This window comes from Marinobacter sp. PE14 (assembly GCF_053566155.1).
In genome coordinates this window covers 281,914-394,211 of sequence record NZ_JBQXNY010000002.1, presented here as the reverse complement: position 1 = coordinate 394,211, position 112,298 = coordinate 281,914, and the positions used below count along the sequence as shown (strand labels likewise).

General features: G+C 58.7%; 104 protein-coding genes, 1 tRNA gene and 1 riboswitch (2 of these 106 only partly in view). Of the genes, 51 read left to right on the top strand and 54 right to left on the bottom strand.

Going from position 1 to position 112,298, the window contains the following annotated elements; translation table 11 throughout:
• The 5 genes from ACWJ62_RS07745 to ACWJ62_RS07725 form a co-directional block, all read left to right on the top strand.
• Positions 1 to 1,215, top strand: the 3' portion of a protein-coding gene (locus tag ACWJ62_RS07745; RefSeq protein WP_449285660.1) for a DHA2 family efflux MFS transporter permease subunit. It extends 177 nt beyond the left edge of the window; only the last 1,215 of its 1,392 coding nucleotides appear in the window; the start codon falls outside the window, past its left edge; the stop codon is at positions 1,213 to 1,215.
• 38 nt (positions 1,216 to 1,253) lie between these two features.
• A riboswitch (yybP-ykoY riboswitch) is annotated at positions 1,254 to 1,373 on the top strand.
• A gap of 80 nt (positions 1,374 to 1,453) precedes the next feature.
• On the top strand, positions 1,454 to 2,023 hold the full coding sequence (locus tag ACWJ62_RS07740) for a TMEM165/GDT1 family protein (RefSeq protein WP_449285659.1): 570 nt from the start codon (positions 1,454 to 1,456) through the stop codon (positions 2,021 to 2,023).
• Positions 2,024 to 2,075: 52 nt separating this feature from the next.
• Positions 2,076 to 3,122 (top strand): L,D-transpeptidase family protein, encoded by a 1,047-nt coding sequence (locus ACWJ62_RS07735; protein WP_449285658.1) that lies wholly within the window; start codon positions 2,076 to 2,078, stop codon positions 3,120 to 3,122.
• 105 nt (positions 3,123 to 3,227) lie between these two features.
• Entirely contained in the window at positions 3,228 to 4,715 is a 1,488-nt protein-coding gene (locus tag ACWJ62_RS07730) for an NfeD family protein (RefSeq protein ID WP_449285657.1), read from the top strand.
• A gap of 39 nt (positions 4,716 to 4,754) precedes the next feature.
• Positions 4,755 to 5,558, top strand: coding sequence for a slipin family protein (locus ACWJ62_RS07725; protein ID WP_449285656.1), 804 nt, complete (start codon positions 4,755 to 4,757; stop codon positions 5,556 to 5,558).
• 41 nt (positions 5,559 to 5,599) lie between these two features.
• Here ACWJ62_RS07725 and ACWJ62_RS07720 read toward each other — a convergent pair whose 3' ends face one another.
• The 3 genes from ACWJ62_RS07720 to ACWJ62_RS07710 form a co-directional block, all read right to left on the bottom strand.
• The gene (locus ACWJ62_RS07720; protein ID WP_449285655.1) at positions 5,600 to 5,881 is read right to left on the bottom strand and encodes an Lpp/OprI family alanine-zipper lipoprotein; all 282 of its coding nucleotides are present in this window, start codon (positions 5,879 to 5,881) and stop codon (positions 5,600 to 5,602) included.
• Between the two features lie 206 nt (positions 5,882 to 6,087).
• Positions 6,088 to 6,651: a L,D-transpeptidase family protein gene (locus ACWJ62_RS07715; RefSeq protein WP_449285654.1), complete on the bottom strand. Its 564-nt coding sequence runs from the start codon at positions 6,649 to 6,651 to the stop codon at positions 6,088 to 6,090.
• Positions 6,652 to 6,758: 107 nt separating this feature from the next.
• Positions 6,759 to 8,483 carry a potassium/proton antiporter gene (locus ACWJ62_RS07710; RefSeq protein WP_449285653.1) on the bottom strand — a complete coding sequence of 575 codons (1,725 nt, stop codon included), beginning with the start codon at positions 8,481 to 8,483 and terminating at the stop codon, positions 6,759 to 6,761.
• Positions 8,484 to 8,552: 69 nt separating this feature from the next.
• Here ACWJ62_RS07710 and ACWJ62_RS07705 point away from each other — a divergent pair.
• Positions 8,553 to 8,626 (top strand) — tRNA-Gly (locus ACWJ62_RS07705).
• A gap of 24 nt (positions 8,627 to 8,650) precedes the next feature.
• On the opposite strand, the gene ACWJ62_RS07700 is transcribed toward ACWJ62_RS07705, so the two are convergent.
• Positions 8,651 to 9,961: an NAD(P)/FAD-dependent oxidoreductase gene (locus tag ACWJ62_RS07700; RefSeq protein WP_449285652.1), complete on the bottom strand. Its 1,311-nt coding sequence runs from the start codon at positions 9,959 to 9,961 to the stop codon at positions 8,651 to 8,653.
• Between the two features lie 244 nt (positions 9,962 to 10,205).
• Positions 10,206 to 10,811: a TetR/AcrR family transcriptional regulator gene (locus tag ACWJ62_RS07695; RefSeq protein ID WP_449285651.1), complete on the bottom strand. Its 606-nt coding sequence runs from the start codon at positions 10,809 to 10,811 to the stop codon at positions 10,206 to 10,208.
• Positions 10,812 to 10,928: 117 nt separating this feature from the next.
• Here ACWJ62_RS07695 and ACWJ62_RS07690 point away from each other — a divergent pair, with 117 nt between their 5' ends.
• Entirely contained in the window at positions 10,929 to 11,483 is a 555-nt protein-coding gene (locus tag ACWJ62_RS07690; protein ID WP_449285650.1) for a carboxymuconolactone decarboxylase family protein, read from the top strand.
• A gap of 26 nt (positions 11,484 to 11,509) precedes the next feature.
• Here the strand turns inward: ACWJ62_RS07690 and ACWJ62_RS07685 are convergent, their stop codons facing one another.
• Positions 11,510 to 13,618 (bottom strand): 4Fe-4S binding protein, encoded by a 2,109-nt coding sequence (locus ACWJ62_RS07685; RefSeq protein WP_449285649.1) that lies wholly within the window; start codon positions 13,616 to 13,618, stop codon positions 11,510 to 11,512.
• Between the two features lie 109 nt (positions 13,619 to 13,727).
• Here ACWJ62_RS07685 and yghU point away from each other — a divergent pair, with 109 nt between their 5' ends.
• Together yghU and ACWJ62_RS07675 are read left to right on the top strand one after the other, a co-directional pair.
• A complete protein-coding gene (gene yghU / locus ACWJ62_RS07680) occupies positions 13,728 to 14,600 on the top strand; it encodes a glutathione-dependent disulfide-bond oxidoreductase (protein ID WP_449285648.1) in 873 nt (290 codons plus the stop codon).
• The gene (locus tag ACWJ62_RS07675) at positions 14,597 to 15,157 is read left to right on the top strand and encodes an LOG family protein (protein WP_449285647.1); all 561 of its coding nucleotides are present in this window, start codon (positions 14,597 to 14,599) and stop codon (positions 15,155 to 15,157) included. Before yghU ends, ACWJ62_RS07675 begins: the two co-directional genes overlap by 4 nt.
• A gap of 27 nt (positions 15,158 to 15,184) precedes the next feature.
• On the opposite strand, the gene ACWJ62_RS07670 is transcribed toward ACWJ62_RS07675, so the two are convergent.
• The 3 genes from ACWJ62_RS07670 to ACWJ62_RS07660 form a co-directional block, all read right to left on the bottom strand.
• Positions 15,185 to 15,361: a hypothetical protein gene (locus tag ACWJ62_RS07670; protein WP_162851864.1), complete on the bottom strand. Its 177-nt coding sequence runs from the start codon at positions 15,359 to 15,361 to the stop codon at positions 15,185 to 15,187.
• Positions 15,362 to 15,463: 102 nt separating this feature from the next.
• Positions 15,464 to 16,207, bottom strand: a complete 744-nt coding sequence (locus ACWJ62_RS07665) for a spermidine synthase (protein WP_449285646.1) — start codon at positions 16,205 to 16,207, stop codon at positions 15,464 to 15,466.
• 6 nt (positions 16,208 to 16,213) lie between these two features.
• Positions 16,214 to 16,546 carry an ankyrin repeat domain-containing protein gene (locus ACWJ62_RS07660; RefSeq protein ID WP_449285645.1) on the bottom strand — a complete coding sequence of 111 codons (333 nt, stop codon included), beginning with the start codon at positions 16,544 to 16,546 and terminating at the stop codon, positions 16,214 to 16,216.
• A gap of 106 nt (positions 16,547 to 16,652) precedes the next feature.
• Between ACWJ62_RS07660 and ACWJ62_RS07655 the strand changes: the two genes are divergently transcribed.
• From ACWJ62_RS07655 to ACWJ62_RS07645, 3 genes are all read left to right on the top strand, one after another.
• The gene (locus ACWJ62_RS07655; protein ID WP_449285644.1) at positions 16,653 to 17,276 is read left to right on the top strand and encodes a YbhB/YbcL family Raf kinase inhibitor-like protein; all 624 of its coding nucleotides are present in this window, start codon (positions 16,653 to 16,655) and stop codon (positions 17,274 to 17,276) included.
• Between the two features lie 172 nt (positions 17,277 to 17,448).
• The gene (locus ACWJ62_RS07650; protein WP_449285643.1) at positions 17,449 to 18,300 is read left to right on the top strand and encodes a UDP-2,3-diacylglucosamine diphosphatase; all 852 of its coding nucleotides are present in this window, start codon (positions 17,449 to 17,451) and stop codon (positions 18,298 to 18,300) included.
• Positions 18,301 to 18,376: 76 nt separating this feature from the next.
• Positions 18,377 to 19,069 (top strand): TVP38/TMEM64 family protein, encoded by a 693-nt coding sequence (locus ACWJ62_RS07645; protein WP_449285642.1) that lies wholly within the window; start codon positions 18,377 to 18,379, stop codon positions 19,067 to 19,069.
• Between the two features lie 16 nt (positions 19,070 to 19,085).
• On the opposite strand, the gene ACWJ62_RS07640 is transcribed toward ACWJ62_RS07645, so the two are convergent.
• The gene (locus ACWJ62_RS07640; RefSeq protein ID WP_449285641.1) at positions 19,086 to 20,258 is read right to left on the bottom strand and encodes an ADP-ribosylglycohydrolase family protein; all 1,173 of its coding nucleotides are present in this window, start codon (positions 20,256 to 20,258) and stop codon (positions 19,086 to 19,088) included.
• A gap of 377 nt (positions 20,259 to 20,635) precedes the next feature.
• On the opposite strand from ACWJ62_RS07640, the gene ACWJ62_RS07635 reads away from it, so the two are divergent.
• Positions 20,636 to 21,472: a cytochrome c peroxidase gene (locus tag ACWJ62_RS07635; protein ID WP_449285640.1), complete on the top strand. Its 837-nt coding sequence runs from the start codon at positions 20,636 to 20,638 to the stop codon at positions 21,470 to 21,472.
• Between the two features lie 68 nt (positions 21,473 to 21,540).
• Entirely contained in the window at positions 21,541 to 22,275 is a 735-nt protein-coding gene (locus tag ACWJ62_RS07630; RefSeq protein WP_449285639.1) for a DUF6969 family protein, read from the top strand.
• Between the two features lie 6 nt (positions 22,276 to 22,281).
• On the opposite strand, the gene ACWJ62_RS07625 is transcribed toward ACWJ62_RS07630, so the two are convergent.
• Both ACWJ62_RS07625 and ACWJ62_RS07620 read right to left on the bottom strand, forming a co-directional pair.
• Positions 22,282 to 22,548, bottom strand: a complete 267-nt coding sequence (locus tag ACWJ62_RS07625) for a zf-HC2 domain-containing protein (protein ID WP_449285638.1) — start codon at positions 22,546 to 22,548, stop codon at positions 22,282 to 22,284.
• Entirely contained in the window at positions 22,542 to 23,159 is a 618-nt protein-coding gene (locus tag ACWJ62_RS07620) for an RNA polymerase sigma factor (protein WP_449285637.1), read from the bottom strand. The genes ACWJ62_RS07625 and ACWJ62_RS07620 overlap by 7 nt, the downstream gene beginning before the upstream one ends.
• 254 nt (positions 23,160 to 23,413) lie before the next feature.
• On the opposite strand from ACWJ62_RS07620, the gene ACWJ62_RS07615 reads away from it, so the two are divergent.
• The 8 genes from ACWJ62_RS07615 to ACWJ62_RS07580 all read left to right on the top strand — a co-directional run bounded on the left by ACWJ62_RS07615 (position 23,414) and on the right by ACWJ62_RS07580 (position 34,127).
• On the top strand, positions 23,414 to 25,603 hold the full coding sequence (locus tag ACWJ62_RS07615) for an FAD-dependent oxidoreductase (RefSeq protein WP_449285636.1): 2,190 nt from the start codon (positions 23,414 to 23,416) through the stop codon (positions 25,601 to 25,603).
• Positions 25,590 to 26,561 carry a radical SAM protein gene (locus tag ACWJ62_RS07610; protein ID WP_449285635.1) on the top strand — a complete coding sequence of 324 codons (972 nt, stop codon included), beginning with the start codon at positions 25,590 to 25,592 and terminating at the stop codon, positions 26,559 to 26,561. The genes ACWJ62_RS07615 and ACWJ62_RS07610 overlap by 14 nt, the downstream gene beginning before the upstream one ends.
• A gap of 439 nt (positions 26,562 to 27,000) precedes the next feature.
• Positions 27,001 to 28,404 carry a sodium:solute symporter family transporter gene (locus tag ACWJ62_RS07605; protein ID WP_449285634.1) on the top strand — a complete coding sequence of 468 codons (1,404 nt, stop codon included), beginning with the start codon at positions 27,001 to 27,003 and terminating at the stop codon, positions 28,402 to 28,404.
• Positions 28,405 to 28,408: 4 nt separating this feature from the next.
• A complete protein-coding gene (locus tag ACWJ62_RS07600; protein WP_449285633.1) occupies positions 28,409 to 29,353 on the top strand; it encodes a hypothetical protein in 945 nt (314 codons plus the stop codon).
• 153 nt (positions 29,354 to 29,506) lie between these two features.
• Entirely contained in the window at positions 29,507 to 30,022 is a 516-nt protein-coding gene (gene ectA / locus ACWJ62_RS07595) for a diaminobutyrate acetyltransferase (RefSeq protein ID WP_449285632.1), read from the top strand.
• A 207-nt stretch (positions 30,023 to 30,229) separates the two neighbouring features.
• On the top strand, positions 30,230 to 31,498 hold the full coding sequence (gene ectB / locus ACWJ62_RS07590; RefSeq protein ID WP_449285631.1) for a diaminobutyrate--2-oxoglutarate transaminase: 1,269 nt from the start codon (positions 30,230 to 30,232) through the stop codon (positions 31,496 to 31,498).
• A gap of 50 nt (positions 31,499 to 31,548) precedes the next feature.
• The gene (locus ACWJ62_RS07585) at positions 31,549 to 32,991 is read left to right on the top strand and encodes an aspartate kinase (RefSeq protein ID WP_449285630.1); all 1,443 of its coding nucleotides are present in this window, start codon (positions 31,549 to 31,551) and stop codon (positions 32,989 to 32,991) included.
• A gap of 137 nt (positions 32,992 to 33,128) precedes the next feature.
• A complete protein-coding gene (locus tag ACWJ62_RS07580) occupies positions 33,129 to 34,127 on the top strand; it encodes a sigma-70 family RNA polymerase sigma factor (protein WP_449285629.1) in 999 nt (332 codons plus the stop codon).
• Positions 34,128 to 34,159: 32 nt separating this feature from the next.
• Here ACWJ62_RS07580 and ACWJ62_RS07575 read toward each other — a convergent pair whose 3' ends face one another.
• The 5 genes from ACWJ62_RS07575 to pdxH are packed head-to-tail and all read right to left on the bottom strand — an operon-like array spanning position 34,160 to position 36,955.
• Positions 34,160 to 34,618: a DUF3429 domain-containing protein gene (locus ACWJ62_RS07575; protein WP_449285628.1), complete on the bottom strand. Its 459-nt coding sequence runs from the start codon at positions 34,616 to 34,618 to the stop codon at positions 34,160 to 34,162.
• Positions 34,615 to 34,920: a DUF6482 family protein gene (locus ACWJ62_RS07570; protein ID WP_008176895.1), complete on the bottom strand. Its 306-nt coding sequence runs from the start codon at positions 34,918 to 34,920 to the stop codon at positions 34,615 to 34,617. Before ACWJ62_RS07570 ends, ACWJ62_RS07575 begins: the two co-directional genes overlap by 4 nt.
• 57 nt (positions 34,921 to 34,977) lie before the next feature.
• A complete protein-coding gene (locus ACWJ62_RS07565) occupies positions 34,978 to 35,559 on the bottom strand; it encodes a DNA-3-methyladenine glycosylase I (protein ID WP_449285627.1) in 582 nt (193 codons plus the stop codon).
• A gap of 33 nt (positions 35,560 to 35,592) precedes the next feature.
• Positions 35,593 to 36,351 (bottom strand): 4'-phosphopantetheinyl transferase family protein, encoded by a 759-nt coding sequence (locus ACWJ62_RS07560; protein WP_449285626.1) that lies wholly within the window; start codon positions 36,349 to 36,351, stop codon positions 35,593 to 35,595.
• Positions 36,320 to 36,955, bottom strand: coding sequence for a pyridoxamine 5'-phosphate oxidase (pdxH, locus tag ACWJ62_RS07555; protein WP_449285625.1), 636 nt, complete (start codon positions 36,953 to 36,955; stop codon positions 36,320 to 36,322). The genes ACWJ62_RS07560 and pdxH overlap by 32 nt, the downstream gene beginning before the upstream one ends.
• 234 nt (positions 36,956 to 37,189) lie before the next feature.
• Here pdxH and ACWJ62_RS07550 point away from each other — a divergent pair, with 234 nt between their 5' ends.
• The gene (locus tag ACWJ62_RS07550) at positions 37,190 to 38,476 is read left to right on the top strand and encodes an MHYT domain-containing protein (protein ID WP_449285624.1); all 1,287 of its coding nucleotides are present in this window, start codon (positions 37,190 to 37,192) and stop codon (positions 38,474 to 38,476) included.
• A 79-nt stretch (positions 38,477 to 38,555) separates the two neighbouring features.
• A complete protein-coding gene (locus ACWJ62_RS07545; protein WP_449286155.1) occupies positions 38,556 to 41,381 on the top strand; it encodes a DUF748 domain-containing protein in 2,826 nt (941 codons plus the stop codon).
• A gap of 2 nt (positions 41,382 to 41,383) precedes the next feature.
• Here ACWJ62_RS07545 and ACWJ62_RS07540 read toward each other — a convergent pair whose 3' ends face one another.
• Complete coding sequence (locus tag ACWJ62_RS07540) at positions 41,384 to 42,172, bottom strand: substrate-binding periplasmic protein (RefSeq protein ID WP_449285623.1); 789 nt, start codon at positions 42,170 to 42,172, stop codon at positions 41,384 to 41,386.
• A 143-nt stretch (positions 42,173 to 42,315) separates the two neighbouring features.
• On the opposite strand from ACWJ62_RS07540, the gene yfbR reads away from it, so the two are divergent.
• Positions 42,316 to 42,909: a 5'-deoxynucleotidase gene (yfbR, locus tag ACWJ62_RS07535; protein WP_449285622.1), complete on the top strand. Its 594-nt coding sequence runs from the start codon at positions 42,316 to 42,318 to the stop codon at positions 42,907 to 42,909.
• Positions 42,910 to 42,923: 14 nt separating this feature from the next.
• Here yfbR and ACWJ62_RS07530 read toward each other — a convergent pair whose 3' ends face one another.
• Both ACWJ62_RS07530 and ACWJ62_RS07525 read right to left on the bottom strand, forming a co-directional pair.
• On the bottom strand, positions 42,924 to 43,958 hold the full coding sequence (locus ACWJ62_RS07530; RefSeq protein WP_449285621.1) for an SPFH domain-containing protein: 1,035 nt from the start codon (positions 43,956 to 43,958) through the stop codon (positions 42,924 to 42,926).
• A gap of 2 nt (positions 43,959 to 43,960) precedes the next feature.
• The gene (locus tag ACWJ62_RS07525) at positions 43,961 to 44,419 is read right to left on the bottom strand and encodes an NfeD family protein (RefSeq protein ID WP_449285620.1); all 459 of its coding nucleotides are present in this window, start codon (positions 44,417 to 44,419) and stop codon (positions 43,961 to 43,963) included.
• Between the two features lie 204 nt (positions 44,420 to 44,623).
• Here ACWJ62_RS07525 and ACWJ62_RS07520 point away from each other — a divergent pair, with 204 nt between their 5' ends.
• The 3 genes from ACWJ62_RS07520 to ACWJ62_RS07510 all read left to right on the top strand — a co-directional run bounded on the left by ACWJ62_RS07520 (position 44,624) and on the right by ACWJ62_RS07510 (position 47,475).
• Positions 44,624 to 45,439: an SDR family NAD(P)-dependent oxidoreductase gene (locus ACWJ62_RS07520; RefSeq protein ID WP_449285619.1), complete on the top strand. Its 816-nt coding sequence runs from the start codon at positions 44,624 to 44,626 to the stop codon at positions 45,437 to 45,439.
• A 101-nt stretch (positions 45,440 to 45,540) separates the two neighbouring features.
• A complete protein-coding gene (locus ACWJ62_RS07515; RefSeq protein WP_449285618.1) occupies positions 45,541 to 46,641 on the top strand; it encodes a GGDEF domain-containing protein in 1,101 nt (366 codons plus the stop codon).
• Between the two features lie 48 nt (positions 46,642 to 46,689).
• Positions 46,690 to 47,475, top strand: coding sequence for a class II glutamine amidotransferase (locus tag ACWJ62_RS07510; RefSeq protein ID WP_449285617.1), 786 nt, complete (start codon positions 46,690 to 46,692; stop codon positions 47,473 to 47,475).
• 131 nt (positions 47,476 to 47,606) lie between these two features.
• On the opposite strand, the gene ACWJ62_RS07505 is transcribed toward ACWJ62_RS07510, so the two are convergent.
• Positions 47,607 to 48,512, bottom strand: coding sequence for a metal-dependent hydrolase (locus ACWJ62_RS07505; protein ID WP_449285616.1), 906 nt, complete (start codon positions 48,510 to 48,512; stop codon positions 47,607 to 47,609).
• A 223-nt stretch (positions 48,513 to 48,735) separates the two neighbouring features.
• On the opposite strand from ACWJ62_RS07505, the gene ACWJ62_RS07500 reads away from it, so the two are divergent.
• The gene (locus ACWJ62_RS07500; RefSeq protein ID WP_449285615.1) at positions 48,736 to 49,842 is read left to right on the top strand and encodes a helix-turn-helix domain-containing protein; all 1,107 of its coding nucleotides are present in this window, start codon (positions 48,736 to 48,738) and stop codon (positions 49,840 to 49,842) included.
• Positions 49,843 to 50,239: 397 nt separating this feature from the next.
• Positions 50,240 to 50,647 carry an NINE protein gene (locus ACWJ62_RS07495; RefSeq protein WP_449285614.1) on the top strand — a complete coding sequence of 136 codons (408 nt, stop codon included), beginning with the start codon at positions 50,240 to 50,242 and terminating at the stop codon, positions 50,645 to 50,647.
• Between the two features lie 10 nt (positions 50,648 to 50,657).
• Here ACWJ62_RS07495 and ACWJ62_RS07490 read toward each other — a convergent pair whose 3' ends face one another.
• A complete protein-coding gene (locus ACWJ62_RS07490) occupies positions 50,658 to 52,025 on the bottom strand; it encodes a WS/DGAT/MGAT family O-acyltransferase (protein WP_449285613.1) in 1,368 nt (455 codons plus the stop codon).
• A 188-nt stretch (positions 52,026 to 52,213) separates the two neighbouring features.
• On the opposite strand from ACWJ62_RS07490, the gene ACWJ62_RS07485 reads away from it, so the two are divergent.
• Positions 52,214 to 53,290 (top strand): efflux RND transporter periplasmic adaptor subunit, encoded by a 1,077-nt coding sequence (locus tag ACWJ62_RS07485; protein ID WP_449285612.1) that lies wholly within the window; start codon positions 52,214 to 52,216, stop codon positions 53,288 to 53,290.
• Positions 53,290 to 56,451, top strand: a complete 3,162-nt coding sequence (locus ACWJ62_RS07480) for an efflux RND transporter permease subunit (RefSeq protein ID WP_449285611.1) — start codon at positions 53,290 to 53,292, stop codon at positions 56,449 to 56,451. Before ACWJ62_RS07485 ends, ACWJ62_RS07480 begins: the two co-directional genes overlap by 1 nt.
• On the opposite strand, the gene nirD is transcribed toward ACWJ62_RS07480, so the two are convergent.
• The 3 genes from nirD to ACWJ62_RS07465 form a co-directional block, all read right to left on the bottom strand.
• On the bottom strand, positions 56,437 to 56,805 hold the full coding sequence (gene nirD / locus ACWJ62_RS07475) for a nitrite reductase small subunit NirD (RefSeq protein WP_449285610.1): 369 nt from the start codon (positions 56,803 to 56,805) through the stop codon (positions 56,437 to 56,439). The genes ACWJ62_RS07480 and nirD overlap by 15 nt on opposite strands.
• Positions 56,806 to 56,895: 90 nt before the next feature.
• Entirely contained in the window at positions 56,896 to 59,403 is a 2,508-nt protein-coding gene (nirB, locus tag ACWJ62_RS07470; protein WP_449285609.1) for a nitrite reductase large subunit NirB, read from the bottom strand.
• A gap of 25 nt (positions 59,404 to 59,428) precedes the next feature.
• Positions 59,429 to 60,661 carry an NAD(P)/FAD-dependent oxidoreductase gene (locus tag ACWJ62_RS07465; protein WP_449285608.1) on the bottom strand — a complete coding sequence of 411 codons (1,233 nt, stop codon included), beginning with the start codon at positions 60,659 to 60,661 and terminating at the stop codon, positions 59,429 to 59,431.
• A 384-nt stretch (positions 60,662 to 61,045) separates the two neighbouring features.
• Here ACWJ62_RS07465 and ACWJ62_RS07460 point away from each other — a divergent pair, with 384 nt between their 5' ends.
• Entirely contained in the window at positions 61,046 to 62,341 is a 1,296-nt protein-coding gene (locus tag ACWJ62_RS07460) for a nitrate- and nitrite sensing domain-containing protein (RefSeq protein ID WP_230706102.1), read from the top strand.
• Between the two features lie 10 nt (positions 62,342 to 62,351).
• Here the strand turns inward: ACWJ62_RS07460 and ACWJ62_RS07455 are convergent, their stop codons facing one another.
• The 3 genes from ACWJ62_RS07455 to ACWJ62_RS07445 form a co-directional block, all read right to left on the bottom strand.
• On the bottom strand, positions 62,352 to 63,218 hold the full coding sequence (locus tag ACWJ62_RS07455; RefSeq protein WP_449285607.1) for an ABC transporter ATP-binding protein: 867 nt from the start codon (positions 63,216 to 63,218) through the stop codon (positions 62,352 to 62,354).
• A 188-nt stretch (positions 63,219 to 63,406) separates the two neighbouring features.
• Positions 63,407 to 64,414: an ABC transporter permease gene (locus ACWJ62_RS07450; RefSeq protein WP_449285606.1), complete on the bottom strand. Its 1,008-nt coding sequence runs from the start codon at positions 64,412 to 64,414 to the stop codon at positions 63,407 to 63,409.
• 27 nt (positions 64,415 to 64,441) lie between these two features.
• Positions 64,442 to 65,824 carry a CmpA/NrtA family ABC transporter substrate-binding protein gene (locus ACWJ62_RS07445; RefSeq protein WP_449285605.1) on the bottom strand — a complete coding sequence of 461 codons (1,383 nt, stop codon included), beginning with the start codon at positions 65,822 to 65,824 and terminating at the stop codon, positions 64,442 to 64,444.
• Positions 65,825 to 66,325: 501 nt separating this feature from the next.
• On the opposite strand from ACWJ62_RS07445, the gene ACWJ62_RS07440 reads away from it, so the two are divergent.
• Positions 66,326 to 68,971, top strand: a complete 2,646-nt coding sequence (locus tag ACWJ62_RS07440) for a nitrate reductase (protein WP_449285604.1) — start codon at positions 66,326 to 66,328, stop codon at positions 68,969 to 68,971.
• Here ACWJ62_RS07440 and ACWJ62_RS07435 read toward each other — a convergent pair.
• The gene (locus ACWJ62_RS07435; protein WP_449286154.1) at positions 68,955 to 69,620 is read right to left on the bottom strand and encodes a hypothetical protein; all 666 of its coding nucleotides are present in this window, start codon (positions 69,618 to 69,620) and stop codon (positions 68,955 to 68,957) included. The two genes, ACWJ62_RS07440 and ACWJ62_RS07435, sit on opposite strands and share 17 nt — an antisense overlap.
• 299 nt (positions 69,621 to 69,919) lie before the next feature.
• On the opposite strand from ACWJ62_RS07435, the gene ACWJ62_RS07430 reads away from it, so the two are divergent.
• Positions 69,920 to 70,492: a type IV toxin-antitoxin system AbiEi family antitoxin domain-containing protein gene (locus ACWJ62_RS07430; protein ID WP_449285603.1), complete on the top strand. Its 573-nt coding sequence runs from the start codon at positions 69,920 to 69,922 to the stop codon at positions 70,490 to 70,492.
• Positions 70,493 to 70,539: 47 nt separating this feature from the next.
• Entirely contained in the window at positions 70,540 to 70,692 is a 153-nt protein-coding gene (locus ACWJ62_RS07425) for a hypothetical protein (protein WP_227512796.1), read from the top strand.
• Between the two features lie 31 nt (positions 70,693 to 70,723).
• On the opposite strand, the gene ACWJ62_RS07420 is transcribed toward ACWJ62_RS07425, so the two are convergent.
• The 9 genes from ACWJ62_RS07420 to ACWJ62_RS07380 form a co-directional block, all read right to left on the bottom strand.
• A complete protein-coding gene (locus ACWJ62_RS07420) occupies positions 70,724 to 71,173 on the bottom strand; it encodes a hypothetical protein (RefSeq protein WP_449285602.1) in 450 nt (149 codons plus the stop codon).
• A 10-nt stretch (positions 71,174 to 71,183) separates the two neighbouring features.
• A complete protein-coding gene (locus ACWJ62_RS07415; RefSeq protein WP_449285601.1) occupies positions 71,184 to 71,531 on the bottom strand; it encodes a hypothetical protein in 348 nt (115 codons plus the stop codon).
• 53 nt (positions 71,532 to 71,584) lie between these two features.
• The gene (locus ACWJ62_RS07410; RefSeq protein WP_148608292.1) at positions 71,585 to 72,103 is read right to left on the bottom strand and encodes an Hcp family type VI secretion system effector; all 519 of its coding nucleotides are present in this window, start codon (positions 72,101 to 72,103) and stop codon (positions 71,585 to 71,587) included.
• Between the two features lie 215 nt (positions 72,104 to 72,318).
• On the bottom strand, positions 72,319 to 74,043 hold the full coding sequence (locus tag ACWJ62_RS07405; protein ID WP_449285600.1) for a protein kinase domain-containing protein: 1,725 nt from the start codon (positions 74,041 to 74,043) through the stop codon (positions 72,319 to 72,321).
• 77 nt (positions 74,044 to 74,120) lie between these two features.
• Positions 74,121 to 74,969, bottom strand: coding sequence for a formate/nitrite transporter family protein (locus ACWJ62_RS07400; protein WP_449285599.1), 849 nt, complete (start codon positions 74,967 to 74,969; stop codon positions 74,121 to 74,123).
• Between the two features lie 337 nt (positions 74,970 to 75,306).
• On the bottom strand, positions 75,307 to 76,023 hold the full coding sequence (locus ACWJ62_RS07395) for an energy transducer TonB (protein ID WP_449285598.1): 717 nt from the start codon (positions 76,021 to 76,023) through the stop codon (positions 75,307 to 75,309).
• Positions 76,020 to 76,430, bottom strand: coding sequence for an ExbD/TolR family protein (locus ACWJ62_RS07390; RefSeq protein WP_449285597.1), 411 nt, complete (start codon positions 76,428 to 76,430; stop codon positions 76,020 to 76,022). The genes ACWJ62_RS07395 and ACWJ62_RS07390 overlap by 4 nt, the downstream gene beginning before the upstream one ends.
• Positions 76,427 to 76,822: an ExbD/TolR family protein gene (locus ACWJ62_RS07385; RefSeq protein WP_449285596.1), complete on the bottom strand. Its 396-nt coding sequence runs from the start codon at positions 76,820 to 76,822 to the stop codon at positions 76,427 to 76,429. Before ACWJ62_RS07385 ends, ACWJ62_RS07390 begins: the two co-directional genes overlap by 4 nt.
• On the bottom strand, positions 76,809 to 77,597 hold the full coding sequence (locus tag ACWJ62_RS07380; RefSeq protein WP_449285595.1) for a MotA/TolQ/ExbB proton channel family protein: 789 nt from the start codon (positions 77,595 to 77,597) through the stop codon (positions 76,809 to 76,811). Before ACWJ62_RS07380 ends, ACWJ62_RS07385 begins: the two co-directional genes overlap by 14 nt.
• A gap of 186 nt (positions 77,598 to 77,783) precedes the next feature.
• Between ACWJ62_RS07380 and ACWJ62_RS07375 the strand changes: the two genes are divergently transcribed.
• The gene (locus ACWJ62_RS07375) at positions 77,784 to 80,132 is read left to right on the top strand and encodes a sensor domain-containing diguanylate cyclase (protein ID WP_449285594.1); all 2,349 of its coding nucleotides are present in this window, start codon (positions 77,784 to 77,786) and stop codon (positions 80,130 to 80,132) included.
• On the opposite strand, the gene ACWJ62_RS07370 is transcribed toward ACWJ62_RS07375, so the two are convergent.
• Together ACWJ62_RS07370 and ACWJ62_RS07365 are read right to left on the bottom strand one after the other, a co-directional pair.
• Positions 80,115 to 80,885, bottom strand: coding sequence for a sulfite exporter TauE/SafE family protein (locus tag ACWJ62_RS07370; RefSeq protein WP_449285593.1), 771 nt, complete (start codon positions 80,883 to 80,885; stop codon positions 80,115 to 80,117). The two genes, ACWJ62_RS07375 and ACWJ62_RS07370, sit on opposite strands and share 18 nt — an antisense overlap.
• Complete coding sequence (locus tag ACWJ62_RS07365; protein ID WP_449285592.1) at positions 80,864 to 82,003, bottom strand: hypothetical protein; 1,140 nt, start codon at positions 82,001 to 82,003, stop codon at positions 80,864 to 80,866. The genes ACWJ62_RS07370 and ACWJ62_RS07365 overlap by 22 nt, the downstream gene beginning before the upstream one ends.
• A gap of 52 nt (positions 82,004 to 82,055) precedes the next feature.
• On the opposite strand from ACWJ62_RS07365, the gene ACWJ62_RS07360 reads away from it, so the two are divergent.
• Together ACWJ62_RS07360 and ACWJ62_RS07355 are read left to right on the top strand one after the other, a co-directional pair.
• On the top strand, positions 82,056 to 83,543 hold the full coding sequence (locus ACWJ62_RS07360) for an amidase (protein WP_449285591.1): 1,488 nt from the start codon (positions 82,056 to 82,058) through the stop codon (positions 83,541 to 83,543).
• 131 nt (positions 83,544 to 83,674) lie between these two features.
• Positions 83,675 to 84,292 (top strand): hypothetical protein, encoded by a 618-nt coding sequence (locus ACWJ62_RS07355; RefSeq protein WP_449285590.1) that lies wholly within the window; start codon positions 83,675 to 83,677, stop codon positions 84,290 to 84,292.
• 17 nt (positions 84,293 to 84,309) lie between these two features.
• Here ACWJ62_RS07355 and ACWJ62_RS07350 read toward each other — a convergent pair whose 3' ends face one another.
• The 4 genes from ACWJ62_RS07350 to ACWJ62_RS07335 are packed head-to-tail and all read right to left on the bottom strand — an operon-like array spanning position 84,310 to position 88,366.
• Complete coding sequence (locus ACWJ62_RS07350) at positions 84,310 to 85,440, bottom strand: HupE/UreJ family protein (RefSeq protein ID WP_449285589.1); 1,131 nt, start codon at positions 85,438 to 85,440, stop codon at positions 84,310 to 84,312.
• Positions 85,437 to 86,675 carry a tetratricopeptide repeat protein gene (locus tag ACWJ62_RS07345; protein ID WP_449285588.1) on the bottom strand — a complete coding sequence of 413 codons (1,239 nt, stop codon included), beginning with the start codon at positions 86,673 to 86,675 and terminating at the stop codon, positions 85,437 to 85,439. Before ACWJ62_RS07345 ends, ACWJ62_RS07350 begins: the two co-directional genes overlap by 4 nt.
• Positions 86,632 to 86,868: a hypothetical protein gene (locus ACWJ62_RS07340; RefSeq protein WP_449285587.1), complete on the bottom strand. Its 237-nt coding sequence runs from the start codon at positions 86,866 to 86,868 to the stop codon at positions 86,632 to 86,634. Before ACWJ62_RS07340 ends, ACWJ62_RS07345 begins: the two co-directional genes overlap by 44 nt.
• A gap of 13 nt (positions 86,869 to 86,881) precedes the next feature.
• Positions 86,882 to 88,366: a DUF4331 domain-containing protein gene (locus ACWJ62_RS07335; protein WP_449285586.1), complete on the bottom strand. Its 1,485-nt coding sequence runs from the start codon at positions 88,364 to 88,366 to the stop codon at positions 86,882 to 86,884.
• A gap of 154 nt (positions 88,367 to 88,520) precedes the next feature.
• On the opposite strand from ACWJ62_RS07335, the gene ACWJ62_RS07330 reads away from it, so the two are divergent.
• Positions 88,521 to 89,078, top strand: a complete 558-nt coding sequence (locus tag ACWJ62_RS07330) for a sigma-70 family RNA polymerase sigma factor (protein ID WP_449285585.1) — start codon at positions 88,521 to 88,523, stop codon at positions 89,076 to 89,078.
• Positions 89,075 to 89,776, top strand: coding sequence for an anti-sigma factor (locus ACWJ62_RS07325; protein WP_449285584.1), 702 nt, complete (start codon positions 89,075 to 89,077; stop codon positions 89,774 to 89,776). The genes ACWJ62_RS07330 and ACWJ62_RS07325 overlap by 4 nt, the downstream gene beginning before the upstream one ends.
• 7 nt (positions 89,777 to 89,783) lie before the next feature.
• Here ACWJ62_RS07325 and ACWJ62_RS07320 read toward each other — a convergent pair whose 3' ends face one another.
• Positions 89,784 to 91,205, bottom strand: a complete 1,422-nt coding sequence (locus ACWJ62_RS07320; RefSeq protein WP_449285583.1) for an HDOD domain-containing protein — start codon at positions 91,203 to 91,205, stop codon at positions 89,784 to 89,786.
• Between the two features lie 210 nt (positions 91,206 to 91,415).
• Between ACWJ62_RS07320 and ACWJ62_RS07315 the strand changes: the two genes are divergently transcribed.
• The 3 genes from ACWJ62_RS07315 to ACWJ62_RS07305 all read left to right on the top strand — a co-directional run bounded on the left by ACWJ62_RS07315 (position 91,416) and on the right by ACWJ62_RS07305 (position 94,059).
• Positions 91,416 to 92,423, top strand: a complete 1,008-nt coding sequence (locus tag ACWJ62_RS07315; protein ID WP_449285582.1) for a methionine ABC transporter ATP-binding protein — start codon at positions 91,416 to 91,418, stop codon at positions 92,421 to 92,423.
• Positions 92,423 to 93,088 (top strand): methionine ABC transporter permease, encoded by a 666-nt coding sequence (locus ACWJ62_RS07310; protein WP_008176989.1) that lies wholly within the window; start codon positions 92,423 to 92,425, stop codon positions 93,086 to 93,088. The genes ACWJ62_RS07315 and ACWJ62_RS07310 overlap by 1 nt, the downstream gene beginning before the upstream one ends.
• 188 nt (positions 93,089 to 93,276) lie before the next feature.
• On the top strand, positions 93,277 to 94,059 hold the full coding sequence (locus ACWJ62_RS07305; RefSeq protein WP_449285581.1) for a MetQ/NlpA family ABC transporter substrate-binding protein: 783 nt from the start codon (positions 93,277 to 93,279) through the stop codon (positions 94,057 to 94,059).
• Between the two features lie 112 nt (positions 94,060 to 94,171).
• Here the strand turns inward: ACWJ62_RS07305 and ACWJ62_RS07300 are convergent, their stop codons facing one another.
• Positions 94,172 to 94,825, bottom strand: coding sequence for a peroxiredoxin (locus ACWJ62_RS07300; protein ID WP_449285580.1), 654 nt, complete (start codon positions 94,823 to 94,825; stop codon positions 94,172 to 94,174).
• Positions 94,826 to 94,947: 122 nt separating this feature from the next.
• Complete coding sequence (locus ACWJ62_RS07295) at positions 94,948 to 96,309, bottom strand: alanine/glycine:cation symporter family protein (RefSeq protein WP_449285579.1); 1,362 nt, start codon at positions 96,307 to 96,309, stop codon at positions 94,948 to 94,950.
• Between the two features lie 182 nt (positions 96,310 to 96,491).
• Between ACWJ62_RS07295 and ACWJ62_RS07290 the strand changes: the two genes are divergently transcribed.
• Positions 96,492 to 96,923, top strand: coding sequence for a CBS domain-containing protein (locus ACWJ62_RS07290; RefSeq protein ID WP_148609786.1), 432 nt, complete (start codon positions 96,492 to 96,494; stop codon positions 96,921 to 96,923).
• 29 nt (positions 96,924 to 96,952) lie between these two features.
• Complete coding sequence (gene fghA / locus ACWJ62_RS07285; protein WP_449285578.1) at positions 96,953 to 97,795, top strand: S-formylglutathione hydrolase; 843 nt, start codon at positions 96,953 to 96,955, stop codon at positions 97,793 to 97,795.
• Positions 97,796 to 97,809: 14 nt separating this feature from the next.
• Here fghA and ACWJ62_RS07280 read toward each other — a convergent pair whose 3' ends face one another.
• Complete coding sequence (locus ACWJ62_RS07280; protein ID WP_449285577.1) at positions 97,810 to 98,934, bottom strand: HD-GYP domain-containing protein; 1,125 nt, start codon at positions 98,932 to 98,934, stop codon at positions 97,810 to 97,812.
• 276 nt (positions 98,935 to 99,210) lie between these two features.
• Between ACWJ62_RS07280 and ACWJ62_RS07275 the strand changes: the two genes are divergently transcribed.
• Positions 99,211 to 100,221, top strand: a complete 1,011-nt coding sequence (locus tag ACWJ62_RS07275) for a GGDEF domain-containing protein (protein WP_449285576.1) — start codon at positions 99,211 to 99,213, stop codon at positions 100,219 to 100,221.
• Here ACWJ62_RS07275 and ACWJ62_RS07270 read toward each other — a convergent pair.
• Positions 100,185 to 101,606: an MATE family efflux transporter gene (locus tag ACWJ62_RS07270; protein WP_449285575.1), complete on the bottom strand. Its 1,422-nt coding sequence runs from the start codon at positions 101,604 to 101,606 to the stop codon at positions 100,185 to 100,187. The genes ACWJ62_RS07275 and ACWJ62_RS07270 overlap by 37 nt on opposite strands.
• Positions 101,607 to 101,691: 85 nt before the next feature.
• Between ACWJ62_RS07270 and ACWJ62_RS07265 the strand changes: the two genes are divergently transcribed.
• The 3 genes from ACWJ62_RS07265 (at position 101,692) to ACWJ62_RS07255 (ending at position 105,854) form a co-directional block, all read left to right on the top strand.
• A complete protein-coding gene (locus ACWJ62_RS07265) occupies positions 101,692 to 102,564 on the top strand; it encodes a carboxylate/amino acid/amine transporter (protein WP_449285574.1) in 873 nt (290 codons plus the stop codon).
• A gap of 152 nt (positions 102,565 to 102,716) precedes the next feature.
• On the top strand, positions 102,717 to 104,291 hold the full coding sequence (locus ACWJ62_RS07260; protein ID WP_449285573.1) for a methyl-accepting chemotaxis protein: 1,575 nt from the start codon (positions 102,717 to 102,719) through the stop codon (positions 104,289 to 104,291).
• A gap of 165 nt (positions 104,292 to 104,456) precedes the next feature.
• The gene (locus ACWJ62_RS07255) at positions 104,457 to 105,854 is read left to right on the top strand and encodes a sodium-dependent transporter (RefSeq protein ID WP_449285572.1); all 1,398 of its coding nucleotides are present in this window, start codon (positions 104,457 to 104,459) and stop codon (positions 105,852 to 105,854) included.
• A gap of 102 nt (positions 105,855 to 105,956) precedes the next feature.
• On the opposite strand, the gene ACWJ62_RS07250 is transcribed toward ACWJ62_RS07255, so the two are convergent.
• From ACWJ62_RS07250 to ACWJ62_RS07230, 5 genes are all read right to left on the bottom strand, one after another.
• Positions 105,957 to 106,541 (bottom strand): hypothetical protein, encoded by a 585-nt coding sequence (locus tag ACWJ62_RS07250; RefSeq protein ID WP_449285571.1) that lies wholly within the window; start codon positions 106,539 to 106,541, stop codon positions 105,957 to 105,959.
• Between the two features lie 101 nt (positions 106,542 to 106,642).
• Positions 106,643 to 107,953: a TRAP transporter large permease gene (locus ACWJ62_RS07245; protein WP_449285570.1), complete on the bottom strand. Its 1,311-nt coding sequence runs from the start codon at positions 107,951 to 107,953 to the stop codon at positions 106,643 to 106,645.
• Positions 107,950 to 108,489 carry a TRAP transporter small permease subunit gene (locus ACWJ62_RS07240; RefSeq protein WP_449286153.1) on the bottom strand — a complete coding sequence of 180 codons (540 nt, stop codon included), beginning with the start codon at positions 108,487 to 108,489 and terminating at the stop codon, positions 107,950 to 107,952. The genes ACWJ62_RS07245 and ACWJ62_RS07240 overlap by 4 nt, the downstream gene beginning before the upstream one ends.
• Before the next feature lie 94 nt (positions 108,490 to 108,583).
• Positions 108,584 to 109,630, bottom strand: a complete 1,047-nt coding sequence (gene dctP / locus ACWJ62_RS07235; RefSeq protein WP_449285569.1) for a TRAP transporter substrate-binding protein DctP — start codon at positions 109,628 to 109,630, stop codon at positions 108,584 to 108,586.
• Positions 109,631 to 109,872: 242 nt separating this feature from the next.
• Positions 109,873 to 111,468 carry a class I adenylate-forming enzyme family protein gene (locus tag ACWJ62_RS07230; RefSeq protein WP_449285568.1) on the bottom strand — a complete coding sequence of 532 codons (1,596 nt, stop codon included), beginning with the start codon at positions 111,466 to 111,468 and terminating at the stop codon, positions 109,873 to 109,875.
• Positions 111,469 to 111,616: 148 nt separating this feature from the next.
• Between ACWJ62_RS07230 and ACWJ62_RS07225 the strand changes: the two genes are divergently transcribed.
• Positions 111,617 to 112,298, top strand: the 5' portion of a protein-coding gene (locus tag ACWJ62_RS07225) for an SDR family NAD(P)-dependent oxidoreductase (RefSeq protein ID WP_449285567.1). 113 nt of this gene lie beyond the right edge of the window; only the first 682 of its 795 coding nucleotides appear in the window; its start codon is at positions 111,617 to 111,619; its stop codon lies beyond the right edge, outside the window.

Below are 112,298 nucleotides of genomic sequence, written 5' to 3'. Positions count from 1 at the left end.
CTGGCAACAGGCTTTATCGCCGCCATGACCACCACAATGCTGGCCTCCTCTTGGCTGCTGGATCACTTCGGGGTTCGCAAGACCCTTGCCGTAGCCATGCTTCTCTTTACCCTGATTTCCCTTGCCGGTGGCTTTGCCGAGACGCCGGGGCAGCTTATCGCTGCCCGGATAGGCCAGGGTGCCATGGCCGGCCTGATGCAGCCCATGGGCATGTATCTGGTATTCCGTATTTTCCCCCGAGATCGCCGCGGCCAGGCAATGGGTATCTACGGTATGGGGGTCATTCTGGCGCCGGCCCTGGGTCCGGTGCTGGGAGGCTTTCTGGTTGATCAGTTGGACTGGCGCTACGTGATGTTCGCACCGGCTCCCGTCACGCTGCTGGGTGTTTTCATGGCCTGGCGCTTCCTGCCCCTGCCGGTGTCCCGGCCAGCCCCCTATCGTTTTGATCTCCCCGGCCTTGTCTTACTCGGGTTTACCATTGCCCTGTCGCTCGACGCTTTGAACCGGCTGCAACAGGCGGCTGGCCAGAAGAGCTGGATTCTGGCCGAAGGACTGCTGGCCGTGGGCGGGCTGCTGCTCTTCGTACTGCGTGAGCGACGAACTGCACATCCGTTGGTAAACATTGCCCTCCTGCGCAAGCCGGTCTTTGTTTTCGCCTGCCTGGGTGCCATGGCACTGGGGCTGGCGCTGTTCGGATCCACCTACCTCATTCCGTTGTTCGTCCAGACAGCTCTGGGCTTCAGCGCGACGGAGGCAGGCTTGCTGATGCTGCCTGCAGGGATTGTCCTGGGTATGACGTTTCCGTTGGCGGGTCGTATGGCGGACAGGCACAGTGCCCGCGGTCTGGTGGTGTTCGGTATTGGTGCGTTTGCCCTTTCCGCCGTGCTGTTCGCGCTGTCCGATCTCGAGCTCGCCTTCGGCTGGTTGGTGCTCTGGACAGTGCTCGGCCGCATTGGTATCGGTTTCATGCTCCCGGCCCTCTCGACTGGCGCCCTGAATCCGCTGGAGCCACGGGAGCTGGGAGCCGGATCAAGCACGCTCAACTTCATGCGCCAGCTTGGCGGCGCCTTTGGCGTCAACCTGGTGGCACTGACGATTGAATTCGGTGAGCACACTTCCGGGATGCCCACGATCAACGCGTTCCACTCAGCCTGGTGGCTGGTGGCGGCATTCGTAGCGGTTGCAGCGATCCCGGTGTGGCGAATGCGGGTCTAGGAAGGCCTGTAGTTGCGGCCCCGCGCCGGATTCATTATTATGCCGTCATCTCTTCAGGGGAGTAGCCTCCGCACCGGAATTTCCGAGCGGATGATAGTCAACACACTTGGGGCCAAATCCCCATGGCTATCATGTATCACCGCAACACCGGTGATATTGGCAAGACCTGAGGCGGTTTCACCTCCATTGGGCGGAAGGTGGGCTGCCTCATGTCTGGTTATCCGCCCTGGAGTTTTTCATGGACGCTTTTCTCGCCTCAACGGTTGCTGTTGCCATAGCGGAAATTGGTGACAAGACCCAGTTGCTCTCGCTTTTCCTGGTTGCCCGATACGTCACCCGCCTACCCATTATTCTCGGCATTTTTGTCGCAACGGTTCTCAATCATGCCTTATCTGCCTGGCTCGGTGCCTGGGTCGCTTCCTTCATTCCGGAAGCGTGGTTGCCGTGGATTCTGGCCTTCAGTTTTGTTGCGATCGCGCTCTGGTTGCTGGTGCCGGACAAGGATGACAGCGACGATTCAAAGTTCCTGGGCATGGGGGCGTTCATGGCCACCACCATCATGTTCTTTCTGGCGGAGATCGGCGACAAGACGCAGGTTGCGACCGTCGTTCTCGCTGCCCGGTTTACCGAGACTTTCTGGGTTATTCTGGGCACCACGGTGGGTATGCTGCTGGCCAATATACCGGTTATCATGGCAGGACGCTGGCTGATGGAGAGGTTGCCCCTCGCCACAGCGCGGATTGGTGCAAGTGTGCTGTTTGTGGCGCTTGCCGTCGTAACAGTATGGGCGACCTATATGAACTCCTGAGGGTACTTGCTGTCACTGTACCCGGTTGCCTGATGCTTTCGGAACGTTTTCTATGTGGTTCAGATTTTTAGCGGTTTTTTCTCTGGCGCAGTTTCTGGTGTTCCCGACCGCCGTTTATGCGGAGGCTCCGGATGCTGCCAGCGATCCGGAATCCCCCGAGGAGCCGGACAGAAGCCCTCGTGTGCCCACGTTCCCGGTCCAGGGGGATCTGGCCGGAGAGCTCGGTGTTTTTGAAACCCGTTATGAGGACACCTTTGCCGGCATAGGTAACCGGCTGGCCATGGGATACCTGGAGCTGGTGAAGGCCAACCCTGGTGTGGACCCCTGGCTACCCGGCGACGGTACCACCATCACCCTGCCTCGCCAGTACGTGCTGCCGGACGCCCGGCGCGAAGGCATCGTTATCAATCTTGCCGAGTACCGCCTGTATTATTTCACCGATGAGGGTGTGCAGGTTTACCCCGTGGGCGTAGGCACGGCAGAGAATCCATCGCCGCTGACCAACGCTGAAGTCACCATGCCATTGGAGTCCCCGGCCTGGTACCCGCCTGCGAGCATTCGGGCAGAGTATGAGGCGTCCGGAGACTATCTGCCCAGGATGATTCCGCCCGGCCCCGGCAACCCGCTTGGCACCCACGCCCTGCTCCTGAGTGAAAAGGGCTATCTGATTCACGGTACCAACAAGAAATTTGGTGTGGGCATGCCCGTCAGTCACGGGTGTTTCCGGATGTATAACGAGGATATCTCCCGGTTCGTTTACCAGGTCGAGAAGGGCACGCCGGTTCAGGTTGTGCACGACGCCGTCAAGATCGGTTTTTCGGATGGGGAGGTCTGGTTGGAAGTCCATCGTCCCCATGAAGACTACCCCCGCGAAGATCGAGAGCGCCTGTGGGAGCAAGTGTTCGCTGAAGTTGAAGCTTTCCGAACCCGCCATCCGGATGTCGAGGTCAAACGCGGTGCCATCGAACTGGCCGTGGACCAGGCGGACGGCCTGCCGACCATGGTTGGTGAGCGGGTAACCCGGATGGCCGCAGACGAGACCGTGGAAGATAAGTCGCCTGAATCGGCCAAGGAGCCGGAGCAGCGGCTATACTTCTGATGCGGTGCGCTGAACACGGTTGTCGTCCTGTGTAGGACAGAACCGCGGCCCTGCTGCCATCGTATCTGTATCAAGTTGAATTTCTTCCGGATCCGGGGAGGCTTTATGCAGGCACACCGTCCCATGCGATCACAGAATCCCGCCCGCCTCCGGGCTTGGGCTCTGGTATTCCTGACAGGTGTGCTGCTCGCGCTGGCGTCCCTGGCCCATCAGGTTTTTGCCCAGCAGAAATCCTCCGATACTGCTCTGGTACTCACGGTTGAGGGGGCTATCGGCCCCGCGACCATGGACTACGTTACCCGGGGCATCCGCCGCGCGGAATCCGAGGGTGTTGGTCTGGTGATTATCGAAATGGATACGCCTGGCGGCCTGATGGATTCCATGCGGGATATCATCAAGGTGATTCTGGCCTCCGACGTTCCTGTCGCGACCTATGTTTCCCCGCAGGGCGCCCGGGCTGCCAGCGCAGGCACCTACATTCTCTATGGCAGTCACATTGCCGCCATGGCGCCTGCGACCAACCTTGGTTCGGCCACGCCGGTCCAGATGGGTGGGCTGCCGGGTAGCCCTGAACCGGAGAGCGATCCGGCCTCCGAAGCTCCGACATCCGAGGAAGGTTCGGATTCCGCCTCCGACTCGTCATCCGACAGTGACGGGCAAGCCAGCGACGACGAAGGCAAACGGCGCGGAGGCACCGCCATGGAGCGAAAGGTTCTGGAGGACGCGGTCAGTTACATCCGCGGCCTGGCCGAACGCCATGGCCGCAATGCCGACTGGGCTGAAGAGGCCGTCCGTGAGGCTGTAAACCTCGGTGCCGAAGAGGCACTGGAGAGGAACGTCATTGACGTGGTTTCCCCCAACCTCCGGGATCTGTTGCAGCAAGTGGATGGCCGCACTGTTCGCATGGCGTCAGGCGACAGGACCCTGAACACCGCCAATATGGAAATCGTCAGATCCCAGCCGGACTGGCGCACCAGCCTGTTGTCGGTGATTACCAATCCGAACGTGGCCTACTTTCTGATGATCATCGGGTTCTACGGCATCATCTTCGAGCTGGCCAACCCCGGAGCCGTCGTGCCCGGCGTGATTGGCGCGATTTCGCTGATCCTTGCCCTTTTCGCCTTCCAGGTTCTATCGGTGAACTATGCCGGTCTGGCCCTGATTCTGCTTGGGTTGGCGTTTATTGTAGGAGAGGCTTTTGTTCCCAGTTTCGGCATACTGGGGGTCGGCGGGATTGTCGCTTTCGTAACCGGTTCTATCATACTGATGGATGGCAGCCATCGACATATCTCACTTCCGACTATCGGCGGAACCGCCGTCGTGGCGGCCGGATTTATCTTGTGGACGGTGACCCGGTTTATAGGCCTGCGCCGGCGGCATCCTGTAAGTGGTGCCGAGCAGCTCACCCATGAAGAAGGCGTCGCACTGGATGATTTCTCGGGAGAGCATGGTCATTTCCGCGGCCATGTTCGACTTAGCGGTGAGCGTTGGAATGCCATCAGCGAAGAACCAGTCAAAGAAGGTGACCGGGTTCAGGTGACAGCAATCGAGGGCTTAACGGTAACTGTCAGGGTCATTCCGGACAATGGCTGACTCGGCAAAAAGAGACCAACGGCAACACAAGGAGGCCGTATGATTGGCGAACTGATTCCCTACGTCGCACCCATAGTGGTGTTACTGCTCATTGTTGCTTCGGCCATAAAAATCCTTCCGGAATATGAGCGTGGCGTTGTGTTCTTTCTCGGGCGTTTCCAGGGCGTCAAAGGTCCTGGCCTGATTCTCGTCATCCCCGGAATCCAGCAGATCGTGCGGGTGGATTTGAGGGTGATTACCCTTGATGTGCCCAGCCAGGACGTGATTTCCCGGGACAACGTGACGGTTCGGGTCAATGCCGTACTCTATTTTCGTGTCGTGGACCCCGAGCGGGCGATCATCCGGGTGGAAGATTTCAATTCCGCCACCAGCCAGCTCGCCCAGACCACCCTGCGTTCGGTACTGGGTAAGCACGATCTCGACGAAATGCTGTCAGAACGGGACAAGCTCAATTCCGATATCCAGGAGATCATCGATGCCCAGACGGAGGAATGGGGCATCAAGGTGGCCAATGTGGAAATCAAGCATGTGGATCTCAACGAATCAATGATTCGTGCCATTGCCCGCCAGGCAGAAGCTGAACGCGAGCGTCGCGCCAAGGTCATCCATGCCGAGGGTGAATTGCAGGCGTCCAAAAAGCTGGTGGAAGCTGCGGATGTCATGTCTACCAATTCCGGTTCCATGCAGTTGCGTTACCTTCAGACCCTGGCGGATATGAGCAACACCAACTCGTCCACGATCGTGTTCCCTCTGCCGATGGAACTGATGACCACGTTCCTGAAGGAGAACAAGCCCTTTACGCCGGACAAACCCGAACCGGAAAAGCCCGAATCCGGGGCATAAAAAAAGGCCGGCATCGCCGGCCTTTCTCCTGAGTATCAGCCTTATTTCTGGCTGGCACTCTCAAGCATACGCTTGGCACGCTCGTTGGCCTCGTCAGCCGCTTTCTGAGCTGCACGAGCAGCGGCCAGAGCTTCTTCCGCAGTCTGCTGTGCAGTGCGGGCAGAGCTGGCAGCGCTGTTGGCGGTGTTCATGGCATTTTCTGCAGTGCGCTCAGCGGAGCTGGCGGTTGCATTTGCTTCATCGAGGGCGCCTTGGTCAGTCGTGGCACAGCCTGCAGTCAGAGCAGTGGCCAGTGCAATCCCGGCGATCGTCAGTTTACGCATTGTAAATCCCCTTATTGGTCGAGTTATTTCCTGTGATCCGAAAGTCAGTATAGACGACTTCCTGTCAACCTGCGCAGCAACGTTTGTCAGGCAATGACTACCGGAGTCGTTAAACAGTGTAAAACACTGTAAGCAGGAATGTTAACTGCAGATACGTAAATTTGCTAAGCATATGACAACAACTTAATACGACTGTCAGGTTTGGCTCAGGGGTGAATGCTGATGGGGGTTCCGTTGGCCACCAGTTGCCAGATTTCGTCCATCTCTTCGTTGGTCACGGCGATGCAGCCATCGGTCCAATCCAGACCGGTATAGGCAAAGGCCATGTCGCCCACGTTATTGGGCAGGCCATGAATCATGATACTGCCACCGGGATCCAGGCCCCAGGCGGATGCCAGCTCCCGATCCCGCTCACTGGGGTAAGAGATGTGGATGGATTTGTAAAAATCGCTCTCCGCATTGCGCCAGTCCAGGGTGTAATCGCCTTCTGGTGTGCGTTCGTCACCCTCGTACAGCTTGTGGCCTTCCGGATTATCGCCGAGAGAAATGCGGTAGCTGCGAACTACGTCCTCGCCATCCATCAGGTAAAGGCGGCGCTCTCCCTTGCGAACCTCCACTCTGCTAACGTTCTGAATGTCCGCAGGCTCATACATGGTGGCATCGGGCATCCGGGTGTCGGCCTTGGCCAGCAGCTCGGCTGCAAAGGCAGTCGGAGTAGCGGCCATGCAGAGCAGGGCGAGGCTGGATAGTAGGGCGCGGAAAATGCTCATGTCCTTAACTTACCAATGATTAATCTTTGTACAGGCGTTTTATACCATAGCCCGCAAGGGATCTGTTAAGGGGTTTTGTTAACTTTTTTGGCTATCTGGTTCGCTGATCAACCATTTTGTGAACTGTCCATCTTCAGTCCCACCTTCGTCACCTTGTCGGCACTGGTGGCCCGGGCAACCAGTGTTACCGGGCCAAGGGTAACCACGTCACCGACAACCGGGTGTCCCTTGGTACGCCTGGCAAAGCATTCAGCCAGGGACAGCTCCGGGGGCAGATCGTCGAATTCAATGCCATAGACCTGCTCGACGTCACCCAGAAGGGCATCGCCGTTGAGCACAAAATCCCCGAAAAATGCCCGTTCAGCCAGGTATTTGGGCGCGTGCCGGCCACTCAGAGCCTTGCCGAGCTCCGGCAACACACTGGGGGTTGCGAACATCGCCACCATGTCGCCACTGGAAACTTCCAGATCGGCTTTCGGCTGCAGGCAAACCCGGTTGCGGAAGACGCCGGCTACGGCGGTGTTCTCAGGAAATCGCAGCTGGCTCAGCCGCCGCGGCGTTTCCCAGATTTCGCCCCGCAGGGGGAACAGCATTAATTCGTGGTCGCCCGCGGCCGGCGCATCCAGGGGCAGCCTTCGATAGGGATCCTCTCCGGCGGGAACTTCCAGACGGAGTTTCCGGGCCAGGGGTGTCATGGTGGTGCCCTGAACCAGGAGAGAGACCAGGACGATAAAGAAAGCCGCGTGGAAGACCAGTTGGGCTTCTGGCAAGTCCGCGATGATCGGGAACAGGGCCAGTACGATCGGCACCGCGCCCCTGAGGCCGACCCAGCTAATGAAACCAAGCTCGCGCCGATTGAAGGCAAACGGCCAGAGGGTGAGCATCACCGTCAGCGGGCGGATAATGAAAATCAGCGAGAGGGCCAGGATCAGTCCGCCGCCGGCCAGTGGAATCAGATCGGAGGGCGTTACCAGCAGTCCGAGCATCAGGAACAGGCACAACTGGGCCAGCCATGCCAGACCGTCGTGCACTTGCAGGATCATCGGCATCATCCGGACATGGCGGTTACCGATCACCACGCCGGTCAGGTAAATGGCCAGAAATCCGCTGCCGCCGAGGGCGTTGGTGGCAGAAAACACCGAGATGCCGGCAGCGGCGACCAGCAGGGGATACAGCGACGGGGTCAGGCGGATCCGGTTGGCAAGCTCAACCACGGCGAAGCCGCCAATGATTCCGGCAACGGCGCCGACGCCGAACTGCTGCACCAGCATGGATAACACCGCCCAGCCGGCGTGGTCGCCATCGTTGCCGATGAGCGTAACCAGCATCAGGGTCAGGAAAATCGCCATGGGGTCGTTACTGCCGGATTCGATCTCCAGCGTTGCACTGACCCGTTCGTTCAGGTGCAGGCCCCGCCCCTGAAGCAGGGAAAACACGGCGGCGGCATCGGTGGATGAAATGATGGCGCCAATCAGCAGGGCTGTCAGCCAGTGCAGATCGAATACCCACCAGGCTACAACCGCAGCACCGGCGGCGGTCATTGCGACCCCGAGCGTGGCCAACACCAGGGCCGGTTTCAGGCCCACGCGAAAGGTTTCGGCACGGGTGCGCATGCCGCCGTCCAGTAGGATCACGCCCAGTGCCAGATTGGCAATCAGAAACGCCAGCTCAAAATCGTCGAACTGGATGCCACCCGGGCCGTCTTCGCCCATCATCATGCCGACCACCAGAAAGATCAGCAGCACAGGCATGCCCACCCGGCTGGAAAGCGGGCTGAGCACGATACTGATGACCAGCATCAGGGCGCCAATCAGAGTCAGGGTGGGGTCCATTGTTGCTCCAGACAGAATGCTTGCCCATTGCCGGGCTAACCGCTTATATTGCTCTCGCGGTCATTTTTTGCGGGTGTAGTTCAATGGTAGAACGGCAGCTTCCCAAGCTGCATACGAGGGTTCGATTCCCTTCACCCGCTCCACTTCGTTGCCGCTCGACTGTGTCTCTAGTGTAGTTTGAGTCGGGGTTGCATGGCACGACTGATTTTATCCATCAGCCAGATGATCCCGGTGCGGAACATGCCGTGCAGGGCTACCTGATGCATCCGGTAGAGGGACAGGTAGAACATGCGGGCCACCTTGCCCTCGATGTACATGCTGCGGCCGGAAAGGTTGCCCATCAGATTGCCGACGGTGGTGTAACGGCTAAAATTGATCAGCGAACCGTGGTCGTTGTAGACGAAGGGCACCGCCTCGCCATTGGCCAGGCGGTTGCAGAGGGTCTTGAACAGGGTGTCGGCCTGCTGGTGTGCAGCCTGGGCCCGGGGTGGAACCGGCCGGTCGGAATCCGGTTGCGGACAGGCAGCGCAGTCGCCGAAGGCAAAGATATTGGCATCCTGGGTGGTTTGCAGGGTCTGTTCCACCACCAGTTGATTGCTCCGGTTCACCTCCAGACCTTTCAGCTCAGCCAGGAACGCCGGGGCCTTGATGCCCGCTGCCCAAATGGTCATTTCCGAGGGTAACTCGGTGCCGTCTTTCATCACCACCGTATTCGACCGTACCTCACTGACTGGCTGGCCGGTCAGTACTTTCACCCGCTGGTGTTCCAGCTCCCTTGTGGCCGCTGCAGACAGCCGGCCCGGCAGGGCCGGAAGAATACGGTCAGCGGCCTCGATCACGGAAATGGAAACGTCCGAGGGCTGAAGGTGGTTCATGCCGTATACCGGCAGCTCGCGGGACGCCAGTCGCAATTCTGCTGCCAGTTCTACGCCGGTGGCACCCGCGCCGATGATGCTGATGTTCAGGGTGTGTGCAGCCCCTTGAAAGGCCTCGTGATTCTTGCGCAGAAAGGCGTTGAGCATCAGGTTGTGGAAGCGCCGGGCCTGGTTGAGGCTGTCCAGGAACAGGCAGTTGTCCTGGGCGCCGGGTGTGCCAAAGTCGTTGGCGGTGCTGCCCACAGCAATCACCAGTGTGTCGTACGGGATATGGCGTTCGGGAACGACCTCTGAGCCGTCGACATCGTGGAACGGCGCTATGACCACTCTCTTGCTATTGCGGTCCAGTCCGCTCATGCGGCCGAGCTGGAATTCGTAATGGTGTTTGCGGGCATGGGCGCGGTAGTTGATCTCGTTCGCGCTGGCATCCAGGGAACCGGAGGCAACTTCGTGCAGCAGGGGTTTCCAGACGTGGGTCAGGCCAGAATCCACCAGCGTGATTCTGGCTTTTCGTTTTTTACCCAGTTTGTTGCCGAGGCTGGTAACAAGTTCGAGACCGCCGGCGCCACCGCCGACCACAACAATGTGATGAAGGTTTTCCATGACAATCAGACCTGTAAGTGAAGATAGCCAAGCATTCTTCAGGTAAGAATGCTTGGCTGTCCTCACTGGTAGCCAGACGTGCAGCCGGAATTCGATCGGGAAACAGGTCAGGGTTCGGACCGGGCCCTAATGTTAACGTGGCCGTGCCAGTGGGTACAATTCTACGGAAGTGCTGCTTCCCTCGGACCCGGCGTTCGCGAACCCGTGGGGTGGTGCGTTCGCCGGAGCCGCGGAAGGGGCCGGTTCAATGCTGGGTGCGGTATCTGTCCAGGATGGTGGCCATATCGTCACCAAGGTCTTTCATGGCTTGGGGATCCAGATTGCGTTCACCCATGGATCTCAGGCCCATGATCTGCGACTGCAGGAGGCGGGCAAGTCGACGGCTGTCTACCGATTGCACCAGCTCGCCTTCCACCCGAGCCTGCTCTACCAAATCTGCCATGGATTGCTCAATGGCAGCGAGAATGCTGTTGGCCTGGTCCGCCAGGCCCGAATGGGTATTGCTGGATTCCAACAGCGTTTTCACGATCATGCAGGCCCGCGAGGGTGCTGCGCTCCTGTCGCCGCAACTGCAGGCGATGCCGCGCAGATAGTCCTGAAGACCGTCAACGATCGAATCAAATCCCTTGAGATGCACGGCCAACTCTCTACCGCCCTGTTCCGCATAGGCGGCCAGTGCCTCTGAAAACAGACCGTCCTTGCTGCCAAACGTGGCGTAGATGCTGCCCGGCCGCATGTCGAGGGCCTGCTCGATCTGCTTCATGGAGCTGCCGTGATAGCCCTTCTCCCAGAATAGGCCAACGGCCTTTTCCAGAGCAGTTTTTCGGTCATAGCGTGGGTGTCTGGCCATAACAACAATTCACCATTGTCGTGCTTTGAATGACTGCTCAACTATATCTTGAATGATCACTCAATAACAGTTAGCCTGTAGTCGAAATTGAGCAATCATTCAATTAAGGAGTCGGATATGACAAATTTTCCCCTTCACGACAAAGACAGCGCACCGGAAAAATCCAAGCCCCTGCTGGACAATTCCCTCCAGGCGTTCGGCATGATCCCTGGCCTGCATGCGGTAATGGCGGAAGCGCCGGGCATTCTTGAGGGTTACCAGCAACTGCATCAACTGGTACTGGACAGCAGCTTTGATAACGATGAGAAGACCGTGGTCTGGCAAACCATCAACGTTGAAAACGCCTGTCATTACTGCGTCCCTGCCCATACCGGCATTGCCAAGATGATGGAGGTGTCTGACGACATTACCAATGCACTGCGGGACGAAACGCCGCTGCCGAGCGACAAGCTTGAGGCGCTCCGAACCTTCACCCTCGCAGTCATGCGCAAACACGGCAATGTCAGCAAAGAAGATGTGGACGCCTTCTATGAAGCCGGCTACCAGCACCGCCAGGTACTGGAAGTGATTCTGGTATTGTCCCAGAAAGTCATGAGTAACTACGTTAATCACATTGCGGAAACGCCGGTTGATGAGCCGTTCAAGAAGTTTGAATGGCAGAAGAAGCAGTAATCCGGGGTTTGGTGCAACGGAGCGGGCTAGCCCGCGTCCGTTGCCAGTATGTTTGCTTGCCTTGATCGTTTTTTGGTCTCGAGGCGTTTGTCGACGCATTGGGTCTCGTCTTCGAGAATAACGACACACTCCAGACACTGAATGCACTCGTCGTAATCAATCCGGCCATCCTTGCGAATAGCGTTGATACCGCACTCGTTCTTGCAATGCTGGCAGGGGTTGCCACAGAGCTCGACCCGGTCCAGCCAGCTGAACAGCCGGAGCCGTCCAAGCACGGCAAGGCCGGCGCCTAGTGGGCACAGGTAACGGCAGTAGAATTTGTGAATAAACATGCCGAGTACCAGCAGGCCAACGGCGTAGAGCACGAATGGCCAGGAGCGAACGAAAAACAGGGTGATGCTGGTTTTGAAAGGCTCTACTTCCGCAAGCTTCTCGGCAATGGTCAGGGAGTAGAACGCAGTGCCAACGAGGCCAACCAGTATGGGGTATTTGAGCAGGATCAGGCGCCGGTGCCATTGCTCAGGCACCTTGATCTGCCGGAATTTCAGTTTTTCACCAAGCCAGGCGGCCATTTCCTGCAGGGCGCCAAACGGGCAGAGCCAGCCACAGAACAGGCCCCGGCCCCAGATGAACAGGGTTACGAAGGTGTAGACCCAGAGAATGAAGATGATTGGATCGAGCAGGAAGACATTGAGGGAGAAACCGTCCCAGATGGCCAGGAACAGGGTATAGATATTAACAACCGAAAGCTGACCCTGGGCGTAAAAGCCAATGAAAAACAGGGTGAAAAAGAGGAAGCCCCAGCGGAACCTCTGCACCAGCTTCGGGTTTCGGCTCAGCGTTTTCTGTTTGGCGAAGAACACGGTCAGAACGGTCAGGCTGAGAACCAGCAGTGAAATCTGCCACCAGCGTTCTTTCCACAGGCCGATCCAGACCGGTTGCCGGGTGTCCTCAGGGTAGGGGGCAACCTCGACGGTTTCAAACAGCTCTTCGTTGAATTGAACCGGGATATCCAGGGATGCCCGGTCCACCATCAGGTGATTGCGGGCCAGTTCGACATTCAGCTTCATGTTGGCTTCCGCGCCCGGGTTGAAGCCGGCGTTACCGCCGACGCGAAACAGGTTGCCGGCCTCGAATGACGGTATGCCGGCCGCCCGGAAATCGAGATTCTGGTCCAGCAGGTTCAGGTCGCGCATTTCCACGGCAAGGTTGTTCTGGGTGAGCCCAACACGGTCAGGGGAACTGCCGGGGACGAACTCGCGGGAAACGTGGGTAAAGGCGCCACGTGACATGACGGCCAGAACCTGTGCGCCGTCATCCAGCCGTTGCATGAGGCGCTGGTAGCCATCGTCTCCGAGCAGGTTCCGTCCCACCATGGGCGAATTGATGTAGGCGAAGAAAAGCTCGGTAAAAGGTTCGCCGTCTGCGGGTTCGATGTCCATGGGGTAGTCTGAAAGAGGCCGGCCCAGCTCGGCCTCGATGGACTCGGCGGCAATCTGCCAGTGCCCAATGTAACCGCGATCCACCAGTTGCTGCCAGGACATGGGCTGGAAGAAATCCGGTTTCGCCCTTGTTGGTGCGCTCTGGGCAAAGCCCTCGAGTTTCTTGCGGGCGACCTTGAGGGCTGAAGAGAGCACGGTGTCATTGATGATCAGGACCGAGACCGTGGCCTTGCTGACACCGTCAAAATGCACCACGTTGCCGTCACTGGTGCGTCCGGAACGGCTGGAGTTGGAGGTGCTGACAATAATCTGCTCTTGTAACGAATGCCCTTCGTATTGGTCTACAAACTCGAACAGGGGCTCTTCGCCCAGGCCATGCAGAAAGACCGGCTCGTGGTGATTCAGCACCTTGATACCGGTGAAACGCCCTTTGCTGTCCAGGCCGATCAGCATGCTGATCGGTTTGCCGGCAAAGCCCTGGAGGCGGCTGTGATCTATGGTTTCGTAGGCATAGCCGAGCAGTTCCTGGAGTTGATACACCGGGTACACGGGAAAATCCGGCAACTTGTCTTCAACGACCGTTGCCGAGGGAAACAGCTCCTGAATCAGCGCCCGCTTGCTGTCTGACAGCTCGGCCTGAACCTGGGGCATTACAAACAGACAGGCAAGAAGGAGCACAATGCGCCCTGCCATGGGGTACTCCTGTGGTTCTTTTTGTTTGATCTTCCATGCTAGAGTTTTTGGCCCCGGGCTCAATGCGACCTCGGAGCCAGCTGAGTGCTACTTTGTGAGGAGAAATGCCATGACCGACGCTACCTACACGCCACCCAAAGTCTGGAAATGGGACTCCGAGAGCGGAGGTCGGTTTGCCAGTATCAACCGCCCGATCGCCGGTCCGACCCACGACAAGGAGCTACCGGTTGGCAAGCATCCGTTGCAGCTTTATTCGCTGGCGACGCCCAACGGCGTGAAAGTAACGGTGATGCTGGAGGAGCTGCTGGAGCTGGGTATCAAAGACGCCGAGTACGATGCCTGGCTCGTCAAGATTACCGAGGGCGACCAGTTTGGCAGCGGCTTTGTGGAGGTGAACCCCAACTCCAAGATTCCTGCCATGATGGACCACAGTGTCAGCCCCTCCATCCGCCTGTTCGAGTCCGGGTCGATCCTGCTCTACCTGGCGGAAAAGTTCGGGGCTTTCTTGCCCAAAGACATCGCCGGCCGTGCCGAAACCATGAACTGGCTGTTCTGGCAGATGGGCAGTGCGCCCATGCTCGGTGGCGGCTTCGGTCATTTCTACGCCTACGCGCCGGAATACTACGAGTACCCGATCAACCGCTACACCATGGAAGTCAAGCGTCAGCTGGATGTGCTCGACCGTCAGCTGGCCAATAACCGGTACATCGCGGGCGATGAATACACCATTGCCGATATGGCCATCTGGCCCTGGTACGGCGCCCTGGTGAAAAACAAGGTGTACGATGCGGCCGAGTTCCTTGAAGCCCACACTTACACCAACGTCATCCGCTGGACGGATGAGATTGCCCAGCGCCCCGCGGTCAGGCGTGGCCGCATGGTTAACCGAGCCTGGGGTGAACCGAGCAGCCAGCTGCACGAGCGCCACGATGCCAGCGATTTCGAGACCCAGACCCAGGACAAGATCGGGGACGGTGAATGAAGGTCGCGGTCTATTGTGGCTCCCGGTCCGGCAACGATTCGCTCTACGCGGACAAGGCCCGGGAGCTGGGTGATTATTTCGGTCGCAATGGTATTGAGCTGGTGTTCGGTGGCGGCCACGTCGGTCTGATGGGTGTTGTGGCCGATGCGGTATTGGCCGCTGGCGGTCGGGTTCACGGGGTCATACCCGAGCATCTGCGGGACCGGGAGCTGGCCCATTCTGGCTTGACCGAGCTACACGTGGTCAAAAACATGCACGAACGCAAGGCTTTGATGGCGGATCTAGCCGACGGCTTTGTCGCGCTGCCGGGCGGCATTGGCACCCTGGAAGAGTTGTTCGAGGCCTGGACCTGGGGGCAGTTGGGGCTGCACCACAAGCCTTGCGCCATCTACAACGTCAACGGGTTTTTTGACCCGTTGCTGGCGATGGCGGAGAACATGGAGCGGGCCGGGTTTCTTCAGCAGCAGTACATCGACATGTTGATCAGGGCCGACCAGCCGGACGTTCTGCACCGGGCCTTCCGTGGCTATCAAAGCCCCGGGGAAAAGTGGACCTGAACGACCAGGGCCCGGCGCAGTCGGGCCTTAATCCGCTTTTTCCTTGGCCTTCTGAATCGCTTCCAGCTTCTCGTGCAGCAGGGCTTCGAGTTTGATCAGCTGCTCACGGTTTTTCTCATTGGGCCGATTGGTGTAGAGATCGACGTAGGTCTTGGTGACCTCGCTCAGCACCGGATGAAGCTTTTTATAGTCTTCCTCACTCATGGTCAGTACTCCTCTCCAACACAGTGGATTCCATACCAGTAACTATGGATCATCCCCAATAATCATCAAGGACGCAGATCAACTCCGAGACGATTTTCCAGCTCACTCCATTCGGCTCACTTTTGCCATCAATCGACGCCAGTCAATGGGCAGCCGGCTTTCCAGTTCCTCCAAAACCGGGTCTTTGGGGTGCACCGACTGGAAGTGCTGTTTGCTGGCATAAACCACGGTGTTGTTGCTTTTGCTACGAAAGCCCAGAAGCACCGCAAAATGCCTCTTGAGCCGTCGGAAGTACGCTCCTTCGACATCCGGGGTGCGGTGGTAGTTCAACACCAGCCAGCCGTCTTCGGTCAGCACTCGGGCGCACTCATCTACGAACTGCTTCTGGGCCTGGGCCGGGCTCATCCGGTCTGCGTTATAAAGATCGGCCAGAATCATATTCGTGCTCGCCGTCGGGAGCTTTTCCAGGGCATCCCTGGCATCGGCAATGGTCACCTCAAGGCGCTCACTGTCCGGCAGATCGAAAAACTCCCTTGCTGTGTCCAGTACCGCCTGGCGAAGTTCGACAGCGTGTATCCGGCATTGAGGATAGAGATGGTGAAATGCGCCGGCCATTACGCCGCCGCCCAGGCCCAGAATGGTGACGTGGCGGGGTTTGGCAAATACTGACGGCAGCATCATGGCCCGGTTGTACTCGTGTACTGGCAGATAGGGGTATCGACGGTCGATCTTGCTCTGCTCGAACACCGAATTGAAGGTAAGCACCCGGTGTTTGCGGTAATCGACCACCAGAATGCTGCCCAGGGCATCACGGGTGTGGTGAATGATCTCGCCTTTGTTGAGCATGCCGGCTTACCGGCCGGGCTCTTCGAACAGGCGTCTTACGCTGTCGGTTTTTGCCAGCGACAGTGCGGTATTGCCACTGCTGTCCTTCGCATCGCGATCGGCGCCTTTTTCCAGCAGCAGACGTACCGTTTCCGAGTGGCCGTGTTTGCTGGCCAGCATCAGCAGGGTCTCGCCCTCGCTGGTGCGCATGTTGACCGGGACGCCGGCATCAAGCATCACGCTGAGAGGGCCAGCGCCACCGTTGCGGGCCAGTTCGAAAATACCCTGGGCGAAGGCAACCGCATCCTCGTCTTTCTGGTTTGAGGGCTGTTGCGGCTTGCCGGGCTTCTGTTGGCTCATCGGGGCTCCGTGGTCAGTTGAATCGATTTTGTGTTAAAACCGTATTATCACAGAATGAGACTGTCCCAGACACAGTCCAAGGCCAAAAACCACAGGAGGCAACGCCGTGAAACTAGAGGTTCAAGGCATAGACGAAGGCCAGCCGATTCCCGAGAAATTCGCATTCGGGGTCTACAGCGAAGAAGATCACATGAGCTTCGGTCCCAACCGGAACCCCGAGGTTGTCTGGGAGGATGCGCCCGAGGGCACCAAGAGCTTCGTGGTGATGATGTTCGATCCGGACGTGCCCAGCGTTGCAGACGACGTGAACCAGGAAGGCAAGACCGTCTCGAAGGACATCCCTCGGGTCGATTTTTTCCACTGGCTGCTGGTGGATGTACCGGCCGGTACCAGCCGGATCCCTGAGGGCGAGGACAGCGATGGCGTGATTCCCAAGGGCAAGGAGTCGGGTCCCGGCCCCATCGGTATCCGCGGCGTGAACAACTACACCCAGTTTCTGGCGGGTAATCCCGACATGAACGGCACTTACGCCGGGTACGATGGCCCATGTCCGCCCTGGAACGATGAAATCATCCATCACTACCACTTCGAGGTGCACGCACTGGACGTGGATACCCTTGCCCTTGATGGCGAGTTCGATGGTAACGATGTGCGCGAAGCCATGGCAGGGCATGTGCTGGCCAGCGCAAGGGTTACGGGTACCTATACTCTGAATCCGGACCTGCGCTAGCGGGCCATATACCACCGGATCAACGGTGTTCCGGTAACCCGGCGGGTTACCGGACGGTTCGCCTGCCCGCCCCATCCTCATCGTCACAGAACTGTCTCACCCTTGTCACTTGCTCGTCACCGGCTCTTGCCAAGGTACCAGTGTCCGGACTGGTTGAATGACGGGAGACGACATGAGGAGTTACCGGAGCGTTTTCATTTCCGACGTACACCTTGGCACGGCAGACTGCCAGGCTGAATACCTGCTGGACTTCCTGAGCCACGTCCGCTGCGAAACCCTCTATCTGGTGGGCGACATTATCGACCTGATCGCGATGCAGCGGCGGGTGCACTTTCCCGATTCCCATCAGGCCGTCATCCACAAACTCATTGAGCTGGCGGCCAGCGGAACCCGAGTGGTTTACGTGCCCGGCAATCACGACGATTTCCTGCGCCGGTTCTGCGGCCAGACCATCGCCGGCATTGAGCTTCGATACAAAGCCGTGCACACCACGGCGGATGGCCGTCGGTTCATGGTCTGCCATGGCGACCAGTTTGATCAGGTGGTGCGTTGCAGCCCGCTGATGCTTCTGGTCGGCGACCGTGCCCACGGCATGCTGCTGCGCCTGAACCGCTGGTTCAACACCTGGCGCCGGCTCAAGGGCAAGCCCTACTGGTCGCTGGCAGCCTGGGTGAAAAGCCGTATCGGCAAGGCCCGCACCTTCATCCGCCGGTTCGAGCTGGCAGCCCTGACGGTCGCGGAAAAGGGCAACTACGACGGCTTTATTTGCGGGCACATCCACTCTGCCGGCTTCCTACGCAGCGAAGAAGGACTTTACTGCAACGACGGTGACTGGGTGGAGCACTGCACGGCCCTGGTGGAGCAGGAGAACGGCAAACTGGAGCTGCTGCACTGGTCAGAATCGCCGATAGTGCTGGCAAAAGAGCCGGATGCCCCGAACCCGGATGTGTGCGGCGATGCCCGGCCGGTGATCGACACCCTGCCAACGGCCTTTGTGGAGCAGGTTAACCGACTGGCCAGCTGAGCCTTTCGGGTTCCTGAGGCAATTGCGGACAACGGCTATCGCTTCCTGTTTCCGGGATAGCGGGTAGAATGGCCATATGACCCGTTCGCAGTTGGTTTTCCGTCTCTCATTTCTGGCTATTGTCGCGCTGCTGATGGCGGCGATCTGGTTGCTGCTGCGGCAATTGGGTATGCCGGCCAGCTTTGCGCCGTCGGTGCTGTCCGACTGGTTCGCCAACCAGGGCACCTTGGGCCCTGTGTTGTTGATGCTCCTGATGATTCTGGCCGTGGTGGTCGGGCCGATACCCACTTTGCCGATCAGTGCGGCGTCCGGCCTGGTGTACGGCATGTTCAGCGGTACAGCGATTGCGGTAATCGGTGCCCTGGCCGGCTCGCTCATTGCGTTCTATCTGGCCCGGGTGCTCGGGCGCGAGGTTGTTCAGAAAAAGCTTGAAAACAACCCGGTATTCTCGGCCCACGGTTCTCAGCGGTTCCTGTTCATCGCGGTATTCCTGACCCGTCTCATTCCCCTGTTTTCCTTTGCCCTGATCAGCTATGCCGCTGGTGTGACGGCCATACATCTCTGGCGTTACGCCCTGGCCACCATGCTTGGCATGTTGCCCATGACCTTCGTGTTTGCCGGTCTGGGTCATACCTTCGAGCTCAATCCCACCCTGACCGTTTTGGCGGCCGCTACAGTGCTGTTGGTGATGAGCACACTGCCCCTGTACCTGCGGCGGCGCCCGCACTCCCGGCTGTCCCGTTGGCTGCATCTGGATGGGCGGGTTTGAGTTTTACAGTGAATGCCTAGCTGACTAGCAACGATTCGATATCCTGATATAGGGACGCAGCATTGGTAACCTTCGCGAGCCAGCTCAGGGGAATGCCTGTTTCACCGCCAACGCCATGAATAGCCGCCATGGCAGGGCCAATGATCCAGGCGCGGCCGCAGGAGTCGCCGCCACAATGAATGTTGGCGCGAATGGCCTCCGTGTAGCTCCCGGCGTGGTTGAGAATGTGAAAAATCACAGGCATGGCTTCTTGCAGATAGCAGGTTCGACCAAAGGTATCGCCAGCACTAACGCCGTCCAGTTCTGAGCCCGCGCGGGCACGGTTCAGGGAATCCTGAACCGGCGCCTCGATGATGGCGGCATCCATGGCTTCGGAAAGCCCTTCGCCCCGGAAGAGCCGATCCAGAAGCAACGCTGCGCATTTCGCCCAGGCTACGGCATCGTCGTTGTTGTTCGTGACCCGGACGGCCGCTTCCGTGGCTTCCAGAAGTTCGCGACTCATGCAGTAAGAGGCAACCAGTGGTGGCAGTTTCGACACCGCTGGCAGTTGCAGATCGTCTGCCCCACTTTCCCGCACCAGATAGCGGTCGATGGTTTCTGCCAGATGGACACCGGCCTCCTGCACTTTTGCTTCTTTGTAGGTCAGGTTGATGGCCTCGCGAACCGGTTGAGCGAGCTGGTCGCCACTCAGCCGGCGGGTATAGGGCATCACTTTTTGCACCAGCACCCGCTTTTGTTTTTCGGTCAGTCCGGCGGGCATGGTGTCCTGTGCCTGCTTGACCGCTTCGCGCTCATTGGCGTTGAAGTTCTCAAGAGTAATGCGCGTAGGATTGTCGATAAATCCCCGCCACTGCCCGCCTGGGCCAAAAAAGGCACGAAACCGGCGTTGATAATCCCGTACATCCAGTACGGCGTTGTTAGCTAATAAACTGTCCGTCAGAACGCCCGTTGCGGCGCCATAGTGACTCACATCGCCAACTTGCTTACCTTCATGGGCAAAGTAGCCAAACCCCTTCGTATAATAGTCCGCCCTTGGCGGGAGAAATTCCGGTGTCTGGCCGCCAACCTCTGCGATGCGCTCGCTGTTGTAGAGCCAGTGCAAACCCAGGCTCGCCGCGTCCGCGACCCAGCCTCCTGCCAGGGCGGCAGTTATGGCAGCTTTTCTTTCGTGCGGGATTTTGCAGGCCATCGGGGATCCTCAATGTCGGATTTGAATGTATTGCTGAAGCATAAATCTTCTTTCCGCTACATGAATTACGTTGTAACAACGCTTTGGTTCCCGTGTCAGTGTGAGTGAGGTCTTTATTTCGTCCATCGTGTTTCGTGTTGTTCGCCTCTGCATCGTTGGTCGGGTTGTAAACCCCTTGGGTGGAGCTGTGCTCCACCCTTTTTTATGTCTGCAAGAAACGTGGCCTACCTTTTTCAGGTTTGCAAAAAAATGCTGTTCGTTTTCTGAGTAGCTGTAATAGTTCCGAAACTCATGTGTCTCCTAATCTGACCGCTCATCGCAGCGATCACGGGCTTCCAAAGCCCGCCTCAAAAACTCTGTGAACAGGGAGAGAGACCATGTCCACGATACATCCGTTGAGAAAAGCGATTCGCACATCATATGAACATCGACGCACGACCTGGTGGTCTGCCGCACTGGTGACCGCCATGCTTGGAGCCGGAGGTATGGCTTCGGCTGCCTGCGGTCCCTGTTCTCCTTGCAAGAATCAGTGTAAGGCAGGACAACAGTGCAAGGCTGGCTGTAAAGCCGGGTGCAATCCCTGCGCCGCAAAAAACCCGTGTGCAACGAAAAACCCCTGTGCGTCGAAGAATCCGTGCGCAACCGAAGGCTGCAACCCGTGCGCGGCCACCGGCAAGTGCGGGGCAAAGCCCAATCCCTGCGCCGCCAAAAAGGTTACCCGGCCAGCGGCTTACCAGCCCTACGAGGGCAATCCCTGCAAGCTCATGGCGCTCGGGAAGAAGCTGTTTAACGACACGTCCCTGAGTAGCAATGGGTTGTCTTGCGCGACCTGCCATAACGATGGTGCGGGTTACAACGCAACCTTTACCAACGCCTACCCACATTCGGTGACGATGGCCAGAAACATCTTTGGCATGGAGTCAGTGCATCTGGATGAGATGGTTCAGATCTGCATGGTGCGACCCATGGCTGCCGAACCTCTGGACTGGGGCGGCGAGCAGCTTGCGGCGTTAACGACCTACATGGCCAATATCCAGACGCAGCTTTCCGCCAACCCCTGTGCCTTGAAAGGGGGCAAATGTGGTGCTTGCGGCCCGTGCGCTGGTAAGAACCCCTGCGCGACGAAAAATCCGGGCGCTACCAGAAATCCCTGTGCCGCGAAGAATCCCTGCTCGGCCAGTAGTGGTAAGCGAAGGGCAGATGTCGCTGCGTGATCAGTTGAAGGATTGGATCGCGCGGCTTCGGGGGTTTTCCGGAGTCGCGCGGTAAGGAGCAAAAAACTATGCAAGAGCTTCATGTTACGAGGCCGGGAAGCCTCATGGAAAAGCAGTTGTCAGACAGTCTCGCGGCCATCCACGAGATCAGGGAGTGCTACCGGGTGCTGAAAAAAGGCGGGCTGAATGTGGTCGGTGAGGTTCTCAAGGGGCAGGGTCCTTTCTATGAGATGGAGCATTACCCGAAGGACGATGTGTACGATCAGGAAACGGCGTCCCAGTATTATTACCACGCTCACCGGGAGGACCACGCCGAGCATGGTCATTTCCATTTGTTCCTGCGCAACGGGGCCTTACCCGAGGAGGCAAAACCACTCATGGGCCCGATTGCAGAGGATCGGGTGGCACACTTGATTGCCATATCCATGGATGCGTGGGGATATCCCACGGATCTTTTTACCGTAAACCGCTGGGTAACGGATGAGAGCTGGCTGCCTGCCGAGGTGGTCGCGGGCGCGCTGGATCGGTTTGCCATTGACCATGCTCACCCAAGTTGGCCTGTTAACCGTTGGCTGACAGCCATGGTGCGTTGCTTTCGGCCCCAGATCGAAGCGCTCCTTTACCATCGTGACGAGGTTATCAATCAGCGGCGGGTGCTAGGCCTGAAGGCGGTGCTTGAAGATCGTTCGCTGGAGATTATTGGAACTGTACCTGTTGATGTGGAAAGCTGGGCGGTTGAACTGGAAGCGGAGCAGAGGAAGCGCCAAGACTGCTCCCGGCGACTTTCAGTCACAGGACGCTGAGTTCGATTATTCCGGGTCCTGGTTTGTGGGGCCTTGAGCCCCTTGCTTCAGCGCCTGGGCTACTCGTTCGTCAATCTTGCGGATAAGTTCCTCATCTGCCTGGCCAGAGGAATGTGCGTTTAACATGTCGGTGCTTGCCCGCAGGTTGCCAATAAAGGTCCGGCAGTCCTTGCACATCATCAGGTGCATTTTCACGGACATGTTCTGGAGAACCGGGAGTTCGCCATCAATGTAATCGCTGGCAATAACCGCGAGATCCTTGCACATCAGCATTCGCCGGTCTCCTGGAAGTTCTCAACCATCAGAAAGATTTTCTGCCGGGCGCGGTGCAACAGCACCCGGAGATTAGAGGCACTGACATCCAGAATGTTACAGACATCATCGGATTTGTGCTGATGAGCTTCGTAGAGCATCAGGGCCGAGCGCTGGGTTTCCGGCAGGGCAGAGAGGTGTTTGTCCAGGCAATCGCTGAGGGCGCCGTTTTCCATCAGGGTATCGGCAGAATCATGAAACTGCAGTTTCGGCGGCAGCTCCCAGCGTCCTTTGGCATTAAAACGATGGGCCAGTTCTGGCTCCAGGCTCTCCGAGAAGTCCGTCGGGATTTCCCTGTTAGTCGAACGAAGCTGATTCTTGCAACGGTTGGCAACAACGCGGTGCAACCAGGTTTTTAAACCTGAACGACCTTCAAAGCCATGGATAGCATCAATAACTTTAACCCAGCAGTCCTGAACGACTTCTTCTGCACTGGAATGGTCCAGATAGAACCGGGCGACTGCTAACATGCCGGGGGTGTAGGCACGCACTGCTTCCTGAAAAGAGTCATTATCACCAGTTTTCAAGCCCCGAATCAGTTCTATCTCCTTTTCCCGACTTGAGTCAGTCATGACCGTTCCCTTTTATGAGCAATTGTTCAAGAATAGCAGTAAGTTTGGAAATCGGTCGATAAGTTCCCGGCGTATTCGGTAGGGGGTGTAATCAAATTGTTAGATATTCATGAGCAATCGTTGACACAATGCGTTGCCGAACGACGTACAACAACGGTAAGCCGGTAGCGAACACTGAGTCCACGGTTTGATGTAACACTTTCGGGGCTGAGGTGTCTCTTCGTTATCACGTTCAAGGTAGAAAGGATTATTTCATGACACTCAAGAAATGGATTCTGGTCGCGTTGATTGCGGCTGTGGTTGTCGGGTTTATTGCCAGTGGCGGAAGCGAGCTTCTGACTCTCGAGAACTTGAAGGAAAACCAACAGTCCCTCGGTAACTGGATTGATCAGAATCTGTTGGTTGCGGTGCTGGGCTTCGTCGTTGTTTATGTCGTGGTAACAGCGCTTTCTCTGCCAGGCGCTACTATCATGACGCTGGCCGGTGGTGCGTTTTTCGGCAATCTCTACGGTCTGGCAGCCGTCTCCGTTGCCTCAACCATCGGCGCATCCCTGGCATTTCTCGTGGCCCGGTTCCTGATGCGGGATACGCTGCGTCGGCGCTACGGGGATACGGTGGCCAAAATGGACCGGGGCATTGAAAAAGACGGTGCTTTCTACCTGGCAACCCTGCGCCTGGTGCCGGTGTTCCCCTTCTTCCTGATCAACCTGGCCATGGGCCTCACGGCCATGAAGCTGCGCACCTATGCCCTGGTGAGCTGGATCGCCATGCTGCCCGGCACCTTTGTTTATGTGAACGCCGGTACCCAGTTGGGCCAGATCCAGTCCACCGGTGACATCGTTTCGGCTGATCTGCTGCTGTCCTTTGCCCTGCTGGGTCTGTTCCCTTTGATTGCCAAGTTTGTGGTGGGCTTTATTCGCCGCCGTAAAGTGTATGCCGGCTGGCAGAAGCCCGAGCATTTTGATTACAACCTGCTGGTCATCGGTGGTGGCTCTGCTGGTCTGGTCTCCGCCTACATTGCCGCAGCAGTGAAAGCCAAGGTGGCGCTGATTGAAAAGCACAAGATGGGTGGCGACTGCCTGAATACCGGCTGCGTGCCATCCAAGGCCCTGATTCGCAGCGCCAAGGCGGCGGACACCCTGCGCCATGCCAACCGTTACGGGCTGGAATCGGTGCCCGTTAAAGGCTCGTTCAAGACCATCATGAACCGGGTCAAGGATGTTATCGCGAAAGTGGAGCCCCACGATTCCCCGGAGCGTTACCGTAAGCTGGGTGTGGACTGCATCGCCGGCGAAGCCAGCTTCGTGTCGCCATGGGAGCTTGAGGTTCGGCACAATGATGGCCGCACGGAGCGCCTTACCGCCCGCAGTATCGTTGTTGCTACCGGCGGCAAGCCGGCCGTACCTCCGATCCCCGGTCTCAAGGACATGCAGCCGCTGACGTCCGACAACCTGTGGGAGCTGGAAGAGCAGCCGGAACGTCTGTTGGTGCTGGGCGGTGGTCCGATTGGCTCCGAACTGGCCCATGCCTTTGCCCGGCTTGGCACCAAGGTGACCCAGGTGGAGATGGGCGAGCGCCTATTGGCCAAGGAGGATACGGATGTCTCTGAACTCGTCCTGAATCAGTTCAGGGCGGACGGCGTGGATGTGCGGTTGAAACATTCCGCCGCCGAGTTCCGTATTGAGGAAGGTGAGAAGGTTGCCTACTGCGAGCACGAGGGTGAGCGGGTACGCATTCCTTTCGATCAGGTGCTCGTAGCGGTTGGCCGTGCGGCCAACACCGCCGGCCTGAATCTGGACCGGATTGGTGTGGAAACTCTGCCGAACGGAACCGTGCCGGTGGAAGAAGATATGAGTCTGCGTTATCCAAACGTTTTTGCCTGCGGCGATGTGGCTGGCCCATACCAGTTCACCCACGCAGCGGCGCACCAGGCTTGGTACGCGGCAGTTAACGGTCTGTTTGGTCAGTTCAAGCGCTTCAAGGTGGACTACCGGGTGATGCCCTGGGTGACCTTTACCTCGCCGGAAGTGGCGCGGGTGGGACTCAGTGAAGCCGAGGCCAAGGCGCAGGGCGTGGCCTACGAAGTGACCCGCTACGGGCTGGATGATCTGGATCGTGCCATTGCCGAGAGTGAAGACCATGGCTTTATCAAGGTGCTGACCCCGCCGGGCAAGGACAAGATCCTGGGCGCCGTTGTGGTTGGCAGCCACGCCGGGGAAATCCTGGCCGAATTCACCCTGGCCATGAAGCACGGCCTGGGCCTGAACAAGATCCTGGGCACCATTCACCCGTACCCGACCTGGAATGAGTCGGCCAAATACGCCGCCGGTGAATGGAAGCGTGCTCATGCCCCGGCGGGCATTCTGAAATTGCTGGAAAAGCTGCACGGCTGGCGCCGCGGCAAAGACACGAAAACACCGAGGAGCATCTATGCCCCTGATTGAAACCAGACCGGCCCGCAGTACCCGTATTCCGGCCGTGGAAGTCCTGGAACCCCGGGCCCGTGATAGCTGGACCCACACCCGCAACGGTGACCCACGGGGTTACATCGACGCGGACAGGCTGAAGGAACTCTGGATCCACACAGGAACCGCCTGCAACCTGGCTTGCCCCTTCTGCCTGGAGGGCTCCCATCCTGGCGACGGCCGCATTCCGGGCATGAAACTCAGTGATGTGAAACCGTTTATCCACGAAGCCATCGATATGGGCGTGGAGCAGTTCTCCTTCACCGGTGGTGAGCCCTTCGTGATCCGGGACTTCGTCAATATTCTGAATTACGCCAGCCAGCACCGGCCCTGCTTCGTGCTGACCAACGCCACGGAGCCGCTGCACAAGCGCCAGCATCAGGTGCTGCCTTTGCTGGACAACCCCTACCCGATTCATTTCCGGGTCAGCCTGGACTTCCCGGACAGGGCTCGTCACGACAAGGACCGCGGTGACGGCAGCTTTGATGAGGCCTTGCAGGGCATCCGCTGGCTGGTTGAACAGGGCTTCAAGGTGTCCATTGCCCGCCAGAGCGATCCGGAGGAAATTCCGGCAGATGTCGAGGCGGCTTTCCGTGACATCTTCCGGGAGTGGGGCATTCCGGAGAACCTGGCATTCACCGCATTTCCGGATCTGGGTACGCCAGGTTCGGAAGACGGCAGCCCGGAGATTACCGAGACCTGCATGGAGAAGTATCCGACCAAAGAGGCTCGTTCCCATTTCATGTGCACCTACACGCGGATGCTGGTGAAGAAGGGCGATCAGGTTCGGGTGTATGCCTGCACGCTGGTGGACGATGATCCGCAGTACGATCTGGGTGGCACGCTGGCCGAGAGCATGGATGAGCGCATTATGTTGCGGCATCACCGGTGTTTTTCCTGTTACCGCTTCGGGGCTAGTTGTTCGGCGCCTGCATAAGCTTCGGCTGGGGATCTTTCAGGACTGATCGCTGGCCATTGGCGCCCTGGGTGGTGGGGATAAATTCTCCTTGGAAAAACAACTCGCTTCGCTCAGACATTTTTTCCGGCGGGGAATTTATCCCCACCACCCAGACCGCGGGTGCGGCTTTGCCATTCGTTTGCTTGGTGGGAAAGAAAGAAAAAAACAGGTTCGAGATAACGAGCCGGAAGAATGGTTTGAAGGCTATCTCCGTTGTCGGGGAAACCAGAACTGAGGTTAAACAAGGGGCAGGCCGGTAGAGGGTTCAAAAAATGTGGAGCGCCAAGGACGGCGCGACCAAAGCCCCCATGGATGGGTTTACGGGCGTTTTTTGAACCCTCTACCGGCCTGCCCCGATAAGCACCAAAACCAGAAACCCCGGGGGAAATCCCGGAACCAAAGAACAAGGTACGAGAACATGAATTTCACAGAGGCCTCCCTGTTCTGGGGATTTTTGCTGGTCTACGGCGTGGTGATGTACGTGTTGTCGCCGAAGAGCAAGAACGCGAATTCGTTCTATAAGGGCGCGGACGACCAGGGCAACCCGGTGGGCCAGTGGTCGCTGACGGCGAGTATTTTTATCAGCTGGATCTTTGCCAAGTCGGTGACCAATGCGGCGAATCTGGGTGCGGCTTATGGTGTGGTGGGCGGTCTGGCCTATGCCAGTTACTGGCTGTCGATTCCTGTGGCGGGCTATGTCATCTACCTGATCCGGACTCAGACCGGGGCCAAGAGTCTGCAGGATTTTCTGACGTCGCGGTTCGGGCGGTTGGCGAGTCTGGCGTTTGCGGCTGCGATTCTGATCCGGCTGTATAACGAGGTCTGGAGTAACACCGCAGTGGTGGGTGGTTATTTTGGGCTGCCCGGTGAGTGGGAGTATTACGCGGCGGCGATGCTGTTTACCTTCTTTACGCTCGCCTACAGCCTGAAGGGCGGGCTGCGGTCGTCGATTTTCACCGATGTGATTCAGGCCTTTGTGTTTGTGTTCTTTGTGGGGGCCGTGCTGTTCCTGATCATTCCGGCCAACGATACCAGCGCCCTGCTGACCAATGGTGAGTTCCGGCTTAATGCCGGCTTTGATCTCTTGCTAGTGGCTTTGCTGCAGCTGTTCAGCTATCCGTTCCATGATCCGGTGCTGACCGACCGGGGGTTTGTGAACAAGGAAAAGACCATGCTCAGGAGCTTTGTGGTCGCCGGGCTGCTGGGCTTTGTGGCGGTGTTCATCTTCAGCCTGGTGGGTGTCCATGCCCGGCTTAACGGCATTGAGGTTATGGGCAATGCGCCTGCGGCAGTTGGTCAGTCCCTGGGGCTGGCGGCGTTGTTCTTCATGAGCGTGGTGATGATGACATCGGCCGGTTCCACCCTGGATTCGACCTTCACGTCACTGGCCAAGTCGCTGGCGGTGGATCTGCCTCGACTCGCAAAGCGCGCCTCTGACAAACTGCCGAGCATGCGGGTGGGTGCGGTTGTGATGGTGATCTTTGCCTTTCTGGGCAACCTGCCCATGTTTGCCGGTACCGATATCCTCAAGGCAACCACCATTTCCGGGACGATGGTCATGGGGCTCGCACCGGTGTTCCTGTTTTACGGTTTCACCAAGTGGTCGCCCTGGAGTTTTCATCTGAGTTTCTGGACTGGCCTGGGCCTTGGGCTCTTGCTCGCGGTTGGGCTGATTCCGTCAAACTGGGCGATTGGCGACGGCAAGTACGCCATGCTTCTGGGTGTGAATGCCTACGGCTTTCTGATCTGTACGGCCGGTTTCTTTGCGCCACTGCTGCTCCGGCGCCTTGCCGGGCGCTCACTGGCAGCGGGGGAGGTCTGAGCCTATGAGCGAAGGCCGCAGCTGTCCGTTAGCCTACCGGTACTCTGCCGAGGTCCTTTGCCAGGAGCCCCGGTCGGTCTCGGAGGATGTGCTGTATATCATTGGAGGGCTTTACGGGAATCCCTGGGCCCTTGATGAAATCGAGCAAATGGCGCTGGCGGAGGAGCGGCGGGGGCATCGGGTGAAACTGGTGTTCAATGGCGATTTTAACTGGTTCAACGCCAGTGACCGACTGTTCCGGGAGATCAACAACCGGGTGCTGGACCATACCGTTAGCCTTGGAAATGTGGACTACGAGCTGACGAATCCCAGTGCCGGTGCCGGCTGTGGCTGCGCCTATCCGGATTTTGTCGATCAGGCAGTGGTGGAGCGGTCGAACCGGATCATGGAACGGCTCCAGGGCATTGCCGGGGAACATCCGGATATCCAGCGTCGCTTGTCCTTGCTGCCGCGGTATCGATGCCTGATCTTTGGAGGCCTAAAGGTTTTGGTGGTGCATGGGGATCCCGAGTCCCTGGCCGGTTGGGGCTTGGCCCAGGAAGCGTTCACCGGAGGTAATAACGACAAGCTTTCAGAATGGTTCCTGGCATCCGGAGCGGACGTGATTGCTTCCACCCACACCTGTCTACCGGTTCTCTGGTCGGGGCTGGTGGGTGAGCGGTGTCGGGTGGTGGTTAACAACGGCTCCGCAGGCATGGGCAACCTGCGCTCTGATCCTCGTGGGCTGATTACCCGAATCGGCCTCTCGAGCCCCGTCACTGAGCCTGTTTCCGGGCTTGAGCGCCAGGGGTTGCATGTCTCTCTGATGCCGGTGCCCTTCCCCCTTGAGGCCTGGCTGCCGGAGTTTGACCGGCTCTGGCCGGCCGGCTCGCCTGCCGCTGTGTCCTACCGGCACCGTATTCTCAACGGTACTTCCCTGAGTGCCGACGATGTGATTTTCGCTTCCTGATTTAACCAATTTGTCACTGGCGGATGCTGTGATTCGGTCTATTCTGAAAAGGAGGGTCTGATCCTGCCTTGGCCGGGTTCCGGGCCTGACTTGAAATATATTTTGTGGTCTATATAATTCAACACTAACTTTTTGCCACGAACTGATCACACTATGTCAACAAAAGGATCGAATACCACCGCCATCACGCTTCGGACACCCGTGAAGGATGATGGCTTCAGGCTCTACCAGTTGGTGGAAGAGTGCCCTCCGCTGGACCCCAACTCGATTTACTGCAACCTGTTGCAGTGCAGCCACTTTGCCGAAACCGGCGTGGCCGCGGAGAAGGACGGCGATCTGGTCGGCTTTATCTCCGGATACATCCCTCCCCAACAGCCCGAAACCGTGTTTGTCTGGCAGGTGGCCGTGCATGAGAAAGGCCGTGGACAGGGCCTGGCCAAACGGATGCTGAAAGAAATCGTTGGTCGTGATGCGTGCAAGAACGTCACCCACATGGAGACGACCATCACCGAGGACAACGAGGCCTCATGGGCGCTGTTCCGTTCGTTCGCCCGTGATATGGGAGCCGAGCTTACCTACCACGAGCATTTCGAGAAAGAGACCCACTTTGGCGGCAAGCACGATTCCGAGTTCTTGCTGCGCATAGGGCCTTTCACGAAGCCAGCCTGAGGGCCGCGGTCCTGGATCAGCCCGGCAACTCGGTTGCAGGGCTGTGAACGACTGTAAAGCTGTGATTTGAATTAGCCGGCGGACCACTGAGGTAGGTCTGTCAAAGGGCTTTAATCAACGCACGGTAGGCCTATCGCTACCCCATCAGCAGTTTTCGATAAGCCACCGCGCATCTACCTCGAACCTGACATGCTAAGAGGCAAGACGATGGAAATTTTCAAGTCGACCGAATCCGAAGTACGTGTATACAGCCGTGCGTTTCCGGTTATCTTCAATCGCGCCAAGAACGCGCATTTGTACACCGAAGATGGCAAGGAATACCTGGATTTTCTCGCCGGCGCCGGTTCCCTGAACTACGGCCACAACAACGATACTCTGAAGAAGGCATTGCTGACGTACATCGAGGCAGACGGCGTGAGCCAGGGCCTGGATATGTTTACCACGGCCAAGCACGACTTCATGGAATCCTACAAGAAGCACATCCTGGATCCCCGTGGCCTGGACTATAAAATGCAGTTTACCGGCCCGACCGGCACCAACTGTGTGGAAGCAGCCCTGAAGCTGGCCCGCAAGGTTAAGGGCCGCAGTGGTATCATCTCCTTCACCAATGGTTTCCACGGCGTCACCATGGGTGCCGTTGCCACCACCGGTAACAAGCACCACCGGGGTGGTGTTGGCACGCCCCTGGGCAATGTCGATTTCATGTTCTACGACGGCTACCTGGGCGACGATGTCGACACCCTGGCGATCATGGATAAGCTGCTGAGCGACGGCTCTTCCGGTTTCGAACTGCCGGCGGCGGTGATCGTCGAAGCGGTTCAGGGCGAAGGTGGCCTGAACGCCTGTCGCGCGGAATGGCTGAAAGGTCTGTCGGAGCTGTGCAAGAAACACGATATTCTGCTGATCCTGGACGATATCCAGGCGGGCAATGGCCGCACCGGTGAGTTCTTCAGCTTTGAATTTGCCGGTATCAAGCCGGACATCGTAACGGTTTCCAAGTCCCTCAGTGGCTACGGTCTGCCGATGGCCCTGGTGCTGTTCAAGCCGGAACTGGACGTGTGGGATCCGGGCGAGCACAACGGCACTTTCCGTGGCAACAACATGGCGTTCATTACTGCCCGTGCCGCTGTGGAGAACTACTGGAAAGACGATGCCTTTGCCAACGAGGTGAAGGCCAAGACCAAGGTGCTGGGCGATGCTCTTCAGTCTATTTGCGACAAGTACCCCGGTCAGTTCAAAATGAAGGGGCGCGGTTTGATGCGTGGTATTGAAGCAAAACACGCAGACATCACAGGCCCGATTACCAAACGTGCCTTCGAGCACGGCCTGATCATCGAGACCAGTGGTCCGAATGATGAAGTCATCAAGTGCCTGATGCCGCTGACGACCAGCGAGGAAGACCTCAAGAAAGGGGCGGCCCTGCTGGCGAAAAGTGTGGACGAAATTATGCAGGAAGGGCTAAGCGAGGCGTCGTAAGACGCCCGCACCTCCCGACATTCATGCTGCAGGATAGCAAAGGCAAAACTATGACCAGCCAACTACATACCGTTGAAAAAATCGGCGGTACGTCGATGAGTAACTACGAGGCCGTCCGAGATAACATCATTATCGGTAATCGAAAGAAGGACGACCTGTATCAGCGCATTTTCGTGGTCTCTGCCTACGGCGGTGTGACTAATGAGTTGCTTGAACACAAGAAGACCGGTGAGCCGGGCGTTTATGCGCTGTTTGCTGACGCCGAGTCAGACTGGGCCTGGGGTGACGACCTTACTAAACTGGTCAAGTTCCTGACCGACATCAACGGCGAGCTGTTCGAAGACCCGATGCTCAAGCAGCAGGCGGATCAGTTCATCACCGACCGTGTTGAAGGTGTCCGCGGTTGCCTGATCGATCTGCAACGTTTGTGTTCCTACGGTCAGTTCCAGTTGGAAGAGCATCTGCTGACAGTGCGCGAAATGCTGGCCGGCATCGGCGAGGCCCACAGTGCGTTTAACACCGCCCTGAAGCTTCAGCAGGAAGGCATCAACGCCCGCTTTGTGGATCTGACCGGCTGGCGCGATAACGAGCTGCTGCCGCTGGACGAGAAGCTCAAGCAGGCTTTCGATGCGGTGGATCTCACCCGTGAGCTGCCAATCGTGACCGGTTACGCTCAGTGCAAGGAAGGTCTGATGCGTACCTTCGATCGTGGTTACAGCGAGATGACCTTTAGCCGGGTGGCGGTGATTACCGAGGCCCGCGAGGCGATTATCCACAAGGAATATCATCTGAGCTCCGCCGATCCCAACATCGTTGGCGCAGACAAGGTTGTTCCCCTGGGGCGCACCAACTACGACGTTGCTGACCAATTGGCCAACCTCGGTATGGAAGCGATTCACCCCCGTGCTGGTAAGGGCATGCGCCAGAACGAGATTCCGCTGCGGGTGATGAACACCTTTGAGCCGGATCATACTGGTACCCTGATCACCGGCGATTACGTCAGTGAAAAGCCGCAGGTGGAGATCATTGCTGGCGCCAAGGGTGTGTTTGCGGTGGAAGTGTTCGATCAGGATATGCAGGGCGAGCCCGGTTCCGACCGGCGGATTCTGGATGTACTGAGCCGTTTCAAGGTTCGTTTCATGTCCAAGGACACCAACGCCAACACCATTACCCATTACGTGGGCAGCACCCTGAAACACGTCAAGCGGGTGGTCAAGGCGCTGAAGGAAGAGTTCCCCAACGCCGAAATCAACACTCGTAAGGTGGCGGTTGTTTCCGCCATCGGCAGCGATATGAAGGTTCCGGGCATTCTGGCTCGCTCGGTCAAGGCGCTGGCCGACGAAGAAATCAGCGTGCTGGCTTTGCACCAATGCATGCGTCAGGTGGACATCCAGTTTGTGGTGGATGAGGACGACTATGAGAAAACCATCGTTGCCCTGCATGGCGTTCTGATCGAGCCCCACAACCATGAGTATGCGATCGTCGCAGCCTGAGTTGTTATAGCCCCTCGCACGATACCCACAGCCGACCGCCCGTGTCGCCTGTGGGTTTTTACTGACCCTGCCCCGGTAAATCCATCAGCTACAGCACGTCGTATTCTTTGGTGTAAATTCTGACCGGTGCCTGAGCCATGCAAACGACCGAAAGGCTGGGACCGTCTCCGACAACGCCCAACGATGGTGAAAGGGATTCCCTGGTCGGGCTGTACTTCAGGGATGCGTCCCGGTATGAACTGCTGACAGACGAGGCTGAACGTCGCCTCTCCCGCAAACTGACACTGTGTTACCGAATCATCAGTACCGAACTGGCACTGCCGGAGGACACTCCGCAGACGTTTCGTGAGGTGATTGGTAGCCTGGGAGACGCTTGTGCGTTTTCTTCCCGATGTCGCCGGGCTTTCCATCTGGCGACCGCCTGTCGCCGCAAGCTGATCCAGAGCAACCTGCGTCTGGCGGTGCACATTGCCCGTCGTTATGGGCAGCACGGCATTCCTATGTCGGACCTGATCCAGGACGCCAATGTTGGCCTGATCAAGGCGGTGGAGCGTTTTGACCCCACCAAGGGATTCCGGTTTTCAACGTATGCCTACTGGTGGATTAGCGAAGAGGTCAAACGCTGTCTTCAGCGTGGGACCCGGCTGGTGCACACACCGGAAAATGTGGTTGACGAAATTCGCCAGCTGCACAGGGTGTCGCTGCGCATGCATCAGAGCCTTGGGCGGACGCCCTCCCAATCCGAGCTTGCCCGCGAAATGGAGGCAAGCCCATCCAGGATCGGCGAGTTGAGGGCGCTGGCGACCCGAGAGTTATCAACCGACGTTCCCCTTGTTGAGGATGGGTCCGTCACCCTCGGAGACAGCCTGGACGCCGGCGATCAGATGGCGCCAGATCATTCGATGTCGGACAGAGATCGGCGACGCACTCTGAAGTCGATGCTCAGCGAGTTGAATGATCGCGAGAAGGACATTCTGTCGCGTCGTTACGGGCTGGGACTGCCGGAACCGGAAACTCTGCAGGTGATTTCCGACGATCTCGGTATCAGTCGTGAACGGGTGCGTCAGATCGAAAAGACCGCCTTGAAGAAGCTACAGAGTCGTTACGAATCGCCGGAAGACGCGTTTGGAGCCTGAACTACATCAGGCTCCTGCATTCCCTTTCAGATTCAGTGAGCAGTGTGCAGCAGAAGAAACCAGGCGGCCGCTGTAAGCTGACAGACCACGACGACTGAGGTGAGGACCAGTCTCAGGCGAAGATACCAGGCTGGCCAGTACACCTTCATCCAGCGGGCGTCCACCAGATAGAGCGCCAGATAGGCGCTTGTATACAGCACAATCTGGCCGGTAACAGGCAAAAGCAGTCCTACCCCCGCGGTAACAAAGAACACCTGGCTGAGTAACATGGTCATCAGTGGCGACAACGGGTAGCAGCAGTTGTCCAGCTGCATGGCAATTGGCCAGTAGACGCCCGCCATGAAAGCCAGAATGCCTGCGCTGTACAGATAGAAATAGCCGAGAAGCGCCACGCTGTAATGTGGCATGAAATACAGCCCCGCCAGGAGGCCGATAAACGGAATCAGTCCGGCAATGCCAACGAGGATGGCAAGTCTTGCTACAGCAATCACGGTTTCTGCCTCTGCACCCGGATTCGCATCGGTTCGACGTCCGTCGGTTCCATTCCCACCATTTCGTGGTAAGCGGAGGGGTGGACCACCTGGGTCTCCCGAATGTCGAACGACGCCAGAGTGTCCTGAATCTGCCAGGCGCCGCGGAACAGACTGGTAGTGCCGTTTTTTTCCGAGAGCAGCAGGGTCTGGTTGTCCATACTCAGGCGGGCCATATAGTGCTGGCCTTCAAGCGAGAGGATCTCAAGCAGGTCGATAACCGGACTCTGCAGGCTTCTGAGTTGGTCAAGGGTGATTCGCACAGTAAAGCTCCGGGGTTTGAAACACTCCAGAACTTACGACCCCCCAGCCTATTGAGATCATTGGCTTAGTAAATAGCACTCCCGGTGTTGTGGGCACTGAACCAGATGATCATTCACCATGCCGGTCGCCTGCATGAAGGCATAGACAATGGTTGGGCCTACAAAGGTAAAACCGGACCGCTTCAGAGCTTTGGACATGGCCTCGGATTCCGCGGTTGTGGTCGGAACTTCGGAGAAGGCGCGCCAATGGTTCTGGATCGGTGTATCGCCGACAAAAGACCAGAGAAAATCACTGAAACCGACGCCTTGTTCCCGCAAATCCAGATAGCCACGGGCATTCTTGATGATCGATCTGACTTTTAGCCGGTTGCGGATGATGCCCGGATCGGACAGCAGTTCCTCGACTTTTGCCTCGTCGTAACGGACGATCTTTTCCGGATCGAAGTCGTCGTAGGCGGCGCGGTAATTGTGCTGTTTTCGCAGGATGGTTATCCAGCTCAGACCGGCCTGTTGGCCATCCAGGCAGAGCTTCTCGAACAGGGCGAGGTCGTCATACTCGGGGCGGCCCCAGACGGTGTCGTGATAGTCCACGTAAAGCGGGTCGTCGCCACACCATGGGCAGCGTTCAGCATTCTCCATACGATGACCTTCGTTATTCGTGTCTGGTTCGGATTACGGGCTTTTTCGACGAATCGTGCGCTGGAACAATGGCTCCCAGGAGGCCTCCAGAGGCTCGGCGTTCACCAGGGAAAAGTCGTGCGGTGGCGGTTCAAGCAGCGTGATTTCCGGCCATACGGGCCGACTACCCCGGTACACCACGGTCACCAGATAGCCTTCAATATAGCAACAGGCTGCCTGCCAGTCCTGCTCGGGCTGGTCGCCGTAGATCTCGAAATTTTTCCGCACCTCGAGCGTTTGCAGGTTGCCGGCGATCCCCCGCCCCGTGGCTTTCAGCCACGCCTCTTTCAGGGTCCAGACCTTCAGGAAGGTATTGGAGTCGTCTTCCCGGAACAGCCATTCCTGCTCAACGGGTGAGAACCAGCGTTTCACGACTTTCTGCCACTGTGCATGACGCTGGCAAGGCTCAAGATCCAGCCCGATGGGTGAGCCTGATCGAGTGGCACAGGCGGAGAGGCCCTGGCTGTGGCTGAGGGACAGTCGCCAGCCCTCGGGCGTGCCGGATGCATTGGGGCGCCCGGATACCGGGCAGCAGAGGTCCGGTGCCACCTGAGCTGACTTGCCGATGGCCTGACGAATCAGCCATCGGCTGGAAAGGTATTCACGTTCCCGGGGGCCGCTGAACTTGCTCGCTGTCTGGCGTTCATAGTCAGTCAGCCAGTGCGGGTGGGCAATTTCGGGCCCATCGGTCTGGTGACACAGCCAGACCGATGGCCGGGATTCAGGGTTGAAGTCGCTGGATGAGCCAGCCATCGCCTTTCCTCACATATTCAAAACGGTCGTGAAGCCGGCTGGGCCTGCCCTGCCAGAATTCGATACGCTCGGGCACGATGCGATAGCCGCCCCAGAAACTGGGAAGGGGCACTTCGCCTTCGCTGAATTTCCGCTTGATTTCCGCAACCTTCTGTTCGAGCAAACCTCTGGAAGTAATGGCCTTGCTCTGTTCTGAAACCCACGCGCCGATCTGGCTGCCCCTGGGGCGCGATGCGAAGTAGCGCAGGGATTCGGCCTTGCTGACTTTCTCAACGGCACCCTGGATCCTTACTTGTCGGTTCAGTCCGATCCAGGGGAACAAAAGGGCCGCCTGCGGATTTTCCTCCATCTCTTTCGCTTTGCGACTGCCGTAGTTCGTGTAGAACACAAAGCCATGCTCGTCGAAGTACTTCAGCAATACCGTGCGGAGGTCTGGCATGCTGTCCTGCCCCGTGGTCGCCAGCGACATGGCGTTGGGTTCCAGAATGCCTGCTTCCCGGGCATCCTCAAACCAGTTCTGGAACTGCTGCACCGGATTGTTGTCCAGTGCATCGCGATCCAGCCCCTCGCTCTCGAAATCACGACGCATATCGCCGATGTCCATAACTTGTCCTCTTGCCTGCGCGTAAAACGACCCGGGAGAAATACGAGCCAGAAGCATATCGGGTTCAGGGTTCACTGTCAGCGCTGCTTATGTCTGAAACAGTTACATAAAGCCAACAATAAAGTGAGACCCGGATCACAACTGGCCCGTATCTATTTCGACGTCGATGCGGGCCAAAATCGGATAGACGTCACAGCTGGTCCGCTCGCACACACCAATAAAAGGTTTGCACAAATGATGTCCGAATATGATCTGCCCCTTGTTGTCGCATCCTTCTTCGTTGCTGTACTGGCAGCTTATGCGGCCCTGTTTTTCGGTGCCAGACTCGTTAATGCGGAGTCCGGCGAACGTCGGAAATGGCTTCTGGCCGGCGCCCTGCTGATGGGCACCGGCGTCTGGACGATGCATTTCGTCGGAATGCGGGCTATGCCGATGGGTGTTCCCATGTCGTTTGATGTGATCATGACGGCGGTTTCCTGGCTCGCAGCCGTGCTGGCGTCTGGTGTTGCTCTCCACATCATCGGGCGTAAACATTTGGGAGCGCCTTTGTTCATCAGCGCGACCCTGTCCATGGCCAGCGGTATTGTGGTGATGCATTACCTGGGTATGTATGCCATGCGCATGTCGGCGCCTCCGACGTTCAACACCGTATTTCTGCTGGTTTCAATCGCGATTGCCGTTGTTGCGTCAGGAGCCGCGCTTGCCCTCTGCCGGAAGCTGCAGGGTATGGACGGCTCCGGCACCCTGTTGGTCCAGTTTGTGGCCGCCCTGGCGATGGCTGCCGCAATCTGTGGAATGCACTACACAGGCATGATGGCGATGACCTTTCCGGAGGGCGCCGTGCCTGCAGCTGACAACGGCCTGCGGGGGAACTGGATGGGAATACCCCTGGCCGTCTTCTGCATTGCCATGCTGGCCGTTGCCCTGGTGGTGACCGTTCTGGATGTGAAATATCAGCGGGCACTTGTGGAATTCAAGACGGAAGAGGATAAACGGGTGGCAGAGCTCGCTTTTACCGATGCCGTCACCGGCCTGCCCAACCGGTCAGCGCTGGAACAACGTCTGCTGGATATCCTTGCCCGGGACAACGACAGCAGCAATCCGTTTGCCCTGATTTACCTCGACATCGCCAACTTCCGTGAACTTGCCACCGGAATGGGTGATGAATCGTTGAACGCGGTTGTCAGGGAAATCAGCGAGGCATTGCGTGATCAGATGTCGGATCAGGTGTTTCTCGCCCGGTACTCGGCCAGCGCCTTCTTTGCCCTGGTGCCAGCTCATGAAGATAGCCAGCATGCCTTCATGTACAAGCGGTTGCGGCAGATCGATCAGCGTATCGGCACGCCTGCGATGCCGGTTACCTGGCGGGCCGGCCAGGCCGCCTATCCGAAAACCGGCAATTCGACTCGTAAGCTGGTGCGAGCTGCCATGGTACCAAGAGACCTCAATGAGATCGGCGAATTTACGAACATGGCCGCCGACCCGGAGTTGGTGATGCCGGGTCATAACCGTTACAGCTGACAAACCGCCACTGGGCCGACTATCCTTGTGAACAGGCAGGTGGGCAAGATTGCCCCGGGAATCCGCCGTTTATAAGGAGATGTCCGTGGCCCAGAGCCGTCAACGCAGTCATATGCCCAGGAATCTGTTGATCGGATTCCTGGTGCTTCTCATCATCTATGCCCTGGCCGGTTTCCTGCTACTTCCCTGGTGGCTGGAGCGTCTGGTACCCGAGCAACTGAACCAGCGGATGGGCTGGCAGGCAGAAATTACTGATATCCGAACCAACCCGTTTACCCTGCGGGTCGAAGCCCTGGGCCTGTCGGCCGATGATCCCCAGGGTGATCAGGTGATTTCCTTTGACCGGCTCATGGTGGACATGAACTTTTTCCAGCTGGTTCGGGGTATTGCCGGGTTTGAAGCCATCCAGCTGGATGAGCCCTATGTTCGGGTGGATCTACTGGAGGACTACAGCGTCAATTTTGCCCGAGACTGGCAGGCGGCCAACCCGGGACCTGCAGAGCCAGTGCCTGAAGCGTCGCAAACGGATGAAGCGGCTGCACCACCCCGGCTGTACTTCGGGAAGATTGAGCTCAACGGCGGCGAAATGATGTTCCGGGATTTTACCCAGGCAGGCATGGCCGAGTTCCGGATTACCCCACTGGATCTTTCCCTGAATGACCTCGCCACCTGGCGTCGCGACGGCGAGGACAGTGACTACTCCCTGCTGGCGGCTTTGGGCAGTCAGACCATCGAATGGCAGGGTGATCTGAGTGTCGCCCCGCTCTACTCGAACGGCACGCTCAAGGTGTCATCCGTAGACTATGAAACCCTGGCTCATTTCCTGGCTCCCTTCTTTCCTTATGATCTCCGTGGTGGCAGCGTTACCCTGAGCTCAGACTATGAAATCCAGGCTGGCGACGGCTTTTTCCTGGAGACGACGAACGGTCAGCTGCAACTCGAGAATCTGGCCGTTGCTCTGGATGAACAGAGTGAACAGGCGAGATTGAGCAACGCTGAGCTGTCTGTGGATGCTGTCGGGTTTGACCTGAATCGTCGGGAAATCCGGATCGGCCAGGTTTCTCTGAACAAGCTCGATCTGGCCTTGGCCCGGAGTGCAAACGGGGAGATTGACTGGTTGGCACCCCTGGCTGCCAACAAAGCTGCGGCTGAAAGCAACGGTGAAGATTCCACCGGCGGCCAGCCATTCCGTTGGTCAGTCGAGGGCGTCGCGCTCTCCGGTGGGCGCATTCTCTGGCAGGACAGTCAGCCGGCGACGGCGACTGAAATTGCCGTAGAGCAGCTTTCCGCATCAATCGGGCAACTGAGTCATCAACTTGAGGAGCCGGTGTCTTACGAGATAACCGGAAGCCTGGCCAGTGGCGGCCAACTGTCATTAAATGGCCGGGTGACACCCGCACCGTTTACCCTGGAAGCCGCCATCTCCGGAAACGGCATCGCCCTGGCGCCCTTTGAACCCTACGTTCAGGAAGGCGCCAACCTTGCCATTACCAGCGGCACGCTGGGCGTTGACGGCAACCTTGATCTGGATGGGCAGCAGGAACCGCTCACGGGTACCTTCAGCGGCACCGCGGAAGTGGCCGGTCTCGATCTGAAACTGCCCGACAGTTCCGGTTCGCTGGTCTCCTGGCAAACCCTGCGCCTGGCACCTATTGAATACAACGTGTATCCGGCACGCCTGGAAATCGGAACGGTGACCCTGGCCCAGCCGGTCATCAACGTTGTCCGCAATACCGACAATATCCACAACGTGGAACGGATCGCCAAAGCGCCAGCCGCCGGTGGTCAGCAGCAGGCGACCGCAGATACTCAGCAGGGGGATGGTTCCGAGCCGGGGTTCATTTTCCGCATTGGCCAGCTGATGCTGGAAAATGGCGAACTGGCGTATACCGACCGCACGCTGGATCCGGCGTTTACCACCTCGTTTGATGAATTGAATGGCAGCGTAACGGGGCTCAGTAATATTTCCCCCCAACAGGGCAAGGTCTCTATCCGGGGCCGCGTCGGTGGCGTGGCGGATCTGGATTTTGACGGCACCATTGGCACCCTCGGTACCGAGGATGTCAGCGATCTGAAGCTGAAGATGCAGGATCTCTCCCTGCCTGCACTCTCGCCCTACTTCGGCCGATACCTGGGTTATGGTGTGGACAGTGGCAAGCTGAACCTGAATCTTGATTATGAAATTGCCGGATCCAGGATCGATGCGTCCAATCTGGTGGTGATGGATCGTCTCGAGCTTGGTTCCGCCATCGCCAGTGATCAGGCCGTTAATGCGCCGGTTAAACTGGGGTTGGCGCTGCTTCGGGACGGTAAGGGCGTGATTGAAGTCGACCTGCCCATCAACGGTGACCTGTCTGACCCGGACTTCAGCGTCGGCAAGGTCGTTATGCGGGCATTCGTGAACCTTCTGGCCAAGGCGGCGGCCTCACCGTTCAGTATGCTCGGCTCGATTGCCGAACTCGCCGGCCTGAGCGGAGAAGAACTTGGGAAGGTGAGCTTTATCCCCGGCAGTATCCAGTTGGCTGAGGGTGAGGCTGAAAAACTGGCGGCGCTGGCAGACGCCATGCTGAAACGCCCGGACCTGCTGCTGAATATCCGGGGCAATGTCCAACCCCAGGCCGACGGCCTTGCCCTGCTTCGGGATGACCTGACCTCGGGTGGTCAAGAGGAAGTGTCTGAGGAGGAATGGCAACAGGCCCGTGACGCCTACCTGGCCGGTGAGCGCTCACTGGCGCCGGAAGCGTTGAGCAACCTGGCATCCTCTAGAGGCGTGACCCTGCGCAAAGTCCTGCAGCAAACTCACGGTGTGCCGGCTGATCAGTTGTTCCTGCTGGATCCAGCCCGCAATGCAGACGTTGGCAGCGAGGGAAACGTTATCGTAGCGTTCAACCTCGACGTTCGTTGAATTCAGGGTGCCTCGAAGCCGGTCAGGAAACCGGCTGGCAACTGGAGCCCCCAGTTTTCAACGAGCTGCCGGTAACGACCGTTATCCACCACTGGCGCCAGCAGCCGCAGCATCTCGTCGGCGCTCGCAGCACCGCCCTTACGGGCGATAATGCTGAGCTGGTAGCGCTGGTCTGGCTCACTTGAGACCAGCAATTTGTCCCAGTCTTCCGGATGCTTGGCCAAGTGTCGCTGGAGGTAGGAATAGCTGACAATGGCGACTTCAGCAACCGACGGCCGGTCCGCCTTGATCAGGTTTATGTTGCGGCTGTGGCTGTCGGAGAACTCGATGTTGAATTTCTGTTCGAGTACGGAATTATCGGTTTCGTAATCGCTAAAGCCATAGTGATAGCCTGAAATAGCGACAATCGATCGCTGTTCCAGATCCTCAAAGAACGAGTCGTCACGGCCTGGTTTTTTGAGAGCGACATACAGCTCTTCATCTGCCAGGATCGGTCGGGAGATGTCGACGTTTTTCTCAGTCCAGCCCCAGCCGGGGCTTTCAAAGAAGATGACGTCGTACAGGCCGGCCTCGAAATCCAGATAGCGACGCTTGGGCGAGGTATAAAAGACGCGGAAGGATATCGTTGGGTTGGCTTGCTCAAGTTCGTGCAGCAGGTCTCCGAGCAGGCCGGTGGCTTCCCCGTTGTCGTCAACACTGGCAATGGGCGGGAAGTGGTAAACGCCCACGGTGATTTCCGTTTCGTTTGCAGAAACCGGCGCCGCTGCCAGCAAAATTGCGGCAGAAAACATGGCCAGTAGTGTCCGAATCGGTGCGTGAGCGGGCACGATGCTTCCCGGTTATGTAACAATTGAATACGTATTCAGAATAGCACGGGGATTTTGTGCACCTGAAGCAAAAGATTATTAACTTATGCAAAACGGGTCTGTAATTGATGGGTAATGTTGTCAGCCATTTTTTTGCCTATGTCTCCCGCCTGCGCTGGATAAAGCGCTGGGGGCTGATGCGTAATGCCATTGAGGAAAACGTGGCCACCCATTCTTGGGAGGTGGCGACCCTCGCCCACGCGCTGGCCATCATCCGCAACCGGCATTTTGACGGCCAGGTGAACGCCGACCGTATTGCCGCGGCAGCGCTATACCATGATGCGACGGAGGTGATTACCGGGGATATGCCGACACCGGTGAAATACCATTCCAAGGTGATGCGAGAGGCATTCGGGGACATCGAGCACAAGGCGGAGGCCGAGTTGTTGGCGCTGCTGCCGGAGGATCTGCGGGAGGATTTTTCACCCTACGTTCGGGAATCGCAACTACCGGCAGAAGACAAGGAGCTGATCAAGGCCGCCGACAGGTTGTCGGCGTGGCTGAAGTGTCAGGCGGAGATCCGCGCTGGCAACAAGGAATTCGAGCCCGCCGCCCGGCAGATCCGTAAGCGGTTGGACGAGGACGGGTTGCCAGAGGTCGCCTATTTTTTGAAGGTGTTTGCCCCCAGTTACGAGCAACCCCTGGACAATCTGCTGGGTTGAGAGGCCCCCAGGCTTTAGCTGTTGCCGGCCGAGCCGACCAGACCGCCACGCAGACCGTCGCGCTGCAAATGCTGGCGAACGGTGTCTTCCGGGCTGCCGGCCAGTTCGCGGAACATGCCCATGGAGCCCAGAAGTGCCGAGGATTCGTAGGGCACAAACACTCGCTCACCTTCTTTCGCCATATTCGGCAGCACCTTGATATAGCTCTGGCCCAGCAGGTAGCCAATGACCGTCTGTTTGTTCTCCTCGGAGTCGCCCATGGCGCTGAGTACCAGACGGATGGACTCCTGTTCGCCCTGGGCGCGTAGAATGGCCGATTCCTTGTCGCCCTGGGCGTTGAGAATGGCGGACTCCCGCTGGCCCTGGGCCATGGCGATGGCTGCTGACTTTTCACCCTCGGCTTCGGTGACCGTGGCCCGGCGTTTCCGTTCCGCAGCCATCTGCAATCGCATGGCTTCTTCCACCTCTTCCGGCATGCTGATGTCCTGAACCTCCACCCGGGTGAGTTTTACACCCCACTTGGAAGCGGCTTCTTCCATTTCGGCCTGGATGGCGTTGTTCACCTCGCTGCGGGATTCAAACAGCTTGTCCAGTTCCATCTTGCCGACCACCGAGCGCAGGGTGGTCTTGGCCAGCACTTCCACCGCCTGGCTCATGTTGGCCACTTCGTACACGGCCCGGCGCGGGTCGATGATCTGGTAGTAGAGGGCGCCGTTGATCTTCACCGTCACGTTGTCGGTGGTCACCACGGGCTGTCCCGGAAAGTCCATGACCGTCTCCCGGCGGTCGATGCGGGTCTCATCGCTCATCACCGGGTGATAGTCCTCGCCCATGCGTGCGTAGCGGATCATGGTGATCGGCCGTGGGCGCTCAATGAAGGGAATAATGATGTTCACACCGCTTTCGAGGATCCGGTTGAACGAACCCAGGCGCTCAATCACCATAACCTCGGACTGGCGCACGATGACCAGACCCTTGGCAATGATGAAAATGCCAATCGCGACTACGATCAGACTGATAACCAGTCCGGGTGAAAGATACTGTTCCATGTTTACTGTTCCTTGTGTGTGATCGTCTCAACAACGGCGGTAGTGCCGTCAAACTGTCTGAAAATGACGTTGGTTCCTTCCGGAAGGTCGGTGGCTCCGGTGTCAGCGACTCTCAGGCGATAAAAATCACCATTCACCTTGATGCCGGCGGCACCGTCGAAGTCCCGTTTCAGGGTCTGGTAGCGCCGGCCCTGCTCGACGCCTGTGCCTGTCGTTCCGTACGCCACGCCCTTGGGGGAGAAACGCGGCCGTATCCAGCGTATGGCGACGGGAACCAGGATTCCCGAGAAAATCCCCATCCCCGCCAGTTGCCATTCAAAGGGCACATCGAGGAACGCCAGCAAGGCGGTCAGGGCCGCGGCGATACCGAGAGCGAGAAGCAAGAGCACGCCGGAGGTGAGCTCGGCCAGGCACAGTACCAGTGCCAGGATCAGCCAGAAATGCGTAAGACTCCATTCCATACAGAAAATCCATAGGTTCGGGAGAGGTGTCGGGTTGCTGTTGCGCACCGAACAACGGCACTGGATTGTACCGGAAACCTGGGGCCGAGTCAGAGGGTGGCCGGAATGCCTTGCGGCCTGGTTCACTAAAGCCATATCCCGCGGGCGGGCAATTGTTAGAGTATCTGCTTTAATTGAAAAGCCTACAACAAGAGGTCTGTGACCATGAAAAAGCTGAAGAACAAAGTTGCCGTTGTTACCGGTGCCGGCTCGGGTATCGGCCGCGCGCTCGCCAAATCTCTGGCGGACCGTGGCTGCCGCCTGGCGCTGTCCGACGTCAATGAGTCAGGCCTGGCCGAAACCGCCGCAGAGCTCGGCGGCGCTGATGTAAAAACCTACCGGCTGGACGTGTCTGATCGCGATGCCATCTTTGCCCATGCGGAAGAGGTTGCGAAGGACTTTGGCCAGGTGAATCTGGTGATCAATAACGCGGGCGTTGCACTTTCCGCCACCGTGCGGGAGATGACCGACGAGGACTTTAAATGGGTCATGGATATTGATTTCTGGGGCGTCGCCCATGGCACCCGGGCCTTCCTGCCACATCTGATTGCCTCGGGCGATGGCCATGTGGTGAACGTGTCCAGTGTGTTTGGCTTGATCGGCGTGCCCAAACAGAGTGCCTACAATGCCGCAAAGTTTGCGGTTCGCGGATTTACCGAAGCCCTGCGTCAGGAGATGAAGCTGGAAAACCAGCCGGTGGCGGTGAGTTGTGTGCACCCCGGCGGTATCCGAACCAACATTGCCAACGCCGCCCGTATGGGCAAATCCGAGAACGCTGTTGCCCAACGCAAGGGCTTCGACAAACTGGCCATGACCACGCCCGAGAAGGCAGCGGAAACCATTGTGAAAGGCATCCTCAAGAACGAGTCCCGTATCCTGGTAGGCCCGGACGCCTGGGGAATTGATGCGATCAACCGACTGCTGGGGTCTGCGTACCAGCCGCTGGTCGAGCGCTTCTCCCGCAAGAACCTTTATATCTGACAACGCCCCGCGTATGGCGGGCCTGACGACCGGGCCCGCTGTACATTTTACAAACAGTGTTTCGGGGCTATACTCGGAAGCTGATCCAAGGAAGAGTCAGCATGAATACGCCTCACCATTCCGACCTGGGGGCCACTCTGGAACAGAGCCGCTCGGGTCTGCGCGACAGTCATCGCCGCTCACTGATGCGGCTGCTTTTTCTGATCACCGGCTCGGCCCTGGTGGTTTTCGCATGCCTGCAGATTCTCAATGGCTTCCCCTGGGTAGGCATTGGGGAGCTCTGCGCCAGTGCCTTGCTCTTTTTCGGCGTCTGGCGCCTGAAATTGACGCCCTATCTGCAGCAGTGGGTCTATGCCTATCTGGTGCCGCTGTTCGCATTCTTTCTGGTAATCATGCTGTTGCCTGAAGCATCGGTATCTGCTTTCGTCTGGGTGCTGATGATGCCGGTTCTCGCCTACCTGCTGCTTGGCAAAAAAGAGGGCATGATCCTCAGCGCTCCCTTCATGATCGTCGGAGGCGTTATCTACTACATCCACCTAGGTCAGGTCGGCAACCCCCACGCGATGATTGACCTGCTCAACATGGTGCTGTGTGGTGCGCTCATGCTGGCATTCATTCACCTGTACGAGGGTCGCCGGGAAGAGGCAGAGCAGCGCCTGGTGGATATGGCCCAGACCGATGCGCTCACTGGTCTGGCCAATCGCAGCAACTTCCAGGGCACGTTGAACCGCACGATTGCCGAGGGCGAGCGCAGCGGTAACGGGTTTGCACTGGTGGTGATGGATATTGACCACTTCAAGGTTGTGAACGACACCCTGGGCCATGAAGCCGGAGATTTCGTGTTGAAAAATATCAGCCGCTGCCTGACCGAGCGCCTGAGAAGCACGGACTTTGTCGGCCGCCTGGGTGGCGAGGAGTTCGGCCTGATTCTGAGAGATGTGAAGCCGGCGGATGCGTTTGTCCTGATGGACGAGCTGCGCCAGCGAATCTCAGACCGAGAACTGCCCTACGGCGATGCTCAGATCCGGGTGACCGCCTCCTTCGGGATTGCCCAGTGGCCAGACCATGGTCGCGAGGCCGAGAGCCTGTTCCGGGTGGCCGATCGGTGGCTTTACAGCGGCAAGCGAGCCGGGCGTAACTGCGTGGTCGGCGCCGGCCACAATCCCCGCCAGCTTGAGATTCTCACTGTCGAAGCGAGTTGATTACGTTATTCTTGTGGCAGACACCCTCCGGCAAGAATGAAGTAACCCATGTGCGAATTACTGGCCATGAGCGCCAACACCCCCACTGACCTGTGTTTCAGCTTTACCGGCCTGACCCGACGAGGTGGACAGACCGGCCCGCACAAGGACGGCTGGGGCGTGGCTTTTTACGAAGGTAAAGGCGTACGGGCCTTCCACGACGCCGATGCCAGCGCCAATTCCCGAATCGCTGAAGTGGTCCAGACCCATCCGATCAAAAGCGAGGTGGCCATCTGCCATATCCGTCAGGCCAACGTCGGCGACATCTGCCTGGCCAACACCCATCCGTTCATGCGCGAACTCTGGGGCCGTTACTGGGTGTTCGCCCACAATGGCCAGCTTTCCAGCTTCCATTCGAATCCGGGTTTCTACGAGCCGGTCGGCACCACCGACAGCGAAGCCCTGTTCTGCGACATTCTCAACCACTTGCGCAGCCACTGTGACCGCAACACCCCGACCGACGACATCATTGAGCGGCTGGTGCGCCTGTCGAAGGCTTACGCCAGCCAGGGCGTGTTCAATCTCCTGCTGAGTAATGGCGACTGGTTGTTCACCTACTGCACCACCAAAATGGCCAGCATTACCCGGCGGGCCCCGTTTGGTCCGGCTCGTCTGAAGGACGCTGACGTGACGGTGGACTTTGAATCGGAAACCACGCCGAACGATATCGTCAGCGTTGTTGTGACCGAACCGCTGACGAGCGATGAGAAATGGGATGTCTATCAACCGGGAGAGTGGCGGCTTTGGCGCAAAGGAGAGGTTGTTCGCTCTGGCGTTGCTGAGCGGAATGCCTGACCCGGGAGTGTGGAATCGGGTGGGGAGGTCTTTCTTCCGGGAAAAGGCAACTCGCTGCGCTCAGACATCATTTTCCCTGCACAAAGACCTCCCCACCCGTTTCCCTTCAGGGCAGGGAGTTGCTTCCGTTATTACTGAAGTGTCCGACGGTTGCCCTTCTGGTACTGCGGTGCAATATGCGCCTGGATTTCCTTCTTGAAACGGGCAATCAGGTCGCTGTTGTCGTGATCCCAGGGATGAAAACCCGGCTTGAAATACTCCAGCCATGTGGGAATCAGGCTTGAGAAGGTGCCGTTTACGCCCCAGAGGCGCCAGAGACCTGTGGCCGTGTCTTTCAAAGAGAAGTTCTTGCGGTCGTTCAGCATCATCCGGCTGGTAAAATAGGTGCTCATCACGCCCAGGGCTGCGGTGCTGAATGCAAGATAAAAGGTTCTCTCGGCGTAGGTGCCGCCAGCCGCCTGGAAAACGTCGTAGGCAACCGCCTTGTGCTCGGTCTCCTCAATGGCGTGCCAGACCCATAGCGGACGCATGGATTCATCCATGTCCTGGCGAACATCGTCACGCTCCAGCAGCATGTCGGCCATCATGGCGGTCAGGTGCTCAAGGGCACATGTGATGGCCAGCTGGTGGCGTTTGGGCAGCTTCTTGGCGATCCCCAGAACCACCTCCAGATGTTTTTCCAGTTCTTCGACCGGCATGCCCTGATCATGAACATGCTGGTTCATGGCGACGTGTTCCAGGGAGTGCATGGCCTCCTGGCCAATGAATCCGCGTATCTCCTCTTTCAACTTGGGATCGGAGATCTGGTCACGGAACGCTCTCACCGAATCCACGAAGAACTGCTCGCCCTGAGGAAACAGCACCGAGAGCGCATTCATGATGTGGCTGATGGTGTAGCTGTTGTCGACCCAGTAACGGGGTACCTGCTCGCCGAACTCAAACCCCATGCGCTGGGCGGTGATGGTGACGTTGTCCGGTGTATTGGAGGCTCGGGTAACCGGAGCCGTCTTCTTTTCTGTGGTTTTGCTGCTCAGCATCTGTGTACTCCTCACTCTGGCTGATGTCATGGCTCCAGTGTGGGGCAGTCAAGGCAGGGCAGGAATGCGCAAAGGGGACGGCCGTCGATCAGTATGGGACACACGGGCAATTGATTGGCCAAGTTGACGGACGGCAGGGTGTGCCTGGCCCCACTGTTGCGACGCGGGGCATCTGATAGAGTCAATTCAGGTGCTTCAGCCAACCCAACAATAAGGAATGCCCATGAGTGCAATCGGACCGGACAAAGAACGGCAGATGCTGGGATTGTTCCTGGTGCCGGGCGTCTACCTGCGGGTTCTGGCCGACACCGTCCGGCAACTGGGCTACAACGACAGGCCGCTTTACGAGGGCCTGGACTTCACCTCGGAGGATCTCAAGGCCAACGATAGCCGGGTGTTTGTCACCGATGCCATTATAATGGCCAAGCGTGCTGTGAGCCTGGCCGGAAACGACGGCCTGAGCTTCATGCTGGCCCGTGAATTGCGGCTGACGATCCATGGCACCCTGGGCTTCGCCGCGCTGACCAGCCCCACCTTCGCTGACGCCCTGGATTCGGTGCGGCGATACCTGCATCTTAGGGTGCCTTTCCTCAGCATGAGCCAGTCCGAAGCGGAAGATCAGGTGCTGGTAAAACTCTGCGCTGAATTCGAAGTGCCCGGCCTCTATCCGTTTCTGGCGGAGACCGTCAGCGCCACCCTGATTCTGCTGACCGAACAGCTGTTGGATCGGGACGACGCCATCAAACGCGGGTTCGCCCTGGAAGATGGCAAACTGACGGGCGTCACCGTTCGCCTGAGCGCGCCTGAGCCGCCCTGGTACCGGCAGTTTGCTGATCAGTTGCCGGTACGGTTCGAATATGGCCAGCCAGACGAGATGATGGTATTCCCGAGGGAGCTTCTGAATGTGCAGATGCGTCTTGCCGACGCCGAAGCCTCCCGAATGGCTCGGGACCAGTGCGAGTTCGAGCTGCAGAAGGCCCTGAAGGAACAGGGCGACATTGTCCTGGCAATCCGCAACATGCTCCGGATGATGCCGGGACCGCTGCCATCACTGGAAGCCATGGCCGAGCGTTTCTGCGTCTCGTCCCGAACCTTGAAACGCCGGCTGGCGGACCGGGAAACCAGCTATCGGGAGGTCCTAGAGTCGGTGCTGAAAGACCGGGCGATCCAGTTGCTCCGGTACACCAACCAATCGGTCAGCGAGATTGCCTATGAGCTGGGCTATGCGGACCTTTCCAACTTCAGCCGCGCCTTCCGGAAGTGGACCGGCAAGTCGGCCAGCGAGTTTCGCGAGGGTGGGCCGGATCCGGCTCCGGAGGTCGGGCCCTGAGGTTTGGCTTGGGTGGTCGTTCGGGCTTCTCGGGCCGCTTGTTGGGAGCGTGGTCGCAGGGCGGGGCATAAATTTTTCGGGTAAAAAGCAACTCGCTTCGCTCAGACATCTTTTTCCCCGAAAATTTATGCCCCACCCCACGCCCTGTGGACAACTGAGAAAGCCGTCAAGAAAAGTTATTGTTGGTCCTTAATTTGTTTTTCCATTCCTATGCCACAATGGTTTGACGGACGGGGGGAAGGAATATTTTCCCGCCAGGAAAAAGATGTCTGAGCGAAGCGAGTTGCTTTTTCCCAAGGGAAAATATTCCTTCCCCCCGGCCAGCCTCCAGAACCGGCAGGCTAGGGACAAAACCGAACACATTGACCAAGCCAAACCAAAACAGGATCCATAAAACATGACAGAACGCCCAGACACCCACAGCAAACTGATCGGCTACCTGCTCTGGATCTTCGGATTCCTGGGCTCCCACCGGTTCTACTACGGCAAACCCGTTACCGGCACCATCTGGTTCTTTACCCTGGGGCTGCTGTTTATCGGCTGGATCATCGACCTGTTCCTGATCCCGGCCATGGACAAGGAGGCGGATCTTCGGTTCCGGGAAGGTGAGGTCAGCTACAACATTGGCTGGATCCTGCTGACCTTCCTGGGTGTGTTCGGGATTCACCGAATGTACATGGGCAAGTGGATTACCGGGATCATCTACCTGTTTACCGGCGGCCTGTTCCTGATCGGTGTGCTGTATGACTTCTGGACTCTGAACAACCAGATTTCCATCCGTAACGAGGAGCGCCGCTTCGGTTGATTCGTTAGGGCTACAGACCGGCGGCGGTCTCCAGTTCGACCAGGGCCTCTTCCAGGTAGTCGAGCATTCGCTGCAGGCTTGGTAGCGTGCGGCGGCAGCCGATGAGGCCGAATTCCACCTGGTCGCCGTAGCTGGTCAGAGTCATGTTCAGGGCCAGGCGGTCCATGGCGATGGAGACCGGGTACATGCCGTCCATCATGGCCCCGTTCCAATAGCATGTCTCTCTCGGTCCAGGCACGTTGGAAATTACCACGTTGAAGGTCTGCCATTTCGGTGCCATGCCTGTAAGCAAATTGAACGCCGCGGGTGCCAGGGTCAGGGCGGTGTAGTTGATGATTTCTTCCGCAGACATATGGGCGTATCGGTCTTTGGCAGCCTTAACATCCTCGTGGATCTGCATCAGCCGGGTAACCGGGCTGATGACATCGGTGTGAAGCGAAGCGAGGATCACGCCCACCTGGTTACCGCCGGAGCTGTCATCCCTGCGCAGTGACACCGGCACCATGGCGATCAGGGGTTTCTCCGGCAGGGCGTCCTGATTCATCAGGTAGCTGCGCAGGGCGGTGGCGCACATGGCCATCACCACATCATTCACCGTGGTTCTGTAGGTTTTACACACAGCCTTTATCCGGCTGAGTTCGCAGGATTGCGCCGCGAAGCGTCGGGAGCCGGTGATTTTCTGGTTCAGGATGCTGCGGGGTGCGTGGAAGATCGAGGAATAGGCCGGGTCTTTGCGGGCATCGTTGATGGTTCGCAGCAGTTCCCGGGCCACTGTGGGCACGGTGCCCAGTTGCTTGCCGGATTCGCCCAGCAGGTGGCCAACGCTTCGCCACAGGGAGGGACCGCCATCATCCTTTTCACGGGATGGGCGGGGTGGCATGGCCCAGATCGGCGGCATGTCTCGCTCGCCGGTATCCTGGCACAGCATCTGGGTGACCATCCGCATGGCCGATACACCGTCCACCAGGGCATGGTGGACCTTGATGTACACCGCAAACTGTCGCTCGCCCAGCCCTTCAATCAGATGGAATTCCCATAAAGGACGCTCACGATCCATCAGGTGGGAATGTTCCGCCGATATAAACGACAACAGCTCCCTGACCCGCCCCGGCGTGGGTAGCGCTTCGAACCGGAAATGGTGCTCCAGATCCAGATGCTCGTCTTCCACCCAGACCGGCTGGCCGAAACGGTAATCCAGACGCTGGTTGAACGGCGGAGTCACCTTTGTGTACTGCCTGAGCCGATCGGCCAGCTGGGCGACGTAGTCATCCGGTGCGTCGTCGGGAAAAGAAAACAGCTGAAGACCGCCCACGTGCATGGGCTGCTGCCGCTTTTCCAGCCAGAGAAAAAGCTGATCCGTAGGGCTGAGAGGTTTCACGGGGCGTCCTTGTTGTCGGTGTTGTGACAATAGTAGCTCAGATGGCTGACGACGGGATTGACCCCGGTTCGCATTTCCTCAAACGACCGGGCCAAACGGTGCCCAAGGTCCGGACAGGGTTTTTCATCGTAAGCCATGGACTAAGGTTAGTAATTGCATCCATTGGAATGAGTCTTGGAGAAAAGGACGTGGCTACCCCCATGAAGAGCCTGCAGGTTTTTGTATTGTTAGTGTGCAGTCTGTTTTCCATAGGTGCCGGTGCCCAGGACCTACCGGGTGTCCAGCTGGAAACCGTCTCTTCAGATGATATTGTCCAGGAAGTGACTCTGAACGGCACCGTGAATGCTCTTCGGGTATCCGGCATGTCGGCGGCAGTTGCCGGCCTGCTGGACGAGGTTCGGGTAGAAACTGGCGACCGTGTTTCCCGGGGCGATGTGCTGGTTGAGCTTGATGATGAAATGGTCACCTGGGAACTGGCGGCCGCCAGGGCCGAGGCGGAAGAGGCCCGTAGCCGACTGGAGGAAGCCCGGCGTCGGCTGCGTGAGGCCAGGTCCGTCGGTGCAGGCCGCAATATCGCGGCCACTGAAGTCAGTGCACGGGAAAGTGAAGTGGCCGCCAGCGAAGCGACCCTGGCTCGCCTCGAAGCCGCCCGCCGCCAGGTGGAAGTCCGGGTCGGGCGCCATCGAGTAACCGCGCCCTTTGACGGTGTGGTCAGCCAGCGCTCCCGGGATCTCGGGGAATGGGTTACCCCCGGTGACCAGCTGCTGACCCTGGTGGATACCGACAACCTGCGACTGGATTTTCAGGTTCCCCAGGCCTTCTTCAAACGCATCGATGACAACAGCCGGCTGCTGGTGCAGAACGGGCAGGAACTGAGCATAGCCACCATCGATGTTCTGGTGCCGGTCAACGATCCCCAGTCCAGAACCTTTCTCCTCCGCGCCATCAAGCCCGAATCCGTGAAGTTGCTTCCGGGGATGTCGGTACAGGCGATACTGCGGGTCACTACCGGTGAACGTGGCCTGACGGTTTCCCGAGATGCTATCAACCGGTACCCCGAAGGACGAACCACCGTGTGGATCGCCGAACCGGGGGACGAAGACACCTGGACCGTGAGCGAAAAACGGGTGCGCCTTGGCACCGGCTTTGAGGGCCGGGTGGAAGTGATCAGTGGCCTTGAGGCGAAGCAGAAAGTGGTGGTCCGTGGTAATGAGTCCCTGAGCGAGGGTATAACCGTGCGCATTGCCGAACGGGAGAGCCGCTGATGTTCGCCGGCATTATCCGTCATGGCACTCTGGTCACCGTTATCGCATTGATTGTCGCCATCCTTGGCGCAGCCGCAGCGTTGCGGATTCCGGTCCAGATGATTCCGGATCTGGAAGTGCGTACGGTCACGGTCGAAACCAGCTGGCCCGGCGCCACGCCCCAGGACATCGAGAAAGACATCCTGATCGAGCAGGAACGCTTCCTTCGCAACGTTCCGAACCTGAGCCGGATGACCTCTACTGCCTCCAGCGGCGCGGCCGAGATTGAGCTGGAGTTCCCATTCGGGGTGGACATCACCGAGACCCTCATTCAGATCAACAATGCCCTGAGCCAGGTCCCCGACTACCCGAGGAACGTGGACGAACCCCGCATCGTGGCGGCGTCTTTCTCGTCCAATGCCTTCATGTATTTCCGCATCGCCACCCTGGAGGGCAATCCCCGGGAGCTGGATATCGAGCTGATGCGAGATTTCATTGAAGATCGCGTTCGGCCCAGGATGGAGAGCGTGCCGGGTGTCTCCGAGGTCACCGTCGGCGGCGGTGCCGACCGGCAGATGCAGATCATTGTGGATGAAGCCGCCCTGGCCCAGCGGGATCTGAACCTGCTGGATTTACGCGATGCGATCGTAGCCCGCAATCAGGACATTTCCGGTGGCGAGATTGATTCCGGCAAGCGTCGGTATCTGCTGCGCACGGTCGGGCGCTTTGACGACATTGAATCTCTGGAGCAGCTGGTGGTGCGCCGCCAGGGCGACAGCGTTGTGCGACTCGGAGAGGTGGCTCGGGTGCAGCAGGGCCATTCCCGAATCCGGGAGCTCTCCGTCATCAATGGCCAGCGGGTGATTGGTCTGCAGGTTCGCCGCGAAAGCGGCTCCAATGTCATCGACATCAAGCGGGCAATGATGGATGAAGTAGAGGCCATCAATCGTGAGGTGCTGGAACCGGCGGGCATGACGCTGGGCCTGACTGCAGACGACGCCCGTTATGTGGAAGCGTCTGTTGCCAATGTCTGGACCAATCTGGGGATCGGTGCTGTTTTCGCCACGCTGGTGATGTTTCTGTTCCTGAGGTCCGGTAAAGCTACGTTTGCCGGCGTGGTAGGCATCCCCCTGTGCGCCATTGCCGCGTTTATCGGCTTGTTGATTACCGGTCGTACCATCAACGTGATTTCCCTGGCCGGTATCGCCTTTGCCATCGGCATGACGGTGGACAACAGCATTGTGGTGCTGGAGAACATTGAACGACACCGGCGGCTGGGGCTGGACCGTTTTGAATCTGCCCTCAAGGGCGTGCGGGAAGTCTGGCCAGCGGTACTGGCGTCCACCACGACGACCATTCTGGTGTTCTTGCCGATCCTGTTCATCGAGGAAGAGGCGGGCCAACTGTATTCGGACGTGGCAATCGCCATCTCGGCCGCCATCCTCGCTTCCATGCTGGTAGCAATCACCATCATACCTACCCTCTGCGCCCGGCTGGATTTCGGCCGGCGGGGCGTGACCACCGATGAATACGGCAACGAAACCTCTGGCCGCTGGAGTCGGGCTGCCATGGGCGCGGTGCGATGGCTGGTTAATGGCACGGTGCGCCGGATTCTGGTGATGGCCGCAACCGTCGGCTTTAGTCTGTGGGTGATCCTCGTGCTGACTCCACCCGCGGAATATCTGCCTGAGGGTGAGGAGCCCAAGACCTTTGCCGCCATGTCGGCGCCGCCGGGCTACAACCTGCAAGAGATGGAAGCCATTGCCCGCCAGGTGGAAGACTACTTCCTGCCGCATGTGAACGCGGACGGCAACGCCTATGCCGCTGGCGAAACCAGCGTGCCGCCCATGGCATATCTCAACATGCAGGTGACGCCAACCCGGATACGGATCATCGCAGAAACTCTGAACCAGAGGCACATCGAAGCCCTGATGGACGAGATCACCCGGTTCTATGAGCAGTTCCCGGGCATGCGCGCCTTCGCGGCCAAAGGCTCCATCATTTCCAGTAACGACGGCGGCACCCGCAGCATCAACCTGGACATCTCGGGGCCGGACCTGGTGTCGGTCTATGGCGCTGCGAACGCTGCTTACCAGCGGGCCGAGGAAATCTTTGACAACCCGCGCATCCAGAGCCAACCCTCGACGCTGTCTCTGGCACAGCCGCTTATCCAGATTATGCCTGACTGGGATCGTGCGGCCGAACTCGGCCTTGGTGCTGAAGGCATTGGCTTTACCGTGGCGTCACTGACCGAGGGCAGCTACGTGGACGACTTCTTTCTGGACGATGAGAAGATCGATATCTACGTCTACGGCAGCGAAGGTCGCAACCCGTCACTGGACAGTCTGCCGGATGTCATGGTGCACACGCCCCAGGGCGCTACCCTGCCTCTGTCCAGCCTGGCCACCATCGAGGAAACCGTGGATACCAGCACGGTACGCCGGGTGGACGGTCGCCGCACCGTGACGCTGAATGTGATTCCTCCAGACGACGTTCCCCTGGAAGCCGGAGTTGAGCGCGTGCGCACGGAGCTGCTTCAGTCCATGCGTGACAGCGGTGCCTTGCCGGCCAATGTGAACGTGGATATCTCGGGCGCCAGCGACCAGCTGAATGCCACCCGGGATGCGCTGACCGGCAATTTTATCATCGCCATTGCCATTGTTTACCTGCTGCTGGTCGCCATATTCGCCCACTGGGGTTTCCCGCTACTGATCCTGACTGCCATTCCCCTCGGTGTGGCTGGCGGCATCGTGGGCCTGGCCCTGATGAACCTGGTCGGTGGCCTGCTGCCCATGATCGGCCTCCAGCCATTGCGACAGCCCTTCGACATGATCACCATGCTGGGCTTTTTGATTCTGATGGGAACGGTGGTGAACAACCCGATCCTGGTGGTGGACCAGGCCCGACAGAACCTGCGCCAGAAAGGCGTTACCGTAGTGCAGGCCGTCACCGGCGCCGTCCAGACCCGCCTGCGCCCCATCGCCATGACCACCCTGACCACCATCTGCGGCCTCTCGCCCCTGGTGTTCTTGCCCGGCGAAGGCACCGAGCTCTATCGGGGCGTGGGCGCCATCGTCCTGTTCGGCCTGTTGGGGGCAGCGATCGTAACGGTGACCTTCCTGCCGTCACTGACCATCTTTGTTCTTGGCTGGCGGGAGCGTTGGCGGTCAGGCGGCGACTGATTCTCGCTGGTTTGCCCGAACTTCAAGTCGGATCTGGTTGCCGTCCAGCAGCACCGGATAGGTTTTGACCCGCACGGTATCGTCTTCCAGACAGACACCCGTGCGCAGACTGAAATGTTGCTTGTACAACGGCGACGCCACCACCGGCTCCCCTTTTAGATCCCCGGTAATACCCCGGGCCAGCACATTCGAGCCGCTGAACGGATCTGTGTGACTGATGGCAAACAACGCCGGCAGCCGATGCGGCAGATAAAACACCGCCACCGGTCCTTCTTCGGTCCATACCGCAATGCCCGATTCCGGCACCAGGTCGTCTACTGTGCAAACCGCTTCCCAACGAGTGCGTGGTTTCATCATATTTCTCCTAAACCTTCTGTGTTCATCTCAACTAATGTTGGCCTGTGATACCCCCATGGCGCCTTGCGCTGACTCCAAATTCGAAGGCTACGCAGACTCCAAAACAGGCCGCCGCTGCCCCCGCTCAACCGTCCATTCCTGCACCGGGTCCGTTTGAGAAGGCGCATTCACGAACTCCCGGAAGCGCTTCCGCTTCTCCGGATCCTCGACGGCTGTCTTCCACTCGCACTGGTAGGTACCGACGATCCCCTCCATGTGCTCCTCCAGCTCCGCACCGATCCCCAGGCTGTCCTCAAGTACTACCTGCTTCAGGTACTCCAGACCACCCTCCAGGTTCTCCATCCAGACACTGGTGCGTTGCAGCTGGTCGGCCGTGCGCACATAGAACATCACCACCCGGTCAATGGTCCGGATCAGTTCCTCATCCGACAGATCGGTGGCAAACAGATCGGCGTGGCGGGGCCGCATGCCGCCGTTACCGCAGACGTACAGGTTCCAGCCGTTCTCCGTGGCGATCACACCAAAGTCCTTGCTCTGGGCTTCGGCGCATTCGCGGGTGCAGCCCGAGACCGCCATCTTGACCTTGTGGGGCGCCCGCAGGCCTTTGTAGCGGTCCTCCAGGCGGATCGCCATGCCCACGCTGTCCTGCACGCCGTAGCGGCACCAGGTGTTGCCAACGCACGACTTCACGGTTCGCAGTGACTTGCCGTAGGCGTGGCCGGTCTCGAAACCGGCGGCGATCAGCTTTTCCCAGATGTCCGGCAGCTGGCTCAGAGTGGCGCCGAACAGGTCCACCCGTTGGCCGCCGGTGATCTTGGTGTACAGGTCGTATTCCTTGGCCACCTCACCGAGGACAATCAGCTTGTCCGGGGTGATCTCGCCACCGGGAATGCGCGGCACGATCGAGTAGGTGCCGTTCTTCTGCATGTTGGCCATGAAGGTGTCGTTGGTGTCCTGAAGCGGCACGTGGTCGGTGGCCAGGATGTGCTCGTTCCAGCAGGTGGCCAGAATCGAGGCCACGGCCGGTTTGCAGATGTCGCAACCGTGGCCCTTGCCATGCTGGCTGATCAGTGTGCGGAAGGTGCGTATTCCGTTCACCTTCACCAGATGGAAAAGCTCCTGGCGGCTGTACGGGAAGTGCTCGCACAGGTCCTTGCTGACTTCCACGCCGCGCTTTTCCAGCTCGCTGTCCACCACGTTCTTGAGCAGGGCGGTGCAGCCGCCGCAGCCGGTGCTGGCCTTGGTTTCGGCCTTGACGCTCCCCAGGTCGCCACAGCCGGCGTCGATGGCGCCGCAGATATCGCCCTTGGTGACGTTGTGGCAGGAGCAGATGGAGGCGGTTTCCGGCAGGGCATCGGGGCCCAGGGCCGGTGCGCCGCCCTCGCTTTCCGGCAGGATCAGGGTTTCTGGATTCTCCGGCAGCGTGATGCCATTGAGGGCGTATTGCAGCAGGGTATCGTAGTGGCTGTTGTCGCCTACCAGAATGGCACCCAGCAGGGTCTTACCGTCTTCACTGATGACCATGCGGCGGTAGTGGCCGGCCTGCTCATCGTTGAAGCGGATGTTTCGGGCGCCCGGGGTCTGGGCGTGAGCGTCGCCGATGGAGCCGACATCCACGCCCAGCAATTTGAGCTTGGTGCTCATGTCGGCACCGGTGAAGGCGGTCTCGCGATCGCCATTCAGCGCGGCAGCCAGTGTGCGGGCCATGGTGTAGCCGGGTGCTACAAGGCCGAAGATCTTCTGTTCCCAGAGCGCGCACTCGCCAATGGCGTGCACATGCGGGTCCGAGCTGGTGCAGTGGTTGTCGATCACGATGCCGCCGCGCTCTCCGATGTCCAGTCCGCTGGCCCGGGCCAGGGCATCCTGGGGGCGAATGCCGGCGGAGAAGACGATCAGGTCTGTTTCGAGGAAGGATTCGTCGCTGAAATTCATGCGCAGACGGGCATCCTCGCCCTCGGTGATCGCTGTGGTAGCCTTCTCGGTGTGCACCTGAACGCCCAGCTCCTCGATCTTGTGGCGTAGCAGGGCGCCGCCATCGGCATCAAGCTGAACCGGCATCAGGCGGGGCGCAAATTCCACAACGTGGGCTTCCAGTCCCAGGCTCTTGAGCGCATTGGCAGCTTCAAGACCCAGCAGGCCACCGCCTACCACCACGCCTGTGCGGGCACCCTCTGAGCTGGCGCGAATGGCATCCAGGTCATCCAGGGTCCGGTAAACCAGGCAGTGCGGGCGATCATTGCCCTTGATGGGGGGCACAAACGGATAGGAGCCGGTGGCCAGCACCAGTTCGTCGTACTGGTAGCTGCCACGGGGCGTTTCCAGGGTGCGATGTTCCCGGTTGATGCCGGTTACCTGTTCGTTCAGGTGCAGTTGAATGCCCTGCTCGGTGTACCACTCCAAGGTGCCCATGGCGAGATCGGCATGGCTGGAGCCGCCGAAATACTCGGACAGGTGGACTCGGTCATAGGCCAGCTGTTTTTCCTCGCCGAACACGATGATCTCGAAATCGGCAGTGGCCCGGCTGGCGCAGAATTGTTCCAGGAAGTGATGGCCGACCATGCCGTTGCCGACGACTATCAGGGTTTTCTTGCTCATGGGTCTGTCCTCTTTCCGGAGCGGCTCATGCCGCCGCCTCGCAGTAGTTCTTGCCAAATGCGATGAAGTCCCGGTAGCGGGAAATATCGTCCTGCTGCTGAATGCGCTGGCAGTACCAGAGACCGTCCCGGGTGTCGCCCAGCATTACGGCGCCGGTCAGCCGCTGATTCCGGATCAGCAGCCGGCAATAGTGGTTTTGTTCGTGGTCCTGCCAGACCACGGATTCGGTGTCCCCGTCGGGGCTGATCTGTCCGCAGGAGAAAATCGGAACGCCGCTGATCTTCAGGCGGGTCGGTGTGTCCACCGGCCGATACTCGGCGTCTGGAGTGTTTCTGTTGAGCACGCCTGCAAGCACCTCGGCCTGCTGGTATCCGGGCTCCACCAGTCCGAAGGTGGTGTTTCCCAGCTGACAACACTCACCCAGTGCAGAGATTGCCGGGTCGCTGGTGCGTAGCTGCCCGTCCACGAGAATGCCGCGATCGCATTCCAGGCCGGCAGTCCGGGCAAGCTCAGTAGCAGGCGTGATACCGGTGGCGAATAGCACCAGATCCGTGCTGACGAGAGTTTCGTCATCCAGCTGGACGGCCCGGACCATGGAACGCCCGAGCAGGGCTTTGGGAGCCGTTCCGGTGCGAATATTTACGCCCCGCTCTTCCATGTGCTGTTGCAGGAGCTGACCCCCGATTCTGTCCAACTGACGGTTCAGAAGATGGCCGCTGCGGTGCAGCAGGGTGACGGCCATACCACGCTGGCGGAGACCTTCAGCGGCTTCTAGGCCAAGAAAGCCTCCGCCGACGACCACCGCTCGCCGATGGCGGCCAGCAGACTCAATCAGGGTCCTGGTGCCTTCCAGGTCCCGGAAAGTCATGACACCCGGAAGATCTTCGCCCGGTAGCCCCGGTTTTGCGGGCCGGGATCCGGTGGCCAGCACCAGATGGGTATAGGGCTGTACCCGACCGGAGCCGGTGGTCACCGTCTGATCTTCCCGATTGATGGTGACTACCGGTTCTCCGTTGCAGACTTCAATGCCGTTGTTCCGAAACCACTCGTCCTGCTGCAAGGCCAGAGAAGCTTCGTTTGTTTCACCGGCGAGCAGCAGCGAGAGTTGTATCCGGTTGTAGGCAGCGGATGCTTCGCCGTTGAACACGATGATGCGGGTAAACGGTCTGACTCGCCCACGGCAGAGAGCTTCCAGCAGGCGTTGCGAAACCATGCCGTGCCCGCAGATCACCAGTGTCGATTCAGTGTTTCCTGTCATTTCGCTCGAACCCGTACTTTTCGACCAAACAAAAAAAGCCGGAGCATCTATTCCCGAGGGGAAGTCGATGGTCCGGCGCCAATGCCAACAACAATGATCTGATGGTCCGGCCTGATCCTTGGCCGGGACGTTCGTCCTTACCAATTGCAAAGCGATCTTCGTGCCAGTTCTACGAACCTTTAAAAATCAGATAATTAGAATTTTATAAGGCTGCTATCACCAGTACGAACACTTGAAAACTGCCCTGCGACGGGGCGGATTGCACGGTTTTGGGCCAGATGCGGTGGCGCGGTAATTGCTGCGCACTGGCAAGAGGTTGGTTACGCGAGTGACTGATCTGACCGTGATTGTCGCATTAGAGGCTGTCTGCCTCCGGAGTCTGTTATGAACACCAAACGTGCCGCCGCCTATAAATCGCCATCCGCGGGCGACTACCTGATTGCCTCGAAAAGCTGCGAGTTGATGAACCTCCAGTACTTCTTGCAGATGGGCAAACTGGTCCAGTGCATCAGCAATCTGGTACATGCACTGCAGTGCGAGCGGGGTGCGTCTAACGTGTTTCTTGGTTCTTCCGGCGAAAAGTTTGCCCAGGAGCGAAAACACCTGGTTGCGACGTCGGATCGGCTCCGTTCGGAGTTTGAGCAGGCCCTTGCCGAGATTCACCAGGAACTGACGGCGCATCCTGTCAGTAGCCGCCTGCTTAACCAGCTTGCGAGCGCCCTTCACGGCCTTGAGGGCCTGCCGGAACTGCGACGGTGTGTGGTGGCCCGGAAAGTAACTGCGGCCTCTGCCACCGAGGATTACAGTACCCTGATCCACAACCTGATTGCGGTTGTGTTTGAAGCTGCCGATACCGCGGTTGACCCCACCATAGCGGGGCTTCTGGTGGCCATGGTGCACCTGATGAACGGCAAAGAATTCTGTGGACAGGAGCGGGCTGTCGGTTCGGCGGGGTTTTCCAGTGGCCGGTTTGATCGTGCACTGTCAGAGCGCATGGCGCACCTGATTGAGGCGCAGGAGCGCTGTTTTGAGGTGTTTAACAGCTTTGCCGATGAGGGTTCCCTGGACCTGTGGGAAAAACTGCGCGAAAACCCCCGTGAGTCCGAAATTGAAAACCTCCGCCAGCGGGGCACTGCCATCGGTCGTTATAAAGACCTGGATCCGGCCCTGGCCGATGAATGGTTCAGGCTCATGTCTGAGCGGATGGATGAACTCAAAAAGATAGAGGATTCCGTGGAGGGCTGTTTTCATGCCCGTTGCACCGAGCGTTTTGCCGATGCCAGAAACTCGCTTGCCCACCAGGAAACCCTGATTACTTCCCTGGATGCCCAGGAACCGGCGTCTCAACCCATGTTGGTGCTGTGCGATTCCGGAAACGAACAACAGGCCGGTGAGTCCTGGGCCAGCGACGGTATTGGCCAGCAGTTCGGCCGCTCCATCTTCGATCTGGTCCAGGAGCAGACCCGGCGCCTGCAACAGATGACCGATGAGCTGCAGAGTGCCAGGGAAGCTCTGGAAGACCGCAAAACCCAGGAAAAGGCCGTGCTGCTGCTGATGGAACATCGCAGGATCAGCAACGACGAAGCTCACCGGGTATTAAGGAAACTGGCCATGGACCAGGGCCGGAAGTTGCCCGAGGTAGCCCGGGCCCTGGTGTCCATGGCGGATGTATTGAAATAACTCAGCCGTCTCAAGCCCTCGCGGCCTGGGCCTCTGATTGCTTGCTTTCAGAGGTCTCCGGTTTCCCGGAACGACGTGTCGAGATGTGTTCCAGCTTGCGCTGTTTCTCGTACAGGAAGCGCAAGACCTCCTGCCGGTAATGCACGTACTCCGGGTTGTCCGCCAGAGTCACCCGGTTGCGGGGGCGGGGCAGATCAATGTAGAGATCCTCACCCACGGTGGCCTCGGGCCCGTTGGTCATCATGATGATCCGGTCTGACAGCAACACCGCCTCGTCCACATCGTGGGTGATCATGATGACGGTGTTATTCAACTCCTGCTGAATCTCCATCAGGGAATCCTGCAGATGCGCCCGCGTCAGTGCATCCAACGCGCCAAACGGCTCGTCCATCAGAAGAACACTGGGTTTCATGGCCAGGGCACGGGCAATCCCCACCCGCTGGGCCATACCACCCGATACCTCACCTGGCCGCTTGTCCGCCGCATGGGCCATATTCACCAGTTCCAGGTTGTGATGAATCCAGTCGCGCCGCTCCTGCTTGCCCATGGATTTGCGAAACACCTGCTGCACTGCCAGCTCGACATTTTCGTACACCGTCAGCCAGGGCATCAGCGCATGGTTCTGAAACACCACCGCACGCTCCGGTCCCGGCGAATTCACCTCATGGCCATCCAGTACACAGCCACCCCTGGTCGCTTGAAGCAGGCCAGCCACAATGTTCAGGACGGTGGACTTGCCACAGCCGGAGTGGCCAATCAGGGAAACAAACTCGCCCTTCTGTATCTTCAGGTTAATGTTGTCCAGGGCCACAAATGGCCCCTTCGGCGTATCAAACGCCATTTCAACACCGGTTAATTCAAGATGAGCCTTACTCATAGAAAGCACCTCGCGGTAATCGGAGCGCCGGGTGGGTCACGCCTCCCGAAACCCTCAAAAACATGGATGTTTTTGCGGAGCGTACAGGGATGTACTCGCCGCGTGTTTCGGGAGGCGTGACCCACCCGGTGCGGCATGCTCCGTGGTAAAAGAACACTGTTGGAACTCGAAAACTCGATGCGAGTACGTCACTCATTCCAGGCAACCTTGCGCTGGATCAGAAGCATCACCCGGTCCAGCACAAACCCGATAAACCCGATAGCCAGAACCGCCACCATGATCCTGCTCAGGGATTGGCTGCTGCCGTTCTGGAACTCGTCCCAGACAAACTTGCCCAGCCCCGGGCTCTGGGCCAGCATCTCGGCCGCGATCAGTACCATCCAGGCAATGCCCAGCGACACCCGAAGGCCGGTGAAAATCATCGGCACTGAAGAGGGCAGAACCACCTTGCGGACATGGGTCCAGAACGACAGCCGCAGCACCCGGGAGACATTCAGCAGATCCGGATTGACCGCGGCCACACCGACGCTGGTATTGATCAAGGTGGGCCAGAGACTGCACAGGGTGACCGTGATCATGGAGGTCAGGAACGACTTCTCAAACATCGGGTCATCGCTCACGTAGGTTGCTGAGACCACCATGGTTACCAGGGGCAGCCAGGCCAGCGGTGACACCGGCTTGAACACCTGGATCAGCGGGTTGACCGCCGCCTGAAAGTGCCGGTTCAGGCCAACCACGATGCCCAGGGGCACGGCGATAGCGGTCGCCACGATGAATCCGGCCAGGACCGTAACCAGACTGGTCAGGATCTGGTCGGGAAAGGTGGGGGCACCGGGGTAATTCCGAATCCTGACCTCAGCCTCGGGGTTGTCCGCCAGAATCCGGGCGTTCCGCTCTTCCTGCATGGCAATGAACTTGTCGGCCCGCCCGCGTTGGTTGACGTGCTCCTGCCAGAGTTGCCCCGATTGTTCCAAGACCTGTGCCGGGCCCGGGAAGCTGCCCAGTGAAGTATCCACCTGCGGTGCAGCCAGATGCCAGAAACCGACAAATACCAGAATACCTATCAATGGCAGCAACATCTGGCGCCCGGTGGCGGCGAGCTGACCGGGTGTCAGCGACTCACCGAGGGACTTGAGTCTCTGGCCTAGCCAGCGCGGCGGCTGGGGTGTGTTTTTGGCCGAAGTGATCGTAGTCATGGTTATCAAACCTCCTTGCAAACCCGGTTACGGGTTTTGCGTACCTTTCAGGCCGATGTCGAAACTGTCGATATAGGCATTGGGTGTTCGGGGGGTGAAGGCGATACCGTCAATCAGCTCGCCCTGTTGCGGGCGCTGAAAGTTCTCGGCATCGAAGTCCGGAAAATCCGCGGCCGTCAGCGTGCCGTCGGCAATCAGTGAACGGGCCGCCTGCTGGTAGATGTCGGCCCGGTAAACCCGGGCTGCGGTTCCCATGTACCAGTCGTCCGGCTTGGCCTCGGGGATCTGGCCCCAGCGGCGCATCTGGGTGAGATACCAGATGGCATCAGACGGATACGGGTAGGTGGCGTGATACCGGAAGAAGACATTGAAATCCGGAACCTCCCGGACGTCGCCCTTTTCATACTCGAAGGTGCCGGTCATGGAGTTGGCAATCACCGCCTCATCGGCACCCACATAGCTGGGCCGGGCCAGGATTTTCACGGCCTCGTCCCGGTTGGCGTTGTTGTTCTCATCCAGCCAGTGGGCGGCGCGAATCATGGCGCGAAGCAGGCGCAGATGGGTGTTCGGGTAGTCCTCAGCCCACTGACGGGTCACGCCGAAGACCTTTTCCGGGTTATTCGGCCAGATCTCATAGTCAGTAATCACCGGAACGCCGATGCCCATGAACACTGCCTGCTGGTTCCAGGGCTCACCCACGCAGTAGCCCTGTATGGTGCCCGCCTCCATGGTGGCCGGCATCTGCGGCGGTGGCGTCACTGACAGGTGCACGTCGGCTTCCAGGGTGCCGCTGGTGTCGCCGCGCTGGGGGGCGTAGTAGCCGGGGTTCAGTCCGCCGGCTGCCAGCCAGTAGCGAAGCTCATAGTTATGGGTGGACACGGGAAACACCATGCCCATTCGGAACCGTTCGCCCCGATCCCGGGCCGCTTCCACCACGGGCAGAAGTGCACTGGCGCTGATCGGGTGCTCGGGCTTGCCGTCGGTATTATCGGGGATATGCTGGCTCATGGTGTCCCAGACATCATTGGAAACCGTTATGCCGTTGCCGTTCAGATCCATGCTGAAGGCCGTGATGATATCGGCCCGGGTGCCGTAGCCAATGGAGGCGCCGAGGGGCTGGCCGGCGAGCATGTGGGCGCCATCCAGTTCTCCGGTAATCACCCGGTCCAGCAGGACCTTCCAGTTCGCTTGCGCTTCCAGTTCAACAAACAGGCCTTCGTCCATAAAGAAGCCCTGTTCCCAGGCAATCGCCAGGGGCGCCATATCGGTCAGCTTGATAAAGCCGAGCTTGAGGTCCGGCTTCTCGGCCGGACCAATCTCCGCGTGAGCCCACGTGCTGACTGTCCAGAAGGTGGCTGTTAGCAGAATTCGAGTCAGCCAGCGGGCGGTTCTTCGTGTGAGCGTGTACATGGATATACCTCATTCTGTTTGGCCCAAACGCAAAAACGCCCGCTCTCCGTTGCCGGAAAGCAGGCGCCTGTGCCTGGGGATCAGTTTTCTGTTGAGTCGTAACGCGCGTCTCTGTTTGTGGTCTTGCACGGGCCGTGCCATATCGGCTGGTCTCGATAAAACAACGAGTTAGGAGAGTTCTTCGAGGAGGCGGCAGATATGGTGAGCGGGTATTCGTCTGGTTTTAGTGCGTGGCAGGTCAGGTTTGCACCACTTTGATACCGGATTTGATGGTTGGCCCGGAGCCTTGGCGCATTGATGCGGGGCTGAAATCCTCGAGAGCCGCCATAGTCGGTGGCTGGCAGAGCCCGGAGCCGCTCTCGATCGGAATGGCCCTGTTATTGCAACCGGTTATGCGACTGTTCAAGACAACCTGTTTCCATTGGCAAAGAAGCCCGCCCCTGATGCGTCTCCAAGGCATCCGGATTGGCGGGCTTTTTTTATGAAACCCGAGGAGGTGCTGTGACCGGTACCAACAAAAGACCGGCGACGGTTCAAACCACCTGCCCGTATTGCGGTGTGGGTTGTGGAGTGAGCGCAACGCCCTCTGCGACCCGCGGGGATGAGACACATCCGGCGAATCTGGGGCGCCTGTGCGTGAAGGGCTCTGCCTTACACGAAACGCTGACTCCTGATGGACGACTGTTGCGGCCTGTTGTTCACGGACGTGAAAGTGCCTGGCCGCAGGCAGTGGCGGAAGTGGCCCGACGGATTCGTGAATCAGTGGCGCTTCATGGGCCCGGGTCTGTGGCCTTCTATCTCTCCGGTCAGTTATTGACGGAAGACTATTACGTGGCCAACAAACTGGCCAAGGGGTTTATCCGCACACCCAACGTGGATACCAATTCCCGTCTGTGTATGTCGTCCGCCGTCGCTGCCCATAAAAGGGCCTTTGGCGGGGATTTGGTTCCTGGCTGTTATGAAGACCTGGAACTGGCCAACCTGTTGGTGTTGGCGGGCAGCAATGCCGCCTGGGCGCATCCGGTGCTCCATCAGAGAATGCAGGCCTCGGCGCGACCCGGTCGCCGGGTCCTAGTGATTGATCCCCGTAAAACCGCGACCAGCGATCTGGCGGATCTGCATCTGGCCATCCGTCCCGGGACCGATACGGTGCTGTTCAATGGCCTGCTGGTCTGGCTGGCGGACCAGCAGGCTGTTGATCATGGTTACCTGGCTGATCATTGTGAAGGTTTTGACGACAGCCTCAGCGCTGCCAGATCCGAGGCACCCTCTCCCGAGGCGGTGGCCAGGATCTGTGAATTGCCGGTAGAAGATGTCATTACCTTTTACCGATGGTTCGCAGAGGAGCAGCGTACGGTGACGGCGTTCTCCCAGGGCATCAATCAGTCTTCGGCCGGCACCGATAAAGGCAACGCCATTATCAACTGCCATCTGGCCACAGGCCGGGTGGGCAAACCCGGCGCCAGCCCCTTTTCCCTGACCGGCCAACCCAATGCCATGGGTGGCCGGGAAGTGGGTGGGCTGGCCAACACCCTTGCCGCTCATATGGATTACGACAGCCTGGATGCCCGGGACCGCGTGGCCCGGTTCTGGGAGACCGAGGCGGTCGCAGATGGACCGGGCATGAAAGCCGTCGACCTGTTCGATGCGGTTGAGCGGGGTGATATCAAGGTGTTGTGGATCATGGCCACCAACCCTGCGGTCAGTTTGCCGGAGACCCATCGTATCCGGCGGGCCCTGGACCTGTGCCCGACTGTCATTGTGTCTGATTGCGTCAGGGACACTGACACCGCTCGCCATGCAGACATCCTGTTGCCGGCGGCGGGTTGGGGTGAGAAAGACGGCACGGTTACCAATTCCGAACGCTGCATTTCCCGTCAGCGGCGCTTTCTGCCGTTGCCCGGAGAGGCCCGGCCGGACTGGTGGATCGTCAGTGCGGTGGCCCGCGCGCTGGGACACCAGGCGGGCTTTGACTATGAACGGCCCGCGGACATTTTCCGGGAACATGCCCGGTTGTCGGGGTTCGAGAACGCCGGTCAGCGTTTCTTTGATATTTCCGGGCTGGCGGAGTTGAGCAATGAACAATACGAGTTGCTTGAGCCTGTACAATGGCCGGTTACTCGGTCGGCGTCTGATTCCAGGCGACTGTTCACTGACGGTCGGTTTGCGACCGCCAACGGGCGCGCCCGCCTGATCCCGATTGCCTCTCGATTACCGGTCAGGAATCCGAATGAAGCGTTTCCGTTGATCGTGAATACGGGCCGTATCCGGGACCAGTGGCACACCATGACCCGGACAGCCCGGTCCAGCCGGTTGCTGGCCCATCGCCCCGAGCCGTTCATTGAGGTGCATCCCGAGGATATTCGGGCGCTTTCCCTCACCCCGGGGGCATTGGCAACACTGAAGAGTGCTCATGGGCACTTTGTCGGCCGGGTGCGCAGTGCGCCGGAGCAGCGGCGTGGTGAGGTGTTTGTGCCGATCCACTGGAACGATCAGTTCACCGGGCAGGGTCTGGCTACAGCGCTTACTGACAGCCTGGTGGACCCGATATCCGGGCAACCGGAGGCCAAGCACGGTCGTGCTACCCTCACCCACTGGCCTGCCCGTTGGTATGGACGTTTGCTGGTGCGACGGGATCGTCCAAAACGCTGGAAGGCAGACTACTGGGCCCGACAGGTTCTGCCCGATTGCGATAGCTGGATCGTGGCGGGGCAGTGCAACATGGATTGGAAAAGTGCTGTGCCAGACTGGCTCGGCGGCCACCCGCAGCTGGTGATGGAAGATGTCCGCGAAGGCCGCTTCCGGGCGGCGCGGTTGCGCAATGGTCAGTTAGAGGCGGTACTCATGGTGGATCGTGACCCGGCCGCCTTGCCATCCGTGGACTGGCTGGTCAGCTGCTTCAGCCAGCCAGAGCTCGACGAGGCGGGCCGGCGCGGCCTGCTGGCGGCAAAGGCCGTCGATGGGGATGACGCCGGCAACCTGGTTTGCAGCTGCTTCCAGGTTGGGGACCGACAGATTCAGCAGGCGATTGGGCGGGGTGCCAACAGCGTCGATGCCCTCGGCCGTGAGCTCAAATGCGGCACCAACTGTGGGTCCTGTGTGCCGGAGATTCGGAGTCTTTTGGTTGCCGCTACCGAGGCGGTATAAGCGGGCTCAGCATCTGCACCGGAACCCTGTATCGAACCCCTCGTGAGTGCCCGATACCGTCGACGGTGCAGGTCTTTCGATTGACCCGAATGATCTGCCCGTGCAGTTCCCGCCGGCCGGCACCAAAACGCACGGTATCGCCCACCTGCCAGTGGGCCATCTGTTGCCTTGTGTCCACAGGCTCGAAGGGCGTATCCGGCAGCGCCAGACCCTGTTCCCTCGCCTCATCTGCCAGGGCCTTGCGGGTCGCTTGCGCGGCCCCGTTCTCGTGCAACTCATCCAGAATGGTATAGAAATGGCGGTTGTGCACAGAGCCCCGATACCGCTGGCCGGCACTTTGCTGCAGGAGATGGGCAAACTCATGGCAGCAGGTGTGTGCCAGCAAATTCAGAGTGCTCAGTTTCCCGCCAAAGTACCCCCGTTTCCGGATCTCCCGGCCCGACAGCCAGCCGCTCGCCGTTTCCGGCTGGTGCTTGGCGGCAATCATACGGGCACCATAGGTGATCAGGTGTTGCCGGTCGCGAGAATCGTAACGGTGGTAGGTGGCCTGGCCAGACCCAACCCGGCAATGCAGGACGCTGCCCGGATTGCGTTCTCGGACCCATTGCTCCGCCGGTTGCCAGAGCCAGTCCCGGGTGACGGCGCACATGAGCTCGCCGAGGCTGATGGCGGTCTGGGTTGGTAGGGGCGTTTTCTGCAAACTTGGGTACCTGGCTACTTCACGGATGCGTAAGAATAGACAAGCTTAACGTTCGAATTTACGGTTTGCTATGGTCTGGCTCGGCAATATTATGCGGTGGTACTGATTATCGACCTTGGGAAAGGTCCAGCGAAGCCGATACTTGAATGACCTATGCAATTCAGACAAACTGTCACCATATATAAATAAGTGGTGACGATTTGTCTGGCTCCGACTCCGCCCGATCTTCCGGGGCAAAACTCCAAACCATGTTCCGTCAACGCGGCGGTCAGCTCCGCCTGACAGAAGCGCTGTCTCGGGGCTTTAGCCGGTACCAGTTCTATCAGCTTCGGGACGAGGGGCTGATTGAGCCGGTCAGCCGTGGCCTTTACCGGCTGGCGGACCTGCCCTCAATAGAGAACCCGGATCTGGTGGCTGCCGCTACCCGTTTTCCCAATGCGGTGCTTTGCCTGATTTCCGCGCTGGCCTGGCACGACATTACTACACAGATTCCCCATCAGGTGCATCTGGCGGTGGAGCGGGATGCCCGTTTGCCGGTGCTGGATTATCCGCCGGTAGCCGGGTACCGGTTCTCCGGGCGGGCCTTTAGTGAAGGCATTGAACAGGTTGACGTGGATGCCATCACCCTGAACGTCTACAACCCGGAGAAAACCCTGGCCGACTGTTTCAAGTTCCGGAATCGAATCGGCATGGATGTGGTTCTGGAGGCGTTGGATCTATACCGCACCCGCAAAAACTTCCGTCCAGGCATACTGATGGAATATGCCAGAATCTGCAGGGTCGCCAATGTCATGGCACCCTACTTGGAAGCCAAGCTGTGAACAGAATCATCCTGGCGATGGAATTAAAAGAGTGAAAGGAGATCACGGTGGCACAAAACACTGCTGCGTCCGTTCGGCAGAGATTGCTGAATAAGTCCCGGGAAGAAAAGCGCCGCTTTGATGAACTGCTGCAGTATTACGCCATGGAGCGGTTTCTTTACCGGTTGTATTTCGATGTAAAGCTGCTGGCAGGCTGCTGAATTCGGGACCTGGGTGAGTGGCAGCTATGCATTATTCTGAAATCTTTGCGCCATTTATCCGCAATGAGGTCGAGCTTTCAGCTGGCCCCTGGAAGGTAATAAGCGATTGAGCTTGGCCGTTCGGTACAATAAATACGGTTCTAAAGTCCCCCTGAACTACTCCAAATACCCGAGCTTCGGGAATTTGCTCCATCCAAATTGGTTTACTTGAACCCTGATCGGCACTCTCAAAAAGCGTCGTTGAGGTGTCAATCGCTGAACCTGAGCTTACTGAACTTGGAATCTCCTCTGATTTGACAAAACCTACGACCCGGTTGTTTCTCAAAAAAACAAGCTCGCCATCTCTCATCTTCACAGAGGAGAACATCTTTTCTGGTACTTCTATAGCTAGTTCGCTGTATGGTTGAATGACCAATGACGATTGGGATGCGCAGCCGGAGAGAAGAAGTAAAAATGATAAAGCTAGGGCTATCCTTGCCATGGTGGGAGTCTCATCTCAATGTCGTTTCGATAGAGGATCTGAACTGGCCAGAACGAACAGTTCGGCAAAGCCAGCTTACCTTCACTTCGTTCTGCAGAAAAGGTTTCCCTGCCTCGCGAATCAGGCGTAAAGCCCATTTTGTAATCCTGCGCGTTGGTCGTAGCAGGTCCTGTGGAGACGGAACAGCATCAACCCATCTACTACAATCGACAGTTTCCACGAGCATATGGGCGATAGCGCGCACGGTTTCTCCGGTTACGCTGCTTTCAGTGAATCCTGAAGCAACAGAATGGCCGTAGAACGCCTTCATGATGGCTCTAATTTTATCAATGTCTTCGGGTGACAATTGACTATCCATTTTTTTCATCCCTGCAAAAGCAGAAGGACCCCTGCGGGGCCCTTCTGGCGTGATTACGCCTCGATCGGCGAACGCCAGTCGTCAGCACCGGAAGTACCGGCAACGGCGTGCTCCCAGGTTACCTTGCGGTAGGACACGGAAACCGTCACCAACTGGGTGAAATCAGCGTTGCCGGCGTCCTGGCAGTGGGGCATGTTGCAGTTGATGTCGATGATGGTGGCATCTTCGAGGATGGTGGAGAAGAAGTGCTCCTGCTTGCCCTCAACAGAGGTGCGGTACCACTTCAGCTCGACCTTGGGCAGCATCTCGCCGGAGGCCAGAGCGTTGTACATCAGCGGGGTGGCCTTGTTCAGGGCGGAGGTGAACTTGAACGGCTTGTGCACGCGCTGGCCGGACGGCTGACCGGACTGGGGGTCGGTCGGTACGGTAACGACGTGGCTGAATTCCTGAACCAGCACTTCGTCTTCGTGACCTTCCACGTAGATGTTGCCTACGGAATCGGAAGTGAATGCGCCGGCGGTGATGTTGCCCTGAGTTTGGCCTTCGATGCTGATATAACAAGGAGTTGGCATAGTCTGCTCCATGACTTGTGAATGAATAGTGTCCCCGGGGTGTTCCCTGGACGCCGACTTTCAGTACAAAGCCTGTGCCAGAAGCGACTATGGCAATAAAAACAGCATTTTAGCGTTTCTGTTGGTGATGTTCGGGGCGTGCCAGGCAATCCCGCGCCCGAACGTCAGGCGACGAATTGCTGGCGGGGCAAGAATTTGCTTGGGTAATGCCCGCTTCAGCCCAGGCCGAGGGTTGCCAGCAATGCGAGGAGCAATAACCCTGAAACGCCCTGCCAGAAGGCCACGGGATTGCGCTCTATCAGTGGCGGCCGATGACGCTTTTGCCAGTCCGCGGGAGGATGTCGAAGGTTATAGAGGTATTCCGATAGCGCCGGATAGCGCTTGTGGGCCTGGGGTTGAACGGCTTTTCCAATCGCATCGTCGACCCAGCCGGGCAGGTTCTCCCGGAACTGGCGCGCGGGTCGATAGTTCAGGCTGCGAAGCTGGTTCCGGCTGTGAATCTTCGGCACCTCCGGGCCATAGGGTAGCTGACCGGTGAGCAGCTGGTAGGTAATCACGCCCAGGGAGAACTGGTCTGATAACCAGCTGCCTGGCTCGCCGAGAAAGGTCTCCGGGGCACTGTAAAGCGCTGCTCCCCGAGGAACGGCCTGCTCGCCGATATCAGAGTCCTCCAGGCCGGCGATCCGGGTAGCACCGAAATCAATCAGCGTGACGGTACCATGAGTATCCACCAGCACGTTTTCCGGTTTCAGGTCCTGGTGCACCATTTCAAGCCGGTGGAAGGCCCGCAAGCCTTTACCGATCTGGTCGACGAGACTACGCACGGTTTCGAGTGCCGGCGCCGGGTTATCCAGCATCCATTGCCGCAGGGTACAGCCTTCCACGAACTCTGTGGCCTGGTAGAGAAAGCTGGGGTGCCGGTCTGGTCGAAACGGCCTGACAACATGAGCGCTGTTGATTCGCCGGGCAATCCACTGCTCGGCGGAAAACTGTTCCAGGTAGACCGGATCGTGCCGCTGTTCCAGTGATGGCATCTTCAGCACCACCCGGGTTTCGGTTTCCTCATCCACGGTCAGGTAGACGTGGCTTCGGCTGCTGGCGTGAACCTGCCTCAGAATCCGGTAGCCATCCAGACGGTGCCCCGGCTGCAGTTCCGGCGCAAACGGTAACCCGTCCAGCTCGTGAAATAATTCGCTGCTTTCCCGCGCTGAAGGTACCGAGTCGACCCGGATGATCTGGGCCGTCAGGTTGTCGGTGCTGCCCCGTTCGAGGGCTGCGGTTGCCACCTGGCGGGCGGCGGCGTCCAGGTCATCGGCAGATTCCCGAACGATGCGGGCCATGGTTCGCTCGTCCAGGTGTTCATGGATGCCGTCGGTGGTCAGCAGGAACGTGTCGCCGGGTTGGATCGGCAGGCTTTGATAATCGATGTCCAGCTGATTGCCAATGCCCATGGCGCGGGTCAGGCAGCTCCCTTCCTGCGACAGCCAGAGTCGGTGGTCGTTGGTCAGCGGCTCGAGCTGATCGTGGTGAACCCGGTAAATGCGGGCATCGCCAATGTGAAACAGATGCGCGGTGGCGGACCTGAGCACCATCACACTCAGGGTACAGACATACCCACGGTCCCGGTCATAGCGGTATTGGCTTTGCCGGGTCTGGGCGTGGAGCCAGGCATTGGTTGCCCGTAGCACACGCTGGGCGGACTGTTTCACCGACCAGCTTTCCGGGGTGGAAAAGTAGTCGCTGAGAAAACCCGCAACGGCGGATTCGCTGGCAATCTGACTGACATCGCTGGAGCTGATGCCGTCGGCGATGGCAACGGCAATGCCTTTGGTAACCAGCTGATGCCCCGTAGGCACTAACAGACCGTGGAAATCCTGGTTAACCGGCTTTGCGCCAGCTTCCGAGTGCTGGCCGACGGAAATGGACAAGGATGTTGTCATTGAAAACTGGGGTTTCCCTGCTGGAGGAAAAAGCAACTCCGGCGGGTGCGGCAGCCGGAGTTGCAGGAAGACCCGGCTTAGTTGGAGCTGGCCAGGGCAGCATCGTTGTAGGCCGCTGCAATCTTGCGCTTCGGCGCAGTTCGTACATGGGTGGTGTAGAGCGTCAGGCCGGTAAACGCCAGACCGCCCACAAGGTTACCCAGTACGGTGGGAATCTCGTTCCACCAGAGGTAGTCCATCACGGAGAACTCACCGCCCATGATGATGGCGGACGGGAACAGGAACATGTTCACGATGGAGTGCTCGAAACCCATGAAGAAGAACAGCATGATTGGCATCCACATGGCCAGTACTTTGCCGCTGACATTGGTGGAAATCATGGCGCCAACGACGCCCATGGAGACCATCCAGTTGCACAGCATGCCGCGGATAAAAATGGTGGCCCAACCGGCTGCACCGTATTCGGCGTAACCGAGTGTGCGCGCTTCGCCGACACTGGCAATCTTGGCACCAACGGCACCTGGATCGGTGTTGAAACCATAGGTGAAGATGAAGGCCATCATGAAGGCCACGGTGAGCGCGCCGCCCAGGTTGCCAAGGAATACCCAGCCCCAGTTGCGCAGTATGGCTGCCGGGGTTACGCCGGGGCGCTTATCCAGCAAAGCCAGTGGCGTGAGCATGAAGACGCCGGTCAACAGGTCGAAGCCCATCAGGTAAAGCATGCAAAAGCCGATCGGGAACAGGATGGCGCCGATCAGGAACACGCCGGTCTGGACCGCCACGGTAATGGCAAACGCTGCAGCCAGGGCCAGGATGGCGCCGGCCATGAAGGCCCGGATCAGAGTGTCCCGGGTTGACATATAGATCTTGGATTCGCCGGCGTCGACCATCTTGGTGACGAATTCCGAAGGCACGATGTAAGACATAGTGTTTTCCTCTGACTTCTATCAAGTGGCCAGACTTTCGAGTTGGCCATAAAAAAACGGCGTTACTTGCTGCCTGCAATCTGCAGGTACAAGTAGACGCCGTCGTCTGAATGAATCTGTCGCTGTGAACAGAACCGCTATTGGTTCCGCTGTCCGAAAATTTGCAGAGACTGTGCCAGATTGGCCGGATTTCAAAAAAACATCGTTAAATCAGCAGGGTAAATTATTGGAAGTGGATTCGCCTGGCTTGGAGGGAAGATGCGACTTCTGATATCACGCACCCGATCGGTGCGTGATAGTTGACGGTTGCTGCAACCTGGCGCAGCCCAAGCGGGGCTCAGCGAAGGCGAAAGCGCACGGGCAGCGCGTAGCGGAATTTATGTCCTGCAATCGCTTCCGGTACGGATGGCAGAGGCGCCGCCTGTTCCAACATGGCCAGCGCCGACTCGTCCAGGAGCTGGTGTCCAGAGCTGGTTCTCAGGCTGTGGGCCACCAGGGATCCGTCCCTTTGAAACTCGAACACAATCACGGGTGTGCCCTCCTGGCCAAGCCGTCTCGCCCTGCGCGGATATTCATAATATCGGGCAAGGTGGCGACTGAGTTTGGAAAGGTAATTATCCACGTCTGATTTAACGCCAGCGTTCTGCAGTGGAACGGTCGCCTGTGACTGCTCCTCTGTTGCAGTCTCTGCCGGATCACCGCTCGGTGTTTCCGCTTCCGTGACCTCTTCGGCGACCTCTGGTTCGGGCGTTGGTTCCGTTACCGGCTCTGGCTCTGGCTCAGGTTCAGGTTCAGGTTCAGGTTCTGGCTCAGGTTCTGGCTCAGGTTCCGGTTCGGGGTCCGGTTTTGGCTCTGGTTTTGGCGCAGGGTCGGGTTTCGGCGCGGGTTCGCCGGCCAGCTTGATTCGGATGGCCGGCGCTGTGTTGACCGCGGATTCGCCCAGGGTGTTGAGTTCCACCGTCTCTTCGGGAGAGGCGATCGCCAGGGCGACGAAGGTCGACACCGTTGCGAGCAGCAGAAGCGCCCACCGGAATGGCGGCTGTTGCGGCATCATTGGCCGGGCTCCGTCAACAGCAGAATATCCTGATACCCGGCCTTTTCCAGCAAGCGGAAGAGTGTTTCCAGATTTGCCATGGTGATGCTCTCGGCAGCGGCGATTTTCAGGGGCTGTTGGTCATCCGGTTCCGGCAGCCTGGCAACCAGGGATTCCTTGTTGAGCAGCTGACCGTCAACCTTCCACTCTCCGCTGGCGCTGACAATCATGTCTGCATGTGGCGACTGCCGGTCTTCGGCCTGCCGGGTGGCGGGCAGTTCTGGTAGCGGGTCATCGGCAAGCTGGCCGGCAACGATGAAAAACATCAACAGCAGGAACACCAGGTTGATCAACGGCAGAAGTGCATCTTCCACGCGTTCCATCAAGGTTTTGCCGGAAGTGAAAGGAGGTGGAACCAGATCGCTCATGGTGTCGTTGCGTTTGTCCGCTTCCAGTGAGTGTCGATGCCGCTGTCAGCCAAAGCGCTCAGGGCCCTGGTGAAAGCTCCCAGAGGTGTGTCATCTGCTGTCGCCAGGTTTACTTCGGTGATACCGGCTTCAGGAAGTTCGGCTACCAGCCGGTCCAGGGCTACCGTCTGGCCTTGCCACTTTACGTCGCCGTTGGCCGTCACCGTCAGCTCCGGCAGCGGCTCTCCGGTGACCGGGCTGCGGCTCGATGTGTTATTGGCCAGCTCCAGGTAGTCCACGGGCAATAACCGGGTGGTCAGCATAAAGAACACCAGGAGTATGAAGACGACGTCGATCAATGGCGTGATCCGAATAGGGATCGGCCGGCTCGGTCTGGGTTCAACCAGTTGCATGGGCGAAACGCTGACCCCGGGCACTTGTATAACGGTCGGACTCTTCGGATGTTGCTTCTGCCCTTAAGGGACTTTCGGGCGATTGGCAGTCCGCTTCCGCGGTTTCCGGCATCTGCTCCGGCGCGGTATGCAGAATCGAAACCAGCGTGCTGTTGATAGTCTTGTGGATGCGACGCAAGCGGAACTCGATCCACGCAGCCAGAGCGGCAAAGGGTATGGCCACAACCAGACCGGCGGCTGTGGTGGTCAGGGCTTCGTAAATTCCGCCACTGAGCTGGGTGGCATTCGCTCGGCCTTCGGACGCCGCCATGGCACTGAAAGCCTCCATCATGCCCAGTACGGTCCCCAGCAGGCCAAGCAGCGGCGCGAGTGCTGCAATGACTTCGATTATCTTCAGTGGTGCCTCGAACGGCTCCAATGAATGCTGCGCATCCCGGGCGGCGGTTTCCCGGATCTTGCGGTCGTCCTCGCCGTTGTGTATCGCCTCAATCGTATCGGTGACAAGGTTCTGCAGCGGGTTTAACCGGCTCCATCGGCCTGCCTGATATCTGATTTCGGAAGGCCGCACGGAAGCCGGGTTGCTCTGCCAGTCCATTACGGTTTTTTTAAGACGGCCCGACAAGCGCGGCGCATAGAGGGCGCCAAGAAGCATCAAATAGACAAAAGTGACGAGCCCGATGACAGCAAGTGCTACGAGCACAACCATCACAGGGCCGCCCATATCAACAAGTTGGGTGAGCGGGCCAGTGTTCAGGGGCAGGGTGAGGTCCGTCATTGGAAAAGGTGCTCGTTGTGCGAAAATGGACCTAAATAATAACGATTATCATTAATTTTGCAAGTACGTAATCTGACATTGAATGCCCCTCTGTTAGACTTGAAGCACTGGTCCAGAGAACAGAAAACATAAGATTGGAGGGAAGGTCATTACGGGTCGTCGAAACCGTCCGGGAGTGAGGATGCTGTGCTGATCAAACAATGGTTCGGCAGTCTGGTGAATCGGGCCGTTGCCCTCGTGGTGGTCGCGATCATCCTCTCGGCCTTGCTGGTAACCGTGGCCGGCTTTCTGCTGAGCCGGTCGGAGCTGGAGCAGCAGGCCCGGGACCAGGTGGAGACGATTGCCACCCTGATTGCGGGCGAGCTGGACGACAAACTCGCCCTGCGGCTTGAAGCCCTCAACCATGTGGCCCAGAACCTGACCATGTCCAGCGATGTGCTGAACGCACGTGCCCGTGTTCTGATACGGCGGCAGACCGCCCTTGAACATCTGTTCGATGCTGTCTACCTGATGGATGAGAACGGGCTGGTGGTTGCCGAGCACCCGGAGGAGTACCGCCAGTCCGGGCTGGATGTCAGTAATCGCGAATATTTCCGCCGGGTCTCCTCCACTCTCACGCCGGTGATCAGCGAGCCCTACCTATCCAATTACCAGGAAAAGCCGGCCATCATGGTCGCTGCGCCGATCTTCGACCACCGCCAACGGTTCATCGGTGTCATCGGCGGTGCCATCGCTCTGGATGGCAACAACTTCCTGGACCAGTTTATCAATATCCAGATTGGCACCACCGGCTATCTTGGTGTCGCTACCCGGAGCGGGTTTGTGGTGGTCAATCAGCGGGATGACAGGGCCATGTCACCGGTTCGGGTTGCTAATCCGGTGCTCCGGGAAGCCATGGAGGGCTTTGAGGGCACGGTGGACACCCGCAACAGCAGTGGTGAAAAGACTATTATGTCGGTTCAGCAACTGACCCAGGTTCCCTGGTTTGTGTCGGCGTCCTGGCCGGCTCGCGAGGCCCTGGCCCCGATTACCCGCACTGTGGATGCTTTCGTCTGGATTCTGCTGGCGGTGATCCTGTTGATCGCGCCTCTTGCCCTCTGGCGCTTCCGGCGATTGATGGCGCCGCTCAAAACACTGGGCAAGCAGATTCGCGAGCGCCACCTTGGTATGCGCTCCGATCCGGTGGACGTCGCCGGAGGCAAGGAAATCCGCCAGGTTGCAGAGATTTTTAATACGGTAACTGATGAACGGGACGAGGTTCTGGTATCTCTCGCTGAAAGAGAGGCGTTTTTCCGTTCCCTCACGCAAAGTGCGCCCATCGGCATCGTCCAGACCGATGTTCTGGGCCGAATCGAATTTGCCAACCCGGCTTTTGAGGCCATCGTTGGCCATCCGGCGGAGCAACTCACCTACAGTTATCTGGCCAGTCGAGTGCACGAGAACGATCGACTGGAGGCGATTGCCGGCTGGAAGAATGCGATCAGGAACCAGAGCGTTTTCCTGGGCCGGTTGAGACTGCAATCACCCGCTCCGGATCGGGTGATCTGGGGTGATGTGATGACGGCCGCAATCCAGACGCCGGAAAAGTCCCTCGGTACCATCACGGTCGTCCGGGATATCACCCATGAGCTGGAGGTGGAAGAGGCACTCAGGACAGAGCAGCAGCGCGCAGAGACGATACTTGGCGTACTCCAGGAGGGGGTTCTCATGGTAGACGTTGCGGGTGTTATTCGTTTTGCCAACGATGCCGCATGTCGTCTTCTGGGTACTGAGGGTGAATGCGTGCTCAGGAACTTCTTCCAGCTGGTCACCATTGAAACGGAAGAATGCGAACTGACGGCGGAGCAGTTCCTGTCCGGTGAGGACCTGGACAGCGTTTATGTAACGCTCCGCAATTCGCGGTGTGTTCCCTTCCCCATTGATCTGACCATGCTGCATATTCGTCAGGGCCGCGAGGATGAACGCCTGGTGTTTGTGCTGCGGGACGACAGCGACCGGCGCCGACAGGAGGAGCGGCTGTCCTGGGAAGCGACCCACGACAGCCTCACCCAGTTGCTGAACCGGCGCGCGTTCAACGCCTCGCTGGTTCGGAGCCTGGGTGAGGCCGGTCGCCAGGAAGCCCGTTCGGTACTGATGCTGATTGATCTCGACTATTTCAAACCGGTGAACGATGAAGGCGGTCACCTGCTTGGTGACGATCTGCTCAAACGGCTGGCAGATCTGTTCAAGGACGCGGTTCGCCAATCCGACACCGTGGCCAGACTGGGCGGAGATGAGTTCGGCATCATTTTGCCTGCCTGCGGCATGACCCGGGCCGAGGCGCTGGCGGAACGAATCCGCGCCGATGTCGAGGCGCTTCGCATTGAACATGACGGCCGGTCATTCGGTGTAACCACGAGTATTGGCCTGACAGAACTGACACCCGAGGACAGCGGCCCCAGAGAGGTTATGGCCCGGGCGGATGAGGGTAGCTATATCGCCAAATCCCGGGGTCGTAACAGGGTTGTTGTGGTTCCTTCACCACCAGCCGGCTGAGAGACTGGCCTGCCAGAGCAGGCGAATCGCAAGCGCGGTCAGCACGATATTGAAGATCAACGTGAACTTGCTGTTGCTCAGGGAGCGGAGCACATGGAGGCCCAGCCAGGTGCCGGCGAAGCCGCAGCCAATCATGGCAAGGATGAACGGCAGCCACTCAAAGAACATGAACCCGGCGGCTCCGAACACCAGTGCCTTGGGTGCATGTTGGAGCGTCATGGCGGTGGCAAAGGTGGCCACGGTTTTGAACCGGTCGGTGTGAATCTGCTTGATGAATGCGGCAACCAGAGGCCCGGTGGCGCCCACGAACAGACTGATAAAACTGGTCAGTGCCGATGCCAGAAACACGCCGGGGGCGCCGAATGCACCCTTGGGCAACGCCGGCCCCCAGCACAGGTAGAGAACGAACAGCGCGATGGTCAGCTGCCAGATGTGGGCGGGAAGATTCACCAGTAGCCAGGCCCCCAGCGCCGCCCCTACGATCACGCCGGGCAGGAATGCGGCAATCACCCGCCAGTCTATGTGGCGCCACGTTAGAGCCGCTCGGCCAACGTTCGAGCCCAACTGGATCATTCCGTGCACAGGGATAATGGCCGCCGGTGGCATCCAGCTGGCCATCAAGACCAGCAGCAGAACGCCGCCACCGGCGCCGAGGCTGGCGGTGATCATCGAGGTGATGGTGGAGCTGGCAAGCAGGAAAACGGCGACTGGAAGGCTCAGGCTTTCGGGTATCAGTTGGTTGAGTACTTCCATTCACAGAATTCCGTTGATTTCAGTTTGGCCGTGCGACACAGGGCCTCGGTTGCCAGTTGAACGTCGGCCACATAATAGAGCGAGGCAAGGCCGAGGCGGTCCCGCCCCAGGTTGTGAAAAATCAGGCCGAAAGCAATATCACCGGCCGTGAAACGTTCATGGTTGGCGGCAAAATACTCTGCTGGCTGCGCCAGTACCGGATCGTCCAGCAGCGCCTGCACCCGTCCGGCGCCGCCATGATACGCCTGAACCAGCAGGAGGGTGAATAATCGGTCCCTTTTGGCCTCAGGCAAATGGCCGAAACGTTGCTGGAAAACCGGTGCCAGATTGCGGGCGTTCTGGTTCATCAGGCGCAGGGCGCAGTCTATCTGTGCCAGCCGGTGCCAGAAATTGTCCGGGGCAATCTCGCAGTCGGACAGGGCGGCCGGCGACAGCTGAAGGATTCCCCTGGCGTTGGCCCGGGAGTGGGCCCTGGCCTGGGCTCCGCTTTCAATGAGGATCTGGCCGGCCAGGTATCGGGGCAAGGCTTGCGGCAAGGTAAGGCGATTCTGGTTGCTGCGGTGGTTGTAGACGTACATAAGCGCGTCATGCAGGCTTTCCGGCGCACCACTGGTGGCAAAGATGAGGTCGTCCCAGGCGCCCCAGATCCGGTCCGCAGGCAGGGTGCCAAGATAGCGGGCAACGGCTTCGTCCACGTTAACATGAGGTTGATCGCAGGAAAGGGCGAACGGGTAACCGGTCTGGCCCGTCTCGCCAGGCACCCAGTCTTCCACCTTGTTACTCTCATACAGTGATTGTCGCGTGGCATTCAGCAGGCGCTGGGTTGCCTCACGGTCATCACCGTCACTGATCCAGGCCAGAAACCGGCCGCGCATGTCATAGAGAACATGTCGATCAGCACTGGAACAATAGCCGGATTCCTTGAGCACCCAGCGCCTTATGGTGAGGATGTTCTCGAAGACCCCCTGACTGACCCAGTAGGGTGAAGACCGGACAACACGGGTCCACTGGCTGCTCTCGCCGGAGTCAGCTGGGGCCTCCTGCGCGCTCGCAGCGACCGATGCCGTCAGGATGAAAATCACGGCAAGCTGGCGTAAGCTCTTGAGAAATCTGATCATAGACGTTATACCCGTGACCTTCCTCGAATCAGAATAACAAATGGAACCTGCCATGAAGCAATCCGAGTACCTCCGTTACGACGCAACCGCTCTCGCTGATCTTATTCGCCGCGGCGAAGTTACTCCCGGGGAAGTATGCGAGGCGGCGGTGGAGCGGGCAACCCGCGTAAACGGCCAGCTCAATGCGATCTGTTATCCCCAGTTCTCCGAAGCGCCAGCCCAACGCTTTTCCGAGCAGGGCATTTTTGCGGGCGTCCCCTTGCTACTCAAAGACCTTGCCCAGGAACAGGCAGACCATCCGTGCACCTACGGAAGCCGGGGTATGACGAAGAATATAGCTTCTCAGGACTCGGCGTTTGTTCGCCGGGCCCGGGATGGTGGTCTGGTATTCCTGGGGCGCACCGCCACGCCCGAGTTTGGTCTGAAAGCGGTTACCGAATCCGAGCTCTGGGGGCCTACCCGTAACCCCTGGAACACGCAGCTCACCCCCGGCGGCTCCAGTGGTGGCTCTGGCGCGGCGGTGGCAGCGGGCATCGTGCCAATGGCGGGCGCCAACGATGGTGGCGGCTCTATCCGTATTCCTGCCGCCTACAACGGGTTGTTCGGACTGAAACCCTCCCGTGGACGGATTTCTTCGGGGCCATTCATGGGCGAAGCCTGGACAGGCGCCTCTACCGATCATGTGGTCAGCCGAACGGTCAGAGACAGTGCCGCGATGCTGGATGTGCTCAGTGGTCCGGCACCGGGCGATCCCTTTGTGATTCCGCAGCCGCCAGCGCCTTACGCTGAACTGGTGCAGCGGTCCCCCGGCAGTCTGACAATCGGTGTGTTTACCTCGTCGCCCTATAACACTGAGGTGGCCCCCGAGTGCGTTGCTGCCGTCGAGGAAACCGCCCGGGTTCTCGAGAGTCTCGGTCACAGGGTTGAATACGCGGCGCCGGAGTTCGATGGCATGGCCCTGGCCCGATGTTATCTGGGACTGTACTTTGGCGAAGTGTCTGCCCTGATGGCGAAGGCGAAGGAACAATTCGGTGCCGCCGACAGTGATTTCGAGCTGGATACCCGGTTAATTGGCATGCTGGGAAACACCATGCCGCTCTCCGATTACGTTCGCCGGCGCCAGCAGTGGAACGAATTTGCCCGGGCCCTTGGCGTGTTCTTCGGACGTTACGATCTTTATCTGAGCCCCACTACCGGGCAGTTGCCTGCCGTTATCGGGGAGCTGGAAACGCCTGCCCATCTCAAGTTCGCCGCCCGCCTGATGCTGAAACTCAATGCCGGTAAACTGGTGCATCGTACCGGCCAGGTGGACCAGATGGCGCTGGAAAGCCTGGCCCGAACCCCCTTCACCCAATTAGCCAATCTCACCGGAACGCCGGCCATGTCAGTGCCTATGCACTGGACCGCCGAAGGTTTGCCGGTGGGTGTGCAATTTGGCGGTCCCCACGGCGCCGAGGCGATCCTGCTGCAGCTGGCGGGGCAGTTGGAAGAGGCGGACCCCTGGTTCGGCAACTACGAAAGGCTTGAGGATGCGTTCTGATTAATACGGGGGTTGTGATCCGGCAGGTCAAACTCCACGTTTATCTTTGTGGCCGGAACAGGCTATGCTGTTAGTCAGGAAGACTCCTTCTTCCTGAACGACCCTGATGGCATCGAGGAGGCGAGCGTATTATGAACCAACCGATGGCAATCGACGAACTGGTATCAGTAGCACAGGCCGAGGCCATGGGGGAATTAGACGCCCCGATGATGGCCATCGTTCTGTCCAGCGAACAAAGCTACGACTTGCCCATCAATTCCCTTGAAACCGATGCCGACAAGGCCCGCTGGGGTTTGATCCTCCGCGCTGCCCGCGAGCATGTGGAAGCGGATGCCGTGGCCGTGCTCTATCCGGCCTGGACCACCATCCGTCACAAGAAACCAGAGGTGGAGGCCGAAGCGGCTCCCGACACCCTTGCGGAGGAATCTGAAGGCTCTGACGATTCAGACGGACCTATAGACACCCTGTTCGTGCAGCTGCACACCAGGGACCATGTTTACTGGCGGGGTTTTGAACAGATTCGGGACCCCAAACACCAGCGCATCATCGGCTTCCGCCGCATCAAGGCGCTGTCCACCGATTACACGCGGGACGAAGCGCCCTCCGTTGCCTCCTGGCTGAGCACCCTGTTCGAGCCGCTGCCGGAAGAAGGTGAAGAAACCACCGTGGATCGCGAGCTGGCCGACCTGCTGGAAGAGCCGGAAGTCAGTGCCGCACTGTACCCGCGCCAGATGCGGGCCCTGCACTAAGGTGATTCAGCGCGCGCTCAGAACAGGGGCGCGCGCTGGACAACCCAGTACAAGCTGACCGCGCCGATGCCCGCCAGCAACACTGGCACAGCGGCCTGCCGGTAAACTTGGCTTTTGCCCAGGTAGTACAGTATCGGAAATGCCAGCACCAGCAGAGCCAGTTGCCCCAGCTCCACACCCAAGTTGAAACCTGCCAGCGCTACCGCCAATCCGGATACACCACTGGTGAGATCACCGAGGACACTGGCAAAGCCGAAACCGTGCACCAGACCGAATCCGAACGCGAGCTTCCAGGTTTTGTGCCCGAGAATCGGCCAGGCCACGTTCAATGCTGCCAATCCGATAGAAAGCGCGATAACCGTTTCCACCCAAGCGATGGGGAGTGAAACGATATCGAGGGCGGCCAGCGCCAGCGTGATGGAGTGCGCCCCGGTAAAGGCCGTGATAATGCCGGCCAGTTCAAGGAGGCGGCCCCGTAATGCTCGTGACTGGCCGCTGGGTGCCGGGTTTTTGGCAGTGGACAGCGTTGCCGGAATGACCAGAACTAGAAGAAACAGGATGTGGTCCAGGCCGATCAGCAGGTGGATAACGCCCTCGTAAACGAAGGTGGTAAACACACCTAAATAGCCCGGGGTGTCCTTACCTGCCAAATCCAGTGTTCGGGAATCGGGCCCCAGAACAGCCAGACGTGTCTTACCATCATGGTCAAGGCTCACCAGGCCACGGTGCAGTGCATCCTGTTCAAACAGTAGGTTGTACTCCAGGGCTCTCGGCGGCTCACCATCGGGGCACTGTATAGCGTAACGGGCGGCGGAATAGAATCCGTCACTGTGCTCGCTGATGCCCCATTTATTGCCGGCCAGATCGCAGTTGCCACTGCTGTTCGAAAAGGTCAGGGCAGATTCCACGGTTCGCGTGATCTCTGGTCTTGCCTGTCGCAGTTCCTGACCTGATACCTCGCGATCGCCGTTGCTATCAATGCTTGTCATCAGAGCGAGGTCACGTAGTGCAACATCGATTCGAAGCTCGGTCGGGCCGCTGTCCAGGTACAGAAAGCTGTCGCTTGCCTTGTGGCCCGCAGCCATCCCACTGGCTGTTAACAGCCCCACCGTAAGCAAAGCGAGCCAGATTCTTCGTGTGACCGTCATTGTTTGAACTCCGGATAGCGGGCATCGCTCTGCCCCTGCTCTTTGAGCCAGTCCCTGACACGCTGGTATTGGACTTTCTTGTCTGCGGCGAGGGCCGATCTCAGTAACAGTCGTGTGTCCAGCGGCTCCCTCTGACTCTCCCAGTTTTCCGTCGCGAGTCTCAGCGCCTCTTCCGTCTGGTTTTCTACATCCAGCTGGAATCGGGCAACATCCCTGGCATGCAATAAATCGCCTCGCCAGCGGGCCTCTTCAAACCGTTGCCGTAAACGACTGTTCAGTTCGTTACCGCCGGGGTGGCCCATGCGCTCCATTGCGATGGCCCGAATTACGGCGAGTGTGTCAACGACCTCGAACCCCCGGGTAAGCGTCAAAACCTGCTCGAAATGGCCTTTCCCAAGATGCCAATCCGCGAGCTGGGCGCGGACATAAAGGTCGTCCGGTGTTGCCTTCACTACTCTTTGCCAATGCACTTTGGCCTCAGGCAATCCCGCCTGGGCCGCGATGTCACCGAGAGTGCCCTCGGTCCAGAGTCGACTGGTGGAATCCGCAGGCTGGCGGTTTATCGACTCGGCGAGTTGTGACGCAAGATTCCGATAGGCTGTTTCAGGGTCGGCTGTCCTGGCCTGCACGGAAGCCAGGCAGCTCTGGGCTATCAGGCCCGGATAGGCAGACTTAAGTGCCTGGCAATGCCGCTCAGCCTCCTTGTAACGACCTTGAACCAGCTCAAGGTTGGCCAGGGTCAGGCGAGACTGGATACGTTGTTGCCTGTCCGAAGAGTTTGAAATTACCCGTTCAAGATCGGTGCGTGCAGAATCGAATTGATGCAGGCTCTGGTGCAAAGTCGCCCGGAGGACCCGCAGACGGTCAGTCATCTGTTCTTCCGGCCAGCGATTGACCAGTGTCTGGGCATACCCCAGGTATCTCGGGTCGCCACTGGCTCTGGCCTGTGTGATCAGTATTTGCAGCCGGTCCCCGGCCTTCTCGGGTGAGTCCGTCTCCCGGAAGACCTCGGCAGCAGAGCGGGGTGATTCGGTCAGTATCTGATCATCCCCGAAGTCGGTGATAATTGGATCAGGCGCTGCCTGCGCCTGAAAGGGCGCGAATGTGGCGACCAGCCAAAAAATCCTGCCCCGAAGGGCAGGCAAGGTAAAAGCCGGCCCCGGAAAACGGGAAAACCGGCCACGTGGAGTTTTATTGAAGCAGATCATCGTAGGCCTGCGGGTTAGTCTGGTCATTGAAACTCAGGTCGACCCCGTTGACGTTCGCCGGCTCGGCGTCGTCGCTTGTCCGGGCGAACTGGGTTTTAACAAACTCCGTGAAATCGACGGTTGGAGCCGGCGCCTCCGCCCGGCTGTTCGACCCGTCGAAGCAGCCGGCCATGAATAGCGCCATCGCGCCGATCGCCGTGAGCTTTGTGAATAATTTCATAGCCACCTCCGGGTTATTCGTTGGGTGAACCGGCGATGGGTGTCGCCAGGTAAGGGAACGACTCATAGTCAGCGGACAAGCTGGTAGGATCCGCTGCAAGCTGAACGCCGTCTGTGTACCCGAGGCTGCCATCAGGCGCATCGGTGGGGTCTGCCAGTACACCCATGGCGACGCGAAGCGCAATGTCGACGGTGTCATCGTAGGGCCGGCGGCCATTCGGGAAGCCGGCATTGTCACCTGCCAGCACACCGAGATCGCTCTGACTTCCCAGAGGAGTAGGTGCCACGGCGGGTGTCAGTCGCAGCATCTCGGAGGCGGTAACGCCTACGGGCATATTGACGCCGGGTACGCCGGTCAGGAAGGCCGTGACCAGGTCGTTGCGCGGAAAGTTGTTCGGCGCGGTCACGGGGAACAGCACTTCCAGAAGCTCTGGCAGTGTCGGGTGAGTCACATAGGTGGCGAACTGGCCATCATCCTTGGGTTCGCTGGCGTTGAAACGGTCTTTGTCCTTGAGGCCGATAACCACTTCGTTAACCAGCGGCATGCCCAGCCGGGAAACCTGGGTGTAGGCTCCGCCTTCAACCGTTGCGCCGCGACTTTCGCTACTGGGCGCCGGGTTGATAATCCGTGCCTGACGAACGCTCGCCGTTGTCCAGGCACCGATGACCGGCTGGCCGTTGGAATTCATGGCGGTGCCAGTCAGGCACTCTGTGGGCACTTCCAGGGCAAAGGAGGTCACGTTTTTGTCTGCAAGATCCCCCGGACCCTCACCATCCCGGGCTCCGAGGGGGTTGGTGTTAACCAGGTCAAAAATTTCACCCAGGTTTACCGCAAATGCCTCCTGACGTTGCCCGACGAAAACACGGCCATTCGTGCCGCATCCGGGAACAGAGATATCAAACACATGCTGGTTCGCGTAACCGGCATAATCACCGAATGACTTTGCTCCGATGTTGTCCAGCGGTTTCTCGAAGGTTTCGGTCCCCGTGTTCACGTTGGTCGCGGTTTGCACGGCACCTGTCCGGCGATCGCCCGTAATAACATCCACGGTGTAGGTTTGGCGCAACTGAACGTTGCCGGCGTCAGTCGCGTCGCCGATATTTTTCAGGGGCGCGGAAACCATACGCTGGTCGCCATCCGGGCCGACTGGCAGTTGAATGTCGTTCAGGTTGTCTTTCAGCTGGAACCGGAATGTCAGATCCTCGACGGCATCGCCATTGTTATCGACGTGAATCTCATAGATGGCATCGTCATCCAGATCGAAATAGTTGGGGCCGCCGTAGGCATCCTGCAGGGGCAGGTAATTGGCAATCAGGGTGACGAAATCGGCCCTGCCGGTTTCATAGCTCCGGAACATGTAGAAGTCGGTACCGTCCACCTTTGGAACTTCCGTGATGAAGGGTGCTTCACGGTGGCTTGAGGCCTGGGCAAGACCGGTAGCAAGGCAAGTTCCGGCAACGGCGATTGCGAGGCCGGACCGTTTGATCATTGTTTTCATCTCGCTTTCCTCTCTGTTTGAGTGCGTCGGAGGAAGAAACGGACGGGGTAATCGAAAAGTTGCACCCGTCAGAAAAAAAATCTTTTCCGATCGGCGCAACTTCCGCTTTCGTGGAGCCGTACCTTGGGCATTAATCATAAAAACGAGGGTGTTTATGGCTTCTGTCGAGTTAGATCAGGACGAGTTGATGCGCCTGTTGCGTTCAGTGGCGAGGAAGGATCGACAAGCGTTTCAACAACTCTACGGCCAGGTGGCGGCAAGAATGTTCGGTCTGTGCATCAAACTGGCGAGCCATCGCGAGTTGGCGGAAGAAGCGATGCAGGAGAGCTTTATCCAGATCTGGCATCACGCAGGCGAATACCACTGCGATCGGGGCGCACCGCTGGCCTGGATGATGACCATTGCCCGGTACCGGACTCTTGATCTGATGCGCGCCCGGAAAGTGCGGCAGACGGCCGGTGATGAGCACCTTGAACAGGTTGAGGACAAGCGCGGTGGACCTCTGGATGATTCGTTGCGTACCTCCGGCTCGGCCCAGCTGACAGGTTGCATTGAGGAGCTCAGCGATGTCCAGCGGGACAGCATTCTGCTCGCCTATTACCGGGGCTTCACTCATGATGAACTGTCGGAAACCCTGAACTCGCCGGTCGGAACAGTGAAGAGCTGGATCCGAAGGGGACTCATGGCGCTGAAGAGGTGTCTTGAACGATGAGAAAATCACCCGAACGAGTAGAGATTCTTGCTGCGGAATATGTTCTTGGGTCTCTCAAAGGCCGCGCCCGCCTCCGCTTTGAAGGCTGGATGATGGAGTCAGGCCGCGTCCGACAGGAGGTGTGGTTCTGGGAGCAGCAGCTGGGGGCGTTGTCGACGGCAGCACCGGCGCAAGCGCCACCACCCCGGGTGTGGTCAGACATTCAGAGGCGGCTGTGGCCAGAACAGGCCATGGCGATCGCCCCGGCCTCATCGAAAGCTGGTTGGTTCTGGCCAGGCTGGAGTCTTATGGCAACCGCGGCGGCGTTTCTTTTCGCGGTTCTGTTGCTCCAGCAGCCGTCTCCTGGTGTGGAACGGCCCGTGTTGGCAGGGGCGATCGTGAAGGCAGATACCGACGATCCGCTTTGGCTGCTGAGTGAAACCGGTCGCGGCAACCTGCTGAAGTTGCGCTCAGTTGCAGCAGGCTCTGCAGAGTCAGGCAAGGATTATGAGCTCTGGGTTGTGCCGGAGGATGGTGAACCTTTGTCTCTCGGGGTCCTCCCGGCGGGTGAAACTCACGAGGTGGCGCTGTCGGATGAAGCCCAGAGTTCCCTTACCCGCAGCCGGACCCTTGCGATCAGTCTTGAACCCGAGGGTGGTTCGCCGACAGGGGCACCAACCGGGCCGATTCTGCACGTCACCAAGCTCTACGAGCTCTGAACGAGCGTTAATGAGTAGAGATCAGGGTCAGGCAAAGCTGGGCGTTCTGAATAAAGTGGCCGAACGCAGATAACTGCTCTTTTGAGGGCATGTAGGCGCCGGCTGCATTGTCTGCATAGAACAAGCCGATCAGCCGGCCGTTTGCCTTTACGGGACCAATCAGCGCCGGGACTTTGCCGAGCCATCGATCATAGGGAACGCCTTCGGAGTTTGATTTGGGCTCGTAGATGCTGCAGTGGGCATGGGGTAGAAGTGCGCCCAATGGCCCGGTGCCATCCTTGCGGATGACGAAGTGCTGACGCCATTCTTCGGTGCCACGGCCTCCGAGCTTTCGGGGCACCAGTTCATCTCCGGTTCGGTTACTCATCAGCAGAGCGACACGCTGCATACCAATAGCCCTTTGAATACCCTCAATCACCAGCTGACATACTTCGTTGATGTCGGGTTTCTCCGCCAGGCAATGGCTCAATTCACGCAGGATTTCCAGTTGAAGTTCCGGGTCCATTTCCGGAGCCTTCGCCCCGCTGTCGCCGGGTTTGCCTTCGGCGCCCGGCATCATGGCGGTTACCTGGGGGATGCCAAGGGAGACCGCCACGCGAGTCGCCTCCGTGGCGTTCACCTTGAGCTGGTCGCGAACCACGGCCGGGCTCTCGCCAATGTCCTTGCCGAGGCGTTCGAGTACCTTATCCATTTCCGGACCGCTCCAGCCCTGTTCCGACAGCCGGGCCATTTCCACGGAATTACGGACCAGACTTGAGGCCATTGAGTTGGCCTGCCCCGGCGAGACGACATCCTTGATAAATGGTCCCAGGGACCAGGCATCCACGAGGCCGCGGGTAATTTCGGTAAAGGTTGAGTGCAGCACGGCCTTTTGCGCCTCTACCGGGTGCTCTTCAAGGCGCAGGCGTTCTTCCAGTTCCGCGGCGTGGTCGGTTTCACAGGACCAGAAAGCCAATTCACCAATATTCATTAGCAACGCACCGATAAACACCTCCTCAAGGGCCGTCTCATTTCGCTTGGGCATCAGGCACCTGGCCTGAACCGCAGCGTGAATCGCCCGGGCCAGACAGCGTAATAGATGAGGACGGTCGTTGCGCTTCAACAGCGTGTCGACAATCAGGGAGGAGATGGCCATGGACTTCACGGCATCGAAGCCAATCAGCGTAATGGCGCGGCTGACGGTGCTGACCTGGGTACGGGTCTGGTTGTAAAAGACGGTATTGGACAGTCGCAGAACCTGGGAGGTGAGCTGGGCATCGTTGAGAATCACATTGGCCAACTCGTTGACTGTGCTGTTCTGGCTGTCTGTCAGCTCGCTGATGCGTCGCAGCGTATTGGCCAGTACCGGCAGCTCGACTTTGCTGAGATAAGTGACCCATGCCTGGGTGGAGTTCATCCGTGAGGGCGTTTGCTGTTTTTCAATGGTCACGTTTGGGCATCTCTGGGTGGTGCGGCTCTCGCAACTGACGGAAATTAAGGTTCTTCTGACATCCAAGTTTAGTTCAGGGCTGTGGCGGATGTCAGGTAACCGTTTGTGTAGGGATATCTACCCACACTGAGAATCATTCCGGAATTCGGGTTTGACGACCGTATGGGCTATAATCGCCGGTTTTAACGCTGCACCCACAAGGCGCTGACCGTGATTGTATTTGACCAGGTACAGAAGTCGTATCAGGTAGGCGGCCGGGCGATCCCCGCGCTTCACCCCACCGATATGACCATTGAAACCGGCGAGGTGTTCGGCATCGTAGGCCATTCCGGCGCCGGTAAATCGACGCTGGTGCGTCTGATCAACCTGCTGGAACCACCCACTGGTGGCCGTATTCTGATCGACGGCGAGAACATCACCGACTACGACGCTGCCGAGCTTCGCGCCTTTCGCCGCAAAGTGGGAATGATCTTCCAGCACTTCAACCTGCTGTCGTCGAAAACCGTGGCGGACAACATTGCCTTCCCGATGAAGCTGGCAGGCATCTACTCGAAGGCCGAGATCCGGGATCGGGTTCAAGAACTGCTGGCTAGGGTCACCCTCACAGACCACGCCAACAAATATCCGTCGCAGCTATCCGGCGGGCAGAAGCAGCGAGTGGGCATCGCCCGGGCCCTGGCCTGCCGGCCCACTATCCTGCTGTGCGACGAAGCCACCAGCGCCCTCGACCCGCAAACGACCCAGTCGGTGCTCAAGCTGCTGGCTGACATCAACCGCGAACTGGGCCTGACCATCGTCCTGATCACCCATGAAATGGACGTGGTGCGCCGGGTCTGCGACCGCGTGGCCGTGATGGACGCTGGTGAAGTTGTTGAAATGGGCCCGGTCAGCGAAGTGTTCCTGCATCCGAAACACCCGACCACACGGGACTTCGTGTTCGAGAGCGAGAGCATTGACCGGGACGAACTCCAGGAAGACCTGAACAAGGCCAACGGCCGGATCCTCCGCCTGACCTTCAAGGGCGAATCCACCTACAAGCCACTACTGGGCAGCGTTGCCCGGGAATCCGGCGTGGATTTCAGCATTCTTTCCGGGCGAATCGACCACATCAAGGACACGCCCTACGGTCAGTTGACCCTGTCACTGGTGGGCGGTGACCTGGAGGTGGCCATGCAGGCGCTCAAAGCCGCCGACGTTCACGTGGAGGTGCTGCGCTGATGGAAGACCTGTTAAGCAATGTAGACTGGACCGAAATCGGTTGGGCCAGCTGGGATACCCTGGTGATGGTGGGCATGTCCCTGCTGTTCAGCGTGCTTATTGGCCTGCCGATTGGTGTCCTGCTGTTCCTCTTCGGCAAACGCCAGCTGCTGGAACAGCCGGTGGCCTATGCGGTGCTGTCGTTCGTGGTGAACGTGCTCCGTTCGGTGCCGTTCATCATCCTGCTGATCGTAATGATCCCCTTCACCGTAATGCTGATCGGCACGTCCCTGGGCGTGGCCGGAGCAATCCCGCCGCTGGTGGCTGGCGGCGCGCCGTTCTTTGCACGGTTGGTAGAAACCTCCCTCAGGGAAGTGGACAGAGGCATCATCGAAGCCACACAGGCCATGGGCGCGAGCGTTAAACAGATCATCTTCGGTGCTCTGTTACCGGAAGCGCTTCCGGGCATCATCGCCGGCATTACTGTTACTGCAATAACGCTGGTGTCCTACGCGGCCATGTCCGGCGTTATTGGTGGCGGTGGCTTGGGCGACCTTGCCATCCGCTTCGGCTATCAACGATTCCAGACCGACGTAATGGTCATAACAGTCGCCCTACTGGTGATTTTCGTCCAAGTCCTTCAGATGGTCGGCGACCGTCTGGTTTTGTATTTCAGCAGAAAGTAGAAAGCTGGATATAGGCTGGCGGGCGGTCTGAAACCCCTTCCGAAAACATGGAGCGCCAGGGATGGCGCGACCGAGCCCTACATGGACGTATTCACGGGCGTTTTTCGGAAGGGGTTTCAGACTGACCACCGGCCATACTCCATAGCTGAGTCCAATTTATTCAAAGCGTTTAACAGGAGAACTGACCTATGAATTTGAAGAAAACATTTGTGGCACTGGCTGCCGCAGCCATTTTCTCCGGCGCCGTGGCTGCCGAAGAGCTCTCCGTAGCCGCTACACCGGTTCCCCACGCAGAGATCCTGGAATTCGTGAAGCCGCAGCTGGCGGAGCAGGGTGTGGAGCTGGACGTGAAAGTATTCACCGATTACATCCAGCCCAACATTCAGGTGGACCAGAAGCGGATGGACGCCAACTTTTTCCAGCACCAGCCGTACCTCGACGAGTTTAACGATGGCCGCGGTACCAACCTGGTAACCGTGACCGGCGTTCACGTTGAGCCGTTTGGCGCCTACTCCAGCAAGATTGATTCGCTGGACGAGCTGAAAGAAGGTGCGGTGGTTGCCATTCCGAACGACCCCACCAACGGTGGCCGTGCGCTGCTGCTCCTGCAGAAGGCTGGCGTGATCACCCTGAAGGACGAGAGCAAGATCACTGCGACACCCCGTGATATTGCCGATAACCCGAAAAACCTGGACTTCAAGGAACTGGAAGCAGCCACCCTGCCCCGTATCCTGAACCAGGTAGACCTGGCGCTGATCAATACCAATTATGCACTGGAAGCCGGTTTGAATCCGTCTGAAGACGCGCTGGTGATTGAGGGCTCCGAGTCACCCTACGTGAACATCCTGGTGGCCCGTCCGGACAACAAGGACAGCGAAGCCATGCAGAAACTGGCTGCGGCGCTGAAGTCTGATGCGGTTCGCGACTTCATCATGGAAAAGTATGAGGGTGCCGTTGTTCCGGCATTCTGATAGTTGAAGTACTGGGGTCAGATGAAAGCGTTTATCTGACCCCACTTTCACAAAAAAGGCCGGACAGCTGCTTAAGCTGCCCGGCCTTTTTATTTGGATTGGAGGCTGGTGATCAGTCACCGCTCCAGTTGGCTTTCGGGTCCGGTGTCATCCGCAGGTAGGATTTCACAGCCTTGTAGCCTTTCGGGAAGCGTTGCTTGATTTCTTCCTCGTCCTGCAGGGACGGAACGATAACCACGTCACCGCCACGCTCCCAGTTGCCCGGGGTCGCGACCTTGTGTTCATCGGTCAGTTGCAGCGAATCGATCACCCGCAGCACTTCGTTGAAGTTACGGCCAGTGCTGGCGGGATAAGTGATCATCAGCCGCACTTTCTTGTTCGGATCGATCACGAACAGGGAACGTACGGTCAGGCTGCTGTCGGCGTTGGGGTGAATCATGTCGTACAGCTCGGACACCTTGCGGTCGTGGTCCGCGATGATCGGGAAGTTTACCGCGCAGCCCTGGGTTTCGTTAATGTCCTTGATCCAGTCGTGGTGGGAATCGACCGGATCAACGCTCAGTGCGATCGCCTTGACGCTTCGCTTGGCGAATTCGTCCTTCAGCTTGGCGGTCAGACCCAGCTCAGTGGTGCAGACCGGGGTGAAATCCGCCGGATGCGAGAACAGCACGCCCCAGCTGTCGCCCAGCCAGTCGTAAAACGAAATCTTCCCTTCACTGGAGTCCTGTTCAAAATCAGGGGCGGTATCTCCGAGACGTAAAGTCATGTGTGCTCTCCTTTGATCATGTTAGTGGCAATTTCGTTTGTTATTCCAGCCCGAAAACGGCCGGGTTGTGTTCTGAGTGTATACGAGAAACATTGGTGCCAGATGAGGCAATTACAAGGGGCTCAGACCCCCAGCGCCTTCTCCTTCTCAAAATGTTCCCGGGTAAGCTTGAACACAACCGGGCTTAGCATAAGCAGGGCAATCAGGTTCGGCAGTGCCATCATGGCATTCAGGGTATCCGCCACCAGCCAGACGAAGCCCAGGTTCAGGGTGGCGCCCACGGGAATGGCCAGAATCCATGCCACCCGGTAAGGTACGATGGCCTTTACGCCAAACAGGAACTCGATGCAGCGCTCACCATAGAACGACCAACCCAGAATGGTGGTGAACGCAAAAACAGCGAGAGCAATGGCTACAAGATAGTTGCCAACGCCGGGCAGCGCCTCCTGGAATGCCATGGAAGTCAGTGCCGCCCCGGATTCTCCGGAGGTCCAGGTGCCGGAGGTGATGATCACCAGCCCGGTAATGGTGCAGATGATAATGGTATCAATGAAGGTGCCGAGCATGGCCACCATACCCTGATTGATCGGATTCCGGGTCTGTGCGGCGGCGTGGGCAATCGGCGCGGAGCCCAGACCGGCTTCATTGGAGAAGATGCCACGGGCCACCCCGAAGCGTATAGCTGCCCAGACTGCCGCACCGGCAAACCCACCCTCGGCGGCGATGGGGCTGAAGGCATGGTTGATCACCAGGGCAAAAGCGGCAGGAATGTCGGAGGCGTTGATAGCCAATACCACAAGCCCGGCGAGCAGATAGGAAACTGCCATCAACGGAACCAGGGCGCTGGCGACATGGCCAATCCTGCGGATACCGCCGATCAGGACCATACCCACCAGAACCATGAGAACCAGGCCGGTCAGCCAGTGCGGCAGCCCAAAGTTGGTCTCCATGACATCGGCAACCGAATTTGCCTGCACGGTATTTCCGATGCCGAAACCGGCGATGGCGGCAAAGACGGCAAACAGGACACCCAGCCAGGCCCATTTACGGCCCAGTCCATTGCGGATGTAGTACATGGGGCCACCGACGTGGTCGCCACGCTCGTCCACTTCCCGGTAACGCACGGCTAGCACCGCTTCGGAATACTTGGTAGCCATGCCCACCAGGGCCGTTAGCCACATCCAGAACAGCGCGCCGGGGCCGCCAAGGAAGACCGCAGTGGCAACACCGGCAATATTGCCGGTACCAACAGTGGCGGACAGTGCCGTCATCAGTGCCTGGAACGGCGGGATTTCACCTTCGGCTTCGGCACCGGCTGCGGTGCGGCCCTTCCACATGAGCCGGAAGCCCGCGCCCAGTTTCAGCACCGGCATCAGTTTGAGCCCGAGGCTGAGGAACAAACCGACGCCGAGAATGAGAACCAGCATGGGCGGCCCCCAGACCAGTCCGTTTATCTGCCCTACGAATTCAGAAATAGCTTCCATGGGATCTCCCTCTGTCTGCCATGGATTGGTTTGGATTTTTGACCCGGATTGGGTATAACCGGCTGAGTTTAGTCAGAAATTTCCCTATGTAAACCGATGGCCCGGTAAAAGTGGTGGATTCAGGAGTGATTGCCTATGCTCATTACAATGGCGACCATCCACCGAGGAGAGAGATTCTGCCCATGCGTTCACTCAAAGTTTCAGATGTCATGTGGAACCACATCGAGCCGATCCGCTGTGGCACGCAGCTCACCAAAGTGGTGAAGACGCTGCTACACAACCACGTAACTGGCCTGCCGGTCGTTGATGACCAGCGTCATGTGATCGGTTTTATTTCCGAGCAGGACTGCATCCATGCTCTGCTGGTCAGCGGCTATCACCGCGAGGGCGACCCGCTTGTTGACGATGTCATGTTCCGGAAACCGGTAACGATTTCGGCAGAGATGTCGGTGGTCGATCTCGCCCAGAACCTCGGTGCGGGCAAGCCAAAGGTGTACCCTGTTGTGGATCACGGCAAACTGATCGGTATTGTCACGCGTACTGCTATCCTGGCCGAGCTGGCGCGCACCGGTTTTGGTCTGGAACCGCCAAAGCACGCCAGTGCCGAATACTGAAACACACTTTTCCCAGAATTGAGGACACTATGGAACTCCTATCCACGAACGTCAGTTTCGAAGGCGAGCACCGCCGCTACCGGCATACCTCCGCTACCCTCGAATGCGACATGGAATTTGCGGTGTATCTGCCGCCCGTGGCTGTGGGCTCCAACCCGAAGAAGGTGCCAGTCCTCTACTGGCTGTCAGGGCTGACCTGCACCGACCAGAATTTCATGCAGAAAGCCGGCGCCCAGAAACGGGCCGCTCAGTTGGGGATGGCGATCGTCTGTCCTGACACCAGCCCCCGTGGAGTGAACCTGCCGGGCGAGGATGACAGTTATGACTTTGGCTCCGGGGCCGGCTTCTACATCAACGCCACCGAGCAACCCTGGGCACCCCATTACCGGATGTACGACTATGTGGCGAAGGAATTGCCGCAGTTGATCGAGAATGAATTGCCGGTAACAGACAAGCGCTCTGTCAGCGGCCATTCCATGGGCGGCCACGGCGCTCTGATCTGCGCACTGAAGAACCCGGGCCGCTACGCCTCGGTGTCGGCGTTTGCGCCCATCGCCAACCCCACCGAGTGCCCCTGGGGTCAGAAAGCCTTCAAGGGCTATCTTGGAGACGATCCGCGAAGTTGGGAAGAATGGGATGCGACGCTGCTCATTCCCACCGCTCGGGAGCGGTTGCCGCTGCTGGTGGACCAGGGCACTGCGGACGAGTTTCTGGACAGCCAGCTGAACCCGGATGCTCTGGCGGACGCCTGTGAGAAGTTCCACCATCACATCAACATGCGCATGCACCGGGGTTACGATCACAGCTATTTCTTCATTGCCTCATTCATTGATGATCACCTCGATCATCATGCAAAAGCACTGGGTTTATAGCGTGGTGACGATGGTCAGGAGCGGAAGCCCCAGACCAGGCTAAAGTCCATGGAGGGCATGACCTCGGGCTCTTCCAGAGACTGGATGCCGAAATCCGGCTCGCTGGCGTCCCGCTCGAAGGTGCCGGTGTAACGGTTGCCCCGGGGGCCGAAGATGGCTTTCACAAAAGGTCCCCGGGCTCTGACTGGACGGCGCGTGACCACGCCCACTTCGTTGTTTTCCAGGCGCACCAGTATGCCGGGCGGATAATCGCCGAGAATCTGCAGCAGGGCCTTGGGAATGGCCGGCCGGAATTTGCCGTCGGCCAAGTTGGCAATCAGCTTCCGGGCGTCGGCCACGTTCATGCGCTGCCGGTAGGCACGTTTGGTGATCATGGCCACATACCGCTCTGCCAGCGCCAGGATTTCCGCCTCCGGCCGTATTTCGGTGCCACTCAGACCTTTCGGGTAGCCGCTTCCGTCGGCTTGCTCATGGTGTTGCGCAATGATGGTCAGCAGCAGCTTGTTATCGATGCCCGCGGCCTGCAGGGCCTGGATGCTGCGTTCGGGGTGTTTGCGAATGACGCCGCGCTGTTCATCGTTCAGCACCGTATTGGACGCGTTCAGCTTGTCGGCGATGGGCACGAGGCCAAGATTGGCGGTTAGGGCGGCGGCAGTCAGTACTGCAACTCGTTTCTCTTCCAGGCCGAATTGCCGGCCAATGAACTGGCAAAGAATGGCGTAAAACAGGATCTGTTCGTGAATGACCGGGCCGATTGAGTAGAGGTGAACCAGTGCCAGGGTTGCATCCGGTGATTCCGTGCAGGTGCGCTCGATCATCCGGGCCAGTCCGAGTAGCCGCTTTTGGGCCGAAGGATCGGAATCGGTAATGGCTTTCAGGGTTGCTTCAAGTGAATGGAGCAGGTCCGGGTAATCGGCAAACGGGTTGCGATCCCGGGTATCCTCAAACACCTCTTCCTGGGGGCGTTCGATCTTGCGAGGTTTGAATCGGCCTCGCTCGAACAATTGCTCCAGCTGGGAATCTGTCTGAATTACATAGCCCTGGCGCAGAAGGATGTTTCCGTCTGCATCGTAGACGTCCCAGGGTAAGGGCCGGCCAATGGTGAGCGCACCGGGCGCAATTCGAACAAGTTCGGTCAAATCAGGTGTCTCGGGTACAGGTTAATTGTGTCGCCAGTGTAACCCCGAATGCGGCTGGGGCTCCACTGAAGCGACCCGGCTCTGGCAGCGAAACTGCGTGGTTTTACCTGATTTTACCGCTGCCCCTGTTTCGGGGTGCAGAAAAAATGAGCAAGCGTTCACACTTTGTCTTTTTTGATAGAGAATATGTAAAGAATCGTTGTCCTTTAACGATCATTCAAATTGGTTGAGCTATTCTGGGATTCAGAATAGTACTTTCTCGGACGAAAACGCTAAATGCTCCATCGCCTCAAGACCGATTTCCGATTATCGATCATCACCCTGCTGGGGGTGAGCGCGTTTCTGGGGATTACTCCGTTTGCCGTGATGCGCTACCTCCAGGGAAATCTGCTGGCTGGACTGGTGGATACAACGATTCTTCTCGGTATCTGCTCTGCGCTGGTCTATGCATGGGTAACCGGGGACACGCGACGAAGTGGCGTGGTTGTCGCCAGTATCGCTTGTGGCGGCGCGGTCGTCGTCGGAATTGTGGTAGGCGAGCCGGGACTGTTCTGGCTGTACCCGTGCCTTGTCACTACGTTCTTTCTTGTTAACCCCAGGATTGCCGTAGCCCTGAACATTGCCTCGGTCATCGCCTTGATGCTTCATGGCGGTGCCTTCCGCTCTGATGTCCAGATGTGGTCCTTTGCCTCAACCACTTTCGTGGTCAGTGCCTGCGCCTACGTCTTTGCCCACAGGAACCATGATCAGCGGGAGCGTCTGGAGCATCTGGCAACGATCGATCCGCTGACCGGCATCAAGAACCGGCGCTCAATGGATCAGGAACTGGATCTCGCGGCGGCGAATGCCGAGCGCACCGGTTTGCCCTATGCCCTGGTCATGCTGGATATCGATCATTTCAAGAAGATCAACGATGAGCATGGCCATGGCGTGGGCGATGGCGTATTGACCGATCTGGTGGCCTTGCTGAAACAGAACACCCGCAAATCAGACCAGCTGTTCCGGTACGGTGGCGAAGAATTCGTACTGCTCCTGCCGGGAGTCGACGGCATTGGCCTCAAGGCCGTGATGAACAACCTGCAACAGGTGCTGCGCAAATACATGAAGCACCCCGGCGGTTCGGTTACGGCGTCGTTCGGCGTGGCACTGCTCGAGCATGGCGAAAGCGTTGATAGCTGGCTGGCCAGAGCGGATGCGGCACTCTACGAAGCCAAGGAAACCGGCCGGGATCGTGTCGTATTTGCCGATGCTCAGCGCACGCCGGAGCTTGCAGCCGAAACGGCCTGACCGCTATTTGGAGCATACAGAAAGAGTCTGCACCCCAGCAGAATACTGGCCGATGCCAGCCCGCCCGTCAGACCTACCCAGAAGCCGGCGGCTCCCATGGCCGGCACCAGCCAGTCTGTGAAGGTCAGCAGATATCCCAGTGGCATACCCACGCCCCAGAATGAAAACAGCATGATGAACATTGGAATGCGGGTATCCTTGTAGCCCCGCAAGGCACTGATGCAGGTTACCTGGATAACATCGGCAATCTGGAACAGGGCCGCGAACATCAGAAGCTTCACGGTGACCGCCTGTACCTCGGTATCACTGGTATAGAGTGCTGCGATCTCCCGGGAGAATACGAACAGCAGTATTGCAAAAACCAGCGCTGTAGCAGCCGCCAGAATCAGTGAACTTCGGGAGATGAGTCTTGCGGTGGCGGGTGCCCGGGCGCCCATAAGGAAGCTGACCCGGAGGGTCAGCGCCATACCGATGCTCAACGGCAGCATGAACAGTAAAGAAACCACGTTCAGGGCGATCTGGTGCCCGGCCACCACCACCGGGCCAAGGGGCGCCAGAAACAGGGCAATTACCGAGAACAGGCTGGCCTCGACAAAGATGGTGAAGCCGATGGGCACGCCGATGCCGAGGATGTAGCGCATGCCTGCCAGGTCCGGCTTCACCCAATCGGCAATCAGGTGGAACTGACGGTAAACCCGGCTGCGGTTCAGGTACACGAGCAGTGCCGCTGCCGCGACACCGTTGGAAATGGATGTGGCCCAGCCACAGCCAACGCCTCCCATGGCGGGCAGCCCCAGCTTGCCGTAGATGAAAATGTAGTTCATCGGCAGATTGATCAGTGTGCTGAGTACAGAGAATGCCATGATCACGCGGGTGTGCCCGAGGCCATCGGTCAGGCCGCGTAGTGCCGTCATTAACAGCAGCGCCGGGATACCCCAGGCGAAGGCATTGAGGTAGCCCTGGGTGATGCGCGCAGTATTGGTCTCCAGGTTCAGAAGCGCCAGCACTGGGTGCACGTGGGTAAGCAGCAGGATCATGATCACGGACCCGGCGGCCGCCAGGTACAGTCCCTGCCAGGTTGCAGGCATGATTTTTTCCACCTCCCGGGCGCCGTTGTAGCCGGAAATAATGGGTTGCAGCGCCCCCAGCATGCCCATGAAAAACAGGAACAGGGGCATCCACAGGCTGCTACCAATACCCACCGCCGCGAGATCCTCGGCACTCGCGTGGCCGGCCATGATGGTATCGATCACGCCGTTGGCCATCTGGGCGAGTTGGGCGATCAGGATCGGCCCGCCCAGAATGGCGAGGGTTCGCCACTCTGTCAGCGTTCTGGTGACCAGCGGCTGCCGGGGTTCCGGCAATGGCTGGTGGATCTCATCCATGGGGTGTTATCCCGTGTTTCTGCACTGCAAGTTTCTCCCAAAACCGTTAAAGTACGCGCCTTGATCACAACAGATGGCAGTGGCGATGGGACTTCTGGTTTTTGTTACCGTTCTGTGGGCGTTTTCATTCAGTCTGATCGGCGAATTTCTGGCCGGCCAGGTGGACAGCGATTTTGCGGTGCTCAGCCGTGTTCTGCTCGGGGCCCTGGTCTTTCTGCCTTTCACCCGCTGGCGCGGCGTGGCTTCCGGACAGAAACTGGGTATTCTGGTTACCGGCATGTTGCAGTTCGGGATCACCTATCTCTGTCTGTACCGGTCCTTCAGCTACCTGACCGTCCCGGAAGTCCTGCTGTTCACGATTTTCACTCCGCTGTATGTGACCCTGCTGGATGACGCCCTGTTTCGCCGGTTTTCACCGGTGGCGCTCCTGGCTGCAGCCATCGCAACTGTCGGGGCGGGTATCATACGCTACGATGGGCTCAGTGAGGACTTCATCACCGGCTTCCTGTTGCTGCAGGTGGCGAATTTTACCTTTGCCGCCGGCCAGGTAGGTTACAAGCACGTGATGCAACACTACCAGAGTGATCTGCCGGCCTACCGCACCTTCGGCTATTTCTTCTTTGGCGCCCTGATCATCGCGTTGCCGTCCTTCCTTATATTCGGCAATGCCGACAAGCTGCCGACGACCTCCGTGCAGTGGGGCATTCTCGCGTGGCTTGGGCTGGCAGCCTCCGGCCTGGGACTTTTCCTGTGGAACCGGGGTGCCTGTGTGGTTGACGCCGGCACCCTGGCCATCATGAACAACGCTCTGGTGCCTGCAGGCCTGATCGTGAACCTGCTTATCTGGAATCGCGATGCCGATCTGCTCAGGCTGGCCATTGGCGGCGGCGTGATCGCCCTCTCCCTCTGGGTAAACGCGCGCTTCCATCCCCGGGCCCGGCTGGCGGTTTCCACATAAATATCTGCACGGACTAAGGTTCCGTTTACGGCTGCCGTTACACTCCTCATACGCAGGGTAACCTTTGATGAATATCAATGATGTTCATCGGGGCTTACCCTTGTTCGCCCATATTTATTCCCGTGGTCAGCTCCGAGTCAGAAGGTCCGTTTATGCGCAAGAATCTCCCGGTTACCCAGCGTGAAGTCAAAATGCGGAAAGGCGGGCGGTTGATTACCACCACGGATCTGAAGGGGGTGATCACCTACTGCAACGAAGAGTTCGTGGAAATCAGCGGCTTCTCTCGGGAAGAGCTCGTTGGCCAGGCCCACAACATTATCCGCCATCCGGACATGCCCCAGGCTGTGTTCAAGGATATGTGGGATTACCTGAAGGCCGGCAAGGCCTGGATGGGTGTGGTCAAGAACCGCGCGAAGAGCGGCGACCATTACTGGGTAAGCGCTTACGTTACGCCGATTCGTGAGAACGGTCAGATGGTGGGCTACGAGTCGGTTCGGGTCGAGCCAACCCGCGAGCAGATAGCCAGGGCCGAGCAGCTTTATGGCAAAATCTCTGCCGGAAAGATGACCTCATCCTTCAGCAACCGTGCCTTGTCGATGCTTCGTTCCGGCTGGCCATTCCTGGTCTCTCTGGTGTTGAGCCTGGGGGCACTTCAGCTCAACCAGCCCTGGCTGGCTGCGGGCTTGGTCGTGATCGGTCATGCCCTGGGTTTCGGCCTGGTGTTCAGTTCCCTGGCTGCCCGTTTGCGCAGGCTGCTGGACCTTCGCCCAGATGCCTTCCGGGATCCCATCGTCGCCCGTACCTACAGCGACGAACGCGGACTGTTCTCACAGCTGTCGCTGTTGCTGGTCAGTGAGGAGGCACGGGTTCGTACGGCCCTGGCGCGGATTGATGACCAGGCAGAACTGCTCTACGAGCAGGCGCGGGCTTCCCACGGCTATATCAGCGATGGGGCGGCGGCGATCGCCCGGCAGCGTGCGGAAACTGACCAGACCGCCTCGGCAATTAATGAAATGACGGCCTCAATCCAGGAAGTGGCGGAGTCGGTGACCAGCAACGCCCGTGAAGCCGAGGAGGCGAATCGTCTGGCTGGTGTGGGCAGCGACCGAAGCGCCGAAGCACTGGTGGCCATTGAGGAACTGGTAACCCGCGTGAATGGAATTGGTTCAACGATCAGCAAGCTGGGTGAGTCGACCAACAGCATCGGTGAAGCCGCCAACCTGATTTCCGAGATTGCCGAGCAAACCAATCTTCTGGCGTTGAACGCGGCTATCGAAGCGGCGCGTGCCGGTGAGCAGGGCCGCGGTTTTGCAGTGGTAGCGGATGAGGTGCGCTCACTGGCCCGCCGGACCCGGGAATCCACGGTGCGGATCCAGAACGTGATCGACGATTTCCGTCAGCAGGTGGATTCGGCGGTTCAGGCAACCCGGGACGGTGAGGCTGTCGCCGGTCAGGGCCTTGAAAAGGTGCGGGAGGCCGAGAACTCGCTGCGCGATATCGTGACCTCTATCCAGACCATTTCCGACAGCTTTATCAGTATGTCTGCGGCCTTTGAGGAGCAGAGCCAGGTGTCCGACGAGATCAATCGCCAGATCACCAATATTGCCGAGCTGGCCGATCACAGTGATGCCCAGGCCGACTCCGCCAAGCAGAGCAGTGACCGGCTCAGCGCCATGTCCCGTGGCCTGAAAGACCTGATAGCCAGGTTTATCAGCAAAAACGGCTAGTTAGCTTTCCCTTCCTTTTCCTCCCACCGGATCAACCCGGCTCGGGAGGGCGCCAGCACTGGCATCGACGCGCCAGTGCTGGCAGAATCCCGCCCCAATTGCCCCGGCAACGCCGTGGCTATCCCTTTTAAAGACATTCCTCAGCCAAAAGCACAGGAACACAACATGACTCAGTCCAACTCGTTTTCGGGCAACGGTTCAGGGGCCGCCCGTGGTCTCTGGTCTTCCCGGTTGGCGTTTATTCTGGCGGCAACCGGTTCGGCCGTCGGTCTCGGTAATATCTGGAAGTTCCCCTACGTTACCGGCGAGAACGGTGGTGGCGCCTTCGTGCTGGTTTACCTGCTGTGTATCGCAGTGATCGGTATTCCCATCATGATGGCGGAAGTGTTTATCGGGCGGAATGGTCGCCATAACCCGATTACCAGCATGCGTCTGGTAGCGGAGCGAAATCTCAGCGCCCCGGGCTGGCGGATATCTGCGATCATCGGGATGATCGCGGCGTTCGTGATCCTCTCCTTCTATTCGGTGATTGGTGGCTGGGCGGCGTCCTACGTAGGACATGCCGCCATGGGTGACTTTACCGCCGGCACCGCAGATTCCATCGGCGAGCTGTTTGGCAGCCTGCTGGCCAGCCCCGGTCAGTTGCTGCTCTGGCACACCCTCTTTATGGCGCTTGTGATTCTGGTGGTTTCTCAGGGACTGAAAGGCGGTCTGGAGCGGGCAGTCACCATCCTGATGCCGGCCCTGTTCATTTTGCTGCTGGTGGCGGTTGGCTACGCCACCACGACGGGCCATTTTGGTGAAGCCGTCAGCTTCCTGTTCACACCGAATTTTGATGCCCTCACGTTCAACGGGGTACTGATCGCCCTTGGTCACGCCTTCTTTACCCTCAGCCTGGGCATGGCCATCATGATGGCCTACGGTTCCTACCTCGGGCGGGATGTGTCCATCGGCCGCACGGCCGTCAGCGTGGCCATCATGGATACCGTGGTCGCGCTTCTGGCTGGCTTGGCCATCTTTCCGGTGGTGTTTGCCAATGGCCTGGAAGCCGGTGCCGGCCCCGGACTGATTTTCCAGACCCTGCCGCTGGCCTTTGGCAATATGCCCATGGGCGGACTGTTTGGCACCCTGTTCTTTATCCTGTTGTTGTTCGCCGCCTGGACTTCCGGTATTTCCCTGCTGGAGCCCGTGGTTGAGTGGGTTGAGGAAAAGACCAGCCTGGCCCGTACCGGCAGTGCCATCCTTGTCGGTGTGCTCTGCTGGGCGCTGGGCATTGCTTCGATTCTGTCGCTCAACGTCTGGGCCGACGTGGCGCCGCTCGCCATGTTTGAGCGCTTCGAAGGCAAGACCATCTTTGACCTGCTGGACTTCTTCACGGCCAACGTGCTGCTGCCGCTTTCCGGTCTGCTGACGGCGGTATTTGTCGGCTGGTTCGTTGCCAAAGAATCGCTGAAAACCGATCTGGCCCTTCAGGGTGGAGCTTTCACCCTGTGGTACAACCTGATCCGATTCGTCACGCCCATCGCGGTTGCCATCGTGTTTGTTTACAATCTGATGTCGTGATGCCTGCCTGAGCGGCCAGATGGCTGCTCGCGCGCAAACTGGCTCACAAAAAAAGCCCGGCGGATTTAACCGTCGGGCTTTTTGTTTTTCGGCACTCAAGTATCAGTAGTTGCCAGCTTCCCGGAGGGCATCAACATGGGGGCGAACCGCTTTTATGTCCGCCGGAGGCGCATTGCTGGCGCTCTGCATCGCGCCCATGGCGCCCTCCATCATCGCCCGCATCTGGGCTTTTTGCTGGGCGGTCATATTAGGGTTGTTTTCAATCTCGGCCATGGCCGCGTTCATTTCTTGCTGGGCTGCCGGGCTCTGCTGCTCCATCTCGATGGCCATCCAGGCCTGGAAGATCCGGTCGCCGGTTGCCGCCCACTCTTCAAGGCTACCGAAGCCGTGGTCCTGAACCAGATCCTCGAGCTGACCATAGGCCTGGTGACCTTCCAGCTCCTTCAGCGAATCAGAGAAAATGCGTGAGAAGTCGGGCATGGTGCCATCGTTCTGGCTGTCCATGTCGTCACTCAGATCCTCAAACTCAGGCTCCAGCTGTTCGGCAGCCTTCAGGCTGTCGATAAACGATGAGATGGTCTGGTCGGACAGGCCCTGGGCCTGGGTGCCCGCGGAAAACAATGCGAGCAGGGCAAACAGGGTGGTGATGACTGCAGTATGGATTGATGCAGATAATGGGCCGCGCATAAGCGTCTCTCCTTGTGTTGGGCCCCGGATTCCTTATGCCGGGAGCCCCATGAGAGTAGCGCTTTCACGGATTCACTGCCAAATTTTTGCTGTGCCCAGGTTCAGAAAAACAGATCCGGCAGCCAGGTGGCAATTTCCGGGAAGATCATGATCAGGATGATGCCGATGATCTCCACAATTACGAAGGGAATGATCGACTTGTAGATATCCTTCATGGTGATCGACGGCGGCACGATGCCCTTCAGGTAGAACAGGTTGAAGCCGAAGGGTGGCGTCATGTAGCCGATTTCCATGTTGATCACGAACAGGATGCCGAACCAGATCGGATCGAAGCCCAGGGACTCCACAATCGGTATGAATACCGGCAGGGTGATCAGCATAATGCCTACCGGGTCCAGCACCATGGCCAGCAGGAACACGATCACCATCATGGCGATGATGATGCCCCAGGGGCCACCGGGGACCATGTTCATCAGGCCTTCGATCAGTTCCTGCGCACCCATACTCTGGTAGGCGGCGCTGAAGGCATGGGCGGCAAACAGGATCCACATGATCATGCCGGTAAGCTTGAACGTGCGGATGGCGGCTTCCTTCAGGATGCTCCACTTGAACTCCCGGTAAACTGCCGCCGATATCAGGGCGCCCAGAACGCCCATGGCAGCCGCTTCCGTCGGGGTAGTGATACCGCCGATGATGGAGCCCAGAACCATAACGACAACGCCGATTGGTAGCAGCACAGCACGCAGGGCACGGAGTTTTTCCGGCCAGGTGCCCCGGTCTTCTTTTGGTAGCGCTGGGGCCAGTTCCGGCTGCAGGTGGCAGCGCACAATGATGTAGATGGCGGTCAACACCATCAGAAGCACGCCGGGCATGATGCCGGCGGCGAACATCTTGCCAACGGAAACACCGGTGATCAGGGCGTAGAGAATCATCAGGATGCTGGGAGGAATCAGGATGCCCCAGCCACCACCGGTATTGATCACGCCCAGAGCCATGCTCTTGTCATAGCCCCGCTCAAGCATCGACGGCAGCGCGATGGTGCCCATGGCAACAACGGCCGCACCGCTGATGCCGACCATCGCAGCAAACACCGCGCAGATTCCAAGGGTACCCAGGGCAAGGCCGCCTCTGAGGCCGCCGCACCATAGGTGCATCATCCGGTACAGATCGCGGGCCACACCGGTACGCTCGAGGATCATGGCCATGAACACGAACAGAGGGATGGCGACCAGGGTAAAGCTTTCCATGGTGCCCCAGATCTGGGAGGCAACCATGTAGAAGGAATCAAAACCCCAGGTGAAATACAGGAACACCACCGAGACGCCGCCGAGCACGAACGCCAGTGGCAGGCCCAGCAGCAGGAAAAACAGCAGTGAACCGAAGAACAGGAGCGTCAGGGCTTCAATGCTCACAGCTGATCTCCTTCAGATTCGGACTGTTGAGGTGTGTAGTAATCCAGGTTGAACGCCACGGCGATGTCTTCAAGCAGTTTGACCAGCCCTTGCAGAACCAGCAGCGCGGTGCCGATGGGAATGGCCAGCTTCACCGGCCAGATGGGTGGATTCCAGGCGGAATAGGAGGTTTCCCAGCTGGAAATGGATTCCTGGGCCATGTCGATCCCGAACCACAGCAGGGCCAGGGTGAAAATAAAGAACACCAGGGAGGTCACAATATCTAGGGCCGCGCGCTTGCGTGGTCTCAGGTGGGAATGCAGCAGGTCCACGTTCACGTGGCCCCGGTGGGCCATGATGTAGCCGCCCGACATCACCGCATAGATACCGAAGAGCATCTGGGTCAGTTCATTGGTCCAGACCGTAGGGGAATTGAACAGGTAGCGGAACCCCACTTCCAGCAACAGGAACGCGAACATCGCGAAGATCAGAAGGGCTACCCACCGGCCGATAACATCATTGAGACGGGTAACCCCTCTCATGAATGCGGCGATCATCACACTCACGGCAATCTCCCACGGGATACTGGTTTGGTTCAGGGACAGAAAGGCCGGGGTCAGGAACCCCGGCCTTGGTCAGAGCAACGGCTGATCAGAGGTAGCCGAGGTCGGCCAGGTAGCCTTTCAGCATGTCCAATGCCTTTTTGGCGTTTTCGCTGCGCTTGCCTTCCTCATCCCACATGGCCTGGGCCGTGGCAACCAGCTTGTCCTGGACTTCGTCCGGCAGCACATTGAGCTGCACGCCCTGTTCTTCGATGGCCTTGGCCAGGGTGATGCGCTCCTTGTACTGGTACTCGTTGGTGCGGATCCAGAACTGTTCGTTCAAGGCGTCCTTGACGATGTTCTGCATGTCTTCCGGCAGCTTGTCCAGGGCCTTCTGGCTGACGATGATCACGTCGGTGCCGGCAATGTTCAGGGCAGGCTGTACATGGTATTTGGCAACTTCATACAGGCCCATGCTGTAGGCGCCCTGGGCCGCACCCCAGTGGGCACCGTCGACAATGCCGGAATCCAGAGCCGAGTAGAGTTCGCTGCCCGGAATATAGGAGGCGGCGGCGCCGGCTTCGGTCAGGAAGCTTTGAAGAGCGCCGGAGGAACGGATCTTGAGGCTGGTGAAGTCATCCCAGCTTTCGATCGGCTCTTTTACGACCATCTCAGTCGGGTAAACCTTGTCCGTGGCCCAGTAGACACCGTGCTCTGCAGCTTCGTCACGGAGCATCTGTTCGAACCCCATGTTCTGGTGGAAGTAGGCGGCTTCCCAGACGTTACGGAAGGCAAACGGCAGACCTGAGGCGATACCCGCAAGTGAAACCTTGTCCTGGGCATACGATGGGGAGATGGTACCCATTTCCAGGATGCCACGGCTGACAGCGTTGAATGTATCCTTGGCCTTGAACAGGGCGCCGGCCTCGTAAAGTTGCAGCTTAAGACGGCCATCAGTGCGCTCTTCCAGAACTCGTTTGATGCGGCCAAGGCTGTCTGTGTAGGAGCTGCTGGAGCCGGGCCAGTGGGACTGGACTTTCCAGGTAAAGGAGTCCTGGGCGGCGGCCGGCGTGGCAGCAAGGGCGGCTGACAGACCAAGGGTCAGTGCCGAGGCAAAGACGGTCAGTTTTCTTCGAGCGTTATTAACTAGAGTCATGGTAGGCCTCTTTCGTTGTTGTACTTGTGCATTAAATGACTGTTTAGTTATGACCAATGGATCTTTCTTTGTTTCACTGTGCAGAATTGGCGACTGCATGGTGAATCGTAGTTTTCTGAATCTAACACATGTCTTGTTTTTTGCAATAGGCGGTTGATCGGTCATTGATTACAGAATTCATAAAAGGATAGTTCATGGATTGAACGTCAGCAGTACCCACGGCCGATCTGTCTCGCGCCGCCTCAGGTTTCGGGCCAGTAAGGCGCGCGAAGTTCCCGTTTGAGCACCTTGCCAATGGCGGAGCGGGGCAACGTGGCACGGAATTCAATGGCCGCCAGACGCTGGGATTTTCCCAGCTGTGTGTTGGCCCACTCCAGTATCCCGTTTTCGGTTTCATCACGATCGGGCTGGAGAACCACCAGGCCCAGGGGCGTTTCCCCCCAGTGTTCGCTGGGAATACCGATGATCGTGGCGTCGGCTACCGCCGGGTGCGACAGCAGTACTTTTTCCAGATCCACCGGATAGATGTTAAAGCCGCCGGAAATGATCATATCCTTCCGTCGATCAAGGATGTAGATAAAGCCGTCCTCGTCGATTCGTCCCATGTCACCACTGCGGTAATACACCTCACCCTCCGGGCTCGTCCAGAGCATCTCCCGGGTCAGCTCCGGGCGATTCACATAGCCGCGCATCATGGAAATAGCGCGGCCCACGATCTCGCCAGTGGCGCCCCGGGGCAGCTCACGGTCATCCTCGCCAATCACCCGCACCTCAGCGCCCTGGGTGGGTACACCAACCGAGTCCCATTTGTCCGGGTGGGCAGCGCAGTCGAGACTGGTGGATATACCGCCTTCGGTAAGGCCATAGACCTCCCGGAGGTTGCCGGGCCAGCGTGCCATGGCATCGGCAATCACCGCCGACCGCAACGGGGCACTGGTGCAGAGCTTCAGCTTGAAGCTGGAGAGATCAAACCGGTCAAAATCCGGCTGCGCCAGGATCCGCTGGTATTGCACCGGTACCAGCATGGCGTGCGTAACACGGTGGGTTTCGGCCAGTTGCAGGAACCTGTGGGCATCGAACTTCGTCATCAGCACCAGGGTGCCGCCGTGGTAGAGCGTGGGTAATACTGAAACCAGGGTGGTGTTGGAATAAAGTGGCGTTGATACGAGGTTGATAGCCTCGCCGTCCAGCCCATAGCGGCTCATCCTGACCATCTGACGCTGGCGGAAGCGATAATCGTGCAGGATCCCCTTGGGCGTGCCTGTGGTGCCGGAGCTGTAAATGATATTGAACGGATCGTCGAGGGTGACCGGCTCGGGCCGGGCGGTGGCCGTAGTCTGCGCCAGCCAGTCAACCAGGGAGCAACCGGCTCCGTCCAGGGGGCCGGCCAGGCTGATGATGCGCTCGCCGGGTACCTTGGTCAGCTGTGCTCGCAGGCGGCCAAACAGCTCCCGCTGTTGGCCGGAAATGAACAGAAAGCGTGCCTGGCAATCCGTCACCATCAGTGCAAGTGCTTCGGTACTGGCCATGCCAGACAGCGGCACCATACAGCCCCCGGCCACCAGGGTGCCGAGGTACAGGGCGACATCGTCCCGGCTGTTTCCTGACAAGGCAGCCACAGACTCGCCCGGCCGCAGACCGGCCTCGCGTAACCGGTTGGCAATACGGTTAACCTGGTCGACAAGGCTTCGCCAGTCCAGGGTGCCCTGTTCGTCAATCAGGGCCGGGTGGCTGCCACGGGTCTGGGCGTGTTGCTGGATACGATTTCCGATTGCGTCCATGGACTCACTGGGATCGATTGGCGCATAGACCGGCATGTCTCGCTTGCCGCTTTCCATTTTTTGCCCCTCAAGCGTTATTGTGTTTTATCTAGTGAAATTAACTTCCGATTATATTGACTCAAAACCAACAGGCGTGACAAATTAACTGAATGGAAAGACCCCAGCACCATCAACAACAATGAGACAGACCGGGGAGCATCGGCATATGGGACGGTTTGATCAACGGGTAGCCATTGTCACCGGCGCCGGCAGCGGCATTGGTCGGGCGACGGCTCTGAGACTCGCTCGGGAGGGTGCGTCAGTGATCCTGGCGGATACCTCTGAGGCCGGTCTGGTGGAAACTGAAAACCAGTTGCCCGAGCAAGCCCGGCGCCTTCGACGGCTGGTGGATGTGGCCAACGAAGCCCAGGTGGATGCGTTGGTCAACGAGGCTATCGCCAGCTTCGGGCAGATCGACGTGCTGTGCAATATCGCCGGCATTGCCAGTACCGGCCAGGGTCACCCGCCGGTGACCGCCAACGACCGCGCCGAGTGGGACCAGGTGTTATCGGTGAATCTGATAGGCACCATGCTGCTGATCAAACACGTGGCGCCGCATATGCAGGCCCGCAAGCTTGGCGCCATCGTCAACACCGCGTCGGTGGCGGGCATCCGGTCCGGCGCTGGTGGCAATGCCTACAGTGCTTCCAAAGCGGGCGTCATCAACCTGACCATGACAGCAGCCTGTGACCTGGGCAGCGACAACGTGCGGGTGAATGCCGTCTGTCCCGGCCTGGTGGAAACCGGCATGACCCGGGCGGTGTTCGACTACGCCCGCGCCAATGAAAAAGCCCATAAGCTCGGGGCCCGCTGCGAGCTGCGCCGGTATGGCAACCCTGAAGAAATCG

Bases quoted from the DNA above. Each gene is read 5' to 3' on its own strand.
- ACWJ62_RS07430 (WP_449285603.1), top strand. From the start codon at position 69,920: ATGTTCCGTCAACGCGGCGGTCAGCTCCGCCTGACAGAAGCGCTGTCT.
- ACWJ62_RS07605 (WP_449285634.1), top strand. From the start codon at position 27,001: ATGAATTTCACAGAGGCCTCCCTGTTCTGGGGATTTTTGCTGGTCTAC.
- ACWJ62_RS07325 (WP_449285584.1), top strand. From the start codon at position 89,075: ATGAGAAAATCACCCGAACGAGTAGAGATTCTTGCTGCGGAATATGTT.
- ACWJ62_RS07630 (WP_449285639.1), top strand. From the start codon at position 21,541: ATGCAAGAGCTTCATGTTACGAGGCCGGGAAGCCTCATGGAAAAGCAG.
- ACWJ62_RS07360 (WP_449285591.1), top strand. From the start codon at position 82,056: ATGAAGCAATCCGAGTACCTCCGTTACGACGCAACCGCTCTCGCTGAT.
- ACWJ62_RS07395 (WP_449285598.1), bottom strand. From the start codon at position 76,023: ATGATGCCGCAACAGCCGCCATTCCGGTGGGCGCTTCTGCTGCTCGCA.
- ACWJ62_RS07695 (WP_449285651.1), bottom strand. From the start codon at position 10,811: ATGGCCAGACACCCACGCTATGACCGAAAAACTGCTCTGGAAAAGGCC.
- ACWJ62_RS07330 (WP_449285585.1), top strand. From the start codon at position 88,521: ATGGCTTCTGTCGAGTTAGATCAGGACGAGTTGATGCGCCTGTTGCGT.
- ACWJ62_RS07405 (WP_449285600.1), bottom strand. From the start codon at position 74,043: ATGACAACATCCTTGTCCATTTCCGTCGGCCAGCACTCGGAAGCTGGC.
- ACWJ62_RS07715 (WP_449285654.1), bottom strand. From the start codon at position 6,651: ATGAGCATTTTCCGCGCCCTACTATCCAGCCTCGCCCTGCTCTGCATG.
- ACWJ62_RS07445 (WP_449285605.1), bottom strand. From the start codon at position 65,824: ATGTACACGCTCACACGAAGAACCGCCCGCTGGCTGACTCGAATTCTG.
- ACWJ62_RS07500 (WP_449285615.1), top strand. From the start codon at position 48,736: ATGAGTGCAATCGGACCGGACAAAGAACGGCAGATGCTGGGATTGTTC.
- nirB (WP_449285609.1), bottom strand. From the start codon at position 59,403: ATGAGCAAGAAAACCCTGATAGTCGTCGGCAACGGCATGGTCGGCCAT.
- ACWJ62_RS07255 (WP_449285572.1), top strand. From the start codon at position 104,457: ATGACTCAGTCCAACTCGTTTTCGGGCAACGGTTCAGGGGCCGCCCGT.
- ACWJ62_RS07560 (WP_449285626.1), bottom strand. From the start codon at position 36,351: ATGGCTGGCTCATCCAGCGACTTCAACCCTGAATCCCGGCCATCGGTC.
- ACWJ62_RS07645 (WP_449285642.1), top strand. From the start codon at position 18,377: ATGACCCGTTCGCAGTTGGTTTTCCGTCTCTCATTTCTGGCTATTGTC.
- ACWJ62_RS07670 (WP_162851864.1), bottom strand. From the start codon at position 15,361: ATGAGTGAGGAAGACTATAAAAAGCTTCATCCGGTGCTGAGCGAGGTC.
- ACWJ62_RS07290 (WP_148609786.1), top strand. From the start codon at position 96,492: ATGCGTTCACTCAAAGTTTCAGATGTCATGTGGAACCACATCGAGCCG.
- ACWJ62_RS07585 (WP_449285630.1), top strand. From the start codon at position 31,549: ATGACCAGCCAACTACATACCGTTGAAAAAATCGGCGGTACGTCGATG.
- ACWJ62_RS07620 (WP_449285637.1), bottom strand. From the start codon at position 23,159: ATGACTGACTCAAGTCGGGAAAAGGAGATAGAACTGATTCGGGGCTTG.
- ACWJ62_RS07260 (WP_449285573.1), top strand. From the start codon at position 102,717: ATGCGCAAGAATCTCCCGGTTACCCAGCGTGAAGTCAAAATGCGGAAA.
- ACWJ62_RS07660 (WP_449285645.1), bottom strand. From the start codon at position 16,546: ATGAGCCAACAGAAGCCCGGCAAGCCGCAACAGCCCTCAAACCAGAAA.
- ACWJ62_RS07675 (WP_449285647.1), top strand. From the start codon at position 14,597: ATGAAGGTCGCGGTCTATTGTGGCTCCCGGTCCGGCAACGATTCGCTC.
- ACWJ62_RS07730 (WP_449285657.1), top strand. From the start codon at position 3,228: ATGCAGGCACACCGTCCCATGCGATCACAGAATCCCGCCCGCCTCCGG.
- ACWJ62_RS07600 (WP_449285633.1), top strand. From the start codon at position 28,409: ATGAGCGAAGGCCGCAGCTGTCCGTTAGCCTACCGGTACTCTGCCGAG.
- nirD (WP_449285610.1), bottom strand. From the start codon at position 56,805: ATGAAACCACGCACTCGTTGGGAAGCGGTTTGCACAGTAGACGACCTG.
- ACWJ62_RS07265 (WP_449285574.1), top strand. From the start codon at position 101,692: ATGGGACTTCTGGTTTTTGTTACCGTTCTGTGGGCGTTTTCATTCAGT.
- ACWJ62_RS07515 (WP_449285618.1), top strand. From the start codon at position 45,541: ATGAATACGCCTCACCATTCCGACCTGGGGGCCACTCTGGAACAGAGC.
- ACWJ62_RS07510 (WP_449285617.1), top strand. From the start codon at position 46,690: ATGTGCGAATTACTGGCCATGAGCGCCAACACCCCCACTGACCTGTGT.
- ACWJ62_RS07650 (WP_449285643.1), top strand. From the start codon at position 17,449: ATGAGGAGTTACCGGAGCGTTTTCATTTCCGACGTACACCTTGGCACG.
- ACWJ62_RS07410 (WP_148608292.1), bottom strand. From the start codon at position 72,103: ATGCCAACTCCTTGTTATATCAGCATCGAAGGCCAAACTCAGGGCAAC.
- ACWJ62_RS07400 (WP_449285599.1), bottom strand. From the start codon at position 74,969: ATGTCTTACATCGTGCCTTCGGAATTCGTCACCAAGATGGTCGACGCC.
- ectB (WP_449285631.1), top strand. From the start codon at position 30,230: ATGGAAATTTTCAAGTCGACCGAATCCGAAGTACGTGTATACAGCCGT.
- ACWJ62_RS07685 (WP_449285649.1), bottom strand. From the start codon at position 13,618: ATGGCAGGGCGCATTGTGCTCCTTCTTGCCTGTCTGTTTGTAATGCCC.
- ACWJ62_RS07295 (WP_449285579.1), bottom strand. From the start codon at position 96,309: ATGGAAGCTATTTCTGAATTCGTAGGGCAGATAAACGGACTGGTCTGG.
- ACWJ62_RS07385 (WP_449285596.1), bottom strand. From the start codon at position 76,822: ATGCAACTGGTTGAACCCAGACCGAGCCGGCCGATCCCTATTCGGATC.
- ACWJ62_RS07495 (WP_449285614.1), top strand. From the start codon at position 50,240: ATGACAGAACGCCCAGACACCCACAGCAAACTGATCGGCTACCTGCTC.
- ACWJ62_RS07640 (WP_449285641.1), bottom strand. From the start codon at position 20,258: ATGGCCTGCAAAATCCCGCACGAAAGAAAAGCTGCCATAACTGCCGCC.
- ACWJ62_RS07355 (WP_449285590.1), top strand. From the start codon at position 83,675: ATGAACCAACCGATGGCAATCGACGAACTGGTATCAGTAGCACAGGCC.
- ACWJ62_RS07735 (WP_449285658.1), top strand. From the start codon at position 2,076: ATGTGGTTCAGATTTTTAGCGGTTTTTTCTCTGGCGCAGTTTCTGGTG.
- ACWJ62_RS07580 (WP_449285629.1), top strand. From the start codon at position 33,129: ATGCAAACGACCGAAAGGCTGGGACCGTCTCCGACAACGCCCAACGAT.
- ACWJ62_RS07240 (WP_449286153.1), bottom strand. From the start codon at position 108,489: ATGATCGCCGCATTCATGAGAGGGGTTACCCGTCTCAATGATGTTATC.
- ACWJ62_RS07530 (WP_449285621.1), bottom strand. From the start codon at position 43,958: ATGGAACAGTATCTTTCACCCGGACTGGTTATCAGTCTGATCGTAGTC.
- ACWJ62_RS07460 (WP_230706102.1), top strand. From the start codon at position 61,046: ATGAACACCAAACGTGCCGCCGCCTATAAATCGCCATCCGCGGGCGAC.
- ACWJ62_RS07275 (WP_449285576.1), top strand. From the start codon at position 99,211: ATGCTCCATCGCCTCAAGACCGATTTCCGATTATCGATCATCACCCTG.
- dctP (WP_449285569.1), bottom strand. From the start codon at position 109,630: ATGACTCTAGTTAATAACGCTCGAAGAAAACTGACCGTCTTTGCCTCG.
- ACWJ62_RS07740 (WP_449285659.1), top strand. From the start codon at position 1,454: ATGGACGCTTTTCTCGCCTCAACGGTTGCTGTTGCCATAGCGGAAATT.
- ACWJ62_RS07720 (WP_449285655.1), bottom strand. From the start codon at position 5,881: ATGCGTAAACTGACGATCGCCGGGATTGCACTGGCCACTGCTCTGACT.
- ACWJ62_RS07230 (WP_449285568.1), bottom strand. From the start codon at position 111,468: ATGGAAAGCGGCAAGCGAGACATGCCGGTCTATGCGCCAATCGATCCC.
- yfbR (WP_449285622.1), top strand. From the start codon at position 42,316: ATGGGTAATGTTGTCAGCCATTTTTTTGCCTATGTCTCCCGCCTGCGC.
- ACWJ62_RS07480 (WP_449285611.1), top strand. From the start codon at position 53,290: ATGTTCGCCGGCATTATCCGTCATGGCACTCTGGTCACCGTTATCGCA.
- ACWJ62_RS07270 (WP_449285575.1), bottom strand. From the start codon at position 101,606: ATGGATGAGATCCACCAGCCATTGCCGGAACCCCGGCAGCCGCTGGTC.
- ACWJ62_RS07345 (WP_449285588.1), bottom strand. From the start codon at position 86,675: ATGACCAGACTAACCCGCAGGCCTACGATGATCTGCTTCAATAAAACT.
- ACWJ62_RS07625 (WP_449285638.1), bottom strand. From the start codon at position 22,548: ATGCTGATGTGCAAGGATCTCGCGGTTATTGCCAGCGATTACATTGAT.
- ACWJ62_RS07550 (WP_449285624.1), top strand. From the start codon at position 37,190: ATGATGTCCGAATATGATCTGCCCCTTGTTGTCGCATCCTTCTTCGTT.
- ACWJ62_RS07615 (WP_449285636.1), top strand. From the start codon at position 23,414: ATGACACTCAAGAAATGGATTCTGGTCGCGTTGATTGCGGCTGTGGTT.
- ACWJ62_RS07380 (WP_449285595.1), bottom strand. From the start codon at position 77,597: ATGACGGACCTCACCCTGCCCCTGAACACTGGCCCGCTCACCCAACTT.
- ACWJ62_RS07365 (WP_449285592.1), bottom strand. From the start codon at position 82,003: ATGATCAGATTTCTCAAGAGCTTACGCCAGCTTGCCGTGATTTTCATC.
- ACWJ62_RS07300 (WP_449285580.1), bottom strand. From the start codon at position 94,825: ATGACTTTACGTCTCGGAGATACCGCCCCTGATTTTGAACAGGACTCC.
- ACWJ62_RS07350 (WP_449285589.1), bottom strand. From the start codon at position 85,440: ATGACGGTCACACGAAGAATCTGGCTCGCTTTGCTTACGGTGGGGCTG.
- ACWJ62_RS07415 (WP_449285601.1), bottom strand. From the start codon at position 71,531: ATGGATAGTCAATTGTCACCCGAAGACATTGATAAAATTAGAGCCATC.
- ACWJ62_RS07540 (WP_449285623.1), bottom strand. From the start codon at position 42,172: ATGTTTTCTGCCGCAATTTTGCTGGCAGCGGCGCCGGTTTCTGCAAAC.
- ACWJ62_RS07545 (WP_449286155.1), top strand. From the start codon at position 38,556: ATGTCCGTGGCCCAGAGCCGTCAACGCAGTCATATGCCCAGGAATCTG.
- ACWJ62_RS07305 (WP_449285581.1), top strand. From the start codon at position 93,277: ATGAATTTGAAGAAAACATTTGTGGCACTGGCTGCCGCAGCCATTTTC.
- pdxH (WP_449285625.1), bottom strand. From the start codon at position 36,955: ATGGACATCGGCGATATGCGTCGTGATTTCGAGAGCGAGGGGCTGGAT.
- ACWJ62_RS07250 (WP_449285571.1), bottom strand. From the start codon at position 106,541: ATGCGCGGCCCATTATCTGCATCAATCCATACTGCAGTCATCACCACC.
- ACWJ62_RS07450 (WP_449285606.1), bottom strand. From the start codon at position 64,414: ATGACTACGATCACTTCGGCCAAAAACACACCCCAGCCGCCGCGCTGG.
- yghU (WP_449285648.1), top strand. From the start codon at position 13,728: ATGACCGACGCTACCTACACGCCACCCAAAGTCTGGAAATGGGACTCC.
- ACWJ62_RS07525 (WP_449285620.1), bottom strand. From the start codon at position 44,419: ATGGAATGGAGTCTTACGCATTTCTGGCTGATCCTGGCACTGGTACTG.
- ACWJ62_RS07665 (WP_449285646.1), bottom strand. From the start codon at position 16,207: ATGCTCAACAAAGGCGAGATCATTCACCACACCCGTGATGCCCTGGGC.
- ACWJ62_RS07610 (WP_449285635.1), top strand. From the start codon at position 25,590: ATGCCCCTGATTGAAACCAGACCGGCCCGCAGTACCCGTATTCCGGCC.
- ACWJ62_RS07725 (WP_449285656.1), top strand. From the start codon at position 4,755: ATGATTGGCGAACTGATTCCCTACGTCGCACCCATAGTGGTGTTACTG.
- ectA (WP_449285632.1), top strand. From the start codon at position 29,507: ATGTCAACAAAAGGATCGAATACCACCGCCATCACGCTTCGGACACCC.
- ACWJ62_RS07690 (WP_449285650.1), top strand. From the start codon at position 10,929: ATGACAAATTTTCCCCTTCACGACAAAGACAGCGCACCGGAAAAATCC.
- ACWJ62_RS07635 (WP_449285640.1), top strand. From the start codon at position 20,636: ATGTCCACGATACATCCGTTGAGAAAAGCGATTCGCACATCATATGAA.
- ACWJ62_RS07505 (WP_449285616.1), bottom strand. From the start codon at position 48,512: ATGCTGAGCAGCAAAACCACAGAAAAGAAGACGGCTCCGGTTACCCGA.
- ACWJ62_RS07455 (WP_449285607.1), bottom strand. From the start codon at position 63,218: ATGAGTAAGGCTCATCTTGAATTAACCGGTGTTGAAATGGCGTTTGAT.
- ACWJ62_RS07390 (WP_449285597.1), bottom strand. From the start codon at position 76,430: ATGAGCGATCTGGTTCCACCTCCTTTCACTTCCGGCAAAACCTTGATG.
- ACWJ62_RS07565 (WP_449285627.1), bottom strand. From the start codon at position 35,559: ATGGAGAATGCTGAACGCTGCCCATGGTGTGGCGACGACCCGCTTTAC.
- ACWJ62_RS07465 (WP_449285608.1), bottom strand. From the start codon at position 60,661: ATGACAGGAAACACTGAATCGACACTGGTGATCTGCGGGCACGGCATG.
- ACWJ62_RS07310 (WP_008176989.1), top strand. From the start codon at position 92,423: ATGGAAGACCTGTTAAGCAATGTAGACTGGACCGAAATCGGTTGGGCC.
- ACWJ62_RS07435 (WP_449286154.1), bottom strand. From the start codon at position 69,620: ATGTGCGCCGTCACCCGGGACTGGCTCTGGCAACCGGCGGAGCAATGG.
- ACWJ62_RS07370 (WP_449285593.1), bottom strand. From the start codon at position 80,885: ATGGAAGTACTCAACCAACTGATACCCGAAAGCCTGAGCCTTCCAGTC.
- ACWJ62_RS07420 (WP_449285602.1), bottom strand. From the start codon at position 71,173: ATGGCAAGGATAGCCCTAGCTTTATCATTTTTACTTCTTCTCTCCGGC.
- ACWJ62_RS07700 (WP_449285652.1), bottom strand. From the start codon at position 9,961: ATGGAAAACCTTCATCACATTGTTGTGGTCGGCGGTGGCGCCGGCGGT.
- ACWJ62_RS07710 (WP_449285653.1), bottom strand. From the start codon at position 8,483: ATGGACCCCACCCTGACTCTGATTGGCGCCCTGATGCTGGTCATCAGT.
- ACWJ62_RS07520 (WP_449285619.1), top strand. From the start codon at position 44,624: ATGAAAAAGCTGAAGAACAAAGTTGCCGTTGTTACCGGTGCCGGCTCG.
- ACWJ62_RS07335 (WP_449285586.1), bottom strand. From the start codon at position 88,366: ATGAAAACAATGATCAAACGGTCCGGCCTCGCAATCGCCGTTGCCGGA.
- ACWJ62_RS07340 (WP_449285587.1), bottom strand. From the start codon at position 86,868: ATGAAATTATTCACAAAGCTCACGGCGATCGGCGCGATGGCGCTATTC.
- fghA (WP_449285578.1), top strand. From the start codon at position 96,953: ATGGAACTCCTATCCACGAACGTCAGTTTCGAAGGCGAGCACCGCCGC.